At 59.6% G+C, this 112859-nt stretch carries 119 protein-coding genes (2 of these 119 only partly in view); 83 read left to right on the top strand and 36 right to left on the bottom strand.

The annotated features are described in order from the left end of the window. Together K529_RS04335 and K529_RS04330 are read right to left on the bottom strand one after the other, a co-directional pair. Positions 1-28, bottom strand: the start of a protein-coding gene (locus tag K529_RS04335; protein ID WP_046002472.1) for an FG-GAP repeat domain-containing protein. The gene continues 794 nt to the left of window position 1, outside the view; the window shows 28 of its 822 coding nt (coding positions 1-28); it begins with the start codon at positions 26-28; its stop codon lies off the left edge, out of view. After that, positions 28-351, bottom strand: a complete 324-nt coding sequence (locus tag K529_RS04330; protein WP_005680878.1) for a 2Fe-2S iron-sulfur cluster-binding protein — start codon at positions 349-351, stop codon at positions 28-30. Before K529_RS04330 ends, K529_RS04335 begins: the two co-directional genes overlap by 1 nt. 402 nt (positions 352-753) lie before the next feature. Between K529_RS04330 and K529_RS04325 the strand changes: the two genes are divergently transcribed. Further along, the gene (locus K529_RS04325; RefSeq protein ID WP_046002488.1) at positions 754-1200 is read left to right on the top strand and encodes a peptidoglycan-binding domain-containing protein; all 447 of its coding nucleotides are present in this window, start codon (positions 754-756) and stop codon (positions 1198-1200) included. Between the two features lie 103 nt (positions 1201-1303). Further along, entirely contained in the window at positions 1304-1972 is a 669-nt protein-coding gene (locus K529_RS04320) for a Crp/Fnr family transcriptional regulator (protein ID WP_009176175.1), read from the top strand. A 156-nt stretch (positions 1973-2128) separates the two neighbouring features. On the opposite strand, the gene K529_RS23795 is transcribed toward K529_RS04320, so the two are convergent. From K529_RS23795 to K529_RS04285, 7 genes are all read right to left on the bottom strand, one after another. Next, a complete protein-coding gene (locus tag K529_RS23795; protein ID WP_227512311.1) occupies positions 2129-2599 on the bottom strand; it encodes a hypothetical protein in 471 nt (156 codons plus the stop codon). Positions 2600-2992: 393 nt separating this feature from the next. Next, on the bottom strand, positions 2993-4498 hold the full coding sequence (locus K529_RS04310) for a Do family serine endopeptidase (RefSeq protein ID WP_005619967.1): 1506 nt from the start codon (positions 4496-4498) through the stop codon (positions 2993-2995). 588 nt (positions 4499-5086) lie between these two features. After that, the gene (locus tag K529_RS04305; protein ID WP_005619965.1) at positions 5087-6121 is read right to left on the bottom strand and encodes a fatty acid desaturase; all 1035 of its coding nucleotides are present in this window, start codon (positions 6119-6121) and stop codon (positions 5087-5089) included. A 348-nt stretch (positions 6122-6469) separates the two neighbouring features. After that, positions 6470-7354 carry a protease modulator HflC gene (gene hflC / locus K529_RS04300; protein ID WP_005619963.1) on the bottom strand — a complete coding sequence of 295 codons (885 nt, stop codon included), beginning with the start codon at positions 7352-7354 and terminating at the stop codon, positions 6470-6472. Beyond that, entirely contained in the window at positions 7354-8514 is a 1161-nt protein-coding gene (hflK, locus tag K529_RS04295; protein ID WP_005619961.1) for an FtsH protease activity modulator HflK, read from the bottom strand. Before hflK ends, hflC begins: the two co-directional genes overlap by 1 nt. Before the next feature lie 108 nt (positions 8515-8622). Further along, the gene (gene gor, locus K529_RS04290) at positions 8623-9978 is read right to left on the bottom strand and encodes a glutathione-disulfide reductase (RefSeq protein WP_005619959.1); all 1356 of its coding nucleotides are present in this window, start codon (positions 9976-9978) and stop codon (positions 8623-8625) included. 148 nt (positions 9979-10126) lie between these two features. Then, positions 10127-10642, bottom strand: coding sequence for a hypothetical protein (locus K529_RS04285; RefSeq protein WP_227512310.1), 516 nt, complete (start codon positions 10640-10642; stop codon positions 10127-10129). 289 nt (positions 10643-10931) lie between these two features. Between K529_RS04285 and K529_RS04280 the strand changes: the two genes are divergently transcribed. Beyond that, positions 10932-11369, top strand: a complete 438-nt coding sequence (locus tag K529_RS04280) for a PACE efflux transporter (protein WP_005619956.1) — start codon at positions 10932-10934, stop codon at positions 11367-11369. A gap of 145 nt (positions 11370-11514) precedes the next feature. Here K529_RS04280 and K529_RS04275 read toward each other — a convergent pair whose 3' ends face one another. Continuing rightward, the gene (locus K529_RS04275) at positions 11515-12201 is read right to left on the bottom strand and encodes a class I SAM-dependent methyltransferase (RefSeq protein ID WP_005619955.1); all 687 of its coding nucleotides are present in this window, start codon (positions 12199-12201) and stop codon (positions 11515-11517) included. A gap of 153 nt (positions 12202-12354) precedes the next feature. Then, positions 12355-13143, bottom strand: a complete 789-nt coding sequence (rpiA, locus tag K529_RS04270) for a ribose-5-phosphate isomerase RpiA (protein ID WP_005619953.1) — start codon at positions 13141-13143, stop codon at positions 12355-12357. 327 nt (positions 13144-13470) lie between these two features. Between rpiA and K529_RS04265 the strand changes: the two genes are divergently transcribed. Together K529_RS04265 and K529_RS04260 are read left to right on the top strand one after the other, a co-directional pair. After that, positions 13471-14178: a glutathione S-transferase family protein gene (locus K529_RS04265; RefSeq protein ID WP_005648015.1), complete on the top strand. Its 708-nt coding sequence runs from the start codon at positions 13471-13473 to the stop codon at positions 14176-14178. Further along, entirely contained in the window at positions 14179-15552 is a 1374-nt protein-coding gene (locus K529_RS04260) for an L-serine ammonia-lyase (protein ID WP_046002474.1), read from the top strand. Positions 15553-15612: 60 nt separating this feature from the next. Here the strand turns inward: K529_RS04260 and K529_RS04255 are convergent, their stop codons facing one another. Next, positions 15613-16167 carry a TetR/AcrR family transcriptional regulator gene (locus K529_RS04255; RefSeq protein ID WP_046002475.1) on the bottom strand — a complete coding sequence of 185 codons (555 nt, stop codon included), beginning with the start codon at positions 16165-16167 and terminating at the stop codon, positions 15613-15615. Positions 16168-16266: 99 nt separating this feature from the next. On the opposite strand from K529_RS04255, the gene K529_RS04250 reads away from it, so the two are divergent. After that, positions 16267-17178, top strand: coding sequence for an alpha/beta hydrolase family protein (locus tag K529_RS04250; RefSeq protein ID WP_046002476.1), 912 nt, complete (start codon positions 16267-16269; stop codon positions 17176-17178). 71 nt (positions 17179-17249) lie between these two features. Next, positions 17250-18227: a DMT family transporter gene (locus K529_RS04245; protein ID WP_005659524.1), complete on the top strand. Its 978-nt coding sequence runs from the start codon at positions 17250-17252 to the stop codon at positions 18225-18227. On the opposite strand, the gene K529_RS04240 is transcribed toward K529_RS04245, so the two are convergent. Beyond that, complete coding sequence (locus tag K529_RS04240; RefSeq protein ID WP_005659528.1) at positions 18193-18864, bottom strand: thiamine diphosphokinase; 672 nt, start codon at positions 18862-18864, stop codon at positions 18193-18195. The genes K529_RS04245 and K529_RS04240 overlap by 35 nt on opposite strands. Positions 18865-19001: 137 nt before the next feature. Here K529_RS04240 and K529_RS04235 point away from each other — a divergent pair, with 137 nt between their 5' ends. Further along, positions 19002-21332 (top strand): hypothetical protein, encoded by a 2331-nt coding sequence (locus K529_RS04235; RefSeq protein WP_046002477.1) that lies wholly within the window; start codon positions 19002-19004, stop codon positions 21330-21332. Between the two features lie 281 nt (positions 21333-21613). On the opposite strand, the gene K529_RS04230 is transcribed toward K529_RS04235, so the two are convergent. From K529_RS04230 to nthA, 5 genes are all read right to left on the bottom strand, one after another. Continuing rightward, positions 21614-21859 (bottom strand): DUF2842 domain-containing protein, encoded by a 246-nt coding sequence (locus K529_RS04230; protein WP_005666493.1) that lies wholly within the window; start codon positions 21857-21859, stop codon positions 21614-21616. Further along, entirely contained in the window at positions 21859-23172 is a 1314-nt protein-coding gene (locus tag K529_RS04225; RefSeq protein ID WP_009176440.1) for an adenylosuccinate synthase, read from the bottom strand. The genes K529_RS04230 and K529_RS04225 overlap by 1 nt, the downstream gene beginning before the upstream one ends. A 175-nt stretch (positions 23173-23347) precedes the next feature. Next, positions 23348-23683 carry a nitrile hydratase accessory protein gene (locus tag K529_RS04220; RefSeq protein WP_005666010.1) on the bottom strand — a complete coding sequence of 112 codons (336 nt, stop codon included), beginning with the start codon at positions 23681-23683 and terminating at the stop codon, positions 23348-23350. Continuing rightward, positions 23680-24366 carry a nitrile hydratase subunit beta gene (gene nthB, locus K529_RS04215; protein ID WP_046002478.1) on the bottom strand — a complete coding sequence of 229 codons (687 nt, stop codon included), beginning with the start codon at positions 24364-24366 and terminating at the stop codon, positions 23680-23682. Before nthB ends, K529_RS04220 begins: the two co-directional genes overlap by 4 nt. Next, entirely contained in the window at positions 24363-24989 is a 627-nt protein-coding gene (gene nthA, locus K529_RS04210) for a nitrile hydratase subunit alpha (protein WP_005620854.1), read from the bottom strand. Before nthA ends, nthB begins: the two co-directional genes overlap by 4 nt. Positions 24990-25170: 181 nt before the next feature. On the opposite strand from nthA, the gene secG reads away from it, so the two are divergent. The 5 genes from secG to K529_RS04185 all read left to right on the top strand — a co-directional run bounded on the left by secG (position 25171) and on the right by K529_RS04185 (position 29518). Beyond that, positions 25171-25536: a preprotein translocase subunit SecG gene (gene secG / locus K529_RS04205; RefSeq protein ID WP_005620852.1), complete on the top strand. Its 366-nt coding sequence runs from the start codon at positions 25171-25173 to the stop codon at positions 25534-25536. A gap of 224 nt (positions 25537-25760) precedes the next feature. After that, positions 25761-27404: a CTP synthase gene (locus tag K529_RS04200; protein ID WP_005620851.1), complete on the top strand. Its 1644-nt coding sequence runs from the start codon at positions 25761-25763 to the stop codon at positions 27402-27404. 136 nt (positions 27405-27540) lie between these two features. Beyond that, positions 27541-27909, top strand: a complete 369-nt coding sequence (locus K529_RS04195) for a VOC family protein (protein ID WP_040642305.1) — start codon at positions 27541-27543, stop codon at positions 27907-27909. Between the two features lie 143 nt (positions 27910-28052). After that, the gene (locus K529_RS04190; RefSeq protein WP_005620849.1) at positions 28053-28433 is read left to right on the top strand and encodes a hypothetical protein; all 381 of its coding nucleotides are present in this window, start codon (positions 28053-28055) and stop codon (positions 28431-28433) included. Positions 28434-28615: 182 nt separating this feature from the next. Beyond that, positions 28616-29518 (top strand): fructose bisphosphate aldolase, encoded by a 903-nt coding sequence (locus K529_RS04185; RefSeq protein WP_005620848.1) that lies wholly within the window; start codon positions 28616-28618, stop codon positions 29516-29518. An 85-nt stretch (positions 29519-29603) separates the two neighbouring features. Here the strand turns inward: K529_RS04185 and K529_RS04180 are convergent, their stop codons facing one another. The 3 genes from K529_RS04180 to K529_RS04170 all read right to left on the bottom strand — a co-directional run bounded on the left by K529_RS04180 (position 29604) and on the right by K529_RS04170 (position 33080). Continuing rightward, a complete protein-coding gene (locus K529_RS04180) occupies positions 29604-31070 on the bottom strand; it encodes a globin-coupled sensor protein (protein ID WP_005620847.1) in 1467 nt (488 codons plus the stop codon). A gap of 437 nt (positions 31071-31507) precedes the next feature. Continuing rightward, positions 31508-32230 (bottom strand): sterol desaturase family protein, encoded by a 723-nt coding sequence (locus K529_RS04175; protein ID WP_005620846.1) that lies wholly within the window; start codon positions 32228-32230, stop codon positions 31508-31510. A gap of 52 nt (positions 32231-32282) precedes the next feature. Further along, the gene (locus K529_RS04170; protein WP_046002479.1) at positions 32283-33080 is read right to left on the bottom strand and encodes a crotonase/enoyl-CoA hydratase family protein; all 798 of its coding nucleotides are present in this window, start codon (positions 33078-33080) and stop codon (positions 32283-32285) included. 162 nt (positions 33081-33242) lie between these two features. On the opposite strand from K529_RS04170, the gene K529_RS04165 reads away from it, so the two are divergent. Beyond that, entirely contained in the window at positions 33243-34358 is a 1116-nt protein-coding gene (locus tag K529_RS04165) for a pyridoxal phosphate-dependent aminotransferase (RefSeq protein ID WP_046002480.1), read from the top strand. Positions 34359-34484: 126 nt separating this feature from the next. Further along, positions 34485-34721 (top strand): hypothetical protein, encoded by a 237-nt coding sequence (locus tag K529_RS04160; protein WP_046002481.1) that lies wholly within the window; start codon positions 34485-34487, stop codon positions 34719-34721. Positions 34722-34760: 39 nt separating this feature from the next. Here K529_RS04160 and K529_RS04155 read toward each other — a convergent pair whose 3' ends face one another. After that, entirely contained in the window at positions 34761-35978 is a 1218-nt protein-coding gene (locus K529_RS04155; protein ID WP_046002482.1) for a pyridoxal-phosphate-dependent aminotransferase family protein, read from the bottom strand. Between the two features lie 232 nt (positions 35979-36210). On the opposite strand from K529_RS04155, the gene K529_RS04150 reads away from it, so the two are divergent. The 3 genes from K529_RS04150 to K529_RS04140 all read left to right on the top strand — a co-directional run bounded on the left by K529_RS04150 (position 36211) and on the right by K529_RS04140 (position 39594). After that, complete coding sequence (locus K529_RS04150) at positions 36211-38070, top strand: ABC transporter ATP-binding protein (protein WP_227511869.1); 1860 nt, start codon at positions 36211-36213, stop codon at positions 38068-38070. An 88-nt stretch (positions 38071-38158) separates the two neighbouring features. Further along, positions 38159-38905, top strand: coding sequence for a CAF17-like 4Fe-4S cluster assembly/insertion protein YgfZ (ygfZ, locus tag K529_RS04145; protein ID WP_005613940.1), 747 nt, complete (start codon positions 38159-38161; stop codon positions 38903-38905). Positions 38906-39027: 122 nt separating this feature from the next. Next, the gene (locus tag K529_RS04140; protein WP_046002483.1) at positions 39028-39594 is read left to right on the top strand and encodes an invasion associated locus B family protein; all 567 of its coding nucleotides are present in this window, start codon (positions 39028-39030) and stop codon (positions 39592-39594) included. Between the two features lie 166 nt (positions 39595-39760). On the opposite strand, the gene efp is transcribed toward K529_RS04140, so the two are convergent. Beyond that, positions 39761-40324: an elongation factor P gene (gene efp, locus K529_RS04135; RefSeq protein WP_005613938.1), complete on the bottom strand. Its 564-nt coding sequence runs from the start codon at positions 40322-40324 to the stop codon at positions 39761-39763. Positions 40325-40550: 226 nt separating this feature from the next. Between efp and K529_RS04130 the strand changes: the two genes are divergently transcribed. Further along, the gene (locus K529_RS04130) at positions 40551-40868 is read left to right on the top strand and encodes a DUF6280 family protein (protein ID WP_005613937.1); all 318 of its coding nucleotides are present in this window, start codon (positions 40551-40553) and stop codon (positions 40866-40868) included. Positions 40869-41064: 196 nt separating this feature from the next. Beyond that, a complete protein-coding gene (locus K529_RS04125; protein ID WP_046002484.1) occupies positions 41065-42531 on the top strand; it encodes a cobyric acid synthase in 1467 nt (488 codons plus the stop codon). Between the two features lie 196 nt (positions 42532-42727). Here the strand turns inward: K529_RS04125 and K529_RS04120 are convergent, their stop codons facing one another. The 4 genes from K529_RS04120 to K529_RS04105 form a co-directional block, all read right to left on the bottom strand. Then, positions 42728-44092 carry a hypothetical protein gene (locus K529_RS04120; RefSeq protein WP_046002485.1) on the bottom strand — a complete coding sequence of 455 codons (1365 nt, stop codon included), beginning with the start codon at positions 44090-44092 and terminating at the stop codon, positions 42728-42730. Between the two features lie 75 nt (positions 44093-44167). Further along, on the bottom strand, positions 44168-45589 hold the full coding sequence (locus K529_RS04115; protein ID WP_046002490.1) for a TolC family outer membrane protein: 1422 nt from the start codon (positions 45587-45589) through the stop codon (positions 44168-44170). Between the two features lie 144 nt (positions 45590-45733). After that, positions 45734-46387 (bottom strand): protein-L-isoaspartate O-methyltransferase family protein, encoded by a 654-nt coding sequence (locus tag K529_RS04110; protein WP_005650807.1) that lies wholly within the window; start codon positions 46385-46387, stop codon positions 45734-45736. Positions 46388-46696: 309 nt separating this feature from the next. Beyond that, positions 46697-46990, bottom strand: a complete 294-nt coding sequence (locus K529_RS04105) for a TraR/DksA family transcriptional regulator (protein ID WP_005650805.1) — start codon at positions 46988-46990, stop codon at positions 46697-46699. A gap of 314 nt (positions 46991-47304) precedes the next feature. On the opposite strand from K529_RS04105, the gene K529_RS23000 reads away from it, so the two are divergent. Further along, entirely contained in the window at positions 47305-47442 is a 138-nt protein-coding gene (locus K529_RS23000) for an entericidin A/B family lipoprotein (RefSeq protein ID WP_009176605.1), read from the top strand. A 34-nt stretch (positions 47443-47476) separates the two neighbouring features. Here the strand turns inward: K529_RS23000 and K529_RS04095 are convergent, their stop codons facing one another. After that, positions 47477-47659, bottom strand: a complete 183-nt coding sequence (locus K529_RS04095) for a hypothetical protein (RefSeq protein ID WP_005650801.1) — start codon at positions 47657-47659, stop codon at positions 47477-47479. Positions 47660-47860: 201 nt separating this feature from the next. Here K529_RS04095 and K529_RS23645 point away from each other — a divergent pair, with 201 nt between their 5' ends. From K529_RS23645 to K529_RS04055, 8 genes are all read left to right on the top strand, one after another. After that, positions 47861-48223 (top strand): ATP-binding cassette domain-containing protein, encoded by a 363-nt coding sequence (locus K529_RS23645; RefSeq protein ID WP_005650798.1) that lies wholly within the window; start codon positions 47861-47863, stop codon positions 48221-48223. Between the two features lie 2 nt (positions 48224-48225). Beyond that, positions 48226-48816 (top strand): hypothetical protein, encoded by a 591-nt coding sequence (locus K529_RS04085; protein ID WP_005650796.1) that lies wholly within the window; start codon positions 48226-48228, stop codon positions 48814-48816. Continuing rightward, on the top strand, positions 48816-49217 hold the full coding sequence (locus tag K529_RS04080) for a DUF6950 family protein (protein WP_227512308.1): 402 nt from the start codon (positions 48816-48818) through the stop codon (positions 49215-49217). The genes K529_RS04085 and K529_RS04080 overlap by 1 nt, the downstream gene beginning before the upstream one ends. Further along, the gene (locus K529_RS04075) at positions 49214-53737 is read left to right on the top strand and encodes a phage tail protein (RefSeq protein WP_065317473.1); all 4524 of its coding nucleotides are present in this window, start codon (positions 49214-49216) and stop codon (positions 53735-53737) included. Before K529_RS04080 ends, K529_RS04075 begins: the two co-directional genes overlap by 4 nt. Next, positions 53737-54114: a hypothetical protein gene (locus K529_RS04070; RefSeq protein ID WP_005642732.1), complete on the top strand. Its 378-nt coding sequence runs from the start codon at positions 53737-53739 to the stop codon at positions 54112-54114. The genes K529_RS04075 and K529_RS04070 overlap by 1 nt, the downstream gene beginning before the upstream one ends. Positions 54115-54121: 7 nt before the next feature. Beyond that, positions 54122-54952: a hypothetical protein gene (locus tag K529_RS04065; protein WP_065317472.1), complete on the top strand. Its 831-nt coding sequence runs from the start codon at positions 54122-54124 to the stop codon at positions 54950-54952. Positions 54953-54976: 24 nt separating this feature from the next. Next, positions 54977-55192 carry a hypothetical protein gene (locus tag K529_RS04060; RefSeq protein ID WP_005624028.1) on the top strand — a complete coding sequence of 72 codons (216 nt, stop codon included), beginning with the start codon at positions 54977-54979 and terminating at the stop codon, positions 55190-55192. Between the two features lie 179 nt (positions 55193-55371). Next, positions 55372-55998: a hypothetical protein gene (locus K529_RS04055; RefSeq protein WP_046002892.1), complete on the top strand. Its 627-nt coding sequence runs from the start codon at positions 55372-55374 to the stop codon at positions 55996-55998. 404 nt (positions 55999-56402) lie between these two features. On the opposite strand, the gene K529_RS23425 is transcribed toward K529_RS04055, so the two are convergent. Next, complete coding sequence (locus K529_RS23425) at positions 56403-56921, bottom strand: hypothetical protein (protein WP_065335401.1); 519 nt, start codon at positions 56919-56921, stop codon at positions 56403-56405. 825 nt (positions 56922-57746) lie between these two features. After that, on the bottom strand, positions 57747-61586 hold the full coding sequence (locus K529_RS04045; protein ID WP_005615290.1) for a hypothetical protein: 3840 nt from the start codon (positions 61584-61586) through the stop codon (positions 57747-57749). Positions 61587-62070: 484 nt separating this feature from the next. Here K529_RS04045 and K529_RS04040 point away from each other — a divergent pair, with 484 nt between their 5' ends. Both K529_RS04040 and K529_RS04035 read left to right on the top strand, forming a co-directional pair. Beyond that, positions 62071-62409 carry a hypothetical protein gene (locus K529_RS04040; RefSeq protein WP_005615288.1) on the top strand — a complete coding sequence of 113 codons (339 nt, stop codon included), beginning with the start codon at positions 62071-62073 and terminating at the stop codon, positions 62407-62409. A gap of 331 nt (positions 62410-62740) precedes the next feature. Beyond that, positions 62741-63166, top strand: coding sequence for a hypothetical protein (locus K529_RS04035; protein ID WP_227512324.1), 426 nt, complete (start codon positions 62741-62743; stop codon positions 63164-63166). 57 nt (positions 63167-63223) lie between these two features. Here K529_RS04035 and K529_RS04030 read toward each other — a convergent pair whose 3' ends face one another. After that, positions 63224-63889, bottom strand: coding sequence for a LexA family transcriptional regulator (locus K529_RS04030; protein ID WP_227512325.1), 666 nt, complete (start codon positions 63887-63889; stop codon positions 63224-63226). A gap of 90 nt (positions 63890-63979) precedes the next feature. On the opposite strand from K529_RS04030, the gene K529_RS04025 reads away from it, so the two are divergent. From K529_RS04025 to K529_RS03915, 23 genes are all read left to right on the top strand, one after another. Beyond that, positions 63980-64276: a hypothetical protein gene (locus K529_RS04025; protein ID WP_005615279.1), complete on the top strand. Its 297-nt coding sequence runs from the start codon at positions 63980-63982 to the stop codon at positions 64274-64276. Beyond that, complete coding sequence (locus tag K529_RS04020) at positions 64276-64533, top strand: hypothetical protein (RefSeq protein WP_005615276.1); 258 nt, start codon at positions 64276-64278, stop codon at positions 64531-64533. Before K529_RS04025 ends, K529_RS04020 begins: the two co-directional genes overlap by 1 nt. Before the next feature lie 17 nt (positions 64534-64550). Continuing rightward, the gene (locus tag K529_RS04015; RefSeq protein ID WP_005615274.1) at positions 64551-65405 is read left to right on the top strand and encodes a ParB N-terminal domain-containing protein; all 855 of its coding nucleotides are present in this window, start codon (positions 64551-64553) and stop codon (positions 65403-65405) included. Then, positions 65405-67513 (top strand): transposase domain-containing protein, encoded by a 2109-nt coding sequence (locus K529_RS04010; protein WP_005615272.1) that lies wholly within the window; start codon positions 65405-65407, stop codon positions 67511-67513. Before K529_RS04015 ends, K529_RS04010 begins: the two co-directional genes overlap by 1 nt. Positions 67514-67525: 12 nt before the next feature. Next, entirely contained in the window at positions 67526-68314 is a 789-nt protein-coding gene (locus K529_RS04005; protein WP_005615268.1) for an AAA family ATPase, read from the top strand. Continuing rightward, positions 68311-68859, top strand: coding sequence for a hypothetical protein (locus K529_RS04000; RefSeq protein ID WP_005615265.1), 549 nt, complete (start codon positions 68311-68313; stop codon positions 68857-68859). The genes K529_RS04005 and K529_RS04000 overlap by 4 nt, the downstream gene beginning before the upstream one ends. Continuing rightward, entirely contained in the window at positions 68856-69230 is a 375-nt protein-coding gene (locus K529_RS03995) for a hypothetical protein (RefSeq protein WP_005615263.1), read from the top strand. Before K529_RS04000 ends, K529_RS03995 begins: the two co-directional genes overlap by 4 nt. A 66-nt stretch (positions 69231-69296) precedes the next feature. Continuing rightward, positions 69297-69974 carry a DUF3164 family protein gene (locus tag K529_RS03990; RefSeq protein ID WP_005615260.1) on the top strand — a complete coding sequence of 226 codons (678 nt, stop codon included), beginning with the start codon at positions 69297-69299 and terminating at the stop codon, positions 69972-69974. Between the two features lie 13 nt (positions 69975-69987). Continuing rightward, positions 69988-70263 carry a hypothetical protein gene (locus K529_RS03985; RefSeq protein WP_005615257.1) on the top strand — a complete coding sequence of 92 codons (276 nt, stop codon included), beginning with the start codon at positions 69988-69990 and terminating at the stop codon, positions 70261-70263. Between the two features lie 3 nt (positions 70264-70266). Further along, complete coding sequence (locus K529_RS03980) at positions 70267-70521, top strand: hypothetical protein (RefSeq protein WP_005615256.1); 255 nt, start codon at positions 70267-70269, stop codon at positions 70519-70521. Between the two features lies 1 nt (position 70522). After that, positions 70523-70978, top strand: coding sequence for a gp16 family protein (locus tag K529_RS03975; RefSeq protein WP_005615255.1), 456 nt, complete (start codon positions 70523-70525; stop codon positions 70976-70978). Further along, positions 70975-71379, top strand: coding sequence for a MalT transcriptional regulator family protein (locus tag K529_RS03970; RefSeq protein WP_005615254.1), 405 nt, complete (start codon positions 70975-70977; stop codon positions 71377-71379). Before K529_RS03975 ends, K529_RS03970 begins: the two co-directional genes overlap by 4 nt. A gap of 85 nt (positions 71380-71464) precedes the next feature. Continuing rightward, complete coding sequence (locus K529_RS03965; protein WP_005615253.1) at positions 71465-72334, top strand: N-acetylmuramoyl-L-alanine amidase; 870 nt, start codon at positions 71465-71467, stop codon at positions 72332-72334. 13 nt (positions 72335-72347) lie between these two features. Next, positions 72348-72887, top strand: a complete 540-nt coding sequence (locus tag K529_RS03960) for a hypothetical protein (protein ID WP_005615252.1) — start codon at positions 72348-72350, stop codon at positions 72885-72887. Continuing rightward, positions 72887-73258, top strand: a complete 372-nt coding sequence (locus tag K529_RS03955) for a DUF2730 family protein (protein ID WP_005615251.1) — start codon at positions 72887-72889, stop codon at positions 73256-73258. Before K529_RS03960 ends, K529_RS03955 begins: the two co-directional genes overlap by 1 nt. A 7-nt stretch (positions 73259-73265) precedes the next feature. Next, positions 73266-73562, top strand: a complete 297-nt coding sequence (locus tag K529_RS03950; RefSeq protein ID WP_005615249.1) for a VpaChn25_0724 family phage protein — start codon at positions 73266-73268, stop codon at positions 73560-73562. Between the two features lie 3 nt (positions 73563-73565). Further along, positions 73566-74123: a phage protein Gp27 family protein gene (locus tag K529_RS03945; RefSeq protein WP_005615246.1), complete on the top strand. Its 558-nt coding sequence runs from the start codon at positions 73566-73568 to the stop codon at positions 74121-74123. Then, positions 74120-74317, top strand: a complete 198-nt coding sequence (locus tag K529_RS03940) for a hypothetical protein (protein WP_005615243.1) — start codon at positions 74120-74122, stop codon at positions 74315-74317. Before K529_RS03945 ends, K529_RS03940 begins: the two co-directional genes overlap by 4 nt. Continuing rightward, positions 74314-76005 carry a terminase large subunit domain-containing protein gene (locus K529_RS03935; protein ID WP_005615239.1) on the top strand — a complete coding sequence of 564 codons (1692 nt, stop codon included), beginning with the start codon at positions 74314-74316 and terminating at the stop codon, positions 76003-76005. The genes K529_RS03940 and K529_RS03935 overlap by 4 nt, the downstream gene beginning before the upstream one ends. Before the next feature lie 12 nt (positions 76006-76017). Further along, positions 76018-76308, top strand: coding sequence for a DUF5658 family protein (locus K529_RS03930; RefSeq protein ID WP_005615237.1), 291 nt, complete (start codon positions 76018-76020; stop codon positions 76306-76308). Positions 76309-76311: 3 nt separating this feature from the next. Further along, a complete protein-coding gene (locus K529_RS03925; protein ID WP_005615236.1) occupies positions 76312-77973 on the top strand; it encodes a DUF935 domain-containing protein in 1662 nt (553 codons plus the stop codon). After that, positions 77966-79102: a phage head morphogenesis protein gene (locus tag K529_RS03920; RefSeq protein ID WP_046002807.1), complete on the top strand. Its 1137-nt coding sequence runs from the start codon at positions 77966-77968 to the stop codon at positions 79100-79102. The genes K529_RS03925 and K529_RS03920 overlap by 8 nt, the downstream gene beginning before the upstream one ends. A 2-nt stretch (positions 79103-79104) precedes the next feature. Then, a complete protein-coding gene (locus K529_RS03915; RefSeq protein ID WP_005650005.1) occupies positions 79105-79578 on the top strand; it encodes a phage virion morphogenesis protein in 474 nt (157 codons plus the stop codon). 2 nt (positions 79579-79580) lie between these two features. On the opposite strand, the gene K529_RS03910 is transcribed toward K529_RS03915, so the two are convergent. Further along, positions 79581-81173, bottom strand: a complete 1593-nt coding sequence (locus K529_RS03910) for a hypothetical protein (RefSeq protein WP_005650006.1) — start codon at positions 81171-81173, stop codon at positions 79581-79583. A gap of 287 nt (positions 81174-81460) precedes the next feature. On the opposite strand from K529_RS03910, the gene K529_RS03905 reads away from it, so the two are divergent. The 19 genes from K529_RS03905 to K529_RS03820 all read left to right on the top strand — a co-directional run bounded on the left by K529_RS03905 (position 81461) and on the right by K529_RS03820 (position 98135). After that, entirely contained in the window at positions 81461-82543 is a 1083-nt protein-coding gene (locus K529_RS03905) for a phage protease (RefSeq protein WP_040643310.1), read from the top strand. Next, positions 82543-82974: a hypothetical protein gene (locus tag K529_RS03900; RefSeq protein WP_005650011.1), complete on the top strand. Its 432-nt coding sequence runs from the start codon at positions 82543-82545 to the stop codon at positions 82972-82974. Before K529_RS03905 ends, K529_RS03900 begins: the two co-directional genes overlap by 1 nt. Positions 82975-82985: 11 nt before the next feature. Beyond that, on the top strand, positions 82986-83882 hold the full coding sequence (locus K529_RS03895) for a Mu-like prophage major head subunit gpT family protein (protein WP_005650015.1): 897 nt from the start codon (positions 82986-82988) through the stop codon (positions 83880-83882). A gap of 11 nt (positions 83883-83893) precedes the next feature. After that, complete coding sequence (locus K529_RS03890; RefSeq protein WP_005650018.1) at positions 83894-84409, top strand: hypothetical protein; 516 nt, start codon at positions 83894-83896, stop codon at positions 84407-84409. 109 nt (positions 84410-84518) lie between these two features. Then, entirely contained in the window at positions 84519-84947 is a 429-nt protein-coding gene (locus tag K529_RS03885; protein ID WP_005650021.1) for a gp436 family protein, read from the top strand. Further along, positions 84947-85378 carry a phage tail terminator protein gene (locus K529_RS03880; protein ID WP_005650023.1) on the top strand — a complete coding sequence of 144 codons (432 nt, stop codon included), beginning with the start codon at positions 84947-84949 and terminating at the stop codon, positions 85376-85378. The genes K529_RS03885 and K529_RS03880 overlap by 1 nt, the downstream gene beginning before the upstream one ends. After that, a complete protein-coding gene (locus K529_RS23420; RefSeq protein WP_009176313.1) occupies positions 85375-85518 on the top strand; it encodes a hypothetical protein in 144 nt (47 codons plus the stop codon). The genes K529_RS03880 and K529_RS23420 overlap by 4 nt, the downstream gene beginning before the upstream one ends. After that, positions 85519-86451: a phage tail tube protein gene (locus K529_RS03875; protein ID WP_046002806.1), complete on the top strand. Its 933-nt coding sequence runs from the start codon at positions 85519-85521 to the stop codon at positions 86449-86451. A gap of 15 nt (positions 86452-86466) precedes the next feature. Next, entirely contained in the window at positions 86467-86796 is a 330-nt protein-coding gene (locus K529_RS03870; protein WP_005651792.1) for a hypothetical protein, read from the top strand. A gap of 77 nt (positions 86797-86873) precedes the next feature. Then, positions 86874-87149 carry a DUF1799 domain-containing protein gene (locus K529_RS03865; RefSeq protein ID WP_005651794.1) on the top strand — a complete coding sequence of 92 codons (276 nt, stop codon included), beginning with the start codon at positions 86874-86876 and terminating at the stop codon, positions 87147-87149. A gap of 2 nt (positions 87150-87151) precedes the next feature. After that, positions 87152-89710: a phage tail length tape measure family protein gene (locus K529_RS03860; protein WP_046002805.1), complete on the top strand. Its 2559-nt coding sequence runs from the start codon at positions 87152-87154 to the stop codon at positions 89708-89710. After that, entirely contained in the window at positions 89710-90360 is a 651-nt protein-coding gene (locus tag K529_RS03855) for a hypothetical protein (RefSeq protein WP_052699555.1), read from the top strand. Before K529_RS03860 ends, K529_RS03855 begins: the two co-directional genes overlap by 1 nt. 2 nt (positions 90361-90362) lie before the next feature. Next, positions 90363-90953 carry a hypothetical protein gene (locus tag K529_RS03850; protein ID WP_005650796.1) on the top strand — a complete coding sequence of 197 codons (591 nt, stop codon included), beginning with the start codon at positions 90363-90365 and terminating at the stop codon, positions 90951-90953. Then, complete coding sequence (locus tag K529_RS03845) at positions 90953-91354, top strand: DUF6950 family protein (protein WP_227512326.1); 402 nt, start codon at positions 90953-90955, stop codon at positions 91352-91354. Before K529_RS03850 ends, K529_RS03845 begins: the two co-directional genes overlap by 1 nt. After that, positions 91351-95874, top strand: coding sequence for a phage tail protein (locus K529_RS03840; RefSeq protein ID WP_065317470.1), 4524 nt, complete (start codon positions 91351-91353; stop codon positions 95872-95874). Before K529_RS03845 ends, K529_RS03840 begins: the two co-directional genes overlap by 4 nt. Next, complete coding sequence (locus tag K529_RS03835) at positions 95874-96251, top strand: hypothetical protein (RefSeq protein WP_005634341.1); 378 nt, start codon at positions 95874-95876, stop codon at positions 96249-96251. Before K529_RS03840 ends, K529_RS03835 begins: the two co-directional genes overlap by 1 nt. Before the next feature lie 7 nt (positions 96252-96258). After that, the gene (locus K529_RS03830) at positions 96259-97089 is read left to right on the top strand and encodes a hypothetical protein (protein WP_005634336.1); all 831 of its coding nucleotides are present in this window, start codon (positions 96259-96261) and stop codon (positions 97087-97089) included. Between the two features lie 24 nt (positions 97090-97113). Beyond that, positions 97114-97329, top strand: coding sequence for a hypothetical protein (locus K529_RS03825; protein ID WP_005624028.1), 216 nt, complete (start codon positions 97114-97116; stop codon positions 97327-97329). A gap of 179 nt (positions 97330-97508) precedes the next feature. Continuing rightward, positions 97509-98135, top strand: coding sequence for a hypothetical protein (locus tag K529_RS03820; protein ID WP_065317469.1), 627 nt, complete (start codon positions 97509-97511; stop codon positions 98133-98135). A gap of 404 nt (positions 98136-98539) precedes the next feature. On the opposite strand, the gene K529_RS23415 is transcribed toward K529_RS03820, so the two are convergent. Continuing rightward, positions 98540-99058, bottom strand: coding sequence for a hypothetical protein (locus tag K529_RS23415; protein WP_157888507.1), 519 nt, complete (start codon positions 99056-99058; stop codon positions 98540-98542). Between the two features lie 919 nt (positions 99059-99977). Here K529_RS23415 and mraZ point away from each other — a divergent pair. From mraZ to mraY, 7 genes are read left to right on the top strand one after another with little or no spacing between them, the layout of a single operon-like run. Further along, a complete protein-coding gene (gene mraZ / locus K529_RS03810) occupies positions 99978-100481 on the top strand; it encodes a division/cell wall cluster transcriptional repressor MraZ (protein ID WP_074712538.1) in 504 nt (167 codons plus the stop codon). Positions 100482-100484: 3 nt separating this feature from the next. After that, entirely contained in the window at positions 100485-101474 is a 990-nt protein-coding gene (gene rsmH / locus K529_RS03805) for a 16S rRNA (cytosine(1402)-N(4))-methyltransferase RsmH (RefSeq protein ID WP_046002862.1), read from the top strand. Continuing rightward, positions 101474-101821, top strand: a complete 348-nt coding sequence (gene ftsL, locus K529_RS03800; protein WP_046002861.1) for a cell division protein FtsL — start codon at positions 101474-101476, stop codon at positions 101819-101821. Before rsmH ends, ftsL begins: the two co-directional genes overlap by 1 nt. Beyond that, entirely contained in the window at positions 101818-103599 is a 1782-nt protein-coding gene (locus tag K529_RS03795; RefSeq protein ID WP_046002860.1) for a peptidoglycan D,D-transpeptidase FtsI family protein, read from the top strand. The genes ftsL and K529_RS03795 overlap by 4 nt, the downstream gene beginning before the upstream one ends. A 14-nt stretch (positions 103600-103613) precedes the next feature. Further along, on the top strand, positions 103614-105098 hold the full coding sequence (locus K529_RS03790; protein WP_046002859.1) for a UDP-N-acetylmuramoyl-L-alanyl-D-glutamate--2,6-diaminopimelate ligase: 1485 nt from the start codon (positions 103614-103616) through the stop codon (positions 105096-105098). Continuing rightward, complete coding sequence (locus K529_RS03785; RefSeq protein WP_046002858.1) at positions 105095-106486, top strand: UDP-N-acetylmuramoyl-tripeptide--D-alanyl-D-alanine ligase; 1392 nt, start codon at positions 105095-105097, stop codon at positions 106484-106486. Before K529_RS03790 ends, K529_RS03785 begins: the two co-directional genes overlap by 4 nt. Positions 106487-106527: 41 nt before the next feature. Continuing rightward, entirely contained in the window at positions 106528-107610 is a 1083-nt protein-coding gene (gene mraY, locus K529_RS03780) for a phospho-N-acetylmuramoyl-pentapeptide-transferase (protein ID WP_005639991.1), read from the top strand. Between the two features lie 356 nt (positions 107611-107966). Here mraY and K529_RS03775 read toward each other — a convergent pair whose 3' ends face one another. Together K529_RS03775 and K529_RS03770 are read right to left on the bottom strand one after the other, a co-directional pair. Next, positions 107967-108431, bottom strand: a complete 465-nt coding sequence (locus tag K529_RS03775; RefSeq protein WP_227512284.1) for a hypothetical protein — start codon at positions 108429-108431, stop codon at positions 107967-107969. A 320-nt stretch (positions 108432-108751) separates the two neighbouring features. Next, positions 108752-109822 carry an Mrp/NBP35 family ATP-binding protein gene (locus K529_RS03770; protein ID WP_046002857.1) on the bottom strand — a complete coding sequence of 357 codons (1071 nt, stop codon included), beginning with the start codon at positions 109820-109822 and terminating at the stop codon, positions 108752-108754. A 320-nt stretch (positions 109823-110142) separates the two neighbouring features. Here K529_RS03770 and K529_RS03765 point away from each other — a divergent pair, with 320 nt between their 5' ends. The 3 genes from K529_RS03765 to K529_RS03755 all read left to right on the top strand — a co-directional run bounded on the left by K529_RS03765 (position 110143) and on the right by K529_RS03755 (position 111662). Next, positions 110143-110364 (top strand): DUF1127 domain-containing protein, encoded by a 222-nt coding sequence (locus K529_RS03765; RefSeq protein ID WP_005653679.1) that lies wholly within the window; start codon positions 110143-110145, stop codon positions 110362-110364. 596 nt (positions 110365-110960) lie between these two features. Further along, the gene (locus tag K529_RS03760) at positions 110961-111401 is read left to right on the top strand and encodes a DUF4265 domain-containing protein (protein WP_157859750.1); all 441 of its coding nucleotides are present in this window, start codon (positions 110961-110963) and stop codon (positions 111399-111401) included. A gap of 24 nt (positions 111402-111425) precedes the next feature. Continuing rightward, the gene (locus K529_RS03755; protein WP_065328022.1) at positions 111426-111662 is read left to right on the top strand and encodes a hypothetical protein; all 237 of its coding nucleotides are present in this window, start codon (positions 111426-111428) and stop codon (positions 111660-111662) included. A 73-nt stretch (positions 111663-111735) separates the two neighbouring features. Here K529_RS03755 and K529_RS03750 read toward each other — a convergent pair whose 3' ends face one another. Beyond that, positions 111736-112859: the 3' end of an ATP-dependent helicase gene (locus K529_RS03750; RefSeq protein ID WP_005653670.1), read on the bottom strand. It continues 1312 nt past the right edge of the window; 1124 of the gene's 2436 nt are visible here — the last part of the coding sequence; its start codon lies beyond the right edge, outside the window — the gene reads right to left on this strand; its stop codon occupies positions 111736-111738.

Below are 112859 nucleotides of genomic sequence, written 5' to 3'. Positions count from 1 at the left end.
GACGCCGCGCCCTGCCCCCACCCGCCATCAGATCTGCTTTTCGGGCATGTGAACCACCAGACCATCCAGCGCATCGGTGACCTTGATCTGGCAGGTCAGGCGCGACCGCGCGGCATCCGGCTCAAAAGCGAAATCCAGCATGTCCTCTTCCATGTCGTCCTTTGCAGGCAGTTTTTCCACCCAGTCCGGCGCAATATAGACATGACATGTGGAACAGGCGCAGGCCCCGCCGCAATCGGCCTCAATCCCCGGAATGTTGTTGTCACGTGCACCTTCCATCACGGTCAGCCCGTTGGCGACGTCGACCACATGTTCGGTCCCGTTGTGCTCGATGTAGGTGATTTTTGCCATGATCCGTCTTCCCTTTTTCGGTACTCGATAACGTGTGTAGCGATCACGCTCGCGCCGTTCCAGCCCCATCTGACACATCCCTCGCGTCGCATGTCATTTCCAACGGCCTGTTCTACATTTGCCCCGCGCGTGCAGCACCTGATACAACCTTTGCCTGCGTGTAAAATTCGTCTAGCATCGCCGCGAACCGGGACGCCGCCGAAGTGCCACCAGATTCCGGGCCCCAAGACCAAGGACCTGTCAGAGCAAATGCCCGCCCCGCAGCCTCAGCTTCCTGCCGCTTTTTGGCGGCGGTCTGCCTTCCGCCTGCCTTTGGTGCGGATTCTTGCCTTGTCCGCGGCAGGCCCATCCGTGCGGCGACTCGCGCCCATCGCCGTCAGTGTCGGCCTGCTTGCGGGGTGCATGGCCCCTGCCCCCTTTGAACGGGTCGGACGTTCCGCGCCCCCCGGCGCGCCGCCCGGCACATGCTGGGAGTCGGTGATCATCCCGGCCCGTATCGAAACCATCACGGAACAGGTCATGATCTCCGAGGCTGAGACCTCTGCGGATGGCACGATCACCAAGCCTGCGGTTTTTGCCACAGAAACCCGGCAGGAAATCACCCGCCCGCGCGAGGAGTCCTATTTCCAGACCCTCTGCCCCGATGAGTTGACACCAGACTATATCTCATCGCTGCAGCGTGCTCTGGCGGCCCGTGGTCTTTATGATGGGCTGATCACGGCCACGCTGAATACCCAGACCCGCGCCGCCATTCGCCGCTATCAACAAGAGCTGGGGATCGACAGTCAAACGCTGTCGCTGCGCGCCGCCCGCAGTCTGGGCCTCAGCGCGGTGGAACTCGCTGACTGACACCGCAAACATTCGACAATCCATGTGCAAGCTTGCGTGAACGCCTATTGCCGCTTAAAACCCGCAAAGCCGACACCCAACATATACCCCTCGGAGATCCATTATGGCCGCCGCTCCCCTCCCTGCCTCCAGCTTCCTGTTCGGAGCCTCGGAGCGTCTCAGGGCCATGCTGGACAGTCAGGCCACTGATGTGCACCTCGATACCGGGGATGTTCTGTTTGAACGTGGTGATGAGGGCGACGCCCTTTATGCGATCATCTCGGGCGCACTGGAGATTTCCACGCTCTCGGCGGCGGGGCGCAAGCTCTCGCTGGATATGATGCGCCCCGGTGCGATCTTTGGCGAGATTGCGATGTTTGATCCCGGCGAGCGCACAGCCACAGCCACCGCCGCCGAACCCAGCCACCTGCGCCGCCTGCGGCACCGCGATGTGCTGGCGCAGCTGACCAAGCACCCCGAGCTTGCGGGCGATATGCTGAAACTCGCCGGGCAACGCATGCGCTGGATGAACACCCAACTCAATGAGCAGGTGTTCCTGCCGATGCCGGTGCGGCTGGCGCGCAAACTTCTTTATCTCACGCCCGCAGATGGCAATGGCCAGTTGAGCCTGTCGCAGTCGGAACTGGCGGAATTTGTCGGCGCCACCCGTGAAGCGGTCTCAAAAACCCTGTCAAATTGGCGCAAGGCAGGCCTGATCGACATCAGCCGCGGCGGGTTGCAACTAAAAGACCGCGGCGGCCTCGCGGTTCTTGCCGATCCCGAAGGTATCTGAGCCTCCCCTCACCCGCCATCTGTCGCAGACTTCTGTGTTTCTCGTCGTGGGACCAGACCTCTCGGTTACGTAGAACTGAGCGGACACGCATGTCGAAGCTGCAACCGACCCTTGGCCAAAGCAAATTGAATGTCTGCTCAGACTTAGACCCCGAAGCTATTGAAAACCTTCGACGACCGCAAAAAAGCCCGCCCATGCCTTTTCTTGTTCTTCAGGTCTTCCGCTTTCGTCAGCCATGACAAGGACTTCAGGGGTAAGCCAATCGATGTTCAACGATCGAGCCACCGCGCATAATTGTTCGACTTGCTGATCGTTCAACTCAGCGCCGAGAATTCGTGACAGGCTTTCCGATCCTGAGGCCATTTTGCTAAGCGCCGCGACTATCGGTTTCAGTTCTGCTCGTTCTGCATCTTCAGGAAAAGCAGAAACAAGCATTTGAATTTGGGACAAGTCTTGTTCTCTTTGGCCTCCGCAAGCCCACTTGATGGCCAAAGGTTGCAAAACAAAGTCGAACCCGAAAAACACGCCGGGGATTGATTGCTGATTTTGCGCGGATGTCGCTGAGCCAGCTAACGTAACACTGAAAGCCAAAAGCCAAGACATCAAAAATGTAATGAGTGAAGGCACTGTCTCTCCCCAACGGCTATATTTGTTCCAGCACCTTAACTACTGCAACACACCAACCGAGAAAACTGCCAGACTTGCGAAGCGCAGCCATTGGCGCTTTGGCCCACAAACCACCTCTCGCCACAGTCCACGCAAACACCTCCCCCCGACATCAAAAAAATCCCGCGAATGTGACCTGTTTCACAGTCCGCCTTCACAGCCTCTGCCATAAGGGCCTTAAGGCGGTCATTCTCCTATCCATCCCAATGATCGTCCGTCCCATCGTGAGCCATGTGTCCGCCCGACACATGGCTCTTTTGGTTTCACAGACGCCCCCAGAAAATCAAAACGGCCGACCCGTTGGGGCCGGCCGCTGAGGTTGTGCTGACATGCCCCAGGCCGGGGCACGCCGTCTTACTCTTCGAGGTTCAGCGCCACAAAGCGCGGCTCGCCCCCCCGGCGCACCATCAGGAAGATCGACTTGCGCCCCCCTTCTTCGGCAGCCGCGATCTGTGCTTCCAGATCCGCAATAGAGGACAGTTTGTTCTGCCCGGCTTCGGTGATCACGTCACCGGCGCGCAGACCTTTTTCCCATGCGCCAGAGGTTTCATCCACCGACAGGATCACCAGTCCGGTGGTGCCCGCATCAAGGTTCAGATCCTCGCGCATGTCGTCGCGCACTACACCAACCGTCAGGCCAAGCAGTTCTTTTTCGCCCTCATCCGGGATCGCCTCGCCAGACTCAGCGCCTGCGTTGTTGCCAACCGCATCTTCGCGGCGGCCAAGCGTCACGCGCAGGGTCTCGGTCTTGCCGTCACGGAACACCACCACACGCACGGTCTTGCCGACCTCGGTGTCGCCCACACGGCGCACCAGATCACGGGTGTCCTTGACCTCAAAACCGTCAAAGCTGGTGATCACGTCACGCGCCAGCAGACCTGCTTCTTTGGCGGGGCCTTCGGGGACATCGGTGATCAGCACGCCTTCGTCATTGGCCAGACCAATGGCCTCGGCCAGATCGTCGGTCACATCCTGAATGCGCACGCCGAGCCAGCCGCGACGGGTCTCGCCGAATTCCTTCAACTGGCCGACCACTTTGGTCACAACATTGGACGCCATGGAGAACCCGATCCCAATGGAGCCACCGTTCGGGGACAGGATCGCGGTGTTCACGCCGACCACTTCGCCATCCATGTTGAACAGCGGCCCCCCGGAGTTGCCTCTGTTGATCGCTGCATCGGTCTGAATGTAGTCGTCATAAGACCCCGACAGCGCCCGGTTGCGCGCCGAGACAATGCCAGCCGAGAGCGAGAAGCCCTGCCCCAGCGGGTTGCCCATCGCAACCACCCAGTCGCCAACGCGGGCAGTGTCGCTGTCGCCGAATTTGACAAACTTCAGCGGCATCGGCGCATCCACTTTCAACAGCGCGATGTCGGTGTTGGGGTCAGTGCCAACAACGGTCGCAGGCAGCAGATCTGCGGGCTGGCCATCACCGGGGAAGAACTCGATCTCGATCTCATCTGCGCCATCAATCACGTGGTTGTTGGTGACGATATAGCCATCCTCAGAGATCACAAAACCGGACCCCAGCGCAGAGGAGCGGCGCGGACGGTCGCCGCCGCCATTGCGATCTTGGAATTCGCGGAAGAAATCCTCAAACGGGGACCCTTCGGGCACGATACCTTGCGGTCCGGTGCGGCCCTCAACCACGGTCGAGGTGGTGATATTCACGACAGCCGGGCTGACTTTCTCTGCCAGCGGTGCGAGACTTTCGGGGCGGGCGGCCGCCGAGAGCGACTGCATGACCAGAAGCGCGGTCCCGAGGACTGCGATCCAGAACAGACGCCAGCCGCTCTGCGCGCCATTATGGGCGTGCTCACGGCTCAATGCCTTAGGTGATGTGATTGGATGCACGGACATACTCCTTGAATTGGCCTGTCAACTCTGTCTCCGCCCGCCCCCGCATATAAGGGGAAAGGGCGAACCCGTGCCTCAGGCGCGGCACCTGACATATAGCCAAGCGCGACGCGTTGGGGTGGGAAAACTGTGTCCTTAATGTAGCCACTCCGCGCGCAGCCGCAATGGGGCTCGCGGTCACCTCAATTCGACGTGAAGGCCAGTGAAGGTTTCGCGACCGCGACCAGAGCGCAACAGGTGGGCGATGAGTGATCTGTCATTGCAGCATAGCACTGATTTAGCCGGAGTGTGTGAGGCCCAGAAAATCATCTGCCTCAGCACGGAGAAGAACGTCAGCCCCTTTCGCCACGCGCATGTCGGGCGCTCGGAGGGGGCGGATGAACCCGGCGTTTGCGTCGGGCGCGACATCGATCATTTCCGGGTCCATATGCTGCGGTCGCTAATCGCATTGCGGACCTGCGCGGCAAACGCAACTTCGGAGCCTTGTTGGAAACCTGCACCACAAGAGAAAGTAGTCTCGGCGCCAACCGCGCTACTTGAAAAAAAGCACCATTACATCGGCTTGGAAAGTTCAAACACCCTGATATCTCACTATTCCTTCAACGCCCGCGCGCTTGCGAAGGACAAGAGCGTTTTTGTCTCCTCATTCCAAAGGTGCAACCGGGCGTTGGCCAGACTCTCACGGATCGTCATTCTGTTGCCCTCGGCCAACGCATCGTGATCACGCAAAACTTCCGGCAAACGATAGAATGGGATGCGACTGTATAGGTGATGCACGTGATGAATGCCAATATTCGCGGTAAACCATTGCAAGATAGGTGGCATCACATAGTGAGAGCTTCCGTGCAGGGCGGCCTCATGCAACTGCCAATCCTCTTCTGCTTCCCAATGGGTATTTTCGAATTGATGCTGGACGTAGAACAGCCAGACACCGGCGGTCGCTGCCAGCAGTGTCGAAGGCAGGAAAATAAGCAGAATTGGCATCAGACCGCCGAAATACACAATCACGGACAACGCGACCAATAACACCGCATTTGTGCTCATGGCGCTAAACCAATATTTTCCGCTCTTCATAAAGCCCAGTGGCACGCGGTTCTGAAGCAAGAACAGATAGCCCGGTGCCAGTCCGAACAAAACGAGCGGATGGCGGTACAGACGATACATGAGGCACTTTATCGGGGAAAGGTCGCGATATTCCGCAACAGTCAGTGTGGTGATGTCACCTATGCCGCGCCGCCCAAGATTGCCGGCGGAATTATGGTGAATGGAGTGCGAGCGCTTCCAGACGTCATAAGGTGTCAGCGTAAGAACTCCAATCACCCGCCCAAGCCAATCGCCTGAAACGCGGTTCTTGAGGAAAGCTCCGTGCCCACAATCATGTTGAATCGCAAAGAGACGAAGGAGAAACGCCGCGTTAAAGACCGAGATGGCGAACGCAAGCCAATAACTGTAGGAAAGTGACCACCATGCGGCGGCCCAAAGCATGATAAATGGCCCCAAGGTGATGGCCACTTCCGTCCAGCTTCGAAGGCCGTAGGGTTCACGGTATTCGGCAAGGATCCGAACCCAGTCTTTTGCAGCGTGGATACCAGGTCGCCCCTCGGGCGCAGGTGGAAGGTTGCTCATTACCATGCATCTCTTGTTGTCGTTGGAGGTCTCTCTAAACGATCGAGCCCTACTGGCAAATGTGAATACCGTTCGCTGCACATCTCGGACGCTTCATATGTTAGGGCCGGGATCTGACCAACGTAGTCGCAGCCCGAGCGCGACCCAATCCGGGCACCAGACTCAGGCCGGGCACCGTGGGCTCAAACCCGCCTATGACCACTGAACACAGGTTCTCTGAACGTGATCACATGGGGAAATGCCTCACTATCCTGATCGCAGCCATAATGCCATGCGCGAATACACGCAGTCACAATGAAAAAAGGCCACCCCTTCGAGTGGCCTTTTCGTGTTTATCCGTTGCCAGATTTACTCTGTTGCGCGGTTCGCACCCTCAGAGGACTTCAGGTAGTTGAAGAACTCATTGTTCGGCGACAGCACCATTGAGGAGTTTCCGCCCTGCAGCGAACGCGCATAGGCGGTCAGGCTGCGGTAGAATTCAAAGAATTCCGGGTCCGCACCATAAGCCTCGGCAAAGATATTGTTGCGTTCCGCATCCGCTTCACCGCGGATGACCTCGGCTTCGCGTTCGGCTTCGGAGACCAGCTCGACCTCGGTACGATCCGCCTGCGCACGGACACGCTGCGCGGCTTCTTCACCGCGCGCGATCTCGTCTGCGGCTTCGCGTTCCCGCTCTGCCCGCATACGCGCAAAGGTCGCCTCAAGGTTGGCTTGCGGCAGGTCGGTGCGTTTCAGGCGCACGTCGATCACCTCAAGACCCAGAGCCTGCGCCTGAGCGATAGCCCCGTTGCGGATACGCAGCATCAGTGCAGCTCGGTCAGACGACAGAATGTCGTTGGAGCTCACAGTACCCAAGACCTCGCGGGTCTGGTCGCGCATGATGTTGTCGAGACGGCTTTCGGCCGCGCCGACGTTGCCAACGCCGACCGCTTCGCGGAAGCGACGCACATCGGTGATGCGGTAGCGTGCGAAGGCGTCAACCACCAGACGACGGTCATCCAGCGGGGTGACTTCGAGCGGACCCACCTCAAGGCTGAGGATACGGTCATCGTATTTCACGACCTCATCCACGAAGGGCAGTTTGAACGCCAAACCGGGCTCTTCCTGCACGTTGACGACACGACCAAAGCGCATCACCAGCGCCTTTTCACGCTCGTCCACGATAAAGATCGACGACAGCGCGCCCACGACAATAGCGCCCAGAAGGACGAGAAGAATAACAGAACGGTTCATCAGTTGCTTCCTCCCGAACGACGGATTTCATTGAGCGGCAGATAAGGCACTACGCCTTGTCCACTTTCGCCACCGGCATTGTCGTCAAGGATGATCTTATCCACGCGGCTCAGCACGTCTTCCATCGTCTCCAGATAGAGGCGCTTGCGCGTCACTTCCGGTGCTTTTTCATATTCCGACAAAACGGCCGTGAAGCGAGACGCCTCACCCTGCGCTTGGTTCACAACCTGCGCGCGGTAAGCTTCTGCTTCTTCGAGCGTTTGTGCGGCCTGACCACGGGCAGATGCCAGTTTGCGGTTGGCATAGGCGTCAGCCTGCTTTTCCAGACGGTCCCGTTCCTGACCAGCGGATTGCACATCGCGGAAGGCGTCTTTTACCGGTTCTGGCGGGTCTGCCCCGTCAAAGTTGACCCGGACGATATTCACACCCGCATCATAGCTGTCCAGCGTCGACTGGATCAGCTCTTCGAGGCGCTGCGAAATGATACCACGGTCACGGTTCAAGATCGGCGCAAGCTGCGACTGAGCGATAATCTCGCGCATCGCCGATTCAGAAACCGCCTGAATCGTCGCTTTTGGGTCGCGCAGATTGAACAAAAACTTATCTGGTTCGTTGATATTCCAGACCACCTGGAAATCGACGTCGATAATGTTCTCATCACCTGTCAGCATCAGCCCCGCATCGGAACCGCGTGCACCTGCACCAATGCTCTCGGTTTGTTCGACGCTGACCGGAACCACCTCATAGGTGACCACAGGCCATGGAGCAAAGTTCAGACCCGGATTGCCCACGGAAGAAAACTCGCCGAGGAACAGCTCGACGGATTTCTCTTCTGTCTTCACTGTGTAAAAGCTGTTGTAGCCCCACAGGAAGACGGCCGCCACAGCGCCCAACATCAGGCCGCCCTTGGTAAACAAGGGGTTACCGCCAGAGCCACCGCCCTGTGGTCCCTGCCCGTTGCCACCGCTGCCGCCACGTCCGCCCATCAGGACGCGCAACTGCTCTTGGCCCTTTTTCACCAGCTCGTCGATCTCGGGGATCTGGCCATCATCGGGACGACGGCCACCGCCGCCTCCGTTGCCACCGCCATTATTTCCCCGGTTGCCTCCGCCGCCGGAGGAACCGCCGCCCCCCCAGGGGCCACCACTGTTCCCAGCCATAAGTCTCCTATCCATCTCTCCCCGCCGCATCGGCGGATATTGCCCACTAACCTGTGGTCACGGCGCTGAAATTCAAGATCTGCGCCGCCACCAAACTTTGTTTATGTGTTATACCGTCCGCACCGGTGTCTTCAGCGTCACCAATTCTTCCGACATGGTCGGATGAACCGCGACGGTGCGGTCGAAATCTTCCTTGGTCGCCCCCATTTTGACGGCAATCCCGGCAAGCTGGATCATCTCGCCCGCACCGGGTGCGACAATATGACAACCCAGCACCTTGCGGCTGGTCTGGCTGACAATCAGCTTCATCAGTACTTTTTGCGCCCGCCCGGCAAAGCTCTGCTGCATCGGTTTGAACGAGGTCGAATAGACCTCAATCGTTTCCTCTTTGGCGGCATCTTCTTCGCTCAGACCAATGGTGCCCATTTCTGGCTGCGTAAAGATCGCGGTCGAGATCAATTCGTGATCGGGGCTGGTGGGGTTGCCGTTGAACACGGTTTCCACAAAAGCCATGCCCTCGCGGATCGCCACCGGCGTCAGGTTCACCCGGTCGGTCACGTCACCGATCGCATAGACCGACGGCACAGCGGTCTGGCTGTATTGATCCACCTTGATCTCGCCGCCCTTGCCACGCGCGATACCCAGTTCTTCCAGCCCGAGGTTGTCGGCATTGGGTTTGCGACCGGTTGCAAACATCACCTGATCGAACAGGGTCACATCGCCATTGGTGGCGGTCACGCGGATCTTGTCGCCCTCACGCTGCATCTCGGCCACGTTGTTGCCAAGCTGCAAATCGATGCCCGACTGGATCATCTCCTCAGCCACCAAACCGCGCGCCTCATTGTCAAAGCCGCGCAGGATCTGCTCGCCGCGATAGTATTGCGTGGTCTTGACGCCAAGCCCGTTCATGATGCCCGCAAACTCGGAGGCGATATAACCGCCGCCCACGATCAGAATGCTCTCGGGGAGCTTTTCCAGATGGAACATCTCGTTCGAGGTGATCGCGAGTTCCGATCCCGGAAACTCCGGCACCCAAGGACGGCCACCGGTGGCAATCAGGATGTGCTTTGCGGTTTTTGTGGTGCCATCCGAGAGCGCAACCGTGTGGGCATCCGCCAGTTTCGCACGCGCATCAAAGCTCTCCACGCCGGAGTTTTTCAACAGGTTGCGATAGATCCCTTCCAACCGGTCCAGCTCCGCGTTGAGCTTGCCCTTGAAGTGGTCCCAACTGAAGCCTTTGTTGTCCAGATCCCAGCCGTAAGCACGGCCATCCTCGACCATGCCGGAATACTCGGAGGCAAAGACCATCAGCTTTTTGGGCACACAGCCCCGGATGACGCAGGTCCCGCCATAGCGATCCTCTTCGGCGAGCGCCACCGACGCGCCCCCTGCGGCGGCAACACGCGCCGCGCGCACGCCGCCGGAACCGCCCCCGATAACAAATAGATCGTAATCAAAGCTCATACTCGTCGCCCTTCTTATGACTTGCGCGAGGTATCCCACAGCGCGCGGTGAATTGCCAGTCTCGCAAGTGGGGGTGCGACATGGCATTTCAAACACATGCAGGCGTTCATGTCGCGAAACCGTGAAAGAGGCGTGAACGCCTCGCGCACTAGTTTCCCCCGCGCCACTCAGGCCAGTACCGATCCAGAGCCAACTGCACCCGTGCGACCTCAGGATCGGCTGGATTTGCACATTTCGGATCAAGGGACACAGTTTTAAAGGTCAGATCGTAGCGCGCCCCCAGCGGCACCTGTGCCCGCACGCGCAGCCGCGCATAACCTGTGAGCATACTCTTTGGAAAGTAGGTGACAGACACGACATCCGCCCAGCGCAGCGCGTTGACCGTTCCTTCCTTCCTCGCCCGATATATACCCCAGACGCTCCCCCGCGAGTACGTTCTCCCGTAATGTATGCCCCAGGCGTTCACCCGCAAAAAGCGATCGTTCCACGAGCTTTCAGAGCTCAGCGCCAAGATCGTCACAAAGCTCCCAACGCTCCAGATATCACGCAGGTATTCAGGTCCGGAGAACCGCGCGAGGATACTCTCGGGCAGAAGGAAGGTCAAAACCGGCGGAGTTGTGAGCGCCAGAAGAAGCATGCCCCAATAGGGGAGCCGGTCCCTCATCGGGACATCTGCGGTGGGTGATCCATCGTGCTGATCAGGCTTCACAGAATACATCGGCGTCAAGTCCAGATTGCAAACAACATATATTCAATAAGCACTCACCTGCGAGTTTTTGCATCGCCCTGTCAAGGCGCATAGCTGACATGCAACGCCGCACCGGGGCTTGAAAAATATCCGCTGCACTCCCAGATTGCGATCCGTTGGGGACGACCCCGCCAATGGCTCCACCACGATGGTACAGCCGTTGATTTTGCCTCGGGACGACCCGACCGTGAAGATGAGGTCGCCCATGCGTTCCCCCCTTGATCGTATCCGCCACGCCCTGAGTTTTGAGATCATCGCCCTGTTGCTGATCATCCCCCTTGGGGCTGTGGTGTTTCAGTTTCCCGTCCATGATATCGGTGCCGTTGGCATCGTCAGCGCCACCCTCGCCACCCTGTGGAATCTGATCTACAATTACGGCTTTGACGCGCTCTTGCAGCGCTGGCGCGGCAGCACGCTAAAGACGCCCAAACTCCGCGTTCTGCATGCGGTTCTATTTGAGGGCGGGCTGCTCATTGTGCTGATGCCGTTCATCGCGTGGTATCTGCAGATTTCGCTCTTGCAGGCCTTTGTGATGGATGTGTCTTTTGCGCTGTTTTATATGGTCTACGCCTTTGGCTTTAACTGGGCCTATGATCGGCTGTTCCCATTGCCGGAATGGCAAAAAGCGGCACAAAGCCACTAACCCGCTGACGCCTCGTCTCATGCTTCCCGGCATCTGGGTCGGATAGGCTCAGAACCTCTCATACAAAAGCCGCCCCAAACAGGGCGGCTTTGACGACATGACGGCAGGTCTGCGCACCGAGATCGGCGCGGCAACAATCACCGCCTCAATTCATGATCCGGCTGATGGCAAAACTGTTGCTCTCATTGTAATCGGCGGTCAGATACGAGAGTTTCCAGCCATTTTGGACGCAGAACTCTGCGACGGCTTCTACCACTCCGTATTTGTAGCCGGTGGCAAAATTACCCATCGTGTAATCATGGCCTGCGATAAAGCCATTCGCCTTCACTTTGGGTGCCCAGGCGCGCAGCTCAGCAATGGTCGTGGCATAGCTGTGGTCGGTATCGATGTAGATCCAGTCAAAGGTCTCATCCGCAAAAGCATCCACCGCATCCAGCGAAAGCGCGCGCGTGATCGCGACCTTCCCGATTTCCAGCTCCTCGCTGAATTTCGCAAACACCCCTTGGGCCTTTCCCTCGTGATACCGCGCATCCCCCCAGATATCGACGAGATGCAATTGAGATGGCGCATTATGTTCCAGAATGGCGGCGCTAAAGCCCCCCTGATCCACGCCAAGTTCCGCAACGACACCACCGCTTGGCAGGCGTTTTAACAGCTCTTCGCGGTCCAAAACCAACTGGCAACCCGCAATATTTTCCTTACCCAGCTTATAGTTGGGGATATTGTCGATTTGCGTCTGCACACGCGCCTGATGCAGCTTCACGGCCCCGCTCACCAGTTCGCTCACCAGCTTGTTGGCGGTGACATTCAGCTGTTCCTGTTCTTGTCGCACGGTTTACTTCCTTGTTTCACAAGACGGTCTTCTTCTCTTCGGCCCCATGCTTGCCCGCAAAAAGAGAACATTCTCCTAAGACTGTCGGAAAATCCTCACCACTCTTGACGCCCCGAACAGGGCGGCTGTCACTAAACTGCTATTAGTGAGGGGTTACTCCCCCAAATCCGCAAACAGATTGTCCGTCTCGACAAAATCAATCCGGTCGGTCTCGATGGTGCCTTCATTGATGTCGCGCACCTCGACCTTGCCGTCACCATAGCCGATCACCACCGTGTCGCAGATGTCGATAAACAACCCATTCTCAACAACTCCCGGTATCTGGTTGAGAACCAACGCCAATTGCCGCGGATTGCCAATGCGGTTGAGATGAAGATCAAGGATATGGTTTCCCTCATCGGTTACATAGGGGCTGGCCCCATTCATCCGAAGCGTCGAGCTGCGCCCCATCACATCCATCGAGATCAGCGTCTCCTCGACCAGGGCCTGCGAGGTCTGCCAGCCAAACGGGATCACCTCGATGGGCAGCGGAAACGCCCCGAGCATTTCGACCTCCTTGGCCTTATCGGCAATCACCACCATCTGATCGGACGCAGTCGCAACGATCTTTTCCTGCAACAGCGCGCCGCCGCCGCCTTTGATGAGGTTCAGATCGCCGTCGAACTCATCCGCACCGTCGATGGTCAGATCCAGCCAACGCGCCTCGTCGAGAGTGATCACCTCAATCCCCACTTCACGCGCCAGTTCCGCCGTGCGGGCAGAGGTGGGCACACCGGTGATCTTCAACCCATCCTCGCGCACCATCTCACCCAGACAGCGCACCAGCCATGCGGCAGTGGACCCGGTCCCGAGCCCCACGCGCATGCCGTCCTCAACCAGCTCAGCCGCACGTTTGGCAGCCACAAATTTGGCTTTGTCGATGGGGGATAGCTCGCCGCTCATGGGATATAGACCTCCGCGCTTTATGATGTGGCGGACCTTGGTGGCAAAAACCAATGGCCTGCGCGATCTTTATAGGCGGTTTATGTGGCCCACGCGAGGGGCGATCTGCGCGCGCCGCGCCTGCCGACAGGCAGGCGCGGCGCTGGTCGCTTCGGGGCACCCGAAGCGAAACACCTCTCCTCCGCCCCGAAAAGAACAGTGATGAGATCGATCGCAACTGATTGGTTGCAAAGCGGCGTCAAAATCATAGGTTACACCAGCGCGTTTCCTATCGGAAACGTCGGTTTCAATCGCTCACTTCACCCCGCACGGACCTAAGATCTCTGCATGACCACACCGCTTCGCCTTCACTATGCGCCCGACAATGCCTCGCTCATCGTGCGACTGGCGCTGGAAGAGCTTGGCCTGCCCTATGAGACAATCCTGGTGAACCGCAGCCAACGGGCCCAGCGCGCGCCGGAGTATCTACGCCTCAACCCCAATGGCACCATCCCGGTTCTGGAAACACCGGATGGAGCGCTGTTTGAAACTGCGGCCATCTTGCTGTGGCTCTCGGATCAGGCCGCGCGTCTCGCCCCCGTGCCCGAATCTGCTGAACGCGGGCGCTTTTTGACGTGGCTGTTTTGGTGCTCGAACACCTTGCACGTCGACTTGCGCCAGTATTTCTACCCGGAGAAATATATCGGCTCCGATCCGTCACATCACGCGCAACTGCGTCAGATGCTCCGTCTGCGCTTGCAGGATCACCTGCGCATGGTTGACGCCGCGCTGGCAGTTACCCCGGCCCTCACCGGCAAAGACCAGCCGACGCTCCTTGACCTTTACCTGCCCTGTCTGTTGCGGTGGACCAAACTCTACGCAGAGACCGCGCAAACCCCATGGTTTGAGCTCTCCGCCTACCCCGCGCTTTCTGAGATGTGCCGCCGGGCCGAGGCGCGCAACAGCACAAAGGCCGCACAAATCGCCGAAGGGCTCGGACCGACGCCCTTCACCGCCCCAACATTCGCCATCCCTCCAGAAGGATCAGCCACCTAAATGTTCCTCTCCGTTTTTGACATGTTCAAGGTCGGCATCGGCCCGTCCTCCTCGCACACCATGGGCCCGATGGTGGCCGCCGCGCGCTTTCTTGACATGATGCGCGCCTCGCCGTTTGAGTTTCGCGGCCTGCGCGCCTCGCTGCATGGCTCGCTCGCCTTCACCGGCGTCGGTCACGCCACCGACCGCGCCACCATTCTCGGCCTCGCGGGTTTTCTGCCCGACACCTATGATAACGACAAAGCCGAAGACACGCTTGCAGCCATCAATGCCACCAAGACCATTGTGCTTGATGATCTTGGCACCCTGCAGTTTGATCCCAAGGCGGATATGATCTTTGATTATGATCACGCGCTGCCCGGCCACGCCAATGGCATGGTGCTGATGGCGACCGACGCGCAGGGTGATGTGACACTGCGGCAGGTGTATTACTCGGTCGGCGGGGGCTTTGTGCTCACGGAGGAAGAACTGGCGCAGGGCAAGGCCACGGATGAGGGTGACCCGATCCCCTACCCGTTCAAATCCGCCATCGAGATGCTGGAGATGGCGAAAACCTCCCGCCTCACGATTGCCCAGATGAAACGCGCCAATGAGGTCTCGCGCGGCTGCGAGGAAAGCCTCGCCAAGGGCACCCAGCGCCTGTGGCAGGTGATGAACGATTGCATCAACCGCGGGCTGGAGCGCGACGGCATCCTGCCCGGTGGCCTGAGCGTGCGTCGCCGCGCCAAGGGCATCTATGATTCCCTGATGGCCGAGCGTGGCATGAACCTGACCGCGCCGCACACCATCAACGACTGGATGAGCGTTTACGCCATGGCCGTGAACGAGGAAAACGCCGCCGGGGGTCAGGTGGTAACCGCCCCCACCAATGGCGCGGCGGGTGTGCTGCCTGCGGTGCTGCGCTACTACCTCGATCATGTCCCCGGCGCATCGGAAAAACACATCGAGGATTTCCTGCTGACCGCCGCCGCCATCGGCGGGTTGGTCAAATACAACGCCTCGATTTCCGGGGCCGAGGCAGGCTGTCAGGCCGAGGTCGGATCGGCCTCTGCCATGGCGGCGGCGGGGCTCTGCGCGGTGATGGGCGGCACGCCGGAACAGGTGGAAAACGCGGCCGAAATTGCGCTGGAACACCACCTCGGCATGACCTGCGATCCGGTCAAAGGTCTGGTGCAGGTGCCCTGCATCGAGCGCAACGGCCTTGGCGCGATCAAGGCGGTTTCGGCGGCCTCCCTGGCGCTGCGCGGCGACGGGCAGCACTTTGTGCCGCTGGACGCAGTCATTGAGACCATGCGCCAGACCGGGGCCGACATGCATGAAAAATATAAGGAAACCTCCCTCGGTGGCCTTGCGGTGAACGTGCCCAACTGCTGAACCCGCAAACAGGTGCGCCATCCGTCCAGCGGGTGGCGCAGCCCCTTTGGTGGCGTTCACTCAGCCAATGCCCGCGCCGATCTCATCCGCCAGTCGCAACAGCGGCTGCTGGGATTGCTGCGCATAGGCCATCACCCAGGCCCCTTGCAGGCGAATATGCAGCGCATAGGCCGCCGCATCCGGCTCTGCCCGATTGAGCCGCCGCGCCTCGCGCGCCAGACCCTCGGTCCAGCTGGCATAGACCTCCTGCACCGCCTCTTGCAGCAAAGGCGTGTCCGAGGCCGCCTGCAACACGCTCAGCACCGGGCAGGCCTCGATGTGGTCGACCTGCGCCAATGTGGCCGCCAGATCCCGGCACGCTACCTGCGCGCCCTCTTCGAACGTCTCTGCCCCTTCAAAGGACCGCTGCACCAAAGCCTCGATCCAGGCCCCTGCCCAGCGCGTGGCCGCCGCCGCCAATTCGGGTTTGCCGCCGGGAAAGTGATAATAAAGCGACCCTTTGGGCAGCCCGGCCTCTGTCAGAATCTCGGTCAGCCCCACCCCGGAATAGCCTTTCCGGCGAAAGAGCCGTGAGGCGGTCTTGATCAGTGTAATGCGGGTATCTGGCGCGGTCATGAAAAAGGAATAGCCTCATTGGACCGATTGGTCTACACATGCAATTAGACCGACTGGTCTACACCCAGTCAGACTACACACAGTCAGAGGTGATCCCCCATGTCCCCCACGCCCGAAACCATCCCCTTTGGCCCCAGCAGCAGCCCGCTTGTGGGCCAGTGGTATCCGGCGCAGGGGCAAATGCAGGCGGCCATGGTTCTGCATGGGGCAACCGGCGTGCCGCAGCGGTTTTATCGTCATTTCGCGGCATGGGCCGCAGAGCGGGGCATTGGCACCCTGACCTATGACTACCGGGATTTTGGCGACTCGCTGCGCGGCCCGATCCGCAACAGCCCCGCCTCCATGGCGGATTGGGCGGTTGCCGATCAGGACGCAGCACAACGCAAACTGGCCGCGCTTGCCCCCACCGGGCCGCTTTGGGTGCTTGGGCATTCGTTGGGCGGGTTGGGCGTTGCGTTTCACACTTATCCCGCGCGGGTTTCACGGATCATCACGCTGGGGTCCGGGATGACACATCACTGGGATCACCCCTGGAGCTACCTGCCCAAGGTTCTGGCCTTCTGGTTCCTGCTTGGCCCGCTTGCAACGGCGGTGACGGGCTACCTGCCGGGACGGCGGCTCGGGCTTGGCGCGGATCTGCCTGCCGGGGTCTACTGGCAATGGCGCCGCTGGTGCACGCGGCGGGGTTTCTTCGCCAGCGACATTGGCCGGTCTCTGCCACAGCCCGATTTCGACGCGCCCCATCCACCACTGGAGCTGTGCGTGGCGACGGATGATGTCGTCGTGCCCCCCGTCGCGGTTCAGCGGTATGCGGCGCATTTCGCGCCCAGCCGCACCCAATTGCGCATGTTTGATCCCGGCACCTATGGGCTGAAGCACCTGGGCCATGTGAGCTTTCTCGGTGCAGGTCTCGGAGCGGGTCTCGGTGCGGGCAACGAGGCCGCCTGGGACGACCTCCTGCTGCACCAGACCGCTCAGGTCGACGCAGCGCCTCTGCGGCAGGCGCGATAGCGTCTATAGCCCACAACTTCTGAACATATTCACCACTTGCCAAGCCCTGCCGCCGCCCCTAGCGTCGCCGGATGAGCCACACATCTGCCACCACCCCCGATACAACGGATCGCCCGCTTCTTGGCATTGCCTTGATGTTGGGCTTTTGCGCCCTCATTCCGCTTGGCGATGCGGTGGCAAAGCTTCTGTCGACGCGCATTCCGGTGGGGCAGATCGTCTTTGTCCGCTTTGCAGCACAGGGGATAATCCTCGCACCGGTGGCGCTGATGCTGGGGATCTCTCTGCGCCTGCCTGCGCGCATCATGCCCATCGTGCTGCTGCGCACGGTGCTACAGATGGCGGGCATCACCGCGATGTTCATGGCGCTGCGGTTCCTGCCTTTGGCGGATGCGGTGGCCATTGCCTTTGTGATGCCCTTCATCATGCTGCTCTTGGGCAAATATGTCCTCAAGGAAGATGTCGGCCTGCGCCGCCTTCTGGCCTGTATCGTGGGGTTTGTCGGCACGCTTCTGGTGATCCAGCCGAGCTTTGCCGCAGTGGGCCTGAACGCGCTCTGGCCCTTGGCGGTGGCAGTGATTTTTGCGGTCTTTATGATGGTCACACGCACCATCGCCCGCGAAACCGATCCCATCGCGATACAGGCCGTGTCCGGCGGCATTGCCTGCGTGCTGATGGCGGGGCTCTTTGCGCTTGGCGCACAGTTTGAGCTCAAAGAGCTGAACACCACACTGCCCGCCCGCCCAGAGGTGAACCTGCTGCTGCTAGCGGGGGTTTTGGGCACCATTGCGCATCTGTTGATGACATGGTCGCTGCGCTATGCGCCCACCAGCACGCTGGCGTCGATGCAATATCTGGAGATCCCGGTTGCGGTCTTTGTCGGCTGGCTGTTCTTTTCTGAACTGCCCAACGCAATCGCCACCTGCGGGATCGCGTTAACCATGGCGGCGGGGCTTTATGCGGTGATGCGCGAACGCAGCGTCAGCCGTGCCGCGCGCAAAGTGGACCCCACACCGATCAGCAAGACCGGCCTGCCCGCATCGCCTGAATAAGCCCACTGAGGCAGTGCCGCGGCAGCATCGCCAGCAGTCCCGGCCCGTCCACCTCAATCCGGATCGGCCCGGTGGCGCGATTAGAGGTGCCAATGCGCGACATCGGCGACAAGTTCAGCCCCTCGATGGGCCACTCCAGCCCCTCTGAACGCCCGGTCACGGGACCTAGCGGAAAGAGTGAGACCACATCGCCCGCGTTCAGTTCGACCTCCAGCGGTGTGGTCAGATGCACCACCAGCTCATGCGCGCCGATCAGAATGCAGCTGGCCGCATGCGGCTGCACCAATACATTGAGTGCGGCCAACTGGTGATCCAGACGCGCCCCCAGAACGCCGACAGCCAGCACCAGAGGCGCATTGACCGACCGCAAGGCCTTGTCGAAATCGGTCGTCTCCTGTTCTTCAACAAGATGCAGTATACTGTCAGATAGGGCCGCACGGGTCGCATCAGACACCGAGTCGAAATCACCGATCACCGCCCGAGGCCGATGCCCAAGCGCCAGCGCCTGATCCGCGCCACTGTCGATGGCAACCAGACCCGGCGCATGCGCCAACGCTTCGGCCAGATCAGATCTGGTGACATCCCCCCCGCCAATCAGCGTGACCGGGGCGGTTTCCTGAACAATTACCTCTGTCATGGAGGATATCTGGCAGAAATGGAAACAAGCCACAATGTAAACACAAAATTATACGAACAATTGCTAGGAGTCGGGCCGAATTTGACCCGAAGATGAATAGTGTTGACCTTGCGACTTTGCTGAGGACGAGCCGACGAATGGTACAGAATAACAAAGTTTTAACCGTTTCTTATGGAACGTTTTCGTGCACCCTTGAGGGGTTCGAAGACTCCTTTGACACGATGAAAGCGATTGCCGAGTACTTTCGTGATCTGGCTGCGGATGACCGTTACTTTGGTGCGGAACCGCCTCAGCCAGATGCCGAGATGATGGCCCGGATCGCCCAGCGCGAAATTGCCCGTCAGGTTGAGGCCCGCAGCAGCGACAGCGGCATTCATCTGCGCGCTGCCGCCGCTGCACCTGCGGCGCCCGCTCAGGTGACCACGCCAGACGCCACGCCTTCTGCGGAGGCCCGCGCAGAACCTCAGCTCGAAGAGACCGCAACCGAGGACGCCGATGCGGTTGAGCCAGTCGCCGATTCGCCCGCAACAACTGCTGAAATCGCGGATCAGATCGCAGAAGATCGCGAAGCGGTGGCTGAACCCACTGCTGAGGATACAGATGCAGCGTCAGCCTCGGTCCTCGCAGATGTGAGCAGCGCGCTCAGCGAAACACGCGCCGAGGATCTCGCCACTGATGCGGATGAGGCGGATGATATTCAAGACGACATTCAAGCGGATCTCGCAGATGACCTGATGGTCGAGGCCGAGGATGTCCTCGACCCGGCTCCGCGGTCTGAAGATACCGTCCCTGCCACCGACAGCATTGCAGCCAAGCTGCAGCGCATCCGCGCCGTCGTCGCCAAGACCCCCAACCGCAGCGAAGAATTCATCGAGGATGAGCACGCCGATGCGGTCAGCACCGGTGAAAACGACCTGCCCGAGGATGTAGCGACCGCCTTTGAAGACGATCTGCGTGACGATGAGCCGTTCGAGGACGAAGCAACGCATGAAGAATCCGTCAGCGACATTCTGGATCGGCTGGACCTGACCGGTGCGCGTGTGGATGCGCCCGCCTCGGATGACGCAGCAGATGCAGAGGACGAGAGCGACGCCGACACGGTGTCTGAAACCATCGCCCAAGACACTCTCTCTGACGAGAGTGCGGACGAGCCAGAGGCGCAGGCACAGCCAGTGCGCCCTCAGCGCCCCCTTAAGGCGCGCACCATCCGCGTCACTCGGAATGTGCAGGCCACGCCCGAAGACTCTGATGGCTCGGCTGCCGCTGATGCGGCCCAGCCAGAAGCCCCAGACACACAGGACGCTTCAGCAGCGGCTCCGTCCGCTGAGGCCGAAAGCCACGCAAACCCGGTGGAAGAGAAACCAGCAGCGGCTGAGGCCCCGGCAGAACCAATCCGCCCGCGCCGTCCGGTGCGTGGTCGGGTGATCCGTGTGAAACGAGCACAAGCGGATGGCTCTCTGATCGACGCCACCGCAGAAGATGTAACCCCGCGCCGCGAACCGGCCGCTGACGCCCCCAAAGCCATCGCCCCCGCTGCGCCCAAAGAAAGCAGCCTCTCGGAAGATGAAGAAGCTGACCTTATGGCCGAACTGGCCGCGGTTGAGGCTGAATTGATGGCCTCAAGCGGATCACAGGCGGATGCGGCTCCGGCAGAAGAGGATTCGTCTGAGGAAGGTAATGCCGAGGTCGCGCCAGAGGCGCCTGCTGCGGCAGAACGCCCCGCACGCGAGATTCTGACTTCTTCGGATGCGTCGACCGACGGGGATGTCTCGCGATTGATGGCGGCTGCCGATGACCGTCTGAGCGACGAGGATGCAGCCTCATCGCGCGAAACCTATAATCAACTTCGTGCGGCAGTGGCTGCGGCCCAGGCGGATACCGGCGAATCGGATGACGCCCGTCGCGAGGCCCGCACCCGCGCCTTCCGCGAGGATCTCGCCCATGTGGTCCGCCCCTCCCGTGGGGGATCTGACGACGGTGCCGCTCGCGGCGCAGGTCAGGCGCGCCCGGCACCACTGAAACTGGTGGCCGAGCAGCGTATCGACCCGACCCCGGAAGAAAAACCTGCCGCAGCCGCACAGGCTCAGCCTTCGGATACGCCAGTGCGTCCCCGTCGCGTCTCCAGCGTGTTGATGGGGTCTGACGAGGACGACAGCGCACCTGCGGCGCGGCAACAGGACGGCGCTTTTGCCACCTATGCGACGGAAAAAGGCGCGGTGGAGCTGCATGAACTGCTGGAAGCTGCTGCCTCTTACATGAGCTTTGTGGAAGGCCGCGAGAGTTTCTCCCGTCCGCAGCTGATCAACAAGGTGCGCATGCTTGAAGGGCAGGATGATTTCAACCGCGAGGACAGCCTGCGCTCCTTTGGCATGTTGCTGCGCGAAGGCAAGCTGAAGAAGGCCTCCAACGGGCGCTTCTCGGTGTCTTCACAGATCGGCTTCCGCCCCGGCAACCGCGCGGCAGGCTAACCGCCGCAGCCACCATGGTATCGATGATCAAAAAACACCGCCCTGTTTTGGGCGGTGTTTTTGTTTGATATCAAACCCTTCATATCGCGATAAGTTGACGACAACGTCTGAGGTGTTTCGCTTCGGGCTTTGCCCGAAGCGACCGGCGCCGCGCTCCCCTGCGGGGAGCGCGGCGCCGGGCCCAACTGGGCGATGGGTCCCGCAAGGGGCACGGAGCACGGGCGGGAGCCTCCCGCCCTTACAATATGTGCGCCTCTGCATATGCGCCTCTGCGGGCCTTGTTACTTTGGATGTTCGTCGTGGAGCGCGTCTGGATCTTCCTTGCCGACACCTTTGAAAACGAACTTGAACGGCAGCACCCACACCACGCCCAACGCGATATAGACCAGCAGCTCCAACCAGATCGGCGGGCGATCCAGCAGGTTCATGATCGTCACCGCCAGCACAATATAGAGCGGCATCCCCACAAGCAGGATCACCAGCGCCCAGATCCTCCGGGCGCGGTAGCTGAGACCATCCTTTGCCATCAGTCAGCGAAGGGGTCGGTCACCAGAATGGTGTCGTCCCGCTCCGGGCTGGTGGACAGCAACGCGACCGGGCATTGGATCAACTCTTCAACCCGGCGCACATATTTGATCGCGTTGGCAGGCAGATCCGCCCAGCTGCGCGCGCCCTCGGTGGACTCGCTCCAACCTTCCATCTCTTCGTAGATTGGCGTGCAGCGCGCCTGCTGATCGGCGGCGGTCGGCAGATAATCCAGACGGGTGCCGTCCAGATCATAGCCCACACAGATCTTCAGCGTCTCAAACCCGTCCAGAACGTCGAGTTTGGTGAGGGAGATCCCGTTGATGCCCGAGGTCGCGCAGGTCTGGCGCACCAGACAAGCATCAAACCAGCCACAGCGGCGCTGACGGCCGGTGGTGGTGCCAAATTCATGACCCCGGGTGCCCAGACGCTCGCCATCCGCATCCGGTTTGCCGTCCGCGCCCAGCAGTTCCGTCGGGAACGGGCCTTCGCCGACGCGGGTGGTATAGGCTTTGACGATGCCGAGCACATAGTCGATGGAATTGGGGCCAATGCCAACACCGGTCGCCGCCTGACCGGCGATCACATTCGACGAGGTCACAAAGGGATAGGTGCCAAAGTCAATGTCCAGAAGCGCGCCCTGAGCGCCTTCAAACAGGATACGTTTGCCCGCTTTGCGCTTCTCGTTCATCACCTTCCAGACCGGCGCGGCGAAAGGCAGAATCTCGCCCGCGATCTCTTTCAACAAGTCGACCAATGCGTCACGGTCGATCGGCTCCACGCCGAGGCCCTTGCGCAATGGGTCATGGTGCTGAAGTGCCCGGTCCACGCGCGCCTCAAGCGTCGCATGATCGGCCAGATCAGCCACGCGAATGGCACGACGGCCCACCTTGTCCTCATAGGCCGGGCCGATACCGCGACCGGTGGTGCCGATCTTGGTGCCCTTGGAGGCCGCCTCTTCGCGGGCGCGGTCCAATTCACCGTGGAATGGCATGATCAGCGGCGTGTTTTCCGCGATCATCAGCGTCTCGGGCGTGATCTCCACACCTTGGGCACGCACGGTCTCGATCTCTTTCATCAGGTGCCACGGGTCGAGCACGACACCATTGCCGATGACAGAAAGCTTGCCACCGCGCACCACACCCGAGGGCAGCGCGTGCAGCTTGTAGACCTTTTTGTCGATGACCAGCGTATGGCCGGCGTTGTGGCCGCCCTGAAAGCGCGCGATCACATCGGCGCGTTCGCTGAGCCAGTCAACGATCTTGCCCTTACCTTCATCGCCCCACTGGGCGCCGACTACCACGACATTGGCCATCTCAGGTCCTTTGCATGCTGGGTTGAAACCGACGCCCCGTATAGCGAGGCGGCGCGGGCGAGGAAACCGGAATCTCGTCGCATCATGGTTACAATCTCAGGTCCGCACCTGCAGCGCGCTGCAAAAACGGACCCGGAGCCTGCCCGACCGAAGAGGATTATTAAAACGGGCTGCGCTAGATCACATCATCAGGCAGATGGACCGGCGCCCCATGAGGCGTGGACAGATAGGCCTCTGCCCAGCCTTGCCGGATGCGTTCCACCTCGCCCGCATCGGTGTGTCCCTGATCCGCCATCAGCCTTTGCAACGTGGCCAGCCACACCGTGAAATAGTCGTCACCGCCATTGAGTTCGCGGCTCAGGCCCGCCTGCCGCAACCCGGCAGAGAAGCGCTCCACCCATTCAGGCCATGTAAACAGCCCACTTTCATTCAGATGCACCGCCAGCGCAAAGGCCTGCGCGTGCCATGGGGCCTCAAAGGCTGGCTCAGGGCGCTGAAGGGTTTCAGTCATGTGGATACAGGCTCCAGATAGCTTTGCCACAGATCCAGCACCACCTCGTCACCGGGGTGTTCCGCCTGCGGCCACAGGGCTTTCGCCGCAAACGCCACCGCATAGAGCGGCTCTGGTGCCTCACCTTGGCCATGGGCATTGGAATCGGGAAAGACGTGGCTGCCATGCAGGCGCAAGATCCGCCCCTCGGCGTGGCTGGCATAGGTGGGCAGTCGCGTGTGGCCGCCCGCGACAGATCTATTGCCGCTCAGCCGCGTGCGCACGATGTCGCCGGGCTGATAACGCGCGGCCACAGTGCTGTCGCGATCCGCAGGTCCCCCCGCCGCAAGCACCGCCGCGACGCGCGCCGCAGGCAGGTGCCGCGCGGCGAGCGGATGGATGGTGTCTGGCGCGTCCGACGCCGCACTCAGATCCGCACGGCTCAAGACCCCTTGCGCCACCAACAGATCCGTCAGCGCGGCCAGCCATTTCTCATAATAGCTGAAGTTCATATAGTCAGAGGGGCTGAGGCACTCGCGCGCATGGCGCGACATATCAATGTTCCACTGCCCCAGCGCACCGCAGGCCAGAGTCACCGCCAGCGCGCGGGCATGCCAATCCTGCGCAAAGATCGGCGCATCCTGAGGTTCGGGATTTATCGCCCCGTCCCCGTAGCGCCCGCCCATATCATGGATGCGGCTCATGCGGGGGCCTCGCTGGCCGGTGTTGCCAATGCGGTTCCTATCATCGAATCGCGCCCCACAAGCGCCATCAAGGCGTCCTCACTCCACCCTTCGGTGCCCTCGGGGCGCATCGGCAGCACCAGATAACGCACCTCAGCGGTGGAATCCCACACCCGCACCGCAGTCTCCTCAGGCAGGGTGACGCCAAATTCCGCCAGAACTCTGCGAGGCTCGCGCACAGCACGCGCGCGATAGGCGTCGGATTTATACCACCCCGGCGGTATCCCCAACAGCGGCCACGGGTAGCAGCTGCATAGGGTGCAGACGACAATATTGTGGCGCTCTGGCGTGTTCTCGACCACCACCACATGCTCCCCTTGGCGCCCATTGAGGCCCATCTCATCCAAGATCGCATCCGCATCTTGCAAAAGAGCCGCGCGAAACGCGGGATCAGACCACGCCCGCGCCACCACGCGCGCGCCGTTCTGCGGGCCGATCTTGTTTTCATAAGTATCAATGATGGCATCCAGCGCCGCCGGGTCGATCAGCCCCTTGCGGGTCAGAATCGTCTCCAGCGCCTTGACGCGCAGGGCGGGCTCGGATGGCAGCAGGCTATGCGGGTGGTCGGGATCATCATGAGGCATGCTGAATGCTGGCGTCTCCCCCCTGCTGTGTCCAGTTTCATATCGTGATGCATACAATCAATTCCTGTTGCGCAGCCGGTTTTTGCGCCCCTCGACAAAAGACAAAAGAACTCCGCCCTTGCCCCGACCGGCAATCTTCCCTATGAACCGCCCGATACTCAGCCAACAGCCGCAGGGTCCTATGGAAAACGTCGTTCTCATCATCCATCTTCTTCTGGCGCTCGGCCTCATTGCCGTTGTTCTTTTGCAACGCTCCGAGGGCGGTGGCCTTGGCATGGGTGGCGGCGGTGGCGGTGGTGCCATGACCGGACGCGCAGCCGCAACCGCGCTGAGCAAAATAACCTGGGTTCTGGCCATCGCGTTCATCGCGACCTCCATCACCCTCACGGTGCTGGCCGCTCAGAAATCCGGGCGCTCGTCGATCACCGACAGCCTTATCCCGTCAACGCAGGATAGCACGCCGGACGCACCGACCTCTCCGCTTGGCAACGATCTTCTGCCGCCAAGCTCGGGCGAGAACGCGCCGCTGGTACCCAGCGCCAACTGACATACAAAACCTAGACAGACTTGAGGGAACCGTAACAGCATCTTGCGGTTCCCTTGCGCATGCTTTGCGAATCTGATAACTGTTAAGTCCCGTGATGCTGCGGTTTTTGAGGCGTAAAAACACACGCTGAATTCACCGCCGGGCAGCAAGAGATGCGGGGTCTTCCCCGGATCACGACTGAACCGATTTGGACCTGACACGATCTCACGGGGGCAGCCGAAAACATGGCGCGTTTCATCTTTATTACTGGCGGTGTCGTCTCTTCTCTGGGCAAGGGACTGGCCTCTGCTGCGCTGGGTGCGCTGCTGCAAGCGCGGGGCTATTCCGTCCGCCTGCGCAAACTCGACCCCTATCTGAACGTCGATCCGGGCACCATGAGCCCGTTTGAACACGGCGAGGTCTTTGTGACCGACGACGGAGCCGAAACCGACCTCGATCTGGGCCATTACGAGCGGTTCACGGGTGTACCAGCCCGCAAGACCGACTCGATCTCTTCGGGGCGGATCTACACCAACGTGCTTGAGAAAGAGCGCCGCGGCGACTACCTCGGCAAGACCATTCAAGTGATTCCGCACGTCACCAACGAGATCAAGGACTTCATCTCCATCGGTGAGGATGAGGTCGATTTCATGCTCTGCGAGATTGGCGGCACCGTAGGCGACATCGAAGGGCTGCCCTTCTTTGAGGCCATCCGCCAGTTCAGCCAGGATAAGCCGCGCGGTCAGTGTATCTTTATGCACCTGACGCTGCTGCCCTACATCAAGGCCTCTGGCGAGTTGAAAACCAAACCGACCCAGCACTCCGTGAAGGAACTGCGCTCCATCGGTCTGGCCCCCGATATTCTGGTCTGCCGTTCCGAGGGTCCGATCCCCGTGAAGGAACGCGAAAAGCTGGCCTTGTTCTGCAACGTGCGCGCCGACAGCGTGATCGCGGCGCAGGATCTGAAATCCATCTACGAGGCGCCGCTGGCCTACCACCGCGAAGGGCTCGATCAGGCGGTGCTGGACGCCTTTGGCATCGCCCCTGCCCCGCGCCCGACGCTGGACACCTGGGAAGACGTGGCCGACCGCATCTACAACCCCGAAGGTGAGGTCAAAGTCGCCATCGTCGGCAAATACACCCAGCTTGAGGACGCCTATAAATCCATCGCCGAGGCGCTCACCCATGGGGGCATGGCGAACCGGGTGAAGGTGCGTATCGAGTGGGTCGACGCAGAGCTTTTCGACAAGGAAGACGCAACGCCCTATCTGCAAGGCTTCCACGCGATCCTCGTGCCCGGCGGCTTTGGCGAGCGCGGCACCGAAGGCAAGATCAAGGCGGCGCAATATGCCCGCGAGCACAAGGTGCCCTACCTCGGCATCTGTCTCGGCATGCAGATGGCCGTGATCGAGGCCGCCCGCAACGTGGCCGGCATCGAGGAAGCCGGCTCGGAAGAGTTTGACCATGAAGCGGGTAAAAAGCGTTTTGAACCCGTGGTTTACCACCTCAAGGAATGGGTGCAGGGCAACCACAAGGTGAGCCGCAGCGCCGATGACGACAAAGGCGGCACCATGCGTCTGGGTGCCTATGACGCGTCCCTCTCCGATGGGTCCAAAGTGGCCGAGGTTTATGGCTCCACCTCCATCGAGGAACGCCACCGTCACCGCTATGAGGTCGACATCAAATACCGCGAAAAACTCGAGGCCTGCGGTCTGAAGTTCACCGGCATGAGCCCCGATGGCCGCCTGCCCGAAATCGTCGAATGGAGCGATCATCCGTGGTTCATCGGCGTGCAGTTCCACCCGGAACTCAAATCGAAACCCTTCGATCCGCACCCGCTGTTCAAGGATTTCGTCCGCGCGGCCAAGGAAACCTCGCGTCTGGTCTGATACCTGCGCAACGTCACGATAACTGAACAAAGGGCATCTCTATCAGGGGTGCCCTTTTTGCATGCGCTCCTTTTTCATGTGCACTTGGCAACGCGATGAGCTGCTGCCACACTCCGAACGTACCGGAGGAGAAGACATGCAAACATGTTTGGGGCGCATCCTCATCTATACAAAACGCATCGATGACATGGTGGCGTTTTACACTGCCCTCTTTGGCTACACCCGCCACGACCTCCCCGGCGACCGGATCGTCGAATTGCGCCCCCCAGCCGCCGGTGCAGCCCTTCTCTTGCATCCTGCCGCCCGCAGTCAGAAAATCGGCCAGTCCAGCGTTAAACTGGTCTTTGACGTTGAGGATGTGGCCGGGTTCTGCGCCGCTGCATCAAGGGCCGGCTTTGCCTTTGGCAGCCTCCACGAGGCGGACGGCTACCAATTTGCCAATCGCAAGGACCCGGACGGCAATTCGGTCTCTGTCTCAAGCCGTATTTTTGCGCCCAACAGGTGAGTCTCGTTAGCAATTTAGAAGCCCCCATCTCTTATGGTCCTGAGTCGAAGTGACGACCCAAGCACGGCCGAGAATGGCCGTTGGAGACGACGATGCCAGAAACAGGCACCATAACGAGCAAAGAACCCCGAGAGGAGTTCCCGGTGATCGGAACCGAAGAGGTTCCCGCAGTCTTTTTCGACGGCGACAAGCTGCTCTTATGCTACGAGGTGGCGCCCATTGCGGGCGGCGGGCTCGCCATTTTGGAATTTGACGATGTGCTGGATTTTCGCATCGATCCCATGAATGTGGATGAACTCTCGGAATCGCCCTACCCGGTCTCGGCGTGGAATTTCACCGAAATCTGCGGCAGCGAAAAAGCCGCCCGTTGGGCCGCGATGGATGCCCGCTACTGGAGCCTGTCTTTCACCGACATGACCCTCACGGTGCTATTTGACACCGTGCGTCTGGCCGGGCGCAGTCGCGAAAAATGCCTGCCGCACAAGGCCCTGAAACATTTTATTGGCTCATCGCTTGCGGCGTGATGGCGATTGGCGCGTGCCCGCGCATCCGCTGGCTTCGCCTCAAAATGTCCGCAAAGCGTTTTTTCGCTGAAACGGCAGGACGTTAGCGCAACCATCGCAAAGCATTTGTTGTCTCCCTCTTGGCCCGCGGTATAGAAGTGGCTGCAACAGTATCCGTGCATTTCCCAAGGAGGCCGCGCGTCATGGCGACAGACCCCGCAATCCATCAGCAACAGTTTGACCGCATTGCAACTGGCAAGGGCTTCATCGCCGCGCTGGACCAGTCTGGCGGTTCCACACCCAAGGCGCTGGCGCTTTATGGCGTGATGGAAGACGCCTATTCCAATGACGAGGAAATGTTCGGAGAAATCCAGAAGATGCGCGCGCGCATCATCACCGCACCGGATTTCAACAGCGACAAGATCCTTGGCGCGATCCTGTTTGAAAAAACCATGGACAACGCCATCGACGGCACGCCCGTCCCCATCTACCTGTGGGAAAAATGCGGCGTTGTGCCCTTCCTGAAGGTCGACAAGGGCCTTGCAGATGAGGCAGACGGCGTCCAGCTGATGAAGCCGATGCCCGATCTTAATGCGCTTTTGGAACGCGCGGTTGCCGCTGGTATCTTTGGCACCAAGATGCGCTCCGTCGTCAAAGAAGCCAACGCCGCCGGCATCAAATCCGTGGTGGCGCAGCAGTTCGAGGTTGGCCTGCAAATCGCACGCGCCGGTCTGGTTCCGATCATCGAACCCGAGGTGGACATCAACTCCGCCACCAAATCCGAGGCCGAAGCCCTGCTCAAGGACGAAATCAAAGCCCAGCTTGACGCCCTGCCCGAAGGCACCAAGGTTTCGCTCAAACTGACGATCCCCAATGAGGCAGGCCTCTATGACAGCCTCGCGGATCACCCCGCCGTGGTGCGTGTGGTGGCGCTGTCTGGTGGCTACACCACCGATGATGCCTGCGCGCGCCTGTCGCAAAACAGCAAGATGATCGCGTCGTTCTCGCGCGCCCTCACCGAGGGGCTGAATGTGGCGATGTCGGATGCGGATTATAACGCCGCCCTCGGCTCCAACATCGACAAGATCTACAAAGCCTCGCTCTGAAGCACGTCGCAGACTGAGCGTTGTTTGAAACAACAAAGGCCGCAGCACCCGCTGCGGCCTTTGTCACATCTGGCACATCGGACCGTTAGCCCACGTTGCGAAACGCCGCATCCTGTGCGCCCTCAAACCCGCCACTCTGACTGCCCGATCCAAGCTGGAACACAGACACCAGCCCCGAAAGGGTCGATGCCTCATTGCGCATCTCCATCAGGGCAGCGGTGCTTTGTTCGACCATGGCCGCGTTTTGCTGGGTCACACTGTCAAGCTGCGACACGCCGATATTGATCTCGCCAAAGGCCGTGGATTGCTGTTCGGCAGAGCTGGCCACCTGTTGCGTGAGGTCAGCGGCTTCGTTGATATGATTGACGATACTTTCGAGCATCTCGCCCGCGTTGCCCACAAGCTCCACGCCGCTTTCCACATGTCTGGTGCTGATGTCGATCAACTCCTTGATCTCACCGGCAGAGTCAGCCGTGCGCTGCGCCAGATTGCGCACTTCGGACGCCACCACGGCAAAGCCACGGCCACTTTCGCCCGCCCGCGCGGCCTCAACCCCGGCATTGAGCGCCAGCAGATTGGTCTGAAAGGAGATATCGTCGATCACCGAAATAATTTTGGAAATCTGGGCCGAGGAGTCCGCGATCTCATTCATTTTCTCAACCGCATTTCGCACCACCACGCTGCCCTCTTCGGCGCGCTGGCGGGTGGTATCGACCGCACCACTGGTCTGCTGCGTCGCCTCCGCAGAAGAGCGCATGCTGACGGTGATTTCCTCCACGGCGGCTGCGGTCTGCTCCAGCGTCGCGGCCTGAGATTCGGTACGTTGGGATAGATCTTGCGAGGCTTGTGAAACCTCCAGCGCCCCGCTGTCCAATTGCTGTGCAGAGGTGCGAATCCCGGAAATGACCTGCCGCAAGGCACCGATTGCAGCGTTGAAACTCTCGCGAATACCATTGAACTGTTCCGGAAAATCGCTGTTTTCGGGCGAAGGAATATCATGGCTCAGGTCTTGTGCGGCCAGTGCTTCGATCGCATCGGTCATATAGCGAAAGCCGCGGTTTTGCTCTTCTTGTACGGCCTCTGCATGGGCGTCAAAGATCAGTTGAATATCGAGCGCCATAGCCCGTGACAAAATCCCGAGCAAAATATGCGTCTCAGACGCGCGCCGAAACAGTCCACCTGTCTGGCGTTTCAGAATAAGTGCTTGAATTTGCGCATTTGCATGCGCGTAGCCTGCATTAAAAAATGAAAACGGCAGGCCGATGCGGGTGTGCACCTGACCGATATTGCGCGCCGAAGATTGATAGTCTTTGCAATACTCCCCGGAAAACAGTCGCGACCAATGTTTGAGCTGCTCTCCCTTCGCGCGCTCCAGCATCTTGTCGCTTTTGAAAAAGGCAGCCATTTCCGGCTCGCGCCCGACCCGATCATAAAAGTGATCCAAAACCTCAGGCAGCAGCGCCATCACCATCTTGGAGGCCTTTTGCAAGCGGGCCTGATTTGCTCCGTCCAGATCGTAAGTCGCGAGCAATGCGTTCATCTCAACCGTCACAGGAGTACTCCTCTGCATTCGTAAAAGCAGCGGTCGCCGTGAGTTTATCGCAAAATAAAGCGCCGCAGGACTTCGAGAATTATGATCGATTTGCGAACGAAAGCTAAATAAATACAATTTTATGGTTTACGCCCGTCAAAAACACAGCGTTACACATTCCCTTTTCGGAATTGTGGACAATGGATGACGCATTACTGCGCAACACCGTGAACAGGTGAATTATTTCGAATTTCAAAATCTAGAACGGCGCACAGATCGATTCGCCCCAAGGCGTGATCCGCCTTATAAATAATGGGACTTTACTTCACCAAACAAGTTTCTCGCCGAATTCAACGCGCAGCCCCACGCAATGAAACTGAAAACTTCAAAATCACTTTTTGACAGAATACCATCTTTTGCAACTTCCCCGACAGCGCCACGGATCTGCCTCAGTCTGTTTACGCGCGACAAGCGCGGGCGATGTCGTCGGCGCTCAACTGGTAACGATTTGCAAACCGTTTCCGCGCCGCCACCAGCCTCGGGTCGTCCGGTGTCATGCCAAGGGTGCGGATGAATTCGACCCGCTGTTGCTTCTTCAGCGCCTCGCGGTCGATGGCCGTGCCCATCGCGCGGTCGATCACCTCACCGCCGGGCGAGACATGGAACCATTTTGAGAAATCGCGAAAATGGTGCTGGTTGTGAAGCTGGGTCACATGCCGCTCCACCCGTGTTTTGGGCACTGTCAGATGCGCTGTCATGTGAAACCATTCATACCCCAGAAAGGTCGCAACCCCGCCCACCAGCACGATCGCCGCCGCAAGCGTCAGCGCATGCAGCGGCAGGACCAGCCACACCAGCCCGTAGATCAGCGCAAAATTCACCGCCAGCATCGGCAGCGCCACCCAGATCGGCGCAAAGAACAGCCGGTGATTGGTCGGAAAATCATGGTGGCCGTAATGGGCCTGATAGAGCAGATCAAAGGCCCACTGTCGGCGCGGCGGTTTCAGGTGGAAGATATAACGGTGTAGCCCGTATTCATTGAGCATCTGCAGGCCGACCCCCAGCACCACAAAGCCCCATTGCCATGTCGCCCCCTGCATCAGCAGGATCGCCACACCCAGCGCCACCGCCGCCAGCATCACCGGCACCGACGGGTGCGACAGCAAGAGTTTCAACCGCATAATGTCCGCTCCTCCCCGAATGGACCTGCCCAGCCTGCGCGCCCCGACGGCGCTACTTAAAGACCGGCGGGCGTTTTTGCATGTTCGCCATCACCACTTCCATCTGTTCGGGCTTGCCGATTAATGCTGCCTGCTCTTCGCTTTCGCGCAACAGCACCTCTGCGGCACTGGCACCGCTTTCGGCATAGGCGATCAGGCGCTTGGCGGCGCGGATGGCATTGGGGCCCTTGCCTGCGATCTCTGCCGCAAGCGCCTGCGCGCGGGCCAACGGATCATTCGCGATCTCGGTCACCAGCCCCCAGCGCTCGGCCTGCTCGGCCTCCACCGGCGTTGCCGTATAGGTCAGCATACGCAGCACATCCGAACGCACCAACTGCGGCAGGAGCGCCATGCCCCCCATATCCGGGATCAGGCCCCATTTCATTTCCATCACCGCGAGCTTTGCATCCGGGGCCGCAATGCGCATATCCGCCCCCAGTGCGATCTGGAGCCCCGCCCCAAAGGTTGCCCCCTGCAAGGCCGCGATCACCGGAATATCCAAGGCACGCCACATCATGGCGACGGCCTGAAAATCATTGGCGTCCCCCTCGGTGCGATCCATGATCCAGCCGGTGTCCTGCATCTGCCCCATCGCAGCAAAGCTCATCACATCAAGGCCCGCGCAGAAACTCTTGCCCTCGCCCGACAAAACCACCGCCCGCGCGTCCGAGGCCGCAACCTCCTTGGCCGCTTGGATCACCGCCGCCAGCATATGTTTGTCGACCGCGTTCATCTTGTCGGCGCGGGTCAGGGTGACATGGGCCACGTGGTCGCGGATCTCGACGGATACACGCGCGTTTTCCTCAGCCATCACAGGCTCCTCCTCTGATCGTCTCGCGTGCCGTCGCTGTGGCACCCTCGTTGGTTGCACCCAGCTTGCCGCGCTTCGCCCGCGCTTTCCAGCCTGACGCCGGGGCACCGGATCACGCATGGCCCCTTGCCCGTCTGCGTCCGCCCGGCTAGGTCTTGGCGCATGACAGACAGCCGCCAAACCCCGCTCGCCCAGTCCCTGCCCGCTTCGGTCCCTTTTGTGGGGCCCGAAACCCATGAACGCCAACGCGGCGCGCCTTTTGTGGCGCGGCTCGGCGCGAATGAGAATCTCTTTGGTGTCTCGCCCAAGGCAGTCGCCGCCATGCAGGCCTCGGCGGCAGAGATCTGGAAATACGGCGACGCCGAAAGCTATGAGCTGCGTCAGGCGCTTTCTGATCTGCACGGCGTTGCCCCCGATCACATCATGGTTGGCGAGGGTATCGACGGGCTTCTGGGCAATCTGGTGCGGCTTTATGTCGGCGCTGGGGATGCGGTCGTCACGTCGCTTGGAGCCTATCCCACGTTCAACTACCATGTGGCAGGGTTTGGCGGCGTCCTGCACACCGTCCCCTACAAGGACGACCACGAAGACATCGCCGCATTGATGGCAAAGGCCCATGAGGTCAGCGCCAAGATCGTCTACCTCGCCAACCCCGACAACCCGATGGGCAGCTGGCATCGCGGCGCGGATATCGTCGCCGCTTTGGATGATCTGCCCGAGGGCAGCCTTTTGCTGCTGGATGAGGCATACGTGGAATGCGCCCCCGCAGGCACCGCCGCACCGGTGGATGTGACCGACCCGCGCGTGATCCGCATGCGCACCCTCTCAAAGGCCTATGGCATGGCAGGCGCGCGCGTCGGCTATGCGATGGGCGCAGTCGATGTGATTTCCGCCTTTCACAAGGTGCGCAATCATTTTGGCATGAACCGCTGTGCCCAGATTGGCGCAACCGAAGCGATCAAGGATCAGGACTGGCTGGCCCATGTGCAGGCAGAGATTGCCACCGCGCGTGATGAGATTTCCCGCATTGCGCGCGAAAACGGCCTGACGCCGCTGCCCTCTGCCACCAATTTCGTCGCCATCGACTGTGGCCATGACGGGGATTTTGCCAAGGCGGTCCTGGAGGCGCTGGTGGCGCGCGACATATTTGTGCGCATGCCCTTTGCAGCACCGCAAAACCGCTGCATCCGCGTCAGCTGCGGCCCCGAGGCCGAGCGCGCCGCCTTTGCCGCCGCGCTGCCTCTTGCGCTGGAAGAGGCGCGCCGCAAACGCGGCTGACCCAGCGGCGCGGTCGCGCATAGCGCAAGCGAACCGGTAAAACGTCCTGAAGGCGCGCGCGCTTTACCGGGAGTTTACCCCTTTAGGGCTAGGCTGTGCGGACATTGCCTGCCTGGAGGGGTAATCATGAAACGCCGGAACACGCACCATGACAACACAGAATTCCTGTCGGCCACGCTCAGTTTTCTGGCCGTGAACCTACTGTGGATCTTCTTTGCGCTCTGGCTTCTTTATGGAATGGTGCCGGTGCTGTTGCTGGCGGTTGCGATGAACCACATGATCAACCGGCTTGAGGTGCGCATGATCCGCGCCGAGCAACGCGCGGATACACGCGGCACGCATCCCCTCAACCGGCGCATCTGACCCTGCGAGAGGCGGACCTAAGCGGCCCGCCATCTGACCTCAGCCCGCCTGTGCTCCGGCGAGCACCTTAGCCGCCGCCTCCAGCGCGCCAGAGCCATGCGGGATATCCAGCGCACTCAGACCCGTTTCAATGCCGCCCAACAGCCCCATAATCATATGGCCGTTGACGTGCCCCATATGGCCGAGACGGAAAAAACCATGCCACTCCGCGCTGTCGGGCGGCGCCATGCCAAGCCCGATGCCCAGCGTCAGGCCAAGGTTCTCCTCCAGCCACATCCGTAGATCCGTGGCCCGTGGTGAGGGCAGCCTGAGCGCCGTCACCGCATGCGAGCGCAATGCAGGATCTGCCACATTCATCGCCAGCGCACCGCCTTCGCTCCAGCGATCACAGGCCGCCCAGATCGCCCGCGCCAAGGTCTCATGACGATCCCAGATCTGCTCGATCCCCTCTGCGTGGATCAAATCCAATGCCGCACGCAGACCATATAGATGATGCGTCGGCGCGGTGCCGCCAAAGAACTGATAGAAATATTCCGGGTTGGCGCGCGGCGTCCAATCCCAGTAACGGCTGACCCGAGGCACACGCGCGCGCGCCTCTGCGGCCTTGTCGTTAAAGAACACAAACGACAACCCCGCAGGCACCATCAGCCCTTTCTGGCTGCCGGTGACCATCACATCGACGCCCCAGGCGTCCATCTCGAACCGGTCGCACCCGAGTGAGGCAATGCAATCCGCCATCAACAACGCCGGGTGGCTCGCCGCGTCCAGTGCCCCGCGCAAGCCCTTGATATCATTTCTGATCGACGTGGAGGTATCGGTATGAACACCCAGCACCGCCTTGATCTCATGCGCCGTGTCTGCGGCCAGCCGCTCCGCCACGCGCGCCAGATCAAAGGGGGCTTGCAGGCCGAAATCCATCACCTCGATCTGCAAGCCAATCGCTTCGGCCATCTCGCTCCAGCCATATGCAAACCGCCCGGAGGCTGGAACCAGAACCTTGTCGCCCTCCTGCAAGGTGTTTGACAGCGCCGCCTCCCACGCGCCGTGGCCGTTGGCGATATAGATCGCCACATGATGTTCGGTGCGGGCCACTTTGCGCAGATCCGGCGGCAGCGTATCAGTCATCTCGACCAATTCACCGGCGTAGATATTGGGAGAGGCGCGATGCATCGCCTGCAATACCTGATCCGGCATCACCGAAGGCCCCGGAATCGCCAGATAGGACCGACCGGAAGAGAGTTTCACAGAATCGCGCATATTAAGTTGCCCTGCTGAGTGCCCGGGATGTCCTGTTGCGTCGGATAATCGCCCGAGACGTATTTCAATTGGCCGCAGCCTAGCGCAGCCCCCGGCAAGGTCAATTGCCTAAGGTCACCCCAAGCCCCCACGGCTCGCACCGCTTGCGCGCTGCCTCTAAGCTGCTTAAATGTCGGGACTTGTCGCAAGTCTTGCCGGCATCAGACCATAAACGACAGTCAGGAAGTGCAGAATGAGTACGCAATACATGTCCTCGCGCGAATTGTTGCGCTGGCTTTGGCGCGGCTACCTGCGGCATCACATTGGCCTGCTGGCCATCGCCGTCGTTTTTATGCTGATCGAAGGCGCCTCCGTTGGTGGCCTCAGCTACATGATGCAGCCGATGTTTGATCTGGTCTTTGTCAACGGCAACGAGAATGCCTTGGTCTGGGTCAGCGTCGCTTTCTTTGCCATCTTTGTGCTGCGCGGGTTCAGTTCGGTGACCCAGCGGGTGATCCTTGCAACCATCAACCAGCGGTCTGAGGCGCATATGCGCACCGATATGCTGGACCGGCTGATCCATCAGGACGCCAGTTTTCACCAGCATCACCCCCCCGGCTTTTTGATCCAGCGGGTGCAATCTGATGTGGCGGCGATCAATCAGGTCTGGCAAGCGATCATCACCGGGTCGGGTCGGGACGTGGCGCAATTGATTGCCGTGCTCGGGGTCGCCATCAGCGTCGATTGGCGCTGGACGCTCATTATGTTGATTGGTGTACCGCTTCTGGTGCTGCCGCTGTCCATCGTGCAGCGCTATGTGCGCAAAAAAGCCAGCCTTGCCCGCGACCTTGGTGCGGTGCAGGCCACCCGGCTGGATGAGGTGTTCCACGGCATCGTCCCGATCAAGCTGAACCGGCTCGAGGACTATCAAAGTGGGCGCTACCGCACTGCGACCGCCTCCTTTGTGCGCGCTCAGATCAAGGCGGCCCTTGGGGCCTCCTCCACCACCGGCATGGTCGATATGATGGCCGGGCTTGGGGTGATGTGTGTGATCCTGTTTGGCGGGCGCGAGATCATTGATGGCGACAAGACGGTCGGCGAATTCATGAGCTTTTTCACTGCCATCGGCCTCGCCTTTGACCCGATGCGCCGCCTCGCCGCCATTATGGGCGTCTGGCAGGGGGCCGCCGCCGCGATGGAGCGCATCAAAGAACTGATGGATGCCCCGATCACGCTGGTGTCGCCGGAAGAGCCCAAACCTGCGCCCAAGGGTCTGCCTGAAATCCGCCTCGACAATGTGAACCTCTATTATGGCGAGGCGCATATCTTGCGCGATCTATCCTTGGTGGCAGAAGCTGGCAAAACCACCGCATTGGTGGGCGCATCCGGGGCGGGTAAATCCACAATTTTCAACATCCTGACACGTCTGGTTGATCCGCAGAGCGGCTCTGTCACCCTGGATGGAACCGAGGTGCGCGATCTCGACCTTGGCGATCTGCGGGATCTGTTCTCCGTGGTGACGCAGGACGCGCTGCTGTTTGATGAAACGCTCAAGGAAAACATCCTGCTGGGGCGTACTGACGTCAGTGACGAACGCCTCACGGAGGTGCTGGACGCCGCCCATGTTTCGGATTTCCTGCACAAGCTGCCGGATGGATTGGAGACCCGGGTCGGGCCGCGTGGCTCTGCGCTTTCGGGCGGGCAGCGTCAGCGTGTGGTGATTGCGCGCGCACTGCTGCGTGACACGCCGCTGCTGCTCTTGGATGAGGCGACATCGGCGCTCGATGCCCAGTCCGAGAAAGTGGTGCAAAAGGCGCTGGAGAAGCTCTCTGGCGGGCGCACCACCATTGTGATCGCGCACCGTCTTTCGACCATTCGCTCGGCCGACAAGATCGTGGTGATGGAACGTGGTCGCGTTATGGATCAGGGTCGCCACGAGGAGCTGCTGGAGCGCGGCGGCATCTATGCCGATCTCTATCGTCTGCAATTTCAGGACGGTAAAACGGTGATCGACACCGATGGCGTCAACGCCCAGATCACCCGCAATGATCGCCGGGACGAACGTGAGGACACAGGCCTGTTGCGCCGCTTTGCCCGTCGCCTGTTTGGCTGATCCACGGCAGGCCAGACCCGCTTGAACTCCGGCGCGTTCGGGGTCACATCTTTTGCAGACCGCGCAAACACCCCAATGGGAGACGTACATGGCCGACCGCCGCATCTTTCGCCTGCATGGACCGGACACCCACAGCTTTCTTCAGGGGCTGGTCACGAATGATATCAATCGGTTAGAAGATGGTCTGGTCTATACGGCGATCCTGACCCCGCAGGGCAAATACCTCGCGGATTTCTTTCTCGCCCCCGAGGGCGAGGCGGTGCTGCTGGATGTGGCCGATGATCTGGCAGATGACCTTCTGAAGCGGCTCAAGATGTATAAGCTGCGCGCCAATGTCACCATCGACGAGACCGACCTGAAGGTGAGCCGCGGCACCGGGGAGGCCCCCGCAGGCGCTCTGACGGACCCGCGCCATCCGGCACTTGGCTGGCGTCTTTATGGCGATGTGGCAGGCGATGACGGCAGCGACTGGGATGCAATCCGGGTGACGCATGTGATCCCGGAAACCGGCATTGAGCTCACGCCCGATAGCTATATCCTTGAGGTGGGCTTTGAGCGTCTCAATGGCGTTGATTTCCGCAAGGGCTGCTATGTTGGCCAGGAGGTCACCGCCCGTATGAAACACAAAACCGAGCTGCGCAAAGGTCTGACACAGGTTGAGATCGACGGCGCTGTGCCGGTGGGCGCGCAGATCACCGCATCTGGCAAACCGGTGGGTCAGGTTCTGACCCAATCCGGCGGCAAGGCGATTGCGTATCTGCGCTTTGATCGTGCCAAGGGCGCGCTGGAGGCCGAGGGCACCACGCTGCGCTGGCCAGAGGCCCCCACAGACTGAGGCAATTGTTTAACCCTTGTCCGTTAGCCTTGCGCGCACTGGCGGTCTAGGCGCGACATTGGCGCGCTCAGAGCAGCGCACAGGGTCAGAAACAGGGCCGGGCAGGCAATATGGGACACGAGATGACACGATTTTTTCTGACGGCACCGCTAATCGCTGCATCTGCTTTGATCGCACCAGCCGCGCACGCACAGGATTATTGGGAATACGGCGACTGGCGTGTCATCATCACCGAAGAGGACACCGGCGAAGACCTTCGCCGTATCTGCCACGCTTTGACTGGCGGGGACGGGATGCCGACGCTGCGTCTCGAAATCAGCAATGGCGACGCAGGGCCGCCACATGATTTCCCAACGCCAACCTATTTTTCCAGCGCACCGCGCGGCCACCGCACCCAGATCGGCAATGCGCAGGGTGTGGCCTTTGTGTTCGACCAGCAAGGGGTGTTCTTTGGCGTCGCCGAGGGCGGCTTTGACAACGATGGCATCGCGTGGGTGTCTGCCACACCGCGCTGGCAGGATGTGAAAAATGCACTCCTTTGGATGAAAGCGGCCTCTCATATGGAGGTGCGCGCCTTGGACGCCTATCGCGCCAGCACCCAGACCTATGTGGCCTCGCTGAACGGGTTCACCGCCGCCTATGGCAAGATGATGGACAGCTGCGGCCATTCCGTCGAGATCCCGCGCTGATCCAGATCCGGGGGCGCTCCCGCCCGTCTCGGGTCCATTAGAATGCCCCCTCCCCCGTTGGGCCCGGCGCCGCTGCGCGGCGCGCGCTGTCCTTTACAGTGCGCAGAAAAAAGCCCCGGCCCCGCAGGATGCAGGACCAAGGCTTTGCAATAGAGCTCTGCGCGATTTAGGCGCGTTCGGAATATTCCATGGTCTCGGTGTTGACGACGATCATCTCGTCCTGGCCCACGAAGGGCGGCACCATGACCTTGACGCCGTTATCAAGGATTGCCGGTTTAAAGGAGTTCGCAGCCGTCTGGCCTTTGACCACCGGCTCGGTCTCAACAATCTTGCAGGTTACTTTCTGCGGCACGGTCGCGTTCAGCGCCTCGGAGTCGTAGAATTCCACCACAATGGTCATCCCGTCCTGCAGGAACGGGCGACGATCGCCCAATAGATCGGCAGGCAATTCGATCTGCTCGTAGGTTTCGGTATCCATGAACACCAGCATCCCGTCTGTTTCATAGAGGAACTGCTGGTCTTTTTGCTCCAGACGTACGCGCTCGACCTTGTCGGCAGACCGGAACCGCTCGTTCAGTTTGGAGCCGTTGCGCAGGTTGCGCAGCTCGACCTGAGCAAACGCGCCCCCCTTGCCCGGCTTCACATGATCGACCTTGACCGCAGCCCAGAGGCCGCCGTTGTGCTCCAGAACATTGCCGGGGCGGATTTCATTGCCGTTGATCTTGGGCATGGAAAACTCTTTCAGGTGGTTGATGACAGCTTGAACACCCCTATATCCGGCAGGTGTAAGGCTGGCAAGATGACGATATATCGTGTCTGACGGATAGGTGACCGCGAAATAGGCATGCACAAGATGCATAAAAGATATGCATCTTTGGGGTACCCGAATCGTCACAATTCCGCCATAAGGAGCGTCACGCCGAAAATGCAATAGCAAGAACAACAAAGGAAACGAGATGCGAGATTTCGTTGACGGCACCGCATACAATAACGAACAGGGCAACCGAGCACGCAAGCTGTTTGCGGCGGTTGTACTGGCTGCACTGGATGATGCCATTGCCGACGACAAAAAATACGGCAACGGCCCCGAGCAGATCGCCCGCTGGGCACGCTCGCGCGATGGGCGCGAAGTATTGACCTGCGCAGGCATCGACCCCAACGAACGTGTGGTCGAAGGCCTGATGGATTTCGTTGGTCGCGGTGTACGGACCTCTGTCGCGCTGTCGCGCGAAGAAAGTGAACGTCGTAACGCGGCGCAGGCCGAAGCGGCCTGAACGCAAAATAAGCTGCCAAGCTTGAACGAAAAGCGCGTCCCTGGGGGGCGCGTTTTTCTTTTTGGGGATTTGCTTTTGCATACGCCCCGCCCCAGCGGCACCGACAGATCCCCACCCCGCGCTAACCTGCGCGATTGACCTTTGGCCTCTGGCATTGCAACCCTCGCCACAGACGGACAGCAAAAAAGACACCCAAATGATCCCCAAGGCCCTCATGATCCAAGGCACCGGCAGCAATGTCGGGAAATCCATGCTGGTGGCGGGGCTGGCACGCGCCTTGCGCCTGCGCGGGCTCTCAGTTGCGCCGTTCAAGCCGCAGAATATGTCCAACAACGCCGCCGTGACCGCTGACGGAGGCGAGATTGGCCGGGCGCAGGCGCTACAGGCCCGCGCGGCGGGGCTCGCGCCGCACACAGACATGAACCCGGTGCTCCTGAAGCCGGAAACCGACACGGGCGCGCAAGTGATCGTGCAGGGCAAACGGCGCGGCACCCGCGCGGCGGGCTCGTTTATGCGCGACAAGGCGGGCCTGCTGGAGGCCACACTGGAGAGCTTTCACCGCCTCGCCACCCAGCATGACATTATCCTCATTGAGGGCGCAGGCTCCCCGGCAGAAACCAATCTGCGCCAGGGGGACATCGCCAATATGGGCTTTGCCGAGACCGCAGGCGTGCCGGTGGTCCTGGTGGGTGACATCCACCGTGGCGGCGTGATCGCGCAGATCGTCGGCACCCATACGGTGCTGGACGCACACGACCGCGCCCGTATCAAAGCCTTCGCCGTCAATCGCTTTCGCGGCGACCTCAGCCTGTTTGATGGCGGGCGCGATGACATTGCGCGCTGGACCGGCTGGCCCTCGGTGGGCGTGGTGCCGTGGTTCTGGGATGCGTGGAAACTGCCTGCCGAGGATATGATGGACATCGCCTCACACGCGGGCGGAGCATGCAAAGTGGTGGTGCCGCAACTGGAACGGATGGCGAATTTCGACGACCTCGACCCGCTCGCCGCTGAGCCCTCCGTCACGGTTGAAATCATCCCCCCCGGCCGCGCCCTGCCCGGCGATGCGGATCTGGTGCTGATCCCCGGCTCCAAATCCACCATTGGGGATCTGGCTTACTTGCGCGCGCAGGGCTGGGATATAGACATCCTCGCCCATCATCGGCGCGGCGGTCATGTGCTGGGACTGTGTGGTGGCTACCAGATGCTCGGCCAGACCATCGACGACCCCGACGGCGTCGATGGGCAGCCGGGCAAGGTCGCGGGGCTTGGCCTTCTGGATGTGCATACGGTGATGGCGGGCGACAAACGCGTGACCCTGAGCGACGCGCGCACGCTTGCGGGCGATCTGCCCGTGTCTGGCTATGAGATCCATATGGGCCGCACCACCGGGCCGGATTGCGCCCGCGCCTGGTTGACGCTGGAAGGGCGCGCGGAGGGTGCGACCTCCGCCGATGGCCGCGTGCGCGGCTCTTATCTGCACGGGTTGTTCACGTCGGATGCGTTTCGCGCCCGCTTCCTTGCCGACCTCGGCCACCAGTCCGACATTGGCTATGACGCAGGTGTCGAGGACACGCTGGATGCGCTTGCCGCCCATCTGGAACGCTACATGGATATCGACCGCCTGCTGGAACTGGCGGAACCCATCCCCGCCCGCGCGCGCTGAACGCCCCGCCTGCGCTAGCCACAACACCCGCACCAAGGCGCGCCCGCAGCGGGCGCCAGCCCGCTGCCCGGCCCAACCAGACAGCGGGTTTTCGCAGAAAACATGCCGGATGGGCGGGAGCGCCCCCGTCGTTAATCAGAAGGGTGCAGAACCACGATTAACGATTTGAATTAACGGTAAAATCTCGCGCGCTGCGTCAGAGCAGCTCTTGCGTCGCCAAGGCGCGCTGGATCTCGCGGCGCACCAGTTTGCGCACGTTGCGGGTGATCCGCTCGCCAAGCGCGCCCTGCAACTCTTCACGCACGATGTCAGAGACCAACTCGCGCAGGCCTTCCTCATCAAGGAAATCCTCATGCGCCGCCAGCCGGTCCATCGCAGCCTCCGTCAGCGCATCGCCCGCCATCTCACGCGCGTTTTCCGCCACCGAATCGCGGGCCGAAGCAAAGGAGGCACCACCAGACGCCTCTTCCTGATGATCTTCCCACTGGATGGTCTCAACCGTGGGGCCACTATGGGGCACCGCCTCGATCTCATCCTCATTGATGTCCGGAACACGGCGACTGCTTTGGTCTGCGGCCTCCGGCTCGGCACGTCCAGCGGTCTCAAGCTCTGCAATCCGGCGCACCACGGCAGCCACGCGGGAGCTTTGTTCCCGCTGCATATTCTGCGGCTCTGCAGAAGCGGGCTGTTCGGCTTGCGCAGCACCGGGTTCCAAACTGTCATAGAGCCGCGCCTCAGGGTCGCGCCAAGGTGCATCATCCCCTGCCGCATCAACCGCTGCCGTATCATCAGCCGCGACCTCATTCAGCGCCCTATCCGCGACGGCTGCAGAGGCCTCGGGCCTTTCTGTTTCAGGGAAGCGCGGCGCGCTTTTGGTGTTCAGCAGGGTGGGCGCGCTGCGCTCGGCCTCCTCAAACGTCTGAGCCTCAGCGTCGTCCACATTGACAAATGGGGCCTCGGCGACGGGTTCATTCTGTTGGGAACTGTCGACCATGGCCGCTTCTGACGGGGCGGATCTGACCAATTCCGGCTTGCGCGGCGCATCAACTGGCGCGCGGGCCCGAAACAGCACGCGGCTGGGTTCTTGCGCAGATGTCTCGGCACCTGCCTCACCCGCGCGCTCTGGGGCAGCCCGCTCAGGGACCTCGCCCTGAGGATCCAGCGGCCCGGACGTCGCAGCTTCATCGCGTGGCTCGCCTTGCAGATCTGCAGCGTCAGTTTGTGTGGTGAGTTTATCCGTCGCCGCCCCGTTGCGCGCGGTCCCATTGACCTGCGGCATCACCGGCTCTTGAGGGTGCTCTGATGCAGCATCTAACGCGACATCACGCGGCGTGACTGCATCAGAGTGAGCCGCCCCGCCATTCTGCACCGCATCATGTTTCGCCGCATCAGAACGCGCGACCTCGGCCTCGGGCACCCGCAGCGCCGGTGTCAGCACCAGACGCGTTGCGGGTTTGGCTGCGGGACGCGCAGGGTCCTCCGCCCGCCCGGTCTCACTGACCAAGCGACGGATGGAGGATAGGACGTCTTCGATTTCTGCGTGCGTAACGGGTTCAGACATTTTTATTGGCCAAGCTCACCTCTTACGGCAAGTGTAGCCAGCTTGCCCGCATCACACAACAGCAACGTCAGATTTTCAGTTCTTTCTCAGAGCCTTGAGAACACGGTCCAAATCCTGCCCGCGTTTGGTCACGAAGGCCGGGGCGGACCGGACCTGATTGTGATAAATCTCAGGGTCATAGCGTTCCACAGCAAGGTTCAGGTTCTCTGCGGTCAACAGCCCTTGCGCCTGCAGCAACTGATAGGCCGCCAGGGCCTGATTGGCGCGCGCCGACAAACGGGCGGTCTGCGCATCCAAAAGCTCCTGCTCGGCTTGCAACACGTCCAGCGTGGTGCGCGATCCCAGCGTGGCTTCCTCGCGGATCCCGTCAAAAGCCACCTGCGCCGCACGCACCCGCTCATTAGAGGACACAAGGCTCGCAGCTGCCGTGTCAAACGCGGTATAGGCGCTTGCGGCATTGCTGGAAATGCTGCGCTGAACCGAAAGGAGCGATCCACGCTCTGCATCCACACGCGCCAGATCGGCGCGCCGCGCAGCGGCCAGCCCGCCGCCCGCATAAAGGGTCTGGTTCAGCGAAAGACCCAGATCAAAGTTGTCAGAGGTTCCGTCACTGCCGCGCACCTCACCATGAGACGCCCCGGCGGTGAATTTCACATTCGGCCCCATGTCGCGCAAGGAACTGTCAGCCGTCAGTTGCGCCGCTTTCACCGAATGCTGCTGTGCCCGCAGGCTCGGGTGACTGCGCAGCGCCCGCGCTTGCGCATCAGACAGGCTGGCGGCACGACGCGGCAATGGCGGATAAGAGGCCACCGCCCCCGGCGCACGTCCCACGACTTCTTCATAGGTGGCGCGGGCGGTCAGCAATGCGCCGCGCGCATCCGTCAGATTGGCGCGCGCCTCTGCCACCTGGCTTTCAGCAAGGGCCACGTCGGTGCGGGTCACTTCCCCCACCTCAAAGCGGTCATTGGCCGCGCGCAGCTCTTCTTGCAGCAGACGCAGGTTGTTCTGGCGTAGCGCCACAATATCTTGTTGGGTCAGGACGTTGACATAAGACTGCACCGCCGCGAACAGCACTTGCTGCTCCACATCCAGCAGGGTCTGACGGGTGGCCAGCACGGTTTCCTGTGCCGCCGCCCGATCAAGCTGGGTGGCCCCGTTATCGAACAACAGCCACTCCATCCCAACCCGAAGCGTCGCGCCGGTGTTGTGGTTGGAGCTTGCGCCCAATGCTCCCAACCCCTTGCGCTCATAACTACGCGCAATCCCGAGCGTCGCGGTCACCACGGGGCGCAACTTTGCGACCGTGGCCGCGACCCCTTCATCGGCAACCCGCAAAAGCGCGCGGTTTTGTTCCAAAAGGCCACTGCTGGTATAGGCGCCGATCATTGCATCGGTCACATTGTCTGCCTGTGCCTGCGGTGCGCTCACCACGGCGGTGGCAAGGACGCCGATAGCAGCAAAAGCCCTGATCCGCTTTGTTTTCAGTATTCGTTGCATCCTGTCGCCTCGATGTCTTGTGGGGTTTTTTGCCCCGTTATCAATCTCGTTTGCGCCAAACATATGTGAACGTCACATCTATTTGAAAAGAGCCTATCTTGCTTATCTGACCGAAAAGACAGGAGCGCGACAGGATGGCCTGCGTCAGAGCGAAAAGACTTCCGGCTTGGCAAAGCCGGGCAACACGGGTGCCCCCGCATTAAATTCAAAGCGCCAAGACACGCGACCGGCACTCTTATATCCTATCTTAACTTCGCCCAACGCGCCACTCATGAACAATGCAGCGATACGTCCGCCGTCTTTGAGTTGCGCCAAAAGCGCATCTGGCACCTCTTCGACGCCGCCCTCAATGAGGATCACATCATAGGGACCGTGCTCGGCCGCCCCCTCAGTCAGCGCTCCTTGATGCACGATGGCATTGTCGGCATTGCTGTTGCTGAGGGTCTCTTGCGCCTCAGCGGCGAGGCTTTCGTCTTCCTCGACCCCGATCACCATCTGCGCCAGACGCGCCACCACTGCGGTGGAGTATCCAAGCCCGCAGGCCACATCCAGCACCAGTTCATCCTGACGCACATCCAGCGCATCCAGCATTTTGGCCAAGGTGCGCGGCTCAGGCACCACGCGCCCGTCGCTCAGGGGCACCGATTGGTCTGCATAGGCAACCTCGCTTTGCGAATCCGGCACGAAGTTTTCGCGCGGAATGGCAAGCAGGGCTTCGATGATTGGGTATTTGGTCACATCCGCCGGGCGGATCTGAGTGTCTACCATCATGCGGCGGCGGTCGGAGAAATCAGTCATCTGCTAAACTCATATGGTCAGGCATTCGCATGGGTTTTGCCACATCACCACCTGCGCGGCAACGGCCCCGATGCACAATGGCTAAGGTTTAACGAACCTGTTGCCCGCACTCTGCTGTCGCCGCGGTGAAATCACGCGCCCATCGCCGCATACGCGCGCTTTCAAATCGTGGCCCTGCCCGGCCCTGATGCACCCCGGAAATATTGAGGTCTGATGTGTTGTGAAATGCACCTTATGAACAAATAATCCGGCATGATGCCTTCGCCTCACGCCGGGTTCCGCCTCAATTTTGGTGCTCGTCCTGCCGCCTCAGGCGGAGCAGGATTCGCAAAAGGGTATTTCGGGATGCGCCCGCAGCTGCTCCGGCGAGATATCGGCGCCGCAAATCCGACAATAGCCGTATTCCCCGGCCTTCAGGCGGTCCAATGCGGTCAAAATCGCCCGCATTTCCCGCCCGGCCAACGTCGAAGCTCTGCTCCCCCGCCCGGCAATCTGCGCCTCACTCGCACGCGCAAGGGCCGATAACCCTTGCCCCGCGAGCATTCCAGCCGAGAGTGCGCTCAGCCGGGTTTCGAGACATTTCTTCTGAACATTGAAATCCATCGTCTCTCCTCGCAAACAGTTGTCTTTTGATTTGGGGCAGGCCTTCCCGCAAACAAGTGCAACGCCCCTCCCCAAGGGCCGCCAAGCGAAAACTCGCCATCTTGCAATGCAACGAATCCCCCGCTCACCACCGATATAATACCGCGCTGACGCAACCTAAGGGCGATAAAGAAGCGACAAATTTATGCTGCAATTGCACAGAAAGCAGCATGTGCCGCCTTGTCTTGGCTCTTGCCATTTTCGAAAACATCGGGAATTTTCATCAGATCAGACGCCGCCCTCTCGCGGCACCGCACCGCGATGGAGACCCGCCCATGATCCGCCCTCTGCTCCTGACCCTTGTGATCTTCGGCCTTGCCGCCTGTGAGACCACCAAAGGCGCAGGCCGTGACCTGCAAAAAGCCGGAGAGGCGATTTCAGGCACGGCCCAAAACGTGCAAAACGCGCTCTGACGTCACGACCGTCACAGCGCGCCGCCGCCCCGGCTCACCCGCCATAAAGCTTGCGCGCAACGATTGCACTGACTGGCACCGCCAGCACAAAGCCCACGACAGCCGCGATCAGGATCGTCCAGATCGTGGAATACCCCATCACCAGCGCGGCAATGACGGCGCTGCCACCCAGCGTGGAGCCGATAAAGATGTGCAAGATCAGGGCCAAGCGAAGCATTTCGAAACCTCATATTTAATGTGACGCGCGTTTGCGTATGCTCATGCGCAGCAAGGCCCTGTTTCGTCTTTGATCTAAGTCAGATGAGCAGCGCAGAGACCTCAGCGCAAAATCTGCCCCCCCCTCAAAGCCCGCCTTCTGCCATCAGGGAGAGCGCCACATCCATCAAGACTGATTTCACGCCCCTCAAGCGGGGCCATCGTGGACGTGATCACGCCGGGCGGGTCGTTTGATGCGGTGACCGCTGCCCTCTCGGCTGTGGGCCTTGGCTCTGTGCCCTCATGGCTGCGGCCCTATGCGGCGCTCTCCACTGGCGAGCAATTCCGCGCCGATCTTGCCCGCGTCTTGTGCGAGCGCCCCGGCCTCTTTGTGATGGGCCAGATGCTTGCGCGCATCGAAGCGATGCTCAAAGCCTCCTTCATCCGCCCCGGCGCGCAGGTGGGCCGCCCTGTCACGCTTGGCGTCCCGGTTCTGAAAGCCCGCATTGCCAACGCTGAATATGGGCAGAGCCGCGCGCGGTTGAGTGAGGGCGGTTCCTTCGAGTGGACCCAGACGCTGAGGTAAACATGCAGTACGACGCAGTCACACAGGGCCAACTGGAAGAGCGGCGCGGCACCGACGCGCGCGTCCTTTTGTGGATTGAGGCCAAGAACCGCGAGACCGGCCTGCCCGAGGTGATCGGCTTCTGGTCTGGCGATGACCACCAAGACTTTCTGATCGATGGCGAGATCCGCACCTATTTTGGCGCGGGTCAGGTGATCGATGTGCCGCCGATCATCGTGGAGCCGGGGTTTCAGGTGCGCAACTACCGCGTGAAGCTACCGCCCTTCACCGAAGAGGTGAAAACCCTGATGCAGACCTATGAGCCACGCTTGGCGCGGGTGGAGATCCATTCCTGCCCGCTGGACATCGACAGCGGCGCGCCACTTGGCACGCCCGTGCGGTGCTTCAAAGGGTTCCTCAATCAGGCCCCCGAAGAACGCAAACAAGGCGACGCCAGCTACACCGAATTGGTGATGGTCACCAATGCCCGCATGCTGACCTTTGGGCTGCCGCTGAAGCGCTCGAGCGCAGAACTCAAGCGCCGCAACCCGGATGATCGGGGCCGCGAATACATCGACATCACCGGTCAATGGACCGTGCCGTGGGGGATGTGATGCAAGACAGACCCGAGATGCTGCTGCACTACCTGCGCGGTGTGCGCCTGCGCTGGAGCGGGTTTCGCCCCGGTCGGGTGGACTGCGCCAACTATGCCCACGGCTGGTACAAGCTGGTGACTGGAACCGACATCCGCGCCCGGCTCGGCATCGAGTACACCACGCTGCAGGAAGGCAAAGAGGCCCTGCGCGCCAAAGGCTACCGCGACCTTGCCGCGCTCGCTGCCAGCTACATGCCGGAGGTGGACACCGCCGACGCAGCGCTTGGCGATATTGCCGCCCTCAGCGATGGGTCTGAGATCATCCTCGGCATCATTGGCGGGCCGCAGGTTCATGTCCTCACGCTGGCCGGGCCGAGCGTTCTGAGCCGGTGCAAAGCCGAGCGGGTGTTCCGCCCATGAAGCGCCTGTTTGAACGCCTGTATCTGATCCTCTTTCTGGTGCTTTTGGCCTCCCCTGCTGCAGCCGATCCCATCAGCGCAATCGTCGCGGTCGTCAGCTCGTTCTTTGCGGGCGGGTCGGTCTTGGCAACGCTGGCCTCGGCCCTGTTGCGCTCGCTGGTCAAAGCCGGGATTTCGCTTCTGGTGGCCAAGCTGCGCAAGCGCAAGCAAAAGACCCCCGGCATTCAGTCCACCCACACGACCAGCGGCGGGACCGAGCCGCAGGCCACGGTCTTGGGTCGTTTCGCGACACGCGGGCATCTGGTCTATCAATGCAGCTATCATGAAAACAATGCATGGCTCGCGCATGTTGTCGAACTGGGCGACCTGCCCGGCGCAACCCTACGCAATCTCATCCTCGACGGGGTGTATGCCGACCTTGGCCCGGTCGATAGCCTTGGTCTGCGCCCGATCCTGTCAAAGACGGAAAACGGTATTCCTTACGGCTACATCGCCTTTTTCGACGGCACGCAAACCACCGCGCATAATCATCTTGTGAGCTGGCGCGGCGGCGCTGCCGACCGGCCATGGACCTCAGATCACATCCTGACCGGCACCTGTTATGCGGTGCTTTATTTCTACCGGCGCGATCACCTTTATCCCAGCGGCGTGCCCAGATACGCCTTTGAGCTGGACGGCCCGCCGCTCTATGACATCCGCAAAGACAGCACCGTGGGCGGCAACGGCTCCCACCGGTTCAACGATCCGGCAAGCTGGGATCAAACCACCAATCCCCTGGTCATTGCCTACAATGTCCTGCGCGGCATCGCCCTACCGGGTGGTGATATCTGGGGCGGTGGGTTTCCGGCTGAAGACCTGCCCTATTCTGAGTGGGCCGAGGCTATGGACGCTTGCGACCAGTTGGTCGCAGGGACTGGCCGCACGCAGTTTGAAGCCGGGTTTGAGGTCAAGTTTGAAGAGGCACCCGCCGACTTTCTGGAAGAGTTGTTCTCCGCCGCGAATGCCCAGATCGTCGAGACCGGCGGCTATTGGTATCCGATTGTCGGCAGCGCCACCGCCGCCTCGGCCACGATTTCCGATGAGGATGTTCTGATCTCGCAGGCGTGGCAGCACGACCCGTTCCCTGGCCTTGAAAACACCTTTAACGCGGTCACCACGACCTACACTAGCCCGGCCTCTTTGTGGGAAGCCTCCACGCTGGAAACCATAGTCAAAGACGAGTGGGTCGCAGAGGATGGCCGCCAGAAGCTCTTCGAGCTGAACCTGCCAATGGTCTACAGCGCCGAACAAGCGCGCCAGCTCACCGATGCGCTCTTGCGGGAAAACCGCCAGTTCCGAACTCACCGCCTGCCCTTGCCCGGTGAATACGCCCGCCTGCGTCCGCTGCAGAATGTGCATTTGAGCCTTCAGGACTACGGCTACGACGCCAAGACCTTCCGCATCACTGAGGCGGCTTATGATCTGCAGACGCTGAACGTCTCCCTCTCGTTGCGCGAAACCGACCCGACAGACTTTGACCCGGATCCGGGGCTGGAGCTGCCGGAGACACCGCACCCGACCGGCCCGATCCCAGTGACCGACGCGGGCGTGGTCGGCTTGGCCGTTGCCGGTGAGACCATCACGGCAGCGGATGGCAAGGCCCATGCGCCTGCAATCCGCATTGTCTGGGACGGTCGGCTGTCTGACACCTGCACTGGCCTGACCTTCCAGATCCGCGTGCAGGGGCGACCCGAAGCCGAGGCCGACACCGTCAGCACCACCAATGTCGCGGGCGGCAACTATCGCCACCACCCGGTGCAGCCGAATGCTGACTATGAAGTACGCGGCAAAGCCATTGCACCCACCCGGCAAACCAATTGGTCTGGGTGGCTGCCCGTCACAACGCCCAATGTCCGCATCGATCTTGATGATCTGGCGGATGAAGTCACCGAAGCCATCGACACCGCGCAGGCTGCGGCGGATTTGGCGGCGCAAGACGCTTCGCAGGCGCTACTGGATGCGGCGACGGTTCAGGACAATCTCACGAATGCGGTGGCGTCGCTTTCGGTGGATTACACTGCCGTGCAGATCGCCGCGCAAGCCGCAGAGGACGCACAGCTTGCGGCAGAGACTGCCGAGAACAGTGCCGCTGAACATCGTGGTGTTGTGGTGTCTACAGCCATCGACCTGCTGCCCTCCGATTTCCGTGACGATGATCGGTATTGGTCACATGCGCTTTCCGGTGATCCCGCCACCAAGGGCGGGGTGACCAGTGCCATTGGGTTCCGCGATGTGGCGGGGCAAGGGCGGGTTGCATGGGTGACAGCGGATCTGGCGGAGACCGCCCATCTAGCCCCCAAGGGCTATATCTCGCCCATTCTGGGGCGCAAGTACCGTATGACCATTGTGGCGCGTCACCTCGGTCCGCTTGGGGCGGGCACGCATTTCGGTTCGCAGTGGCGCAAGTTCGATGAGAATTATGGTTATGTGGGTTACTCCTTTCAACCCGCGACATTCTCGACACAGGACACTTGGGAGACCTTTGTCAGCGAATACACAATGTCGGGGGATGATGCGGCCTACCTGCTTGCATTTCCGTATTTCATTACATCCTATCAGAACCCATCCGCTGAAATCGAAATCGCCCGCGTCCTGATCGAGGATGTGACCGAAAGCGCGGGGGCTGCTGGCGCGGCCAGTGCTGCGGCCAACTCCGCCTCAGTGGCAGGGGTCAGCGAGACCGAGGCAGGCCAAAGCGCGGCTGCGGCTCAAACCGCAAAAACGGCGGCTGAAACAGCTCGCGCCGGGGCAGAGGTGGCCCAAACCACCGCAGCGACATCCGCATCTGATGCGGAAAATGCTGCGGCCAGTGCAGCCACCAGCGCCACCGTGGCCGCCCAGACCATCCAGAACCTGAATCTGACGCAAACAGATTTTCAGCGCATTCTTAGCGGCGTTTCTTCGCTGGATGGTAACGGCAGCGTGGAAACACCCGTAACCGGATCCGGGGTTTTGGGCCAAGATGGGTCAGTAATAACGGAAACAAGCGCCGGAATAATCGATACGGCAGGTAGCACCAACGGTGCGCGCATCGAGGTCCCGCAAGAACAGGCACTGCAATTTTCCGGCAACCGGGTGCGTGTCGATATTCTGGCCAAGCCCGCTGACAGCGGAGCAGCCGCCGGTTTCATCGCCGCCTATTCCACTTCCGACACAGGCAACAGTGGTCGGCAAGCCTTCGCGCTTCAGGCGGGGTGGAAGTGGTACAGCTTCTACTACGATGTGCCCACTGCCAACGGTGGCGGGTCTGACTGGATTGGCCTTTGGGGCGATAGTGCCAAGGCGGGCGGCAAAACACAGTTTGCCCGTGTATTGGTACGGATGGCCCCGCTTGCTGCGGATATCCCTGAGATTGCTCTTGTCCAGGCATCTGTCACTGATGAGGCGATAGCGCGCGCCACAGCGGTGGACGCTCTGACCTCAGTGCTGAACAGTCAGCAGTCGCAAATCGACGGGATCAGCAGCAGTGTCACGCAACAGGGCACCACGCTGGCCACAATAGATGGCAAGGTGCAGGCGATGACGGGCCTGACCGCGACAACCGTCGATGTGAATGGCGAAACCCGGATTAGCGGCATTCAAGCCACCAGCTACGCCAACCCGGATGGGTCCGGCGGATCGCTGTTGAAGCTGATCGGTGACGATGTGGTGGCCGAAGGTACTCTGTCGGTCAACAAGCTGGTGGTGGGCCTTGGTAAGAACCTTCTGGGCAACACGGATTTTGCGGATGGCCTGCAAGGTTGGGGCAACACGGACGGTCTTGGAAGTGGTTGGGAAGATGCTTCTATCGGCATTCGTGCGGCTGGCAGTTCATGGGCAGGCAAATACTACCCGACTTTGGTGGTGCATCAGCAAAGTGCGGGCACCGATGGTTATCTCGACATCACCTACCACCCCGTGATGGTCAACGGCGTGGCTCCCGCATACGGCGTCTCGATTTCAGATAACGTTGGATGGGTTGAGGCAAGCGTTTACGCCTCTGCGCATCGGTGCCTTGTTGCGCTGCGCATGGAGTTCAGGAACCACAATGGCGACGTGCTGTCCTACACACCGGTGCTGGCGACCGCAACTGCCATGTCTGATTCCGGAAACCCGGATAAGTGGCCCCGTCTTTGGGGTAAGGCTGCGGTGCCCACGGGGGCGGCATATGTGACAATCCATATTCGCAAGATGGCCACCAACGCCGGAAGCAACGACAGTTGGATGTTTCTGCACAAGCCTCAGCTTGCGGAAACCACCGGAGCCGCCAGTCAGCCAGCCCCTTACAGCCCGCAAGGCTCTACCCTGATCAACGGCAATCGCCTCGCCACGGGCGCGGTGACTGCCGAAAAAATCGACGTCAATGAGCTGTCGGCCATCACTGCAAACATCGGTCACTTCAAGAGCGCCGCCAGTGGTGAGCGCGTTGAGATCGAGGATGACCGTATCCGGGTGTTCGACAGTAGCGACGTCGCGCGGGTCGTCATTGGGAGGCTCACCTAATGTCCTATGGAATTGAGATGAGGAATGCGGACGGGTCTTTGGTTCTGGAAGGTCAGCAGACCCTGCCGCGCCGGGTGTTTCGCATCGGCTGGTCTACGACCTTCACCGGGTCGCTGGGCACCTTCCCAGACTTTGATGAAAACCGCGGGGCCTTGATGATGGCCCCGCTGGGGTTCCGCTACACCATCTATGACAATTTCGTACATGGCGAAAATGCAGGCCCCTACGCCCGCAGTGGCGAGTTCTTTTACAACCCTATCTCCATGCCGACCCTGCACTGGGACAATTCCACCAAGGAACTGAGCGCAGTGGCCGGGGAAACCTACGGCACCAATGCTGTGTTTCTCTGGTTCGCTTGGGGCATTCACTACAGGTAGTTTTGAAATGGCTTATGGGATCACTCTGCAAAACGATCTCGGTGAAACAATCACCGAGTATGAGGATGTTCTTTTTGAAATGGACAGTGGCGTTACTCGCCGACTGCCGACGCTGCCCAACGCCCCGGAGTTTGACAAACACTTGTTTTACAACTGGGCGACCTCTTGGGGCAGCAACCCAAAGGTGCCCCGCTTTGAACAGATTGCAAAGGGCACCAAGTGGATCACAACAGGCCAGACGCAGGATCTCTATAAGATCCACCGTGTCTTGACCGGCAATGACGATTGGCCCCTAAACACCTTTCCCTTTGTGAAAATGCCGACTGAGGGCATTTGGGGCATGCTGGGGGTGCCGTTTCGGTATCCCAGCAATGGGCCACGGGTCATGATGTGGGCGGTTGGAACAGACGCCACGGGCCTGCCCTTTAAGATGGCCGGTGACAATCTGCCCGCCAATTTAAGCGGCAATTACGGCATGCAGATCCGCAAGCCCAGTGGTGCAGTCGCCTTTGACAGCCGCGCCAAAATGATCTCGCTCGCGGGGCATTTTTACATGTCTCAGAGCGACATGGTGGCTGTTTTGGAAAACGGGGCCACCCGCACTTACAACATCAGCTCACCCGCGCCCGGCTCATTTGTCTGCGCGCCGCATTACACCTCGTTTCTCTACACGGGATCGGGGGCGGTATGGGTGCCTAGGCTACGTCAAACCGACGACACCACGTTCATTTTGGACCGCATCGAAATAGCCGAACTGCGCCCCGGTTTGGTTCCAGACGTCGGATATGCAGGGGCATTCTTCCACGACACGACCGTCATGGTCGCGCGTAACATCTAACCAAAGCCACAGGAGAATTGGCATATGACCGAAGTCACCCCAACCCCATCTGAAGAGCCGTTTGTGTCCACCATCCCGCAGATCGCAGCGGTGCAGCAGATCATCGCTGATCTCGATACGATCCCTGACACGGTGGATGGCTTGGACATGCGCCAATTCAAGCGCATGGCCGCTGCAAGCGGGGCCACATTCGTCACCAATCTGACAGCGGTTCTGAAGCTCGGCACACCTTCAGCGTAAGGGCTATTTAAGGGCCTTTGAGGGGGCTTATATGCCCCTTCAATCCCATGTTCAGTCATCAACTCAAAGCTATGAAATGCCAATTAATTCAAAACGACTGCAACAGGCTTCAAGATCGCTGAAAGCAGTTAGAGAACCTGATAAGTACAAGAGGTCAACACACCGAGGAGGAATGACCGATGTGGAGTGACATTCAAAGTATCTTGGATTTCGAAACCAGTTTGCTGGTGATGATTGCGATTGGCTACCTGAGTTTTCGCATCGCCTATGTTGAGCGTATTCAAGAAGAAAACACTACGCAGACAGTATTCCTCAGTGCGTGTTTCGCGGCACTCTTTCAGACCGCCGCCAATTTTCTATCTCTAGTCAATTTCTCGTCCAAACAGCTTCCTGAGATTGCCGTGATAGGCCTTTCAGCGCTACTGACGCTACTTATCGCCATCTGGTGGCGAAGGGACGGAATGAAGCGCTACGCGAAAATGTGGAAATCTACCGGCGGAAATCACTTGGATGGATTGCATACGGTTTTAGACACCATTCGTACCGGCTCGGACTTCAAACCTACAACGTTGCTGGTGGCCGTTGATGATGGACCATTCCTTTATTGCTCCAATCTCGGGGACTTCAAGAACTTCCCTTTCGGTCCGTGCTTAATAGGCGGAGACGGATCCATAGCCATGTATGTCACACATACGATGCCTTCAGGTGGTAAGAACTGGGAGGAAACTGAGGACCACGCGCGAAATCAAATAACTATCATTCCGGCCAATCGAGTTAAGCTGATTGAAACACGCGTGGCCCCTTAGATCACTTCTTGGGTTTGGGTGGCGGAGGTGGACTCTTACCTGTTTCGCCCGGAGACGGGTTAGTGGTACCCCATGGGATGGGTTGGCCGGTCCCTGTTAGGACCGTAGTCCCAGGCGAAGGTTGAGACGAATTGATTGAGATTTTGTCAGTTGGTTCGCCTTTGGGAGGTTTATCATTCATGTGTATCTCCTAGTTGGCGGGCAGCAAAATACGCGCCCACTGCTAACAAGGCACGATTCTAGTTCACCGGAAAAGAGCAATCAGGCTGGCTCCAATACTGTTCAACCGACTACTCCGTAGGTAATGTTACTCTGGAGAAGGCTGCAAACGCCCCTGCTACCCAAGTTCGGTCAAATTTAGGCAGACACCTATACTCGGGCCAACTGATTTCGAATTGCCAAACTTAGTTGGCTCGTAGCTTTTCGATCATTTCATCAACAAGGGCATAGCCTACCCGCGACAGATGGCGGCACGTCAATAGCCTTCCGGCCTTCCAGTTTGTGAGGTGCTTTGCTGCTGGAACTCCATGAGCGATGATCACCTTCGGATTAAGTGTCGTAAGCAGGTAGTCGAAGGCCTCTGTGCTGCTCTTCGGCATGTTCGACATGGAGGTTGAGGGGGTCGCGAAAATATTGGTTTCCAATACACCCGGTATTTGTTCTGCGATCCGATCAATGCGAAGGCGTGTAGCCGAAGGCCCCTTGCCACGTCTCGCCCGTTCGTCGTCATAGTCTTTACGCCATGCATCAAGATCAAACCCGTGATCAGTTGACCAAAAGCGCCACCAGTTACCGCCAGTGGTTGCAGCGTTATACCCTACAATCCATACGCTGCAGGAGGCGGGTTTACCCCTACAGACGAAGGGCCTTTGTTCACTAGGACGACCAATAATCTCAGCAAGCCGTGTTTCAAAATCACTCATAAGGAGAAGTCTCTAAGCTACTAGGGTTAGCGCAGTCTTAAATTGGTGGATCGAGTGGTAGCTAGGGCATGCCCCTTCGCTATCGTGGGGTGAAGCATGACTGTTCGCCCTGACTTCAAAGTAAGGATGTCACCACATGGTGTGCTCGAGGCAGCCTTAAACGCCCCTTCAATCCCACCTCAACCCAAAATCTGGTTGCTGTAAAAAAGTCCGTAAATCACTGCAAAAAAGTCCGTCACGCTACAACAACTGTGGGGTGAGAGACTTATTTACAGTGATGCCGGAAGAGCTCCGCAGTGGTCGGAAGACTTCGGAAAGTATACAAAACAAGGCCTTAGCGGCCAGATCTTCATATAATGGGCAATTATGTTGAGTTTTGCAGTAAAGGCTCGAAACAGCTCAGAGGCTGTACGCGGAGCGCCATGCGGTGAACTAGAGCACTCGCTACTTACACCACACGAAAACCCTTTTAAATAAGGCTTAAACGTCCCGCGAGCGACCTTAAATACCTGTCAAAATTGGATGTGAAGCACTACAGGAACTGGGACCAAGCTCGCCCAGTTTGAAACGAAGGACCCAGAAACGCCTTTTTAATTACATCACAATCACTTGAATGCTATTGGGCGCGCGAAGGGGTGTTTCGTTCTGGGACCTATTTTTATCAACACGTTGCAAACCTTTCCAACAGTGCACTCAACTGCTTTGCGCAGTTTCCGGACGTTTCCAAACAGAACTAACAGACAACCTAGATCGGCCTACGGCTCCTCAATTTAGCCTCAAGACGTTCAGTTCAACTCGCGAGAACTGTCGTTAAATTGCTCTGGTTTAAGGATGCCAGCGCTCGCCGACTGCAGCTCGTTCATCTTCTCGACGGGCGTCCCATTCATAACCTTCTGCAATGGATTTGAGGCTTTCTGACAAGCGAGGGTGGGAACTACCATATCTTGTAGCCAACTCTCGATAGCGACCGGCCAGTTTGCGTTCTTGTGCCCCACCATCGTAGGGATAACGGCATGTCATACCTCGAGCATTGCGGACCCCCACACAGAAATATTCTCTTAGTCCAGCGTGTTCGGAGCGATCTAGGTAATCTAAGACGACGTTAGGTAGCCAGTTAGCCCAAGGGCGTGATCGGGCCATTTTCGCAAGCAGCGCTGAAAAATGAATTTCAGCTAATTCATTGCGTCCAGCATCAACAGCAAGCCGGAAAGCGGTATCGGTCCATGCGATGAAATCATCCGGACACATAACACCATCATCATCGCAGCCGGGGACTTTTCCCCACCCCTCCAGAGTATGATAGGCTAAATCTTCAAAAAACTTCTGTCTCTCGACGGAATGCTCTTCTAGCTCTACTTGGTCCGAACCATCGCTGCGGGGATAGCGCCAACACAACATCTCAACGAAATACTGGGGGTCACAAGCAAGCTGTCGGTGGATAGCCAGCGTTCGCTTGTGACGTTCAGATCCGTGCGTGCGTAGAATTCTTACAAAGGGAAGTTCAAGATAGGCGATTTGATCGTCTGAGATCGCTTCCTCTGCGTCTAGTAGTTGAAACACCTCACCCAGTGCGTGCGAGTTTAGAGAAGGCCCGTTCGGTTCCTCTCCGCGAACAACTGCTTGAAGGATTTCTACCCACCGGGCGGCTGATAATTTGTCGACAAACAAACAAAAGGTTGAAAATGCTGATTTTGGTCGCTGGTGTCTGAGTAGCTTTTTAGCTGCGTACTCCATTTCGTCGAGTGGCGTGTCATCGTAAATGCGTATTGATACCGAGTTCCAGAATGCAGAAGCTGCATCTTCGCCCAAACTTTCCGCCACATTCCAACCAATCGAATGACCAGGAAGGTGTTCGGCAAATCTCAAGCGCTCCGCTTCACAATTCAGAGCTCCTTGAGCCTCTAAGCCAGCCACAACTGCGGCAAGATCGATCCTTCCTGCACTCCACAGCAGTTGCCCTAGAAAAGCACTGGATCGATCATTTGTCTCGGATTGTAGTGCAGCGGAAACCCAATATGTCGCCATCGGTACAGCGGCATCTTGAGAGACTAAAACTTCAGCTACCAACTCAGGGTGCTTCACGCTGAGCGCAAACGGGAGTATCGTGTCTTCTCCCAATTGCTCCCTGATGTCAGCAACTGCCTCTCGTCGGCGTTCTTTGACGCGTTTGTCTCTCTCCTGCCATGACAAACGCCCACTTTCTTCGTCATCCAATAGAGCACGCCACTCGACGAAAGAGTTTTCAAACAGCCAGCGATGGCGGGCAGTCGGAGACTGAGGAAGCAACGCCTTTTCCATGCGCCGAAACGCGGATGACAACTGTTCGTCCTCGTCAACTTCCTGAAACACTCGATGAACATCGCACTGGCGGAGGTTATGCCGTAGCTCAGCCTTGTCTTCATCGGTTGCTGCCTGTGACCAATTCTCCACCTCTATTACCAAGCGTGATAAGTCATCGGAACACAAGCACGTCGCAACATCTAGCAACCGTTCAAGCTCTGACTTTTGAAAAGGAGCCATGTCGAGCAGTATGCGGCTGGCTTCAACCTCCGCCATGCGAACATCCGAAATTGTCGGCGTCGGCACTTCGGCATCCAGCACACGCCATTTCGGTCTCGCAGTGCGTGAAGCGGCATTCATGCCATTTCTTGGAAGAAGAGAGACGCAAACGTCCATTACAGGATGCCGGTACCGCGCTGACAAGCGGCGCAAAATGGACATCTTCTGATCCGCTCCAAGAGTTGTGGCAGGAAGCCAAGCTAAGAATAGCGAACGAGCAGTCGATTTTGGTGAATTTGACCAATTGTCTTTGACCTCCAATCTTCGAAGGTCAAAAACAATCTCCACGACGCGCGAAAAGTGGTCGGGATTCCAGGCCAATAGTTCAAGCGCCCAAAGCAAATTCGTCCGTAGGCACTCTCCGCTTACGACGCCTTCAGTGGTTCCCATGATAGCGCGTATTGCAGGTTCAGGCTCTAGAAGCTCAGCTTCAAGGCAATCAAGAAACGCAGACGGAGATGCCTCCGCAAGTGCCCGCAAATGTCCCCGGATGGAGAGCCATCGTTCTTCGTCAGCGCCTTGCATTAGGCTACGAACAACTTGCGCAGCGCGATAAGAGAGGTCGGCTACTAACCTGTCACCGCAGATCTCTGCACCGTAAACGGATAGAATGCACAATGCGTCGCCAAGACCTGAAAGAAGCGCACCCGAAAAACTTCGCGAACGCCCCAGAACACTAGCCATGTACCATTGATCTTGAGGCAGGTCTAAAGCGGGGTCCCTTTCCCCTAGTAGTTCAGGTAAAAGCTGGAAGAAACGATCTAGATCGCCTCGATCTATGTACTGCCCTACTGCAAAAAGTGCGTCGATTTGTGAAACAACTACGTTCACATAGCCATAGCGCGTAATTGGTGCATCATTCAGAGCCAGAAGATCGTCTCGAATTGTTTCTGCCTCACCTTCCCGAAAATCACCCAACAACTCGAGGATCGTGCGATCATCTATGTTGTCCCGCTCAACCCATGAGCCAGCCAATGCAAACGGTAGTACACGTTTTGCCAACGTTCGATTGCGAGCCCAAGTCGGTTTTCGAACATCAGGGTCTTTTGACAAATCACGGCGCAAAACAGGAATAGAATATCCGGTTTTGCGCCCCTTGCTTTCCGCCTCATCGTGCGAAAACCCCATTTTTTCAAGTTCTGATATGAACTTGTCCGATGGGACATGAGACAACGAGAGCGGCTCTCTGACATCCATACGCCCCTTTGGATAAGGACGGACAATAGTGAGTTGAGATCTGTTGCCGAAGTCTGGGTCATCCCCTTCCTCAACATCAGCGATGATGATCAGCCGCTTCTCGCTATGGGGTATAATAGCGTTTCCAGAAGTAACTACGCAGACCCTATCTAGAAGTTCGCTATCGTTTTCCTCTAATAGTGACGCGATAGTAAATGCGACAGCTTCCTTTCTATCATCCGCTTGAACCGACACAACTGCCTCTCCACTACGTAACTTTAATAGTAGCGTGGCCCGTTCATCGTATTTGCGTGAGGAAACTAATCTTGGAGAGATTGCAGGTTGTGAAGCAGATGCCCAACTTTGCCACCATTCTTTGGGACTAATCAGTCCGGGCGAAACTATCTCTTCAAGCAACGTTGTCTGCTGGCGTTGTTCAGCTTGAATTTTAGCAAGACTTTGGCTGATAACTTGCTCATAAGCTGGGCGAAGTTCATCGCAGACGGCACGGTCAAGTAGCAACTCGTGGAGGATCGGCGTAACTACTCGACGGAAACCGTCTTTAGCTGTGTCCAAACCGTAATCCGGGTGCCCTTCACTGTACTCCAAAAGGCGCTCCGTGAGTACATCAGCATCCCGGTTGCTGGCTATAATTGCCTCTGCCGAAATATCCGATCGTTCAATCATCTGCGGAATGAGTATACGTTGACTTGGTGTTAAATGCGTCTTCTCAAGCGCAAATTCCAACTCTCTTTCCACCTTCGCGACAATTTCACGGGGCTTACCCGATTTCATCCTTACTAACTCTAGCAAAGACCCTATTCCGGTCATTGAGGCACCCATCACAGCCACAGGGCCTGTCCCGCTGGCAAGTCCTACAGCAGCAACCAAAATGTTGGCAGAGTGAAAATATTTGCTCGCGCTTTTCATAGTCGATCGCCTCACCCGAATGCTGTTTATCGCCGGTTCGCTGCAACGATAGCGTGTGGATCAAACCCAATACAACTGCTATCCATGCCTTTTCTCCGTTGCGTTCAGGTGCTGAGAAATTAGCTCATTCCTTCAAATCTCAGTTTTTTAAGAGAGTATTACAGCTGTTTTGGCTCACCCACGAAGCTAGGTTGTATTGACAAAGCCGCCGTGTGAATCACTTTTGTCAACACAACCTAGACTGACTGGAGCTCCCAGATAACTCGAAAAATCAGATCCTCTAGAGAGCGCGCGGCCCGAGCGTTGTGCTAGCTGCAAGTGCGCCCTCCGAAACCGACACCATGCGCATATCAACACGAATAGGTTACCTAACGAACAGTATAGCGGTGGTTCATTCTAGACATCACTCTCATCCCCCTTGATTAATATGTAGTCATTGAACGACACTCGATTCGTTGACAAAGGTATTTTAGGAGTATGAGAATTGGATATATTGAAGTGGATCGCCTACGCGAGTTGGGTCGTGGCTGGGTTGCTTATTATTCTAGGCATCAGCAACGAGGACATATTTATCATTTCATCAGGGATTTCTTGCGGAATTTCAGGTGTTTTGTTCTATGCTCTCGAAAGAGTGGTCTCCCTATTGACCGATATCCGTGACTCCCTATCGGGAGAGAAGGCTACATCTAAACATATAGCGCGAGAAGTGTCTGAGATTGCGCCCCCTGAGCACAACAGACAAGCTGCAGAGAAGCCAGTTCGCACACTTTCAGAAATATCGGCGGACTTGGACAAGATGAAAGCGCGTCTCAACGACCACTGAAACCAACATGACAAGATAGACTGGAGGGTAGCCCGTTGGTGAAAAAAGAAAAACCCGCTAGAGAACGTGCCGCTAGGGCGCTGTGTGAGTTGCAGGGCTATCCACCAGATATAAAGATGGAGGGCAGTCCGATGTGGAGGTCTTTCCTTGAAGAATCCGATGCTGTTCTAATCGCGGCACTTTCGGATGGTGACTGGGCGAAGTTAAGTGCGGAAGACCTCGATTAGGATCGACCGCAGCAGGCCTCACAAACACATTCAATAGTTGCATTGTTGACACGCAGCCTCGAGCACCGGTCTCGCGCTACAACATTCCGTTGTGCAAACCAGTCATGTTTCCCAGTTTTGCGGCTCAAGCAAGAATCGCTTTGGAGACAAACGTGAAAACTAAGATAATTTTGCCGTTGGTATTGGTAGCCGGGCTGGCGGCCTGCGCTCAGTCGACGGTTCAACCTATGTCACAAGACACATTCAAAATTTCCACTACAGCCGCACCTGCTTGTGGCCCCAATGGAGCACGAAATGTTGCGTTCAAGACTGCAGCAATTGAAGTAATCCGCCGGGGTGGTGATAAATTCGTTCTGACTGGAGATGCGGCCCAATCTGATTTCTGGAGTGGAAGCCACAATCAATCCATGGTGGTCAGAGTAATCCCCGAAAACAGCCCCGCAGCTCGCAACGCACTGTCCGCCCGCAAGCAACTGGGTGACAATTGGCAAGAGCTTGTGACAGAAGGCGCACCCACAACCTGCCAGTAATGTAACTACAGTCGGGACCATCGAGTTGGGCGTTTCGCGCCCTACTCTACTACCACTTTACCACTCATGCATCGAGGCAACCACACGTCCGACGACGCGCACGCCATCGGCTTCGGGTGTCTTGATCTCAATGGGCGCATACTGGGCGTTGCGGCTCACCAAGCGGACGGTGTCGCCGGGCACGTACTGGATCCGTTTGACAAACAAGTTGCCTGAATACTGAACCGCATAGATCTTGCCGTCCGACAAGTCCGTGTTGGCAAGGTCGATGAGCACCAAGTCCCCATCGTTTAGATCCGGCTCCATGCTGTCGCCGCGCACAGAAATGACTGACAGAGTGTCGGGTTTAAGACCACGTTTCCCCAGCCACTTGCGGTTAAACGCATAGGACTGCGCCGCATCTTCGCTGGCGACCTCGCTGCCGTTCCCTGCAGAAGCTTCTACTTGGTGCCTTCTGATTTGTACGAACTCCGAATCCTCATGAGCACCATTTTTAGTACTTACACACTCTGCATCGACATATTTCGGCTCGATGCCAAATATCAGCCAGTTTGCGGAAACACCAACTTTGGCATTCAACAACTCTAATACTTGAGCATTTGGAGATGATTTCTCCGCTAGATAGTTCTGTATCGTCCTATAACTAACACCAACATAAGAGCAAAACTCTTTTAAATTCATCGACTTATCATAAGCCAACTCTCTCAAGCGATCTGCAAGCACCAAAATTTTCCATTCTAACTTGATAAACACCAATATTGGTGTATGTTGGTGTTGTAAGGACACGACGCAAGGCGGCATCGCGAGGTAACAATGCCAAATTTTAGAAAACCGTTCCAGCCCGGAGCGATCCTGCACGAAGTGATTGTTGGCGCTTTTCGGTCTGCTGGCACCAGTTTTGAGGTTTGGTGCAAGGAAAATGGGGTCCACCCCAGCACCGCGAGAACAGCGACCTACGGTCAATCCGGCGGCGCGCAGGGTCGCGCTCTTTTGAAACGGATCATTAGCGCGGCAGGCGAAGACCTTGTTACCGCAGGCTATTCCAAGCGCATGATCGCAGAAGCATCGCATTTGTCTGAGGCCACCGACGACGCGAAGGCCTCGAGCTGATGTACCAGTTTCGCAAATCCCCACACCAAGACGCCACCACTCAGACGCAGTCCGGGGCATTTGCGACCACCGGGGCTGAGGTCCCGGTCGCACCAGACCGCGTCCAACACGCACTCACGCTGCGCGCGGTCTGGTCCAAGTTTCGAGCGGCAGAACGCAGATTTTCAGCCAGCATTTGGGGCGACGCCCTTGGATGTGCCTGCCTCGCCATCATTCTCATCGGCCTGCTTTTCCTACCGCTGATTATCGAACATTGAACGAGGACGAATAAGCCATGGCGGCAAAGATCATTCAGTCGATCACCGAATTGCCGGTTGATGACATCCAGATGGGCACGCGGTTGCGGCCAGTCTCAAAGGCCGGAGTGGAGGCCATCAAAGCCTCAATCACCGAACTTGGCGTGATGAAAGACGCCATCCACGTCCGTAAACACAAGCGCAGTGGCAAGATTGAATTGCTGGCAGGTGCGCACCGCCTCACCGTCGCTCAAGAGTTGGACTGGCCGACCATCAAGGTAGTGTGCTGGGACTGTAATGACGACTTTGCCCGGCTCATGGAGATTGACGACAATCTTGCCGGGGCAGAACTCACGGCGCTGGACACTGCGGTGTTTCTTGCAGAGCGCAAGCGGGTCTATGAAAAGCTACACCCCGAAACGCGTAGCGGGGTTGCAGGTGGGCTTGCCCGCCACGGTCTAGCAAACGACACGATGTCGTTTGCTGCCGCAACCGCAGAGAAATTTGGAATTTCCGTCCGGCAAGTAGAGCGCATTGTTCGCGCTGGTGGCTCAATTGAAAAAGACGACGCCCACCGCCTGCGCTCCTCTGAACGCCCTGTAACCCTCAACGACCTCACCGAACTCGCCAAAATTGGCGAGGTCACAGAGCGCAGCCGCGTCATCGACCTGCTAGCCGAGGGTAAAGTCAAAAGCGCCAAAGATGCGCGCAAGACTTGGGCCAGTGAGCAAAACCGGGGTGTCACGCCCCCGATGAACAACACCGAAAAGACATGGCAACGGCTGCAGGACGCATGGAAGCGGGCCAGCAAAGCGGGACGTGTGACCTTCCTCGAAGAACATGGGGATGAGGTGCAGGCGCTGCTCGACGAGATCCGCGAGGGGCAAGCCTGATGGAGACCCCGACACAAGAATGGTGGAGCGCTGCGGAGATTGCAGACGCGCGCCTGCCCGACCTGCCCACAACCAAGCGCAAGGTCAATCAGCGCGCCAAGGATGAAGGCTGGGACCGCCAGCCCGGTAAGATCCGCCGCCGCAAAGGCAAAGGCGGCGGGCTGGAATATCATTATTCCCTGTTCCCGATCCGCGCCCGCCTGTCCCTGATCGAACAGCCCGCTGAGGAGCCAGAACCAAAGCGCAGCCGCGAGGCCGCTTGGGCCGATTTCGACAGCCTCAACGCCAATGCCAAATCCAAAGCCGAACTGCGCCTGCAGGCGGTGCGCTTGGCCGCCGAATGCGAAGGCGCGGGCATGACCCGATCCGCTGCAGTTGCTGCCGTAGCGCTGCGCGTCGATGCCTCGGAGAAATCCATCTGGAACTGGCTCTCGCTGATCGAGGGCGTGGCCGAGGCGGATTGGCTGGCCTATCTCGCCCCCAAGCCGACCGGGGGCAGAGGCAAGGTTGCGCCACTGGACCCTGAGTTTTTCGCCCTGATCCGTTCTGATTGGCTGCGTCTGGAAGCCCCGTCGCTGACATCCTGCTATGATCGGGCAAAGCGGGTCGCCAAAAAAGAAGGCCTGCCCATTGCCCCGATCCATCGGGTGCGCAAAGCCATTAAAGAGAAGGTTTCCAAACCCACCGAGATTTTCCTGCGCAAAGGGGCGGAGGCGCTGCGGCGCTACTATCCGCATCAAGATCGCGACAAGAGCGCCCTCAGCGCGCTTGAGTGCATCTGCGGCGACTATCACAAGTTCGACGTGTTTGTGCGCTGGCCCGGCGAGGCGCTGCCCGTGCGCGTGCAGGGCGTGTTCTTTTCCGACATCTACTCGGGGAAAATCCTCTCTTGGCGGCTTTCCCTGACCGCCAACAGCCACACAGTGAAGCTCGCGCTTGGCGATCTGATCGAGCGCTATGGCATCCCAGATGCGGCACTCCTCGACAACGGGCGCGAGTTTGCCTCGAAGGCGATAACAGCTGGCACAGAAAAACGGTTCCGCTTCAATGTGCTTAAGGATGATGCACCGGGTCTCTTACCATTGCTCGGCGTCAATGTGCATTGGGCCACGCCTTACTCCGGCCAGTCCAAACCCATCGAACGCGCGTTCCGCGACCTGTGTGACCGGGTGGCAAAACACCCCGCATTCGAGGGCGCATATACCGGCAACAAACCCGACGCAAAGCCGGAGAATTATGGCAACCGCGCGGTGCCGCTGGAGGAATTCATAGCGGTCCTCACTGAGGAAATCGAAGACCACAACGCACGCGAAGGCCGCCGCAGTGAAATAGCGTTTGGGCGGTCGTTTAATCAGGTGTTTGAGGCCTCTTACAAGAGCCGCCCAATCCGCAAGGCCACCGAAGAACAGCGCCGCCTCTGGCTTATGGGGGCCGAAGGGCTGAATGCCAGCGCCAAGAATGGTGAGCTGAAACTGATGGGGTCGCGGTATTGGGCCGAGTGGATGTACCGCATCGCCGGGCAAAAAGTGGTCGGGCGCTTTGACCCGGACAACCTGCACGCCGGGCTGCATGTCTATGACCTCGAAGGGCAATACATCGGCCATGCGGCTTGCGTCGAGCGCGGCGACTTCCTCGGTGTTGAGGACGCCCGCGAACTGGCCCGCAAGCGTAACCGTTTCATCCGTGCAGCCAAAGAAGAAGCCCGCGCCAGCCGCGAATATTCGGCAGCAGAGATTGCGGCCCGCTTGCGCGCTGCAGGCCAAGACCTGCAGCCTGACGCACTCCCCGAAGCCGAGGTAATCCGACTGGTCACCCCGCACGACAAAGCGCCCAAGACACCGCGCTTGCAGCAGACGAACCACGACCAAGATCAAGATCACGAAAACCGGCTGGAGGCGCAAATCGCGCGCCTCGAGGACCGCCGCAAACCGCAGCCGAATGATGACGACCCCGAGGTGCAATTCAATCGGTGCATCGAGTTGGAACGGCTCGATGCAGAAGGCCATCCGCTGACCGAGGAACAGCGCAATTTCATGCAGGATTATCAGAGATCCGCCCAATACCGGAGCTTTCTGCGCATGCGCAAAGCTCTGGGCAGCGATGAATAAGGAGAGCAGAGCATGACACCAAGCATCGCCCCGCTGCGCAATGTCGCAGCACTGATTTCACTGGTTGAGCGCGTGCAGGACCGCTCCATAGGCCTGCCGGGAATGGCGGTATTTTACGGCCCCTCCGGCTGGGGGAAGACCACCGCCACCACATTCGTCACCAACGAATATCAGGCCTACAATGTTCAGGTCCTGAGCTGCTGGACGCCGAGCTACTTCCTGCAATCCATCATGCGCGAGATTGGCATTAAGCCGGTACGCGGGGTGCCTGCGATGGTCGAAGCCATTGCCGCCCATCTGGCGCGCGCTGACCGCCCGTTGATTGTCGATGACGCACAGTACCTCACCAAGAACAAAAAGCTGATCGAACTGGCACGCGACCTCTACGAGGCCAGCCAATCAACGGTCATTCTGGTCGGTGAGGAAGAGCTGCCCCAGCACCTGACCAAGTGGGAAAACATCCACAACCGCCAGCTTGCATGGGAACCGGCCCTCGCCTGCAACCTGTCTGATGCGGAAAAGCTGGTGCAGATCTACAGCCCGGATGTGGCGATTGAGCGGGATCTGCTGTCTGAGATTGTCGACGCTTCAGGCGGTTCCATCCGCCGGGTGGTGACAAACATCGACCAAGCCAAGGAACTGGCCCGGTCACGGGGCACCAGTCGCGCCGATCTGGCACTTTGGGGTGACCGGGTATTTGCAACCGGCCAGCCACCTGCTGTGCGCAGGCTCGCCTCAGCAAGCGCAGCCCCTGCCCCGCGCAAAAGCCCCACCCTTCGCGTTGCGGAGGCCGGGAAATGAAACACGTTTTTCGATCCGATATGGAGGCCTCTGCGTGGCGCGCTGCGCAATCGCTGAAACAGATCCACTGGAGCGACCTGCTGGCGTTTGGGATCGTGCGCTCCACCGCCAAGAAATTCGTGAACCGTTGGGCAGATGCGGGCTTGATCGCCCGCGTTGAAACGGATGACAGCCGCAAGGTCTACGTCCGCACTGATCTTGCGCCAACCGCACCCGCAGTATCGCCCAGCTATGACGACAGCGCCGAAGGCAACATGTGGCGCAGCATGCGCGGTCTGCGCGTATTCTCCGCAACCGACATTGCCGCGCATTCCAATGCAGGCGGCGTGAAGGTCTCGGTCGCCCAAGCGCGGGCCTACTGCCGCCTGCTGGTGCAATCCGATCACCTCCGGGTTCAGCAGACCGCAATCAGCGGCAAGCGCGAGGCCAAGTTCAAACTGATCAACAATAGCGGCCCCGTCGCGCCGAAGCCGCGCAGGGTCAAAGGCGTATTCGACCCCAACACCGCCGATTTTGTCTCACTGGATAAGGAGGTGCTGCTGTGACCACAGACACATTCGCAATGAACAAAGCCAGCATCGGCTGGGGCGGCAACATTCCCGATTGGGTGGAAGCACTCGCAACCGAGTGCGACCTGACCAGCCAAGCCAAGACCGCAACGCGCCTTGGCTATTCAGCGGGAGCGGTGAACCTCGTTTTGAGCAACCGCTACGGGGCCAGCACCGATGCCATCGAGCAATCTGTGCGCGGTGTGCTGATGTCGGAAAAGGTCGCCTGCCCCGCCCTTGGCGAGATTGGCAAAGATGTGTGCCGCAAATGGCGTGAGCGCTCCAAGACATTCTCCGCCGCCAACAGCCAGCACGTCAAGATGTTCAAAGCCTGCCCTAAGTGCCCGCATTTTCAGGCCAATAAGTGAGCGCCTGACCGCGCCCATTTGGCTGCCCCAAGTAACCAGACCCACCCTGAACAGGAGTACAGGCGAATGACCGAGCAGCACGCTCAAACCACCACCCCTTCCCGCCAACCTGCACATGTGCCCGGCGGCGAGGAAACCATCAACGGCATCTCATACATGCGCAATGCCCAAGGCGATCTCCGGCCAACTGAATTGGTCAAGCCGCAGGACAAACTGCAGGACCAAACCGTGCGCGGAATCATCGGCTATGCTCTGGCACTGAGCGACGAGGTGAGCCGTTTCAAGGCCCATACGTTTGAGGACATAAGCGCCTTTGAGGCCATTCTGGCCGGGCAATACGATGCGACAGTGGGCGGCAAAAAAGGCAACAAGACCCTGATGAGCTATGACGGTTTGTTCAAGGTTCAGGTGCAAGTCGCGGATCTAATCGACTTCGGCCCCGAGCTGCAAATCGCAAAAACACTCGTGGATGAATGCCTGACGGAATGGGCTGCCGATGCGCGCCCGGAAATCCGCGACATCGTCACCCGCGCGTTCAACACCGACAAAGCCGGTCAGATCAACCGCTCTGAAATCTTCATGCTCCTGCGTCTGGAAATCGAAGACGAGCGCTGGCAGCGGGCCATGCAGGCGATCAAGGACGCCATCCGCGTGGTCGGCTCCAAATCCTACGTACGTTGCTATCAGCGCGCCGCGCTCGATGCGGCGTGGAAAGCCATTCAGATCGACTTGGCGAAGGCCTGAGGAGGACATCACCATGCAGATTGCAAAGTTCATGGATGCAGCGCGGGTGCCAATGCCCGCAGACCACGACGACCGGCCAATCTCAGGCGGTGTTGGTAGCGTGCTTGCACGCGGCTACCCGGCTCAACTGGCGCAGATGAATGTGGACCATCTGCTTATGACCGCAGGCCCGGCTGAGCTTGCAAGTCTGGCGGAGCGTTGGGGGATCCCAGCGCATATCGTTGTCCGCCGCAGCAAAGCGCTGATCGGGCAAGCGGCCCATCAGATCGCAAAGCGGCGGGAGGGATGAGTGATGGCAATGACCCCGGCTCAGATCAACGCAGACCTCGCCAAAGCCTTTCGCTGCTACGCCTCCAAGCAACGCCGTGCAGGGTTGGTGCTGGGAAACCGTCTCGCAGTTCTGCGACAGGAAGCGGCTCTGGCACATCTGGACCCGCGCGAATTTGAGCAGATGGCGCGCGCACATTTGGACATCACGGACACCCGGATGCGCTCGGACGTGGCAACTTTCCACCCGGTTGCCGCTATAGCAGGCGAGGCCTCCTGATATGAGCGCCGCATTGAAACGCAAGATCCACCTCGGCTGCCGAGAGCTGGGCCTCGACAATGAGGCCCGGCGCGATCTGCAACTGGTCGTGACCGGCAAAGCCTCGATGACCGATATGACCGAGGCCGAATTAAAGGCCATGGTGAAGCGTCTCGAAGCAGACGGGTTTAAACCTGCAAGCGGGACAAAGAAAGCGTTCAAGCCCGCTCCGCGCGCCGATCTTCGGCTGGTCCACAAGCTCTGGGGCGAACTCGGGCGCTCGGGCCAGCTCCGCGACAAGAGCCGGGCGGGACTGAACCGTTTTATCCGCGCCCGCTTTGGCGATCACTGGGCCATGGTGCCCGCTGACGTCGATATGCTGACCGACTGGTCCCAGATCGATGCGGTGATCCAAGCATTAAAAAGCTGGGGCCAACGCGCCGGGATCGACTTTGATTGGGAGGCGCACCGCAAATGAACCAGCGCTGCCAACAGCCTGAGGGCAAATTGCCCCTTTCATATCCAAAGCCGACTGCGCAGGTGGAGCCCTATGTGCAAGCATTGGGTTTAGAGGACGCCTTGAAGTTCATTAAGGCGTTTGGCGGCACAGAAATCTATATCGCGGTGCAGCCCAAGTCCCGGTCTCAGGTTGTTGAGGTGGTGGGGTATGCGAAAGCGCGCATCTTGGCTTCCGTTGCTGAAACTCTCCCTCGGCGGGTTCCCTTGGCTAAACAGTGGCGCGCGCGTGTCTACGCATCAAAAGGATTGCGAAACGCGGAGATAGCACGCATGTTGGGCGTGACTGACGAAACGGTCAGGGCTTATCTTCGGAATAACGGCCCGCCGACCGACCCCAATCAATTCGACTTGTTTGACTGACCAGCCCCCAAACCCTTGGGGGCGTTTTTCGTTTTGAGCCTCAGCCATTCTGAAACCTGCAAAGCAGGTTCGGAAGGCGGCGAAAATGACGTTTAAAGACGGTATTCTAGAGGGGGTTCAATACACCCCCGCGACCCACATGGGCGGCGGCATCTCCCCTTCCCTCGTCATCCTCCACGATACCGCCAGCAGCCTGTCTGAAGGCAGCGCTGCCGACTACCTGCAGGACAATGACGCCAAGGTCTCGGTTCATTTTGTGATCGAGCTGAACGGCAAGCTGCGCCAGCTCGTGCCAATCAATCGCCGCGCCAATCATGCAGGCGCATCCAGCTATCACGGGCGCAAAGGCTGCAACAATTTCAGCATCGGTATCGAGTTGGTCAATCCGGGCAAGATGCGCGCCGCCGGGGCAAATGGCATCACATGGTTTGGCGCAACCGTAGAAAACGACCAGCCCTACACCGTGGAAATCGCGGAGACGCCAGAGCATGGCCGGGGGATGTGGATGCACTACCCCGAGGCACAACTCGACACGCTGATCTGGCTCCTGCGTCTGCTGTTCGCGGAGTGCGAAACGCTGCAGGACATTCGCGCCCATTGGTACGTCTCGCCGGGGCGCAAAGTGGACACAAACCCGCTGTTTCCGATGGAGCAAATCCGCTCTCACATCCTTGGCCGGGATGACCCGGCGGAAGACGAGGCAAACCGTGTCAGCCAGCCCGCAAGCCTAAACGAGCTGGTTATCACCAGCAGCAACGGCGACACCCTGAACATGCGCCGCTGGCCGAGCTTCAATCCCAACGTCATCGCCAAAATCCCGGATGGCACCCCCGTGCCGGTTCTACGGCGGGGCACCTTCGACGGTCGCGATTGGCTGCAGGTGTTCTACGCCGGTCAAGAGGGTTGGATCGTGGCGAGCTATGCCGACCCCGTAACCTACGCCCTTCCCCGCTAAAGGAGCATCCCCCGTGAAACAGAAAGACACGATCCTGCAAATCCTCGGCGGCATTGCCCCCACGATTGCAACCGCCCTCGGCGGCCCGCTGGCCGGTGTCGCCACCAAGGCGCTCGCAGACAAGCTGCTCGACCGCCCGGATGCAACCGAGGCAGAGGTTGAGGCGGCAATCCTTGGAGCCAGCCCTCAAGACCTCCTGAAGCTGAAAGAAGCCGAAGCCGATCTGGAACGCCACCTAATCGATGCGGGTATTGAGATAGAGCAGATCGCGGCCAATGACCGCGACAGCGCACGCAAACGCCAGATGGCGCTGAAAGACCGCGTTCCCGGCATTCTGGCGGCACTGGTGCTGATCGGGTTCTTTTCGGTCATCGCGTACCTTCTGAAATACGGCCTCCCCCCTGCCAGCGCAGAAATCCTTGCGCTTCTGATCGGGGGCCTCTCGGTCGGCTTTACGCAGATCCTGAACTACTACTTCGGGAGTTCCGCTGGCTCGAAAAACAAGGACGTGATGATCGAGCGGATCAAGGCCACTTCGGGGGCCAAGCCCTGATGCTGTTTGACCCGACTGTCACGCTGGGAAACCTCTTGGCGGCGCTGGCTTTGCTGGTGTCGCTTTGCACCACAGTGTTCGCATGGTTCGCCTCGCGCCGCTCCAATGTAGAAGCGCGGTTTCAGCGTGTGGATGAGCGTTTCAAAGAAGGCTCTGACCGTATGGACAGGCAAGAGGGCCGCATCGCGCGCGCTGAGCAATCTATCCAGTCGCTGCCCGGCAAAGATGACATCCACCAGATTGAGCTATCACTCGCAAATTTGGCGGGCACCCTGCAACGCGTCGAGGCGGTCATGGAAGGCAACCAGAAAATCATGTCCCGCCTCGAGACCGTCGTCACCCGCCACGAAGACCACCTTCTGAACAAATAGGACCGCTATGAGCTACGCCGACGAGTTGCGCAAACACGCCCGCATCGCCATTCTCCGCTTTCTGGAGGACGCCCCGAAATACACCTCCAACGTCTCCATGCTGGCAACGCAGCTTCCGCGCGTCGGGATTGCGTTCACCCGCGATCAGGTGACGACCGAGGCGCATTGGCTCGCTGAACAAGGGCTTGTGGAGGTGGAAGACCACGCAGGCTTTCTGGTTGTTGTTGCGACCACGCGAGGCGTGGAAATCGCCCAAGGGATCGCCCGTCACCCGGACATTCAGCGCCCGCGTCCGGGAGCGTGAACCATGCCCCCGCCCAAGAAACTTGACCTGATCCCGTTAGAGGTGCGCCAGCGTCTCGCCATGGCGCTGCAGGAGCGCGGGTTTGCCGATATTGTCGCGGTGACGGAGGAATTGAATTTCTGGCTGGATGATGCGGGGCTGGAGATCCGCATCGGCAAATCTGCCGTGGGCGAATACTCCAAACTGTTGAAGAACCAGCGCGACGCCTTCGCCATGGCGGAAACCCTGCTCGGGGATCTCGATATTGAGCAGGAAAGCACCATGCACAAAGTGCTGATGCAGATGATCGCCACCGCAGCCTTCCAGATGATGAGCTCGGTTGCAGAAAGTGACGAGGCCGAGTGGGATGCCAAGAGCCTCGCCCATTTGTCGCGCATGCTCAAAGACCTGATGCAATCCGCAGGGCTACGCGAACGGCTGCGCGATGACGAAGAGCGCCGCGTCGCCCGCAAGGAACGGGAACGGCTCGCCGGTGAGATTGAGCAAAAAGCCCACCAGCTCGGCATGACCCGCGAGACCGTCCACGCCATCAAAGCCGACATTCTGGGAGTGGATGCATGAGTGAATTTGACCTTCACCTTGGCGCAAAAGTCATTGCCGGGAATAAGAACTGGCACGAAGCCAGCGTGACAACTTTGCTGGCTGTGCTGCTCTTTGGCCGCGTCGAGAAATTCGTCCACTGTGAAAAGCTGGTATATGTCCGCTGGTGGCGCGGAAAGCCTTACCTGACCGCCATTCGTGAGGCGCGAGCGTGACTATCGCCACCGCCATAACAGACGCCGAGTGGGAAGCGCAGCGCGCTGCCGACCGTCAGATGCTGCCGGATGTGCTCAACGAGAGCATGGACCTGCCGCATGTGCTTTTGTCCTATCAGCAGCAGCTCCTGCAGGCGACCGCCCTTTATCAGTTCGTGGTCTGCGAAAAATCGCGCCGGATCGGGATGACATGGGCGGTCGGCGCTGATGCGGTGTTGACGTCCGGTCTGGCCCGAAACGAGGGCGGCATGGACACGCTTTACATCGGGTTTAACCTCGATATGGCGCGGGAATTTATCGACACCTGCGCCATGTGGGCGAAGGCCTTCATGCCCGCCGCTAGTTCGGTGCAAGAGTTCCTGTTCAAGGATCAGGAAGAGGGCAAGGAAGAGCGCGACATTCAGGCCTTCCGCATCCGCTTTGCGTCTGGTTTTGAGGTTGTCGCGCTTTCATCAAAGCCACGCTCACTGCGCGGTCGCCAAGGCTATGTGATCTTTGACGAGGCCGCCTTCCATGATGAGCTGGAGGAAATGCTGAAGGCCGCAAACGCCCTCCTGATGTGGGGCGGCAAGGTCTTGGTCATCTCCACCCATGACGGTGACGCCAACGCCTTCAATGTGTTGGTGCGGCAAGTCAACGATGGTGAAAAAGGCGACACCGCCAAAGTGGTGCGCGTGACCTTCAATGACGCCGTTGACGCCGGGCTTTATGAACGCATCGCCCTGATCCAGCGCGCCCAAGGTCGTGAGCCGATGGGCAAACAGAAATGGATCGACAGCACCCATGCGGTCTATGGCGACGACGCCGACGAAGAGCTGCACTGCATCCCCAAGGCGGGCACCGGGGCATGGTTGAACGCGCCGCTGATCGAGGCGCGCATGAACGCCGATGCGCCCTGTCTGGAGCTGGAACTGCCCGGCGACTACCTGCAGCGCAGCACCGCCGAGCAGCGGGAGCTGATGCGCCCCTTTATGGAGCGCCTAGAGCAAGTGTTGGATGCGCTGCCGCTCGACGTCCTCTATGCGCTTGGGTTCGACTTCGCCCGCGTGGCTGACCTCTCGGTCCTTTGCCTCCTCGCTATCGAGAAGAACATGCACCGCCGCGAGGCGCTCTCGATTGAGATGCGCAACGTGCCCGGCAACGAGCAAAAGCTGATCGTGGGCATGGTGATGGACCGGATCCGCACCTGCTGCGTCGGCGCGGCCTTTGATGCGACCGGCATGGGCTGGACCGTTGCCGAGGACATCGGGCGCAAGTTCGGCCTGAAGGAAGGCGACGACAGCCCCGGCATGGTCTGGGCGATCAAGTTTAGCCAGGACTGGTACAGGGTGAACATGCCGCCCCTGAAAACCGCCTTTGAGGAGGCCACGCTCTCGATTGGGCGCTGGGACACTCACATGGACGACCTGCGGGCTGTCAAAAAGGTGCGCGGCATCCCCCGCGTGCCGGAGATCCGTGAAGCCGACGCCAAAGGCAAGAAACGCCACGGCGACTACGCCATCGCATTGGCGCTAGCGCATTTTGCCTCCCGCATGCGCTGGGTCGAAATCGCCTACACCCCCGTGCCCGACAATCGAAACAGTGAGCCACAAGACGGGCGCATGGGCATGACCGTTGAAGAACAAGACGCGCTGGACCGCCCGTGGTGGAAAGAACCGCTCGGCGCATCAATCCGTGGAGGCCTGTGAAAGGAACCCCTCATGATCGCAGTTATCAAAGATCCCACTATCGCATTCGTCATCTATCTGCTTTTGCAGGTTGCGGACACTTTCACCACGATCAAGGCGCTCGCACGCGGCGGGCGCGAGGCCAACCCTGTCGTGGCCTTTATGATGCGTCGCTTTGGCAAACACGGCTGGGTAGTGGTCAAAGGCGCGGTTGGCTTGGCCGCTGGCGTGATCCTGCTGGAGACCGGGGCCGTGTTGATGCTCTGGCTGCTATGCGCGGCTTATTTCTGGGTCGTCATCAACAACAGTCGTGTGGGGGCCTGATCCATGGCGAAAACCCCGCAACTGCTTGACCGCTGGGGAAACCCGGTGCGTCGCGCCGACCTTATGAGGTTTGACGAACCCTCCACTATTGGGGGTGTGCGCAGTCCGCTCACCGGATACCCCGGCGACGGGCTGAACCCCGGACGTCTTGCCAGTATCCTCAAGGAAGCCGACGCTGGTGATCCCATCCGTTATCTGGAGCTGGCGGAAACCATCGAAGAGCGTGACGCCCATTATCTAGGGGTCTTGGGCACCCGCCGCCGCTCAATCTCACAGCTCGACATCACCGTTGAACCCGGAGAAGAAACGCCACTAGGCGAAGAAATCGCCGCGCGCGTGCGCAAGTGGCTTTTGCGCGATGAGCTGACGGATGAGCTGTTCGAAATTCTCGACGCATTGGGCAAAGGCTATTCCTTCACCCATATCCGCTGGGACACCTCCGAGGGGCAGTATGAACCCGCGACGCTGGAATATTGCGACCCGCGCTGGTTCCGCTTTGACCGCAAGGATCTGAAAACACCCCGGATGCTGAACCCGGAAACGGGACAAGAAGAGATCCTGCCACCCTTCCAGTACATCTACGCCCCGATGAAAGCGAAGTCTGGCCTGCCGCTTCGGTCCGGTTTGGCGCGAGTTGCACTGTGGGCGTGGCTTTTTAAGGCCTACACCCAACGGGACTGGGCGATCTTTACCCAAACCTACGGGCAGCCGCTGCGCATCGGCAAATATGGTCCCGGCACCTCTGAGGATGACCGCAAGACCTTGTTCAGGGCGGTTGCCAATATCGCCGGAGACTGCGCCGCGATCATTCCCGAAAGCATGATGATCGAGTTTCAGGAGGCCAAGAGCATTGGCGCGTCCACCGATCACTATGAGCGCCGCAGCGATTGGCTGGACAAGCAAACCTCGAAACTGGTGCTTGGGCAAACCGCCACCACCGACGCGGAAACCGGCGGCTTGGGGTCCGGCAAAGAACACCGCCAAGTGCAGGAGGACATCGAACGCGCCGATGCCAAGCAGCTCGGCGCGATCATCAACCGCGATCTGATCCGGCCATGGGTCCAGCTTGAGTACGGTCCCGACGCCCCTGCCCCGCGCCTGAAAATCGGTCGCCCGGAGCCGGAAGACTTGGAGGCGTTCTCAAACGCCTTGAACCCGTTCATCCAGAACGGCCTGCGCGTGAAGCAATCCGAGATCCTCGCAAAGTTCGGCCTCTCTGATCCGACCGCCGCAGACCCCGCAATCGGTGGATCACCGGCAAAATCGCCCGAAAATGCCCCGCAGCCCGCATCTGCGACCGGGCAATCGGACGCAATGGCCCCACAGAGCGAATTTAAATGCCGGTTAAACGACCATCTCGGGATTTTAGGAGGCGATGGTGCGAAGCAGGCGGAGGAGGCCCCTGTGGGCCGCTCTGAGGCGTTACCCCCAGAGGCGGCACTTGCAGCCCGTCTCGAAACAGAGGCCCACAGCGGGATGGGCCAGATGCTTGCGCGCATCGAGGCGATGCTCAAAGCCTCCTCCAGCTTTGAAGAGTTCCGCGAAATGCTGCTCGCCAGCTCCGACGATATTGATGCGGCGGAACTGGAAGCTGTCCTCGCGAGTGCCATGCTGGCAGGCGAGACTGGTGGCCGGACAATGATCGAGGAAGAAGCGGATGGCTGATCTCGCCGCCACCTTCCGCAAGCCCTTTGCCGAACAAGTCGCCGCGTTTCGCCTTCGCTTGGGGGATCTGGTGCCCACCGTGCGCTGGGATGACATCGAGCGCAGCGCCCATGATCGCGCCTTTATGGTTGCGGGGGCGGTAAAGGCCGACTTGCTCACCGACCTTGCCGCTGCGGTCGACAAAGCCATCGCTGCCGGAACCGGGTTTGAGACCTTCAAGCGCGATTTCCGGGAGATTGTCGAGCGCAATGGCTGGCACGGCTGGACCGGCGAAGGCACGCCCGGCGGCGAGGAATGGCGCATGCGGGTCATCTACCGCACCAACATGCGCGTGTCATATCAGGCCGGGCGCTTTGCCCAGTTGCGCGAGGGCGGGTTCAAATATTGGGTCTACCGCCACGGCGGATCACACGACCCACGCCCTGAACATCTGGCGCTCGACGGTCTGATCCTAGAAGCCGACCATCCATTCTGGGCAATCTGGTTTCCGCCCAATGGCTGGGGCTGTTCCTGCCGGGTCTTTGGCGCGCGCTCCAAAACCGCCGCGATCCGGCGCGGTGGCAATCCAAATGTGAAGCTCCCGACAGGCTGGGACGCGCGCGATCCGCGCACAGGCGCGCCGCAAGGTATCGACCGGGGCTGGGACTATGCGCCGGGTGCAAGTGCTGCCGACACCATCCTCGCCTTTCGCGACAAGCTGGAAAAGCTGCACACGCAACCCGCAACCGACCTGATTGAAAGCTGGCTTGATGGACCGTTTAAGCGCTGGTTTGAGGATCCGCGCGGGGCATGGCCGCTTGCGCGTCTCAGCGATGCAGATGCGCAGAAAATCGGCTCTCAACGCCGCGTGGCTGAACTCTCGGCTGAAACCCTCGCAAAGCAGCGCCGGCATCACCCCGAGCTGACGGTCGCGGATTACGCAAAGGCGCAAGCGACAATCAATCTTGCACCCCACCGGGTGCAGGATGGCGAAAACAGTCTGATCTTTGTGCGCGACGACCCCAGTGCGCCGGGATACGTGCTGGTCGTGAAGGCCACCCGCTCAGCGGAGGGCTTGTTTATTACCAGCATACAGCGCTTAGGCGAGAGTGACCCAATTCTCAGCCGCCTCCTGAACGGGAGTGGCTGAGCATGTACACCCTGAAATTCAATGACGAGGGGTTGCAGCTGCGCCTGAAGCAGCTTCAATCGCAGCTCGATGACATGTCGCCGGTGATGCAGGATCTGGGCGAGTTCCTGGTGCAATCGACCCAAGACCGCATGTTGAAAGGTCAGCAGCCAGACGGAACCCCCTTCGCGCCGCGCTCGGAAACCACATTGGCGCGGTATTTCGCGTTGAAGATCAAACACGGGGCGCAACCCTTGAACAAGAGCGGCGAGATGCGCCAGCAGCTCAACTATCAAGCCAGCGCCGATGGGCTGACGTGGGGCAGTAATACAATCCAAGCGGCGGTCATGCAGTTTGGGGCAAGGCAGGGTGCGTTTGGTTCAAGCTCAAAGGGTGGCCCGCTGCCTTGGGGCAACATTCCAGCCCGTCCGTTCCTTGGGGTGTCTGATGAGGACCGCAGCGCGATCGTGGAGGAACTGGAGGAGTGGTTGGCGTAAACCTAAATCAACATTGTTGTAGGTTCCACCCAACCAAACCAGAGCGCTATATTTTCGACGATCCGCAGGATCCCCAGCCCCGCAGGTTCCACATAGATCGTGAGGAACAGCAAGATCCCCCACAGCCCACAGGTCACCAGCGCTGCCCAGAGCGCGCCAAGCGTAGCGGCGGCAGCACTGCTGCCCAATGTGGCCAGATCGCCGGTCTCATCCTGCTCGATCCCCCGCGCGATCCAGAGTTTGAAGCGCTGAGGCACCCAAGTGAAGGCCGAGAGAAAGACCAGCACCAGATGCACCAGAGTCGGCACAAGCGTCGATAGCAGGGATAGGATGAGCCAAGTATAGCCTGCGCGCCCCTCGGGGGTTTTCAGATCGTCAAAGATCGGACGAAGGGCGATGAACTCCTGCCCGGCCAGATGGTTGATCAGTGCGATGGTCCCGGTGAGGCCTAGCCCCAGTCCAATCAGCAACATTACTGCAACCAGCCCGTCCAGAACCCAGATCAACCCAGTCAGAAAATTGCGCTGACCGCGCCCGTAACGGATCAACCCCAAGGTGATGCCATATGACAGATAATCAAATACGGCATTGATCAAAGGCAACAGACCAATGGCAAAAACAAGGACACGGCGCTCTGATGGCGCTGGATTGGTTGTGAAGGCACAAATTGCGACGAAGCTGCCCCACAGCCCCATGATGAGAAGCACGTAGCTGAACCCACCTCTTCCTTTTGCACAGCCATATCCGGTGACGAATGCGAATGCGACTGCGAATGCGAATGCGAATACGCCTGCGCCTACGAATGCGAGTGCGCCTGCGAATGCGACTGTGAGTGCGAATGCGAGTGCGAGCGCGAATGCGAGTGCGGCTGCGAATGCGCCTTCGAATGCGAGTGCGCCTGCGAGTGCGAATGCGAGTGCGAGTACGCCAGCGTCTGCGGACGTGTATGAGACTACGACCGCGACCGCGAGTGCGAGTGCGGATACCATAAAATATAGCCAATCAGTCGCATTTTCGAAGACACGCGATTGATTGGATGACGCCAGCTTACGAGCAATCAAATATGCGGCAACCGGAACTATCGCCGCAGCACGCAGCCAGCTACGGCCTTCCGCATCAAGAACAATCACCGTACCAATGCCCGTGTCCGCCCCCGTGACACCCCACTGCAAGAGTAGCAAAAAAAGCGGGTAGATCACGGCGATTTTCAATGCCGCATCCATCACCGGCCACGACAGAGTGTTGGCCTGCAGGCGCTTAAGGTCATTCGGATCGCGTGCCCGAGGAGTCAAAAACCACCCGAGCTTTGAGAACCAACCTTTGGTAGGCATCGGACTATCTACCGCAACCGTGGGTGACAGCATCCGCCGCAACCCGCCCAGCATCCAATCCACCAGCCGGGTATAGGCCAGCGCATTGTCCCGCCGTTTCAGCCCGTTCAGGATCGATACCCGGTCGCGGCGATGATCGTAATTCAAAATGCCAAAGAGAAAAATCCACAGAAGCGACAGTGCCCAGATCCACGCGGCAGGTTTGAATACCCCGAGAACCGCAATCACAGACGCGACAATTGCGCCAACAAATATCAAATGCACGTCTTACCTTCCCTCTGCCCGGAGCAGAATGTTCGGAGTACCACTATCTTACAAGCATAAATGGAGATGGGTTTGTGATAGCTGTTTCGGGACGGGTATTTCAGCATCCGTATTAACAAGCATAACCTGCAAACCTCAGGCAATATGTTGGATACCGACGGAATGAAGATTGACCCAAACGGGGTTTGCAATCACATTCACTCCAGTCCCTGAGTAGCTCGAGGAACATCACGCCCCCAAATCCTTGGGGGCGTTTTTCGTTTTTCAGCTCTGGCAACTTAGCTGTCATGAGCAGAGCATCGCATATCGCCATGATGGCCGCACAGGACCTCCCCTCCCCCCCAGAGGGGGCGGAGGTTCCTGAATGGATCCAACTGACTCCAGCCGGGCGCTTTGAGACTTTCGACGCGCGCGGCCCCTATGAGGTCACCGATCCACAAGCCGTGATCGAGGCAAGTTTCGCCGCGCGCGGTGAGATTGAGATCGACGTCAACCACGCATCCTTCACCGCCGCCAAAGCCGGAGGCGAAGCCCCTGCCCGTGGCTGGATTGTTGAGATGCAGGCCCGCGAGGATGGCATTTGGGGCAAAGTCCGCTGGACGAAAGAAGGCGCGCGCTTGGTTGCAGATCAAGCCTATCGCCGGATTTCACCAGTCTTCCGCCTCGCTCACCCCGGCAGCAACCGCGTGGTCGCGATCCTCAATGCTTCCCTTGTGAATCGTCAAAACCTGCGCGGGCTGGCCGCGCTCAACTTCGAAGAGGAGGAACGCATGTCGTTTCTGAAACAACTCGCGGGCGTGTTGGACCTCGGCGCGGATGCGACCGAGGAACAGGTCGCGACTGCGGTCAATAAGCTGAAAGAAGATGGCGGTGGTGCGACTGCCGCGCAGTCGCAGCTTGATGAGGTCGCCACCATCCTCGGCGTCGATGCCGGTGGTGATGTGGTGGCCGCCGCCAAAGCAACCGCAGTCGGTGCGCCGGACGCGGTCGCGCTGCAATCCGCTTTGACGGAAATGCAGGACACCATCGCAGCGCAGGCAGAACAGATCGCCGGGCTGCAGGGGGGCGCATCAAAAGACAAGGCCGAGGCCTTTGTAGATGGCGAGATCCAAAAGGGTCGGTTCATCCCGAAGGCGCTGCGCGATCACTACATCTCGATGCACCAAGAAGACCCCGAACGCGTCGAGAAAGAAATCGCAGGCATGCCCATGCTGAACGGCGTGCATGTGGCCCATCTCACCCCGCCCAGCACCGATGGCTCCATCGCGATGAACGCAGAGCAGTCCCAAGCGGCCAAGCTGCTGGGCCTGTCTGCCGAGGATTATCAAACCGTTCTCGATGAAGAGCGCAAAGCGCAGGAGGGCTTTTGATGACTGTTCTTTCCAGTGATCGCAACACACCCCGCCTTGATGGCGATAAGCGTCATGGTTTCGTGGCAGGCGGGTCTTTGATCTATGCCGGTGCAATCGTTCTGCGCGCTGCCGATGGCTATCTTCACGAAGGCCACACCGCGACCGGCATGGTCGGCGTGGGCCGTGCTGAAGAGCGTATCGACAACCGTATCGGCGCAGATGGTGAGGAAGGGCTAACCTACCGCCGCGGCATCTACAAATTCGCCAACTCCGCCGCCGCTGACGAAATCACCCACGCCGACATCGGGTCTCTCGCCTATGCCGTGGATGACCAGACCGTCGCCAAAACCGATGGCACCGGCACCCGCTCGCCTGCCGGGATCATCGACGGTGTGGACGCGGACGGTGTCTGGGTCCGCTTTGACGAAGCGCTGACCAAAGCCTCCTGAAAGGACTAAATATGCTCGTAAACGCAGCAAATCTTGCGGCGCTCCGCGTCGGATTTAAGAAGCACTTCCAGAACGGTCTGGGGCAGGCTTCATCCGACTGGACCAGCGTCGCCACCGAAGTTCCCTCGATGACGAAGGAGCAAAAATACGGCTGGCTCGGCAAACTGCCGAATGTGCGGGAATGGATCGGCTCACGTGCAATCCAGAACCTCAGCCAGCACGATTATTCCATTGCGGAAAAGCCGTGGGAACTCACCATCGGGGTGGACCGCGACGATATCGAGACCGACAACCTTGGCATCTATGCGCCGCTGTTCAGCGAGATGGGCGCATCGACAGGGGCGAAAAAAGACCTTCTGGTCTTTGGCGACACCCTGCGAAAGGGTTTCGACCTCAACTGCTATGATGGCCAGCCGTTCTTCGACACCGACCACCCGGTTCTGGATGAAAGCGGCAACGAGGTCTCGGTCGCCAATACCGATGGCGGCGCAGGTGAGCCGTGGTTCCTGATCGACGACACCCGCGCGTTGAAGCCGATCATCCTGCAGCGCCGCAAGGATTTCGAGTTCGTGAATATGGACAACCTCACGGACACCAATGTGTTCATGAACAAGGAGTTCATCTACGGCGCGGACGCCCGGTTCAATACCGGCTTTGGCTTCTGGCAGATGGCATGGGGCTCGAAGCAACCGCTCAACGCCGCGAACTATCAAAAGGCGCGCGCGGCACTGTCTGGCATGAAAGGCGATCACGGTCGCCCGCTGGGCATCCGCCCGTCCCTGCTGATCGTCGGGCCGAGCAATGAGAGCGCCGCGCTCAAGCTGCTGAATAACGAGATGGGCGCAGGCGGCGAAACCAACGAGTGGAAGGGCACCGCCAAGCTGCTCGTCACTCCGTGGCTGGCATAAGGAGCTGACCGATGAGTGAACGTGATGATCTCAAGGCCCGCGCGCAGGAGTTGAACCTTGAGTTTGCGGCGAACCTCTCGACCCCCAAGCTCAAGGAACTGATCGCAGAGGCCGAGGCGAAACCGGCCTCTGGTGGCGGTGATACCGGCGAAGACCAGGACAACGGCGGCGACACCAGCGCCCCCGGCTCTGGGGGCGAGGCTGACACCGTCACGCCACCAGCCGGTGACAGTGAGAAAAACCCTTTTGAGGGCGCTCTCATTCAGGCGGCCATGTCTGCAGGTGATGTGACAATCACCGATGCAGGCGAGGCCACGGCAACCGCAGACGCAACGCCGCCTGAGTTTCATGGCCGCAAGTTTCTGCGGGTTCTGGGACCGCAACAGGGGTTCCGACGCGCAGGCCGCCGGTTTGGCCCCAAGCCCATCGATATCCCGCTCGATGAATTGAGTAAGGCCGAGGAGCTGGCGCTCAAGGCTGAACCCCGCCTGATCACCACCTATCACGTCGAAGGCGTGGACAAATAAAGCGGCCAGCTCTGCCCCAAGAGCCGCTTTCGCTCCGGCAAACGGAGCCTTGGCCCGGCGGCGATCCTCGCGTCGCCGGGCCGTTTCACCCCCTCCGGAGCGCTGGCAGATGACCTACACATCCCTTGACGAGCTGATCGATCGCTATGGTGAAAACATGTTGATCGCCCTGACGGATCGGGGCGACGCCGCCACCGGCTTGGTGGATCTGGACACGGTCAATCAAGCCATTGCCGAAGCCGACGCGGTGATCGATGGCTTTCTGAAAGGGCGCTATCAGCTCCCGCTGTCTGAGGTGCCCGCGCAGGTTCCGCCTCTGAGCCGCGCAATCGCCATCTGGAAAATGCACCTCTACGAGGCCCCGAAACAGATCGAGGCCGAATACCGCGAAGCCATGACCCAACTGCGCGACATCGCGAAGGGGATCATCATTCTGGACGTGGCCGGTGTCACGCCCAAGACCAACAGCAGTCAGGGCGTCATGACCACCGACCGCGAGCGCCCGCTGACGCAAGACAGCCTCAAGGGGTGGATCTGATGCTGGATGCTGTCAAAGAGCGCCTTGAAACCCGGTTGAGCGAATTTGCGGGCCGGATCGAGACATCCGTGGACCTGACCAAGCTCCTGAAGGATCGCGGGATCCCGCAAAACTCCACCGCCTTTGTGGTGCCGATTGGCTTGCAGGGCCGCCGCGCCCCCGACGCCACCGGCATCTTTATGCAGGATTATGTCGAGACCATCGGCGTGTTGCTGGTGGCCCGGTCCTACGACCAAACCGGCTCGCAAGCTCTCGAAAAGCTACGCCCTTCAATCCAGCAGGTGATGGAGGCCTTGGCCGGTTGGTCGCCCGGATCGGCGTTTGGCGTCTTTGAGCTGCGCCAAGGCAATGTCGCCGGGATCAGCGGCGGCGCGCTTTTCTACATGATTGAATTTTCCATCAACGACCAACTGAGGATCACGGTGCAATGACCAAGCCCAAGAAGCCCAAGCTCCCGACGTCCGGTGGCAGCTATGTCGTCCAGACCAGCGGCAATCTGAAGCAAACCGAGGCCACCAAGCCAAAGCCCCCGCGCAGCGCTGCAGCGCCCACGGAAAAGAAGGAGACCTAAATGTCCCTGAACTGGAAGCAAAAGGTTCTCTTGGTCAAAACCGAGGCGACCTATGGCACCGACGCCGCCCCCAGCGGGGCCGCGAACGCCATTCTCGCGCAGGATGTGCAACTCAAGCCCATGGAGGGCACGGACGTCTCGCGGGATCTGGAACGGCCCTACTTTGGTGCGGACGCGACGATCCCGACCGAGCTGATGAGCGAAATCACGTTTGATGTGGAACTTGCCCCATCTGGCGTGGCTGGCACGCCCCCCGCATGGGGATCGCTGCTGCGCGCCTGCGGCTTGGCCGAAACCATCAACGCGGGCACGTCCGTGATCTATAACCCGATCACGCAATCGCCGGAGAGCGCGACGGTTCATTTGCATATCGACGCCACCCGCTACGTGATCCTCGGCGCGCGGGGCAATGTGCGCTTGGACCTGCAGGCGCAGGCTGTTCCAAAACTGCGGTTCACCTTCAAAGGCCTCTTTGTGAAGCCGACAGATGCGGCCTACCCCACCGCCGATCTGACCCCGTGGACCGTGCCGCAGGTGGTCACCATGGGCAATACGCCCGTGTTCCAGATCGACGGGGTGGATCTGGTGATGCGCTCGTTCCAGATGGATCTGGGCAACCAGATCGAGGGCCGGTTCTTGGTTGGTCGTGAAGAGGTCAAACTTGGCGACCGGCAAGAGAGCATCGAGACCACCGTCGAGGCGGTTCAGCTTGCGACCTTTGACCCGTTCCAGCGCGCGCTCGATCAAAGCGCCACCGCCCTGCAGCTCACGCATGGCACCGGCGCGGGCAAGATTGCCACGCTCGATGTGCCCGCCGCGCAGATGCAGCGCCCGCAGGGGCTGTCCACCGCCCAGAACGTCAAGGAATGGCCGCTGCGTCTGGTCCCGCTGCCGCAGGCTGGCAACGACCAATTCACCCTGACACTCACCTGATCCAGAGGCTCAATCATGTTCAACGTAGAAGAAACCCCGAGTTTCACCCGCACTGTGAAGGTCAAGGTTCCCAAGGGCGAAGGCCATGAGGAACAGACCTTTAAAGCCGCGTTTAACGTGGTGGACGATGAGGTCATCGAGGGTGTGCCTCTGCAAAACGCCGCCGAGGTCAAAAAGGTGCTGCGCAAGATGCTCGCGGGCATGGAAGACCTCGCCAATACCGCAGGCGAGGTGATCCCCTACAGCGACGAGATCCGCGAAAAGATCCTCAAACTGCCCTATGTGCGGATCGCTCTTATTGCGGCGTATTACGATGGCGTCACGGATCAGCGCTCGGGAAACTGAGGTGGGCCGGTCGCGCTTGGGCGACCGGCTCCCTCTTCCCTGCCAAGCGCAGTGAAGAGACCAAAGACGACGCGGCATTGTTCGGCCTCAGGCTCAACACCGCCGCGTCGGCCAAAGACCAAGACAAGGCCGCGATCTGGGGCTGCAATCGCCCGGCACTGCTCGCATTCCTTGCCATTCAGACACAGTGGCGCGTTCTGGCGCAGGCCGATGGCAGCCGCTTCTGGGTCGGCCTTGATTACGCCGCTGCAGAACCCGCGTTCAGGCTTGAGGGCCTGACCCTCACGCCCACCGATTGGGTGGGCCTTCGCATCATCGAGGACGCAGCGCGAACCGCGCTGAATGAGAGGTAATCATGACGTTTGTCGTGCAAGGCGAGATCTTGATGGATGGCTCCGACGCTAAGTCGGAGTTCCAACGCCTTCGTGCAGAACAGGCGAAACTGGTCACGTCCACCGACAAGGTCAATCAGTCAAGCTCTCAGCTCCGTCGCACAATGCAGGGCGCGTTTTCGTCATCAGTTGCAAATGAAGTCACCCGCCTAAACCAAAACCTGTCGCAAACAACCATTTTGGCAGACGCTCAATCGCGCGTGTGGGTTAAGCAAGCTGCGAGCCAGAAAAGCGCGCTTGATGGGCTGAAACGCTCGACCAGCTCGTTTAAATCCTATGGTCAGGAGATCAGGTCATTCAGCGGCCAATTGGCGGTTGCGCGCAACCGCGCCGCAACGTGGTTTGCGAGCCTGAGAGACGTTGACGAAAGCCAACAGCTCGCCGCAGGAAGTGCTGCCAACCTCACCGCACAGTTTAACGACATCGGCGTCATGATGGCGGCGGGCCAAAGCCCGATGCAACTTGCCATTCAGCAGGGTACACAGATCACGCAGGTGTTCGGCAACCGGGGCGCGGCGGCGGCACTAAGCGCGACCCGGCAGGCCGTCATGAATATGGTCTCGCCGCTGAACCTCCTGACAATCGGCTCCGTCGCTGCGGGCGCGGCAGCGGTGCAATGGCTTTCCAAGGCTGGCGAAGAGGCCGAAACCTTTGAAGACCGCCTGAAGGCTTTGAGCGATGCAGTGGACGCGTTTGGCGACCGCCAGAAAGACGCCTTTCAAAGTGCCTCGGATATGATCGAAAAGTTCGGATCGGCCTCGCCCCAGTTGCGCATGGTGTTGGCTGATCTGGCGGCCCTCGCCAAGATCGATGCACAGCGAAACATTGACGAGACGTCCCAGAGCATTCGGCAACTGGTGACAGAAGCGCGCGGCTTGCGGGATCGCAACAGCTTTGCAGCCAGCGCCAACTTTCTTGGGCTGAAGGCTGCCACGAATGACGCGCGCGAGCTTGGCACCGCCCTCAACCAAAACCTCAAAATTCTGGAACAGTCAGAGGATCAAGCGAAGCGCCTAAAGGCCGCTTACAACCTGCGCGATATCCTTCTGGAAGCCAGCGGCGGCATTGAAAACCTGTCTAAGCGCCAAGCCGAGTTCTACGACGGTTTGGCGACGCTTATTCAGGAGCTAGAAGCCTTTGAGAGCACAGCGGTCAAACCACTAAACGACCTAAAGCAGGCCGGATTGGATCTTTGGGAAGGGCTGCTGAAGAACACCCCAAAGGTGCGCGCCGAGCTGGCTGAAGTCGAAGCAACCGCGCGGTCCACAATTGAGCAGCTTCAGCTAGAGGCCGAAATTAACGAGGCCATCCGCACCAGCGGCGAGGGCAGCGTGGAAGTGGCAGAGCTGCGCCTTCAGGCCGAGCGCGAGCTGTTCGAACAGCGCGTTGAAGAGCTGACAATCACAGAAGAACTCAAAAAGGAGATGATGGCCGCTTGGGATGCCGCCAACGGCGTTGCAGGCGTCGATATGGCAGGCAACATCGCGCTGGCCGCTGGCGAGGCGCAGCGCCTCAAGAATGAACTGCTGGCAGCAAAAGGGGCGGCGATTATGGCCGCCGCCAAAGCCAACCCAGATTTTCATGATCCACGCGGGGAAAGCCCCGGCTCGGGCAATAAGGAATACGTCTACCAAGACCAAGGCCTGCCGCGTGTGGTGTTGCCGCCCAACCCCAGAAGCCGCCGGTCTGGTGGGGGCAGATCCGCCTCATCCGCCGACCGCGAACGCGAGGCCATTGAACGCTTGATGCAACGCGAGCGGGAACGGCTGGAGATCCTGCGCGAGACAGATCCGGTTCAGCAGGAAATGATCCGTTTCCGCGAGACCATGAAATCCGCAACCGATGCCGAACGCGAGGCGCTGGAAAAGATCATCAGCAAGCGGCTGGAAGAGCAAAAGGCGATTGAACAGACCCGCGAGCTGGGCAGCTACTTGGGCGAGACCATGCAGGACGTGAGCGCGGCTCTGGTGTCCAGTGGCGATGCTGCCGCCGATGCATGGGACCGGGTCAAGGCGTCCATCCTCTCCGCGATCCTGCAGGCCAGCCTGCTGGGCGAAGGCCCGCTGGCCGGGGCTTTTGGCACGGATGAGACCGGCGGTTTTATCGGGGGCCTTTTGAAGCGCGCAGATGGCGGCATCATCACAGGCCGGGGCGGTGATCGCAGCGATCAGGAGCTGGTCCTAGCCAGCCCCGGCGAGTTCTTTGTGAACGCCAAAGCCACCCGCAAGCACCGCCACCTTCTGGAAGCGATCAACGCCGGGTCGCTCTTACCCGCTGCATTGCCTGCCTTTGCAAATGGCGGGGCCTTCGCCGCGCCGCCGGTGTTGCCCGCCGTGAGTGCCGGGGGATCGTCACAAGCACCGGGCATGTCGCGCGTCCGCATTGAACCCAGCCCGCTGTTCCGGGTCGTGGTTGAGGAGCAATCCCGCCAGACCGCAGTTGAAGTGAACCAGAATTACGACCGCGAGCATTCCGGCGAGGCCTTTAATCGCAACTTAAACGACCCGTGGAGTGTAGGCTGATGGCGCTTTCTTGGCCGCTTCCCTTGGAGAGCTTTTTCGAAGGCCTTCCGATTCAGAAAATCAGTTGCCGCCTCGGTCGGGCTGAGACCAGCTCCGAGACCGGCGGCGGTGAGGTGATCTCGCACGGCATGGGCACGCGGCTGTGGCGCGGGCGCATTGTTCTGGACAAAGAGATCCACACCTATTGGGCCGCCATTGAGGCCAAGCTCGCCCTGCTGGAGCAACCCGGCGCGAGCCTGTTGCTGCGCGATACCCGCGTCAATGGAACCCGCTTTGATCCGCAGCTCGCAATCCTCGGAACCTCTAATCCGCAGATTGCCAACCTTGCCGCCAATAACCGCGAGCTGGACCTCTCAGGCCTGCCTGCAAACTACAAGATCGCCGCCGGGGATCTGCTCGGCTTCACCTATGGCGCCACCCCCACCCGCTATGCCTACCACCGCGTGGTGGTCGGGGCTGAGGCCGGTGTTACCGGCATTGCCAGCGACATCGAGGTTATTCCCTTCATCCGCCCCGGCGCGCAGGTGGGCCGCCCTGTCACGCTTGGCGTGCCGGTTCTGAAAGCCCGCATTGCCAACGCTGAATATGGGCAGAGCCGCGCGCGGTTGAGTGAGGGCGGTTCCTTCGAGTGGACCCAGACGCTGAGGTAAACATGCAGTACGACGCAGTCACACAGGGCCAACTGGAAGAGCGGCGCGGCACCGACGCGCGCGTCCTTTTGTGGATTGAGGCCAAAAACCGCGAGACCGGCCTGCCCGAGGTGATCGGCTTCTGGTCTGGCGATGATCACCAAGACTTTCTGATCGATGGCGAGATCCGCACCTATTTTGGCGCGGGTCAGGTGATCGACGTGCCGCCGATCATCGTGGAGCCGGGGTTTCAGGTGCGCAACTACCGCGTAAAACTGCCGCCCTTCACCGAAGAGGTGAAAACCCTGATGCAGACCTACGAGCCACGTTTGGCGCGGGTGGAGATCCATTCCTGCCCGCTCGACATCGACAGCGGCGCTCCGCTTGGCACCCCCGTGCGGTGCTTCAAAGGGTTTCTCAATCAGGCCCCCGAAGAGCGCAAACAAGGCGACGCCAGCTACACCGAATTGGTGATGGTCACCAATGCCCGCATGCTGACTTTTGGGCTGCCACTGAAGCGCTCGAGCGCCGAACTCAAACGCCGCAACCCGGATGATCGGGGCCGCGAATACATCGACATCACCGGTCAATGGACCGTGCCATGGGGGATGTGATGCAAGACAGATCCGAGATGCTGCTGCACTACCTGCGCGGTGTGCGCCTGCGCTGGAGTGGGTTTCGCCCCGGTTGGGTGGATTGCGCCAACTATGCCCACGGCTGGTACAAGCTGGTGACCGGAACCGACATCCGCGCCCGGCTTGGCATTGAGTACACCACGCTGCAGGAAGGCAAAGAGGCCCTGCGCGCCAAAGGCTACCGCGACCTTGCTGCGCTTGCTGCCAGCTACATGCCGGAGGTGGACACCGCCGACGCAGCGCTTGGCGATATTGCCGCCCTCAGCGATGGGTCTGAGGTCATCCTCGGCATCATTGGCGGGCCGCAGGTTCATGTCCTCACGCTGGCCGGGCCGAGCGTTCTGAGCCGGTGCAAAGCCGAGCGGGTGTTCCGCCCATGAAGCGCCTGTTTGAACGCCTGTATCTGATCCTCTCTCTGGTGCTTTTGGCCTCCCCTGCGGCAGCCGATCCCATTAGCGCAATCGTCGCGGCCGTCAGCTCGTTCTTTGCGAGTGGGTCGGTCTTGGCAACGCTGGCCTCGGCCCTGTTGCGCTCGCTGGTCAAAGCCGGGATCTCGCTGCTGGTGGCCAAGCTGCGCAAGCGCAAGCAAAAGACCCCCGGCATTCAGTCCACCCACACGACCAGCGGCGGGACCGAGCCGCAGGCCACCGTGCTGGGCCGTTTCGCGACACGCGGACATCTGGTCTATCAATGCAGCTTTAATGAAAACAACAAGTGGCTCGCGCATGTTGTCGAACTAGGTGATCTGCCCGGCGCTACCCTGCGCCATTTGATTATCGACGGGGTTTATGCCGAACTTGGTCCACAAGATAGCGGCGGCAGCTACCCCATCCTTACAAAAACTGCCGATGGGATCGTTTACGGCTACATCGCCTTTTATGACGGAACGCAAACAACCGCGCATAACAATCTGGTGAGCTGGCGCGGCGGCGCTGCCAACCGGCCATGGACCCCCGATCACATCCTGACCGGCACCTGCTACGCGGTGCTCTATTTCCATCGCAATGACCACGTCTATCCCGGCGGCGTGCCAAATTATGCTTTCGAACTGGATGGCCCGCCGCTCTATGACATCCGCAAAGACAGCACCATGGGCGGCAACGGCTCCCACCGGTTCAACGATCCGGCAAGCTGGGATCAAACCACCAATCCCCTGGTCATTGCCTACAATGTCCTGCGTGGCATCGCCCTACCGAGTGGCGATATCTGGGGCGGTGGGTTTCCGGCTGAAGACCTGCCCTATGCCGAATGGGCCGAGGCCATGGACGCTTGCGATCTGGGCATTGCAGGGACTGGCCGCGCGCAGTTTGAAGCGGGGTTTGAGGTCAAGTTTGAAGAGGCCCCCGCCGACTTTCTGGAAGAGTTGTTCTCCGCTGCGAATGCCCAGATCGTCGAGACCGGCGGCTACTGGTATCCGATTGTCGGCAGCGCCACTGCCGCCTCGGCCACGATTTCGGATGATGACGTTCTGATCTCGCAGGCGTGGCAGCACGACCCGTTCCCTGGCCTTGAAAACACCTTTAACGCGGTCACCACGACCTACACTAGCCCGGCCTCTTTGTGGGAAGCCTCCACGCTGGAAACCATAGTCAAAGACGAGTGGGTCGCAGAGGATGGCCGCCAGAAGCTCTTCGAGCTGAACTTGCCAATGGTCTACAGCGCCGAACAAGCGCGCCAGCTCACCGATGCGCTTTTGCGGGAAAACCGCCGGTTTCGAACCCATCGCCTGCCCCTGCCCGGCGAATACGCCCGCCTGCGTCCGCTGCAGAATGTGCATTTGAGCCTTCAGGACTACGGCTACGACGCCAAGACCTTCCGCATCACTGAGGCGGCTTATGATCTGCAGACGCTGAACGTCTCCCTCTCGTTGCGCGAAACCGACCCGACAGACTTTGACCCGGATCCGGGGCTGGAGCTGCCGGAGACACCGCACCCGACCGGCCCGATCCCAGTGACCGACGCGGGCGTGGTCGGCTTGGCCGTTGCCGGTGAGACCATCACGGCAGCGGATGGCAAGGCCCATGCGCCTGCAATCCGCATTGTCTGGGACGGTCGGCTGTCTGACACCTGCACTGGCCTGACCTTCCAGATCCGCGTGCAGGGGCGACCCGAAGCCGAGGCCGACACCGTCAGCACCACCAATGTCGCGGGCGGCAACTATCGCCACCACCCGGTGCAGCCGAATGCTGACTATGAAGTACGCGGCAAAGCCATTGCACCCACCCGGCAAACCAATTGGTCTGGGTGGCTGCCCGTCACAACGCCCAATGTCCGCATCGATCTTGATGATCTGGCGGATGAAGTCACCGAAGCCATCGACACCGCGCAGGCTGCGGCGGATTTGGCGGCGCAAGACGCTTCGCAGGCGCTACTGGATGCGGCGACGGTTCAGGACAATCTCACGAATGCGGTGGCGTCGCTTTCGGTGGATTACACTGCCGTGCAGATCGCCGCGCAAGCCGCAGAGGACGCACAGCTTGCGGCAGAGACTGCCGAGAACAGTGCCGCTGAACATCGTGGTGTTGTGGTGTCTACAGCCATCGACCTGCTGCCCTCCGATTTCCGTGACGATGATCGGTATTGGTCACATGCGCTTTCCGGTGATCCCGCCACCAAGGGCGGGGTGACCAGTGCCATTGGGTTCCGCGATGTGGCGGGGCAAGGGCGGGTTGCATGGGTGACAGCGGATCTGGCGGAGACCGCCCATCTAGCCCCCAAGGGCTATATCTCGCCCATTCTGGGGCGCAAGTACCGTATGACCATTGTGGCGCGTCACCTCGGTCCGCTTGGGGCGGGCACGCATTTCGGTTCGCAGTGGCGCAAGTTCGATGAGAATTATGGTTATGTGGGTTACTCCTTTCAACCCGCGACATTCTCGACACAGGACACTTGGGAGACCTTTGTCAGCGAATACACAATGTCGGGGGATGATGCGGCCTACCTGCTTGCATTTCCGTATTTCATTACATCCTATCAGAACCCATCCGCTGAAATCGAAATCGCCCGCGTCCTGATCGAGGATGTGACCGAAAGCGCGGGGGCTGCTGGCGCGGCCAGTGCTGCGGCCAACTCCGCCTCAGTGGCAGGGGTCAGCGAGACCGAGGCAGGCCAAAGCGCGGCTGCGGCTCAAACCGCAAAAACGGCGGCTGAAACAGCTCGCGCCGGGGCAGAGGTGGCCCAAACCACCGCAGCGACATCCGCATCTGATGCGGAAAATGCTGCGGCCAGTGCAGCCACCAGCGCCACCGTGGCCGCCCAGACCATCCAGAACCTGAATCTGACGCAAACAGATTTTCAGCGCATTCTTAGCGGCGTTTCTTCGCTGGATGGTAACGGCAGCGTGGAAACACCCGTAACCGGATCCGGGGTTTTGGGCCAAGATGGGTCAGTAATAACGGAAACAAGCGCCGGAATAATCGATACGGCAGGTAGCACCAACGGTGCGCGCATCGAGGTCCCGCAAGAACAGGCACTGCAATTTTCCGGCAACCGGGTGCGTGTCGATATTCTGGCCAAGCCCGCTGACAGCGGAGCAGCCGCCGGTTTCATCGCCGCCTATTCCACTTCCGACACAGGCAACAGTGGTCGGCAAGCCTTCGCGCTTCAGGCGGGGTGGAAGTGGTACAGCTTCTACTACGATGTGCCCACTGCCAACGGTGGCGGGTCTGACTGGATTGGCCTTTGGGGCGATAGTGCCAAGGCGGGCGGCAAAACACAGTTTGCCCGTGTATTGGTACGGATGGCCCCGCTTGCTGCGGATATCCCTGAGATTGCTCTTGTCCAGGCATCTGTCACTGATGAGGCGATAGCGCGCGCCACAGCGGTGGACGCTCTGACCTCAGTGCTGAACAGTCAGCAGTCGCAAATCGACGGGATCAGCAGCAGTGTCACGCAACAGGGCACCACGCTGGCCACAATAGATGGCAAGGTGCAGGCGATGACGGGCCTGACCGCGACAACCGTCGATGTGAATGGCGAAACCCGGATTAGCGGCATTCAAGCCACCAGCTACGCCAACCCGGATGGGTCCGGCGGATCGCTGTTGAAGCTGATCGGTGACGATGTGGTGGCCGAAGGTACTCTGTCGGTCAACAAGCTGGTGGTGGGCCTTGGTAAGAACCTTCTGGGCAACACGGATTTTGCGGATGGCCTGCAAGGTTGGGGCAACACGGACGGTCTTGGAAGTGGTTGGGAAGATGCTTCTATCGGCATTCGTGCGGCTGGCAGTTCATGGGCAGGCAAATACTACCCGACTTTGGTGGTGCATCAGCAAAGTGCGGGCACCGATGGTTATCTCGACATCACCTACCACCCCGTGATGGTCAACGGCGTGGCTCCCGCATACGGCGTCTCGATTTCAGATAACGTTGGATGGGTTGAGGCAAGCGTTTACGCCTCTGCGCATCGGTGCCTTGTTGCGCTGCGCATGGAGTTCAGGAACCACAATGGCGACGTGCTGTCCTACACACCGGTGCTGGCGACCGCAACTGCCATGTCTGATTCCGGAAACCCGGATAAGTGGCCCCGTCTTTGGGGTAAGGCTGCGGTGCCCACGGGGGCGGCATATGTGACAATCCATATTCGCAAGATGGCCACCAACGCCGGAAGCAACGACAGTTGGATGTTTCTGCACAAGCCTCAGCTTGCGGAAACCACCGGAGCCGCCAGTCAGCCAGCCCCTTACAGCCCGCAAGGTTCTACCCTGATCAGCAGCAATCGCCTCGCCACGGGCGCGGTGACTGCCGATAAAATCGACGTCAATGAGCTGTCGGCCGTCTCTGCGAACATCGGTCACTTCAAGAGCGCCACCAGCGGTGAGCGCGTTGAAATTGAGGATGACCGTATCCGAGTGTTCGACAGCAGCGACGTCGCGCGGGTGGTCATTGGGAGGCTCACCTAATGTCCTATGGAATTGAGATGAGGAATGCGGACGGATCATTGGTTCTGGAAGGTCAGCAGACCCTGCCGCGCCGGGTGTTTCGCATCGGGTGGTCTACGACCTTCACCGGGTCGCTAGGCACCTTCCCGGACTTTGATGAAAACCGCGGGGCGTTGATGATGGCCCCGCTGGGGTTCCGCTACACCATCTATGACAATTTCGTACATGGCGAAAATGCAGGCCCCGACGCGCGCAGTGGCGAGTTCTTCTACAACCCAATCTCCATGCCGACACTGCACTGGGACAATTCCACCAAGGAACTGAGCGCAGTGGCCGGGGAAACCTACGGCACCAATGCGGTGTTTCTCTGGTTCGCTTGGGGCATTCACTACAGGTAGTTTTGAAATGACTTATGGGATCACTCTGCAAAACGATCTTGGTGAAACAATCACCGAGTATGAGGACGTTCTTTTTGAAATGGACAGCGGCGTCACTCGCCGCCTGCCAACTCTGCCCAGCCTCCCGGAGTTTGACAAACATCTGTTTTACAACTGGGCGACCTCGTGGGGCAGCAACCCAAAGGTGCCCCGCTTCGAGCAGATTGCAAAGGGCACCAAGTGGATCACAACGGGCCGGTCGCAGGATCTCTATAAGATCCACCGTGTCCTGACCGGCAATGACGATTGGCCCCTAAATACCTTTCCCTTTGTGAAAATGCCGACTGAGGGCATTTGGGGCATGTTGGGGGTGCCGTTCCGGTATCCCAGCAATGGGCCACGGGTCATGATGTGGGCGGTTGGAACAGACGCCACGGGCCTCCCCTTTAAGATGGCCGGTGACAATATGCCCGCCAATCTGAGCGGCAATTACGGCATGCAAATCCGCAAGCCCAGTGGCGCAGTCGCCTTTGACAGCCGCGCCAAAATGATCTCGCTCGCGGGGCATTTTTACATGTCTCAGAGCGACATGGTGGCTGTTTTGGAAAACGGGGCCACCCGCACTTACAACATCAGCTCCCCCGCGCCCGGCTCATTTGTCTGCGCGCCGCATTACACCTCGTTTCTCTACACGGGATCGGGGGCGGCATGGGTGCCGAGGCTGCGCCAAACCGACGACACCACGTTCCTTTTGGACCGCATCGCCATAGCCGAACTGCGCCCCGGTTTGGTTCCAGACGTCGGGTATGCAGGGGCATTCTTCCACGACACGACCGTCATGGTCGCGCGTAACATCTAACCAAAGCCACAGGAGAATTGGCATATGACTGAAGTCACCCCAACCCCATCTGAAGAGCCGTTTGTGTCCACCATCCCGCAGATCGCAGCGGTGCAGCAGATCATCGCTGATCTCGATACGATCCCTGACACCGTGGATGGCTTGGACATGCGCCAATTCAAGCGCATGGCCGCTGCAAGCGGTGCCACATTCGTCACCAATCTGACAGCGGTTCTGAAGCTCGGCACACCTTCAGCGTAAGGGCTATTTAAGGGCCTTTGAGGGGGCTTAAACGCCCCTTCAATCCCCTTTTCAGTCATCAACTCAAACCTATGAAATGCCAATTAATTCAAAACGACTGCAACAGGCTTCAAGATCGCTGAAAGCAGTTAGAGAACCTGATAAGTACAAGAGGTCAACACACCGAGGAGGAATGACCGATGTGGAGTGACATTCAAAGTATCTTGGATTTCGAAACCAGTTTGCTGGTGATGATTGCGATTGGCTACCTGAGTTTTCGCATCGCCTATGTTGAGCGTATTCAAGAAGAAAACACTACGCAGACAGTATTCCTCAGTGCGTGTTTCGCGGCACTCTTTCAGACCGCCGCCAATTTTCTATCTCTAGCCAATTTCTCGTCCAAACAGCTTCCTGAGATTGCCGTGATAGGCCTTTCAGCGCTACTGACGCTGCTTATCGCCATCTGGTGGCGAAGGGACGGAATGAAGCGCTACGCGAAAATGTGGAAATCTACTGGCGGAAATCACTTGGATGGATTGCATACGGTTTTAGACACCATTCGTACCGGCTCGGACTTCAAACCTACGACGTTGCTGGTGGCCGTTGATGATGGACCATTCCTTTATTGCTCCAATCTCGGGGACTTCAAGAACTTCCCTTTCGGTCCGTGCTTAATAGGCGGAGACGGATCCATAGCCATGTATGTCACACATACGATGCCTTCAGGTGGTAAGAACTGGGAGGAAACTGAGGACCACGCGCGAAATCAAATAACTATCATTCCGGCCAATCGAGTTAAGCTGATTGAAACACGCGTGGCCCCTTAGATCACTTCTTGGGTTTGGGTGGCGGAGGTGGACTCTTACCTGTTTCGCCCGGAGACGGGTTAGTGGTACCCCATGGGATGGGTTGGCCGGTCCCTGTTAGGACCGTAGTCCCAGGCGAAGGTTGAGACGAATTGATTGAGATTTTGTCAGTTGGTTCGCCTTTGGGAGGTTTATCATTCATGTGTATCTCCTAGTTGGCGGGCAGCAAAATACGCGCCCACTGCTAACAAGGCACGATTCTAGTTCACCGGAAAAGAGCAATCAGGCTGACTCCGATACTGTTCAACCGACTACTCCGTAGGGAATTTTACTCCGGAGAAGGCTGCAAACGCCCCTGCTACCCAAGTTCGGTCAAATTTAGGCAGACACCTATACTCGGGCCAACTGATTTCGAATTGCCAAACTTAGTTGGCTCGTAGCTTTTCGATCATTTCATCAACAAGGGCATAGCCTGCCCGCGACAGATGGCGGCACGTCAATAGCCTTCCGGCCTTCCAGTTCGTGAGGTGCTTTGCTGCGGGCACGCCGTGAGCGATGATCACCTTCGGATTAAGTGTCGTAAGCAGGTAGTCGAAGGCCTCTGTGCTGCTCTTCGGCATGTTCGACATGGACGTTGAGGGGGTCGCGAAAATATTGGTTTCCAATACACCCGGTATTTGTTCTGCGATCCGATCAATGCGAAGGCGTGTAGCCGAAGGCCCCTTGCCACGTCTCGCCCGTTCGTCGTCATAGTCTTTACGCCATGCATCAAGATCAAACCCGTGATCAGTTGACCAAAAGCGCCACCAGTTACCGCCAGTGGTTGCCGCGTTATACCCTACAATCCATACGCTGCAGGAGGCGGGTTTACCTCTACAGACGAAGGGTCTTTGCCCACTAGGACGACCAATAATCTCAGCAAGCCGTGTTTCAAAATCACTCATAAGGAGAAGTCTCTAAGGCACTGGGGTTAGCGCAGTCTTAAATTGGTGGATCGAGTGGTAGCTATGGCCCGCCCCTTCCCTATCGTGGGATGAAGCACGACTGTTCGCCCTGACCTCAAAGTAAGAATGTCACCGCATGGTGTGCTCAAAGCAGCTTTAAACGCCCCTTCAATCCCACTTCAGCCCAAAAACTGGTTGCTGTAAAAAAGTCCGTAAATCACTGCAAAAAAGTCCGTCACGCTACAACAACGCTACAATGGGAAACCACGGCACCCCTGCTGATGGGAAATCATGGGCGGTATGGGAAACCATGGTCCGAGCATAGCTCCCAGCGAAAACGAATCACATCAAACCATGGGATTCAGGGCTTTTCGCACCCAACCTTGCCAAAAATAGAGAACATAAGGAAAACAAAATCCACCCACCTGCTCTCGACAGAAAGAAATGCGGGAAAATAGGGGAAGTTTTTCGCGGCAACAATGAGGCATATATATGGTGTGGATGCGCGTCCACGACCCCACATCCTGCAAAAATCCTCTTTTGAGCCCTTGAACAGCTCCGCAAGATGCGACTCAAAGCACCGATTCCCACAAGAAATCCTCAAAAATCCCTTGCAGTCCCATGCATTCCCAGAGTATCCCTAATTCATCGGATGAAGACGGAGAGCACGGGGCACAAAACGACCCCAACGTCAAAATACGGCAGGTTTCATACAGGCCTTCGCTTTCATCACAAAGAGAGATCCGGCGCGCGGGCGAGCAGACATCCCCCCAGGTGGCGCGCGCAGTCGGACACCCCGCACAGCGGGTCAAGGTGGCGGGTTGATCAGTGGCAGCGGATCAACCCGCCCCTTTTAGTTTCAGGCCCCGCGTTCAGGAGGAACCGGGGAAAAGCGCGGGACGCGAGAAAGGGCGGCACATTGGGTCGCAGGTTCAGAGGCGAGAGCCACCATAAGGTGGACAGCAAGGGGCGGGTGTCTATCCCGGCCTCTTTTCGCCGTGTGCTTGAGGCCTCTGATCCGAACTGGCAGCCCGGTGACGCCCCCGAACTGGTGATCGTCTACGGCGATCAGCGCCGCCAATACCTTGAATGCTACACCATGGAAGCCATTGAAGAGGTCGACGCCAAGATCGCCGCCCTGCCCCGTGGCTCCAAGGGCCGCAAGATCCTTGAGCGCATGTTCAACGGACAGTCCCTGCCGACCACCGTGGACGAAACGGGCCGCCTTGTGCTGCCTGCAAAACTGCGCCAAAAGATCGACCTCGATGGTGAGGCCTTCTTTATCGCCTCCGGTGACACCTTCCAGATCTGGAAGCCCGAGACCTACGAAGAGGTCGAGATGGCCGAAGCCGAGAAGATGATGGAAGACCTGCCCGAAGACTTCGACCCCCTTGAATTCCTAGACGGCGCCGGAGGCGCATAACCCATGACGGACCGCACCGCTGCTCCCTCCGGTCCCCATGTTCCTGTCCTGCTGAAACCGCTTCTGGAGGCGGTGGCGCCGGTCACGGGCCGCTGGCTTGATGGCACATTCGGTGCCGGAGGCTACACCAAGGGTCTCTTGGCGGCGGGTGCCGAGCAGGTCATCGGCGTCGACCGTGACCCGCTGGCCTTCGAGATGGCGCAGGATTGGGCGGCAGAGTATGGCGCGCGCCTGGTGCTGCAACAGGGCGTGTTCTCGCGCATGGATGAATACGCCTCTGATCTGGATGGCGTGGTGCTGGACCTTGGCGTCTCCTCGATGCAGCTGGATCTGGCAGAGCGCGGCTTTTCCTTTATGAAGGACGGCCCGCTGGACATGCGTATGTCGCAAGATGGGCCGTCGGCCGCGGATCTGGTGGCCGAGCTCACCGAGGTGCAACTGGCCGATATCCTTTACAGTTTTGGCGAAGAGCGCGCCTCGCGCCGGATTGCCAAGGCGATCGTGCGGGAACGCGCGCTGGAGCCGATCACCACCACCCTGCGTCTGGCCGAAATCATCGAGAGCTGCCTGCCGCGCCCAAAACCCGGTCAGTCCCACCCGGCGACCCGCAGCTTTCAGGCGCTGCGCATCGCGGTGAATGGCGAATATGAGGAACTGATGGGCGGGCTGCTGGCCGCAGAACGCGCGCTTAAACCCGGCGGGCTGCTGGCGGTTGTAACCTTCCATTCGGTCGAGGACCGCATGGTCAAGCGCTTCTTCCAGCACCGTGCCAATAAGACCGGCAATGCCAACCGTTACGCGCCCGCAATGGAAGAGCAGCCCAGCCAGTTTGAGCTGGTGACCCGCAAGGCCGTTGGCCCCGACAAGGACGAGCTGGCGCAGAACCCGCGCTCGCGCTCGGCCCTGTTGCGCGTGGGTCGGCGCACCGATGCCGCTCCGGTAGAGATCACCGCCAAGGAACTGAGCATGCCGCAGTTGAAAGAGACGCGCTGATGAGAACCCTTGCCTATATGATGACGATCCTCGCGGTCTTTGGTCTGGCGTTCTGGGCCTACCGCGAGAATTACGCCACCCAGCAGGTGCTGAAGGAAACGCGCGTTTTGCGGGGCGATATTGCCTCTGCTCAGGTGCGGCTGAGCGTGCTGCGTGCGGAATGGGCTTATCTCAACCGTCCCGACCGCCTGCGTGATCTGGCAGAACTGAATTTTGAAAGCCTCGGCCTTCTGCCCCTGCGCCCGGAACAATTTGGCCGCGTGGATGAGGTCTCCTTCCCGCCCTCCGGTCTGGTGATTGAAGAGGGCGTCGAAGTGTCGGCCTATGGACAGGAAGCAGACGAATGATCCGCACGCCACTGCGCCCCCTCGCCCGTATCCTGCCCGCCCGTGCCCGTGGCGAGAACCCCGACCTGATCGAGCGCGAAAACATCGCCCAGCGTCACAGCGACATGGAAGCCCGCGCCCGGACCCGCGCGGAGGGCCGCCTGCTGGTGCTCGCGGCGTTCTTTGTCTGCGCTTATGTGGCGATTGGCGGACGTATGGCGGTGATGGCCACATCTGAACCTGCTGAGCCCGTCTCGGTCGGGGGCAGCGCCATTGCCAACCAGCGCGCCGATATTGTGGACCGTGAGGGCCGCATCCTTGCCACCAACTTTGAGACATTCTCGCTCTACGCACAGCCACCGCAAATGGTTGACCCGCTGGATGCCGCCGATAAGCTGGTGTCGATCTTCCCGGATCTGGACCGCGAACGCCTCGTTAAGGACTTCACAGGAAGCCGTAAGTTCCTGTGGATCAAAAAGAAAATCAGCCCTGAGCAAATGCAGGCGGTGCATGATATCGGCGACCCCGGCCTGATGTTCGGCCCGCGTGAGATGCGCCTTTATCCCAATGGCAAGCTGGCCTCCCATGTGCTCGGTGGGGCCTCCTTTGGCAAAGAAGGCGTAAATGCCGCCGAGGTGATCGGCGTTGCGGGTGTGGAAAAGCAATTCGACGACTACCTGCGCGACCCTGCCAATGGCGGCAAGCCGCTTGAGTTGAGCCTTGATCTGTCCATTCAGGACGCCACCGAAGAAGTACTTTACGGTGGCATGAAGCTGATGAACGCCAAGGGTGCGACCTCGATCCTGATGGATGTCTACACAGGCGAGGTGATCTCGGTTGCGTCGCTGCCCGATTTTGATCCCAACGAGCGCCCGCGCCCGCCCACCTCTGGTTTTGATCCGTCGGAAAGCCCGCTGTTCAACCGCGCGGTTCAGGGGGTCTATGAGCTGGGCTCCACCTTCAAGATCTTTACCGCCGCGCAAGCGATGGAGCTGGGGCTGGTCAATCCGGACACCATCATCGACATTCGCGGTCCGCTGCGCTGGGGCAAGTTCTCCATCCGCGATTTCAGCAACTACGGCAAAGAGTTGTCGGTGACGCGCATTATCGAGAAATCCTCGAACATCGGCACTGCGCGCCTTGCCCAACAGATCGGCACCGAACGCCAGCGCGCTTTCCTTGACCGTCTTGGTATGCTCAAGGCGACGCCGTTTGAGATCGTCGAAGCCTCTGGCGGCCAGCCTTTGCTGCCCAAGAACTGGTCGGAGCTTTCGACCATGACCATCTCTTATGGCCACGGTATTTCCACCACGCCGATGCATCTGGCGGCGGGCTATGCGGCAATTGCCAATGGCGGGCGTCTCGTACAGCCCACGATCCTGAAACAGAACGGCCCGCAGATGGGCGAGCGCATCGTCAGCGAAGACGTCGCGCGCGCCTCGCTCGATATGCTGCGCGGCGTTGTCAGCAGCGGCACGGCCTCGATGGCGGATGTGTCCGGCTATAGCGTCGGCGGCAAGACCGGCTCTGCCGACAAGCCCAAGCCGATGGGCGGCTATTACAAAGACAAGGTGATCGCCACATTTGCCGCCGTCTTCCCCACCGATGAGCCCAAATATGTGCTGATCGTGACGCTGGACGAGCCGGAGATCATCGCCCTCGACAAGGACCGCCGCACCGCGGGTTGGACGGCTGCCCCGGTGGCCGGCGAGATGATTGCGCGTCTCGCGCCGCTCCTTGGCCTCAGACCGCAGATTGAACCTGCCCCTGTCACTGGTGTAACCCTCACCTCAAATTAACAGGTGGGGACGCCATGACCGAAAGACCAGCGCTAAAGCTCAGCCAGTTGGGACTGACCGCAAGGGCGGGGATGGACCCGCAGATCACAGGGCTTGCGGTGGACAGCCGCGAGGTGCAGCAGGGCTTTGTTTTTGCAGCCCTTCCCGGCTCTCGGGTGCATGGTGCCAAATTCGTCGATCAGGTGCTCGATCAGGGCGCGGTTGCGATTCTCACTGACACAGCAGGGGCCGAGATCGCAGGCGAGGCAATCGCCCGCGCAGGCGCAGCACTTGTGGTGGCAGAGGACCCGCGTCAGGCGCTTTCGGGGGCAGCGGCCCTGTGGTTCGGCGGGCAACCGCCGGTGATGGCGGCGGTGACGGGCACCAATGGCAAGACCTCGGTGTCGACCTTCCTGCGCATGATCTGGACCGAGTTGGGCCATCAGGCGGTGAACCTTGGCACCACCGGCATTGAGGGCGCATGGTCGCACCCGCTCGCCCATACCACGCCCGAGCCGATCACGCTGCACCGCGCGCTCGCAGCGGCAGCAGAGGCCGGTGTGACCCACGCGGCGATGGAAGCCTCCTCGCATGGGCTGGACCAGCGACGTCTGGACGGCGTGCAACTGTCGGCGGCGGGGTTTACCAACTTCACCCAAGACCATCTGGACTACCACGAAACCTTCGAGGCCTATTTCGCCGCCAAGGCAGGTCTGTTCCGCCGGGTTCTGTCCGAAGATGGCGTGGCCGTTATCAATATGACCGATCCCAAAGGTGCGGAGATGCGCGCCATTGCCGCCGCGCGCGGCCAGGAGATTATCACCGTAGGTCGGGGACTTGGCGATATTGCCCTGATGGGCATGCGGGTTGATGCCACCGGGCAGGATATCCGGTTCACATGGCACGACCGCCCCTTTGCCAAACGGCTGAACCTCATTGGCGGCTTTCAAGCGGAAAACGTGCTGGTTGCGGCAGGGCTTGCGATTGCCAGCGGCGAAGACCCGGTGCAGGTCTTTGACACCCTCCCCCACCTCAGCACGGTCCGCGGCCGGATGGAACTGGCGGCAACGCGCGAAAACGGTGCCACGGTGTTTGTGGACTATGCCCACACCCCTGATGCGGTTGCGACGGCGATCAAGGCATTGCGCCCGCATGTTCTGGGACGTCTGGTGGCCATCGTCGGCGCAGGTGGGGACCGCGATGCGACCAAGCGCCCGTTGATGGGACAGGCCGCGCATGAAAACGCCGATGCGGTCATCGTCACCGATGACAACCCCCGTTCAGAAGATCCCGCCGCGATCCGCGCTGCCGTCATGGGCGGTGCGCCCGATGCGCTCAATGTCGGCGACCGCGCCGAAGCAATCCTGCGCGGTGTCGACATGCTGGAGCCGGGTGATGCGCTCCTGATCTGCGGCAAGGGTCATGAGAGCGGCCAGACCATTGGCTCCGATGTGTTGCCTTTTGACGATGTCGAACAGGCCAGCATGGCCGTCGCCGCATTGGACGGGAGAATGGTATGAGCCTCTGGACCTCTGCAGACGCCGCTGCCGCCACCGGGGGGCGTGCGACCTCCGACTGGGCGGTGGACGGCATCTCGATCGACACCCGCACCCTTGCGCCCGGGGATCTCTTTGTCGCGCTCAAGGCCGCGCGCGATGGGCATGACTTTGTCGCGCAGGCACTGGCCAAGGGCGCAGGCGCTGCACTGGTCTCGCATATCCCCGAAGGTGTCGCCGAAGGTTCACCCCTATTGGTGGTCGATGACGTACAGACCGCGCTTGAGGCCTTGGGCCGTGCGGGGCGTGCCCGCACCAAAGCCCGCGTGGTGGCGGTGACCGGATCGGTCGGCAAGACCTCCACCAAGGAAATGCTCGCCGCGATGCTCGCGCCTCAGGGGCGCACCCATGCGGCGGTGGCCAGCTATAACAACCACTGGGGCGTGCCGCTGACACTGGCGCGGATGCCTGCGGATACGGAATTCGCGGTGATCGAGCTCGGCATGAACCACCCCGGCGAGATCGCGCCGCTGTCGCGCCAGGCTCGCCCGCATGTGGCGCTGGTGACGACCGTGGCCGCCGTGCACCTTGAGGCCTTTGAGGATGTGGCCGGGATCGCCCGTGAAAAGGCCGCCATCATCGAAGGGCTGGAGCCGGGCGGCATCGCGGTGCTGAACGCCGATCTGGACGAAACCCCGGTGCTGCGCGCCGTGGCAGAGGCCGCAGGCATCGAGACCCGCTGGTTTGGCCAGAGCGCCGACGCCTATCGCCTCAAGGATGCAGAGCTCGACGGGGATGTGACCCGCGCGCATCTGTCGCTGGCCGGGCGCGACGTCACCGCCAACATTCAATCGCTGGGCACGCATTTTGCCATGAACGCCACCGGCGCGCTGGCATCGGTGCTGGCGCTTGGCGGCGATCTTGATCTGGCGCTGGCCGGGCTGGCGGGATGGTCGCCGGTCAAAGGGCGCGGCGCGCGGTTCAGTGTGGATTTGCCCTCGGGGCCGGTGGCGGTGCTGGATGATGCCTATAACGCCAACCCGACCTCGATGGCCGCAGCACTGACGGTGCTGGCTGCCACCCCGACCACGGGCCGCAGGATCGCCTATCTGGCCGATATGAAAGAGCTTGGCCCGCAAGAGGCCGAGTTGCACGCCGCCCTCGCCGCGCATCCTGCACTGGATCGCATCGATCAGATCCACTGCATCGGCCCCTTGATGAAACACCTCTTTGACGCGCTGCCCGCGACCAAGCGCGGCATATGGGTTGAGACCTCGGCCGAGGCCGCCGCTGCCCTGCCCGCCCATATCAGCGGCGGCGATGCGGTGCTGGCAAAAGGGTCGCTGTCGATGGCGGTGGCGCGCGTGGTTGACGCGATCCGGGAAATCGGTCAAGGCAACCCACCTTCGTGAATCGTAAAGATAGACCACATTAAAACAGGAACCGCACTGGAATGCTCTATTGGTTGACCGCACTGTCGGACGGGGGGGATTTCTTTAACCTCTTCCGCTACATCACCTTCCGCGCAGGCGGAGCCTTCCTGACCGCGCTGATCTTTGGCTTTGTCTTCGGCAAGCCCCTGATCAATGTGCTGCGCAAGCGGCAAGGTAAGGGCCAGCCGATCCGCAATGACGGCCCGGAGGCGCATCTTGCCAAGGTCGGCACCCCCACCATGGGCGGGCTGCTGATTGTCGGAGCCTTGCTGTTTTCGACCCTCGTCTGGGCGCGCTGGGACAACCCGTTTGTGTGGCTGGTGCTGTTTGTGACGCTGTCGTTTGGCCTCATCGGGTTTGCCGATGATTATGCCAAGGTTTCAAAACAAAACACCAAAGGCGTGCCCGGCAAGGTGCGTCTGCTGCTCGGTTTCCTGATTGCAATCGTGGCCGCGCTCTGGGCGAGCTGGAACCACCCGGCGGAGCTGCAAAACCAATTGGCGATGCCGATTTTCAAGGACGTTTTGCTGAACCTTGGCTATCTCTATGTGCCGTTCTGCATCTGCGTGATCGTGGGCGCGGCCAATGCGGTGAACCTGACCGATGGTCTGGACGGGCTGGCCATTATGCCGGTGATGATCGCGGCCGGAACGCTTGGCATCATCGCCTATGCGGTGGGGCGCGTTGACTTTTCCGAATATCTCGACGTGCATTACGTGCCGGGCACCGGTGAGATCCTGATCTTCACCTCTGCGCTCTTTGGCGGGGGGCTTGGGTTCCTGTGGTACAACGCCCCGCCGGCTGCAGTGTTCATGGGCGACACCGGATCGCTGGCCTTGGGTGGCGCACTGGGGGCGATTGCGATCTCGACCAAACACGAGCTGGTGCTGGCCATTGTCGGCGGTCTTTTTGTGGTCGAAGCGCTGTCGGTGATCATTCAGGTGCTTTACTTCAAACGCACTGGCAAACGGGTGTTTTTGATGGCGCCGATCCATCACCACTATGAGAAAAAAGGCTGGGCGGAGCCGACGATCGTGATCCGGTTCTGGATCATCTCGCTGATCCTCGCGATGATCGGTCTGGCAACGCTGAAGGTGCGCTGAGCCACGCCGAAGGGACGCTTGCAGCCTGAGCCGCAGCGTCTGTTTAACATCTGAGCTATGAAAGCCGCGCGGGGGAAACCTTGGCGCGGCTTCGTTCATTAAGGATGACGGCGCCGCCATAGGGGCGGAGCATCGGCTGACCCCGAAAAGTCAGATCCTGTGAGCCTCAATCGGACCCGCCCTGCACCCAATGAGGGGGTGGTCTCTGGGGGCCGGTCTCCTGTGATATGTCGCGACACCCGCCAGCATAGGGCAACGGGGTGAAAACACCCTGAGCAGAGCGCGCGGTGGGGGCGCAACGGCAGAGGGCGGTTGAAAAGCAATCTGGCGAGGCGCGAGAGATCCCGGCTCAAGTTTCAGAGCTGCTTAACTGCCTGTTTCACCAACCTGAGGCACCGAGAAGAAAGATAAGGCGCCACCGCGTCAATGCCCAGATCGCGGCGGCTGAGAAAGACCGCCAGAGCGAACGCTCTGGTGGGTTGGGTCATATAGCCACTCCAGCCTGCTTCATCGGCTGCCTGCAATTGAAACACGCCAAAACCTGCGATGATACATCCCAGATCGGTCGCCAGTTCATGTGCCCCCGCACCTCCTGGGACGTCATCAACCCAATTGTCCAGCCGCGCGTGCATCAGCTCATGTGCCAGAGTATTCACGAACTGCAGCGGATATTTCATCTGCTCCGGGTCGTAGTGAATGACGGGGATGCCTGCGCTGTTGTCATAAGCCCCTGCAACTGACGAGAGCGCATTATAGTCGAGGCGATATTCACCCGGCAAAACATCAAGAGGAACAATTTCGATCCGCTGATCTATTTTCATATGCCGTTGAATATCCGCAAGTACCTGTTCTGCGGTATCTTGCCCAATTCCCTTAGGTGCCTGAAAGAATGCACGAGTTGGCAGAACAAGCTGATCAGGTGGTTCAAACCTGTCATCGAACCAATCAAAGCAATCGAATATCCAGGAGCGCATGTCTTCTGAAACACGTGAACGGAACCCAAACACCGGCGCCTCCTGAATATTGAAAATCACAATTTGAATGCATATCTAAGATAGCCTATCGCCAAACTCAGTGCACAAAAAAACCTTTTAGTCAAAATCTTATGCGCCGGTCCGCAGAGGATAAATCCTTAGCGCCCCTACGCCATGCCGCCTTCGACCAGTCCCTTGGCGATGCGCGCGTAGGCCTCGGCCATGACGCCCTCTCCAGCGGCGATGGGCGTGCCGTTGTCGCCGGCCAGCCGGGTCTCCAGATCAATCGGCAAGGCCCCGAGGAGCGGCAGGCCCAGGTCCTTGGCTTCGGCCGCGACGCCGCCGTTGCCAAATATATTATGGGTGCCGCCGCAATCGGGGCAGGTAAAGAAAGACATATTCTCAATGAGGCCCAGCACCGGGGTTTTGAGCGTGTTGAACATATCGAGCGCCTTACGGGCATCCAGAAGGGCGACATCCTGTGGGGTGGAGACCACGATCGCGCCTGACAGTTCGGCCTTGGTGCAGAGCGTGAGTTGCACGTCTCCCGTGCCCGGCGGCAGGTCGACGATCAACACATCCAACTCGCCCCAGTTCACTTGCCCCAGCATCTGCTGCAGCGCCCCCATCAGCATCGGCCCGCGCCAGACCACGGCCTTGCGCTCCTCGACCATAAAGCCAATCGACATCACCGTGACCCCATGGGCATGGAGCGGCTCTATGGTGGTGCCATCGGGGCTGGCCGGACGGCCAGAGACCCCCATCATGCGCGGCTGGGACGGCCCGTAAATATCAGCGTCCAAGAGCCCGACCTTGCGCCCCTGCCGGGCCAGCGCCACCGCGAGATTGGCGCTGACGGTCGATTTGCCAACGCCGCCTTTGCCCGAGGCCACCGCGAGGATGCGCCCGACGCCCGAGGGTTTCATCGGCGCGGCCTGCGGTTTGGGGTGACCGCCGAGTTTAAGACTGGGGGCAGCTTTTTGCGGCGCGGGGCCATGGGCGGTCAGCACCACCGAGACCTCCTCGACGCCGGGCAGTTCTTTTACGCAGGCCTCGGCGGCGCGGCGCAGGGTTTCCATCTGGGCGGCCATCTCTGGCGAGGGGGCTTCAATCACGAATCTCACCGTGCTGCCCTCGATACTGAGGGCGCGCAGCATGTCGCGCGACACCAATGTGCCCCCGCCCGGAAGCGCAAGACGGTCCAATGCGGTGCGAATCTCTTCCTTGGTGACCGACATGGGGGAAACTCCTGTTTTGTGCCAAATTCGGGGCCGTGACAGATATAGGCATGCTGCGTCCGCCTGCCCAAGCGTCAAATTGCCCGCATGGGGGCGCAGGCGACCATTTGTTGCCCGTGTATACATCAATCTGAAAGATTGTCGCTCAGCCATTGGGCAAAAGTAGAAAAATATCGTATCTACCCATGCACTTGCTGCATAGCAGAATTGTCCATTCCCCGGATTGTGCATTTGCAGCATTTCATTATCTTAAGGATCAACAGAGACACAGACAGTCAGTCGGGCACACGGTCCGGACGACACATAAGCGAGACGAGACGATGGCAATTCTGAACACGATCCATGCACCCAAATCCTTCACCACCGGCGGTGTGACCGGGATGATTGAGGCTGCTCGTGCCCGCTTTGCGCAATATCGCGTTTACCGCAAGACGCTGAGCGAGCTGGGCGAGCTGAGCAACCGCGAACTGGCGGATCTGGGTCTCAACCGCTCCATGCTGAAGCGCATTGCTCTTGAAGCTGCGTACGGCGAGGTTAAGTAAAGAACAAACGAGATCAGGTCCTTTCTCCTCCTCCCTTAAGGACCTGTCCTACGCGGTGGCATCCTCCTCCTCCCTGATGCCACCGCACCTAATACCGGCGAGAGCCGGAACCAGATGCACCGGGTTTCCTCCTCCCTTTTAACCTGGTGTTTGACAGAACGGCGGTGCCCTCTCCTCCTCCCTGGGCGCCGCCGTTTCCTGTTGTGGGGAGGCAAGTTTCCTAGTGTGCTCTTGTGATGCTGCGCGGGGTCTGACGGGCCTCCCCTTCCAACCCGCATTGCACGCGCGCCATCTCCCCAGAGTTTATTCAGACATCATTCCGTGCCGCACCGGCAGCGTTGTGACGGCGGATCGTGTCACCCTGCTGGTGGTCATACCGACACCCTTGGGCATCCAATTCTATCAAGGCTGAACAGTTTAACTGACACCTTCCGAATTGCCGCAAGCGGACACATATGTATAGACGGTTGGGGGGAATGCGGACAAAGTGAGCTTTCGCTGCGACGGTGCCAATGGCGGCTGCAAGGTTCGGCTAAGGTAGTGACACAACGTCAGGCGCAACCTAACGTAGACATATGAACGCAACGAACAATCAAATGCAAAAGATCATATTTGGTCTCGGCTCAGACACTTGGCATGGTTTTTCAACTGAAAGTATTTGGGCAACCAATCTTGGTTCCGGTGTCCATCAGATTGAGAATTCGCCGTTCTTTGCAAAAGGCATCAGCTTAAGGGACGCAGTCATGACGAGCCAGGTTGAAGGCCAAATAAAAGTTGTCGGCCTCGGTCCAAAATCTGGGCATTCCACGTACCGAATTCTTGTTGCGCAGGGCAAACATGATCCAACGCTGTTTGCCGAACTTTGGGAGCCACTCGAGCGCCTTGGATGCTCATACGAACACGGAGACTTTGGATACCAACTGTACGCGGTAGACGTTCCCAAGAAAGTAGAGATCGAAATCGCGTATGCGTTTTTGGAACGCGGAGAGCAAAAAGGCGCATGGGATTTCGAAGAAGGCCACTGCGGTCATTTGTGACAGCAACTTGCATTGATTGTGTGCATGACCGCAATGAAGCAGCCATTCGTGCATTCCGCAGCACTCAGTAAAATGGACTCTCTACCGACCTTCACCGCACGCTGCCCCAATGTCAGCACTGGCGGTTTGATTGCTCAGGAATGTCGGTCCTCACTGAACATACCTGTCGATTTCCGCTGCACATGGATGATCAGTTTGCTGTCGGACAGCAGTCACGCCACGCGTCATGATGCGGCTGATCGGCGCTTTGATTTCATCTGAGAGGTTGCATCTGGGGGATGGCCGGATCGGATCACCTTAGGCGATCCGACCGCCTCATGTTGCAGTGATGCGTTCAGAACGGGATGTCATCGCTTGCAGAGACAAATCGCGCGACCACTTTTTTGGTGCCCGCTTTTTCGAAATCCACCTCCAGCTTGTCGCCTTCCATGCCGATGATGGCGCCGTAGCCGAATTTCTGATGAAACACCCGTTCGCCAATGGTGAAGCTTGAGGTGGCAGTCAGATCAATAATCTGTGCATCGCTCTTGCGGGGCTTGGAATAGCCGCGCTCTGCCGTGCGCGCCTGCATGCGTTTCCAGCCGGGCGAATTATACCCATCCGCATTGCTCATCCGTTCTTCGATGGTGGAGCGCACCGGGGGGTCTGCCGCAGAGGGCGCAGCCGCGCCATAACCGCCACCATAAAGGCCCGGAGGTGTGAGCACTTCCACATGCTCTTCGGGCAGCTCGTCGATGAAACGCGAGGGCAATTGCGACTGCCACTGGCCAAACACCCGCCGGTTGCCCGCAAAGGAGATCGTGCAAACCTCCTCGGCCCGGGTGATGCCCACATAGGCCAGGCGGCGCTCCTCTTCGAGGCCCTTAAGGCCGCTTTCATCCATAGAGCGTTGCGACGGAAACAGCCCATCCTCCCAGCCCGGCAGGAACACCGCCGGGAACTCCAGCCCCTTGGCGGCATGCAGCGTCATGATCGACACTTTTTGCTCGGCGTCTTGCTTGTCATTGTCCATCACAAGGCTGACGTGTTCGAGGAACCCTTGCAGATTGTCGAAGTTTTCCAGCGCCTTGACCAGTTCCTTGAGGTTCTCGAGTCGTCCGGGGCTGTCGGGGTTCTTGTCCGCCTGCCACATGGCGGTATAGCCGCTCTCATCCAAGATGATCTCGGCCAGCTCAACATGAGAGACCTCCGTGCGGGCCTGAAATTCCTCAAAGCTCTGCACGCCCTCAAGAACCGCATCCTCGTCACCGTCATTCGGGATCACGGCGCGGGTCATCTGCCCCCAGCGGGCGATGTTTTCAACGAGGCGGCGCAGGGCGGCCCCGCCCTTGCCCTTGATCAACCCGTCCTCGACCGCGAGGCGCGCGCCTTCAATAAGGGAGACGCCGTTTTCGCGCGCGACCATCTGGATGGTCTGCTGTGCCTTGTCGCCAAGGCCGCGTTTGGGTGTGTTGACGA

The sequence above is a fragment of the Tritonibacter mobilis F1926 genome, from assembly GCF_000376545.2.
GTDB classification, from domain to species: domain Bacteria; phylum Pseudomonadota; class Alphaproteobacteria; order Rhodobacterales; family Rhodobacteraceae; genus Epibacterium; species Epibacterium mobile.
This window is presented reverse-complemented; position numbering and strand designations above follow the sequence as displayed.

Excerpts from the sequence above, each read along its gene's own strand:
- K529_RS23420 (WP_009176313.1), top strand. The coding sequence starts at position 85,375 with ATGACCAAGCCCAAGAAGCCCAAGCTCCCGACGTCCGGTGGCAGCTAT.
- rpiA (WP_005619953.1), bottom strand. The coding sequence starts at position 13,143 with ATGAGCGGCGAGCTATCCCCCATCGACAAAGCCAAATTTGTGGCTGCC.
- K529_RS03965 (WP_005615253.1), top strand. The coding sequence starts at position 71,465 with ATGACGTTTAAAGACGGTATTCTAGAGGGGGTTCAATACACCCCCGCG.
- K529_RS04010 (WP_005615272.1), top strand. The coding sequence starts at position 65,405 with ATGGAGACCCCGACACAAGAATGGTGGAGCGCTGCGGAGATTGCAGAC.
- K529_RS04110 (WP_005650807.1), bottom strand. The coding sequence starts at position 46,387 with ATGACTGATTTCTCCGACCGCCGCCGCATGATGGTAGACACTCAGATC.
- K529_RS03955 (WP_005615251.1), top strand. The coding sequence starts at position 72,887 with ATGCTGTTTGACCCGACTGTCACGCTGGGAAACCTCTTGGCGGCGCTG.
- K529_RS03975 (WP_005615255.1), top strand. The coding sequence starts at position 70,523 with ATGAGCGCCGCATTGAAACGCAAGATCCACCTCGGCTGCCGAGAGCTG.
- K529_RS04185 (WP_005620848.1), top strand. The coding sequence starts at position 28,616 with ATGGCGACAGACCCCGCAATCCATCAGCAACAGTTTGACCGCATTGCA.
- K529_RS03790 (WP_046002859.1), top strand. The coding sequence starts at position 103,614 with ATGACCGAAAGACCAGCGCTAAAGCTCAGCCAGTTGGGACTGACCGCA.
- K529_RS03860 (WP_046002805.1), top strand. The coding sequence starts at position 87,152 with ATGACGTTTGTCGTGCAAGGCGAGATCTTGATGGATGGCTCCGACGCT.
- K529_RS04250 (WP_046002476.1), top strand. The coding sequence starts at position 16,267 with ATGTCCCCCACGCCCGAAACCATCCCCTTTGGCCCCAGCAGCAGCCCG.
- K529_RS04130 (WP_005613937.1), top strand. The coding sequence starts at position 40,551 with ATGCGAGATTTCGTTGACGGCACCGCATACAATAACGAACAGGGCAAC.
- K529_RS04170 (WP_046002479.1), bottom strand. The coding sequence starts at position 33,080 with ATGGCTGAGGAAAACGCGCGTGTATCCGTCGAGATCCGCGACCACGTG.
- K529_RS04060 (WP_005624028.1), top strand. The coding sequence starts at position 54,977 with ATGACCGAAGTCACCCCAACCCCATCTGAAGAGCCGTTTGTGTCCACC.
- K529_RS23000 (WP_009176605.1), top strand. The coding sequence starts at position 47,305 with ATGATCCGCCCTCTGCTCCTGACCCTTGTGATCTTCGGCCTTGCCGCC.
- nthA (WP_005620854.1), bottom strand. The coding sequence starts at position 24,989 with ATGCCTCATGATGATCCCGACCACCCGCATAGCCTGCTGCCATCCGAG.
- K529_RS04000 (WP_005615265.1), top strand. The coding sequence starts at position 68,311 with ATGAAACACGTTTTTCGATCCGATATGGAGGCCTCTGCGTGGCGCGCT.
- K529_RS03770 (WP_046002857.1), bottom strand. The coding sequence starts at position 109,822 with ATGTCGGTCACCAAGGAAGAGATTCGCACCGCATTGGACCGTCTTGCG.
- K529_RS04070 (WP_005642732.1), top strand. The coding sequence starts at position 53,737 with ATGTCCTATGGAATTGAGATGAGGAATGCGGACGGGTCTTTGGTTCTG.
- K529_RS03835 (WP_005634341.1), top strand. The coding sequence starts at position 95,874 with ATGTCCTATGGAATTGAGATGAGGAATGCGGACGGATCATTGGTTCTG.
- K529_RS03985 (WP_005615257.1), top strand. The coding sequence starts at position 69,988 with ATGCAGATTGCAAAGTTCATGGATGCAGCGCGGGTGCCAATGCCCGCA.
- K529_RS03840 (WP_065317470.1), top strand. The coding sequence starts at position 91,351 with ATGAAGCGCCTGTTTGAACGCCTGTATCTGATCCTCTCTCTGGTGCTT.
- K529_RS03980 (WP_005615256.1), top strand. The coding sequence starts at position 70,267 with ATGGCAATGACCCCGGCTCAGATCAACGCAGACCTCGCCAAAGCCTTT.
- hflK (WP_005619961.1), bottom strand. The coding sequence starts at position 8,514 with ATGGCTGGGAACAGTGGTGGCCCCTGGGGGGGCGGCGGTTCCTCCGGC.
- K529_RS04150 (WP_227511869.1), top strand. The coding sequence starts at position 36,211 with ATGAGTACGCAATACATGTCCTCGCGCGAATTGTTGCGCTGGCTTTGG.
- K529_RS03845 (WP_227512326.1), top strand. The coding sequence starts at position 90,953 with ATGCAAGACAGATCCGAGATGCTGCTGCACTACCTGCGCGGTGTGCGC.
- K529_RS04245 (WP_005659524.1), top strand. The coding sequence starts at position 17,250 with ATGAGCCACACATCTGCCACCACCCCCGATACAACGGATCGCCCGCTT.
- gor (WP_005619959.1), bottom strand. The coding sequence starts at position 9,978 with ATGAGCTTTGATTACGATCTATTTGTTATCGGGGGCGGTTCCGGCGGC.
- K529_RS04085 (WP_005650796.1), top strand. The coding sequence starts at position 48,226 with ATGCAGTACGACGCAGTCACACAGGGCCAACTGGAAGAGCGGCGCGGC.
- K529_RS04115 (WP_046002490.1), bottom strand. The coding sequence starts at position 45,589 with ATGCAACGAATACTGAAAACAAAGCGGATCAGGGCTTTTGCTGCTATC.
- K529_RS03775 (WP_227512284.1), bottom strand. The coding sequence starts at position 108,431 with ATGAAAATAGATCAGCGGATCGAAATTGTTCCTCTTGATGTTTTGCCG.
- ftsL (WP_046002861.1), top strand. The coding sequence starts at position 101,474 with ATGAGAACCCTTGCCTATATGATGACGATCCTCGCGGTCTTTGGTCTG.
- K529_RS23425 (WP_065335401.1), bottom strand. The coding sequence starts at position 56,921 with ATGAGTGATTTTGAAACACGGCTTGCTGAGATTATTGGTCGTCCTAGT.
- K529_RS04310 (WP_005619967.1), bottom strand. The coding sequence starts at position 4,498 with ATGTCCGTGCATCCAATCACATCACCTAAGGCATTGAGCCGTGAGCAC.
- K529_RS03785 (WP_046002858.1), top strand. The coding sequence starts at position 105,095 with ATGAGCCTCTGGACCTCTGCAGACGCCGCTGCCGCCACCGGGGGGCGT.
- K529_RS04265 (WP_005648015.1), top strand. The coding sequence starts at position 13,471 with ATGACCACACCGCTTCGCCTTCACTATGCGCCCGACAATGCCTCGCTC.
- K529_RS04285 (WP_227512310.1), bottom strand. The coding sequence starts at position 10,642 with ATGAGGGACCGGCTCCCCTATTGGGGCATGCTTCTTCTGGCGCTCACA.
- K529_RS04220 (WP_005666010.1), bottom strand. The coding sequence starts at position 23,683 with ATGACTGAAACCCTTCAGCGCCCTGAGCCAGCCTTTGAGGCCCCATGG.
- K529_RS03885 (WP_005650021.1), top strand. The coding sequence starts at position 84,519 with ATGACCTACACATCCCTTGACGAGCTGATCGATCGCTATGGTGAAAAC.
- K529_RS04035 (WP_227512324.1), top strand. The coding sequence starts at position 62,741 with ATGTTTCCCAGTTTTGCGGCTCAAGCAAGAATCGCTTTGGAGACAAAC.
- K529_RS04195 (WP_040642305.1), top strand. The coding sequence starts at position 27,541 with ATGCAAACATGTTTGGGGCGCATCCTCATCTATACAAAACGCATCGAT.
- K529_RS03880 (WP_005650023.1), top strand. The coding sequence starts at position 84,947 with ATGCTGGATGCTGTCAAAGAGCGCCTTGAAACCCGGTTGAGCGAATTT.
- K529_RS04125 (WP_046002484.1), top strand. The coding sequence starts at position 41,065 with ATGATCCCCAAGGCCCTCATGATCCAAGGCACCGGCAGCAATGTCGGG.
- K529_RS04005 (WP_005615268.1), top strand. The coding sequence starts at position 67,526 with ATGACACCAAGCATCGCCCCGCTGCGCAATGTCGCAGCACTGATTTCA.
- K529_RS23415 (WP_157888507.1), bottom strand. The coding sequence starts at position 99,058 with ATGAGTGATTTTGAAACACGGCTTGCTGAGATTATTGGTCGTCCTAGT.
- K529_RS04320 (WP_009176175.1), top strand. The coding sequence starts at position 1,304 with ATGGCCGCCGCTCCCCTCCCTGCCTCCAGCTTCCTGTTCGGAGCCTCG.
- K529_RS03825 (WP_005624028.1), top strand. The coding sequence starts at position 97,114 with ATGACTGAAGTCACCCCAACCCCATCTGAAGAGCCGTTTGTGTCCACC.
- K529_RS04045 (WP_005615290.1), bottom strand. The coding sequence starts at position 61,586 with ATGAAAAGCGCGAGCAAATATTTTCACTCTGCCAACATTTTGGTTGCT.
- K529_RS03855 (WP_052699555.1), top strand. The coding sequence starts at position 89,710 with ATGGCGCTTTCTTGGCCGCTTCCCTTGGAGAGCTTTTTCGAAGGCCTT.
- K529_RS03950 (WP_005615249.1), top strand. The coding sequence starts at position 73,266 with ATGAGCTACGCCGACGAGTTGCGCAAACACGCCCGCATCGCCATTCTC.
- nthB (WP_046002478.1), bottom strand. The coding sequence starts at position 24,366 with ATGAGCCGCATCCATGATATGGGCGGGCGCTACGGGGACGGGGCGATA.
- K529_RS03940 (WP_005615243.1), top strand. The coding sequence starts at position 74,120 with ATGAGTGAATTTGACCTTCACCTTGGCGCAAAAGTCATTGCCGGGAAT.
- K529_RS03905 (WP_040643310.1), top strand. The coding sequence starts at position 81,461 with ATGAGCAGAGCATCGCATATCGCCATGATGGCCGCACAGGACCTCCCC.
- K529_RS04200 (WP_005620851.1), top strand. The coding sequence starts at position 25,761 with ATGGCGCGTTTCATCTTTATTACTGGCGGTGTCGTCTCTTCTCTGGGC.
- K529_RS04330 (WP_005680878.1), bottom strand. The coding sequence starts at position 351 with ATGGCAAAAATCACCTACATCGAGCACAACGGGACCGAACATGTGGTC.
- K529_RS04075 (WP_065317473.1), top strand. The coding sequence starts at position 49,214 with ATGAAGCGCCTGTTTGAACGCCTGTATCTGATCCTCTTTCTGGTGCTT.
- K529_RS03915 (WP_005650005.1), top strand. The coding sequence starts at position 79,105 with ATGTACACCCTGAAATTCAATGACGAGGGGTTGCAGCTGCGCCTGAAG.
- K529_RS03930 (WP_005615237.1), top strand. The coding sequence starts at position 76,018 with ATGATCGCAGTTATCAAAGATCCCACTATCGCATTCGTCATCTATCTG.
- K529_RS03870 (WP_005651792.1), top strand. The coding sequence starts at position 86,467 with ATGTTCAACGTAGAAGAAACCCCGAGTTTCACCCGCACTGTGAAGGTC.
- K529_RS03925 (WP_005615236.1), top strand. The coding sequence starts at position 76,312 with ATGGCGAAAACCCCGCAACTGCTTGACCGCTGGGGAAACCCGGTGCGT.
- K529_RS03970 (WP_005615254.1), top strand. The coding sequence starts at position 70,975 with ATGAACCAGCGCTGCCAACAGCCTGAGGGCAAATTGCCCCTTTCATAT.
- ygfZ (WP_005613940.1), top strand. The coding sequence starts at position 38,159 with ATGGCCGACCGCCGCATCTTTCGCCTGCATGGACCGGACACCCACAGC.
- K529_RS04255 (WP_046002475.1), bottom strand. The coding sequence starts at position 16,167 with ATGACCGCGCCAGATACCCGCATTACACTGATCAAGACCGCCTCACGG.
- K529_RS03890 (WP_005650018.1), top strand. The coding sequence starts at position 83,894 with ATGAGTGAACGTGATGATCTCAAGGCCCGCGCGCAGGAGTTGAACCTT.
- K529_RS04235 (WP_046002477.1), top strand. The coding sequence starts at position 19,002 with ATGGTACAGAATAACAAAGTTTTAACCGTTTCTTATGGAACGTTTTCG.
- K529_RS03990 (WP_005615260.1), top strand. The coding sequence starts at position 69,297 with ATGACCGAGCAGCACGCTCAAACCACCACCCCTTCCCGCCAACCTGCA.
- K529_RS03795 (WP_046002860.1), top strand. The coding sequence starts at position 101,818 with ATGATCCGCACGCCACTGCGCCCCCTCGCCCGTATCCTGCCCGCCCGT.
- mraY (WP_005639991.1), top strand. The coding sequence starts at position 106,528 with ATGCTCTATTGGTTGACCGCACTGTCGGACGGGGGGGATTTCTTTAAC.
- rsmH (WP_046002862.1), top strand. The coding sequence starts at position 100,485 with ATGACGGACCGCACCGCTGCTCCCTCCGGTCCCCATGTTCCTGTCCTG.
- K529_RS04260 (WP_046002474.1), top strand. The coding sequence starts at position 14,179 with ATGTTCCTCTCCGTTTTTGACATGTTCAAGGTCGGCATCGGCCCGTCC.
- K529_RS04240 (WP_005659528.1), bottom strand. The coding sequence starts at position 18,864 with ATGACAGAGGTAATTGTTCAGGAAACCGCCCCGGTCACGCTGATTGGC.
- K529_RS03830 (WP_005634336.1), top strand. The coding sequence starts at position 96,259 with ATGACTTATGGGATCACTCTGCAAAACGATCTTGGTGAAACAATCACC.
- K529_RS04080 (WP_227512308.1), top strand. The coding sequence starts at position 48,816 with ATGCAAGACAGACCCGAGATGCTGCTGCACTACCTGCGCGGTGTGCGC.
- K529_RS03755 (WP_065328022.1), top strand. The coding sequence starts at position 111,426 with ATGACCGCAATGAAGCAGCCATTCGTGCATTCCGCAGCACTCAGTAAA.
- efp (WP_005613938.1), bottom strand. The coding sequence starts at position 40,324 with ATGCCCAAGATCAACGGCAATGAAATCCGCCCCGGCAATGTTCTGGAG.
- K529_RS04120 (WP_046002485.1), bottom strand. The coding sequence starts at position 44,092 with ATGTCTGAACCCGTTACGCACGCAGAAATCGAAGACGTCCTATCCTCC.
- K529_RS04025 (WP_005615279.1), top strand. The coding sequence starts at position 63,980 with ATGCCAAATTTTAGAAAACCGTTCCAGCCCGGAGCGATCCTGCACGAA.
- K529_RS04140 (WP_046002483.1), top strand. The coding sequence starts at position 39,028 with ATGACACGATTTTTTCTGACGGCACCGCTAATCGCTGCATCTGCTTTG.
- K529_RS04225 (WP_009176440.1), bottom strand. The coding sequence starts at position 23,172 with ATGGCCAATGTCGTGGTAGTCGGCGCCCAGTGGGGCGATGAAGGTAAG.
- K529_RS03760 (WP_157859750.1), top strand. The coding sequence starts at position 110,961 with ATGCAAAAGATCATATTTGGTCTCGGCTCAGACACTTGGCATGGTTTT.
- K529_RS04280 (WP_005619956.1), top strand. The coding sequence starts at position 10,932 with ATGCGTTCCCCCCTTGATCGTATCCGCCACGCCCTGAGTTTTGAGATC.
- K529_RS03820 (WP_065317469.1), top strand. The coding sequence starts at position 97,509 with ATGTGGAGTGACATTCAAAGTATCTTGGATTTCGAAACCAGTTTGCTG.
- K529_RS03850 (WP_005650796.1), top strand. The coding sequence starts at position 90,363 with ATGCAGTACGACGCAGTCACACAGGGCCAACTGGAAGAGCGGCGCGGC.
- K529_RS04230 (WP_005666493.1), bottom strand. The coding sequence starts at position 21,859 with ATGGCAAAGGATGGTCTCAGCTACCGCGCCCGGAGGATCTGGGCGCTG.
- K529_RS04160 (WP_046002481.1), top strand. The coding sequence starts at position 34,485 with ATGAAACGCCGGAACACGCACCATGACAACACAGAATTCCTGTCGGCC.
- K529_RS03765 (WP_005653679.1), top strand. The coding sequence starts at position 110,143 with ATGGCAATTCTGAACACGATCCATGCACCCAAATCCTTCACCACCGGC.
- K529_RS04095 (WP_005650801.1), bottom strand. The coding sequence starts at position 47,659 with ATGCTTCGCTTGGCCCTGATCTTGCACATCTTTATCGGCTCCACGCTG.
- K529_RS04175 (WP_005620846.1), bottom strand. The coding sequence starts at position 32,230 with ATGCGGTTGAAACTCTTGCTGTCGCACCCGTCGGTGCCGGTGATGCTG.
- hflC (WP_005619963.1), bottom strand. The coding sequence starts at position 7,354 with ATGAACCGTTCTGTTATTCTTCTCGTCCTTCTGGGCGCTATTGTCGTG.
- secG (WP_005620852.1), top strand. The coding sequence starts at position 25,171 with ATGGAAAACGTCGTTCTCATCATCCATCTTCTTCTGGCGCTCGGCCTC.
- K529_RS04155 (WP_046002482.1), bottom strand. The coding sequence starts at position 35,978 with ATGCGCGATTCTGTGAAACTCTCTTCCGGTCGGTCCTATCTGGCGATT.
- K529_RS04165 (WP_046002480.1), top strand. The coding sequence starts at position 33,243 with ATGACAGACAGCCGCCAAACCCCGCTCGCCCAGTCCCTGCCCGCTTCG.
- K529_RS04105 (WP_005650805.1), bottom strand. The coding sequence starts at position 46,990 with ATGGATTTCAATGTTCAGAAGAAATGTCTCGAAACCCGGCTGAGCGCA.
- K529_RS03875 (WP_046002806.1), top strand. The coding sequence starts at position 85,519 with ATGTCCCTGAACTGGAAGCAAAAGGTTCTCTTGGTCAAAACCGAGGCG.
- K529_RS04305 (WP_005619965.1), bottom strand. The coding sequence starts at position 6,121 with ATGAGCAACCTTCCACCTGCGCCCGAGGGGCGACCTGGTATCCACGCT.
- K529_RS04065 (WP_065317472.1), top strand. The coding sequence starts at position 54,122 with ATGGCTTATGGGATCACTCTGCAAAACGATCTCGGTGAAACAATCACC.
- K529_RS03920 (WP_046002807.1), top strand. The coding sequence starts at position 77,966 with ATGGCTGATCTCGCCGCCACCTTCCGCAAGCCCTTTGCCGAACAAGTC.
- K529_RS03895 (WP_005650015.1), top strand. The coding sequence starts at position 82,986 with ATGCTCGTAAACGCAGCAAATCTTGCGGCGCTCCGCGTCGGATTTAAG.
- K529_RS04015 (WP_005615274.1), top strand. The coding sequence starts at position 64,551 with ATGGCGGCAAAGATCATTCAGTCGATCACCGAATTGCCGGTTGATGAC.
- K529_RS04055 (WP_046002892.1), top strand. The coding sequence starts at position 55,372 with ATGTGGAGTGACATTCAAAGTATCTTGGATTTCGAAACCAGTTTGCTG.
- K529_RS03900 (WP_005650011.1), top strand. The coding sequence starts at position 82,543 with ATGACTGTTCTTTCCAGTGATCGCAACACACCCCGCCTTGATGGCGAT.
- K529_RS04325 (WP_046002488.1), top strand. The coding sequence starts at position 754 with ATGGCCCCTGCCCCCTTTGAACGGGTCGGACGTTCCGCGCCCCCCGGC.
- K529_RS04020 (WP_005615276.1), top strand. The coding sequence starts at position 64,276 with ATGTACCAGTTTCGCAAATCCCCACACCAAGACGCCACCACTCAGACG.
- K529_RS03945 (WP_005615246.1), top strand. The coding sequence starts at position 73,566 with ATGCCCCCGCCCAAGAAACTTGACCTGATCCCGTTAGAGGTGCGCCAG.